Here is a 115,343-nt window from a genome sequence, read left to right on the forward strand (position 1 = left end):
GTAAAACGCCTGGAAGCGGTTTCTGTTATCGGACAGGGCGAAACGCGTCAGATTCAGCGTATTACGGTCGACGACGTCAAGGCGCTGCCGCCGGGAACGAGCCCGCTCAAGGTGCTCGAATCCAAGCCGGGCGTGCATTTCGAATCGGCCGATCCATTCGGCAACTACGAGTGGTCGACGCGCATCAGCCTGCGTGGTTTCAACCAGAACCGACTGGGCTTTACGCTCGACGGTATCCCGCTGGGCGATATGAGCTACGGCAACCAGAACGGCTTGCATATCAGCCGCGCCTTGATTGCCGAGAACCTCGACGGCGCCGAACTTGCCGAAGGTATCGGCGCACTGGGTACCGCATCGACCAGCGATCTGGGTGGCACCATCCAGTTCTATTCCAGCGATCCGACCCCGCAGTATGGCGTGACGGTCGCGCAGGGTTTCGGTACCGATTCGGCGCGCCGCACGTACGCGCGTCTTGATACCGGCGATCACAACGGCTTCGCCATGTATCTGTCGGCCGCCTATTCGGATGTCGACAAATGGAAGGGCGACGGCGAGCAGAACCAGTCGCAGTTCAATGCCAAGGCGGTCTACAACTTCGGCGACAGCAAGATCGGTGCGCTGGTCACCACGTCGAGCCGCGACGAGAACGACTACCAGGATCTGTCGCTGGCGCTGCAGCGTCGCAATGGCTGGAACTGGGACAACTTTCGTCCGGATTGGAGCCGTGCATTACGCGTGGCCAATCAGTATCAGACGACTGGAATCGTGTCCGATGGCAATGTGCAGACGCCGGACGATGCGTATTACGATGCGCGCGGCCTGCGTGACGACACGATCGCCAGCGTGTTCGGCGACTTCGCGCTGAGCGACACCGTGCGATTGAAGGCGACCGGTTACTATCACAACGATCGTGGCCAGGGACATTGGTTCACGCCCTACGTGGTCTCGTTCCCCGGCACGCCGCAGCAGACGCCGATTTCGATCCGTACCACCGAATACGGCATCGATCGTGCCGGCGTCACCGCCGCGTTGAACTGGGATATCGGCATCCATCATCTGGAAGCCGGGTTCTGGTACGAAGATTCCAATCACAACGTACAGCGCAACTACTACTACATCACCGGCCCGCTCGACGATAACTATTTCCTCAGCGATCCGGATCTCCGTCAGTTCTACCAGCACTACGAAACCGAAACGCGCCAGTTCTATGTGCAGGATAGTTTCCGCCTGCTGGACGATCGCCTGAGCGTCGACGTCGGCTTCAAGTCGCCCGATACCAAGGTGACCGCGCGCGATGTCCCCGGCACGTTGACCTATGGCACGCCCGGCGCCTACGCCAACGGCGAGCTGACCGCGAAGAAGAACTTCCTGCCGCAGGTCGGCGCCAGCTATCGCATCGGCGGCGGTTGGGAAGTCTTCGGTTCGTACGCCAAGAACATCGCGGCCTACCAGGCCGGCATTACCGGTCCGTTGGCAACGACGCAGGCGGCGTTCGACACCTTCGGCAAGCAGCTCAAGCCGGAACAGTCGCGCACCATCGAAGGCGGCTTGCGCCAGGTGACGGATTTCTACGAAGCCTCGCTGGCCGTCTACGACGTCAAGTTCAGCAATCGTCTGCTGGTGATCTCGCAGTGCGCGGGCATCATCGGTTGCGCGTCCGCTTATGCGAACGTGGGCTCGGTGACGAGCCGTGGTGCCGAGCTGGCCGTCAACTTCAAGCTGGCGCAGGACTGGCGCTGGACCAACTCGCTGTCCTACAACCGTGCACGTTACGACGACAATTACATAAATGGCGTCGATGGCCAGGGCCAGCCGGTGGTCGTGCCGACCAAGGGCAAGACCGTGGTCGACAGTCCCAAGCAGTTGCTCGCCTCGGAAGTGATCTGGACGCCGGGCCCGTGGGATATGCGTCTCTCGGCGCACTACACGGGCAAGCGCTATTACACCTACATCAACGATGCAGGCGTCCCCTCGTACTGGATTTTCAACGCGGCCGTGGCGTACGACTTCGGCAAGCTCAGCATGGCCGACGACCTCAAGCTGGCACTGAACGTGACCAACCTGGCCGACAAGCACTACTTCGCCACCGTGGGCTCCAACGGCTTCGTGGTCAGCGACCCGACCGGTACGTTCCAGACGCTGCTGCCCGGTGCACCGCGTGCGGCGATGTTGACGGCGACCATCCGCTTTTGATGTCCGACGGGAAAGGGATTTCCCAACGCTAAAAAGGCGGCCCGGCGTCGACGCCGGGCCCGCCCCTCGGGTTCGCCGAGCGTTTGAAATCGAAAACGCGATCAGCGCTACACTCGGCTCGCCTGGACCGGGGAGGGCGCAGTTTGAACATGCAGGAAATCATCATCACCTGGGCGACGCCGGTGTTCTTTGTGCTGATCGCGCTGGAACTGCTGATCGCCCGGTGGCAAGGCAAGCGGGTTTATCACAGCAGCGACGCGATCAACAGTTTGTCGCTGGGCGTGATCTCGCAGATCGCCGCCGTATTCACCAAGCTGCTGACACTGGGGATCTATGCCTGGTGCGCGCAGCATCAGGCGTTGTTGCATCTGCCGGCCGATAGCGTGTGGGTATGGGTGAGCGGGTTGTTGCTGTATGACTTCTGCTATTACTGGCTGCATCGCTTTGGTCATGAGGTGAATATCCTCTGGGCCGCGCACGTGGTGCATCATCAAAGCGAGGACTACAACCTGAGCACTGCCCTGCGCCAGACCGGCAGTGGTGCCTTGCTCGGCTGGCTGTTCTATCTGCCGATGGCGATCATCGGCTATCCGCTGGAAGTGTTCGTCGTCGTTGCGCTGATCGATCTGCTTTATCAGTTCTGGGTGCATACCGAAGTAGTGCGCCGCCTGGGCTGGTTCGACCGCGTGTTCTGTTCGCCATCGAATCATCGGGCGCATCATGCGGTGAACGACAAGTATCTTGACCGCAACTACGGTGGGGTATTGATCATCTGGGATCGCCTGTTCGGCACGTTTATCGAAGAGGACGACAACGACCCGCCGATCTACGGCACGCGTTCGCCGCTGCGTAGCTGGAATCCGCTCTGGGCGAATGTCGAGGTGTATTGGGCGACCTTGAAGGACGCCTGGCACGCGCGCCGCTGGCGCGACAAGCTGCTCATATGGTTCAAGCCGCCCGGTTGGCGTCCGGCCGATTTGGCCGAGCGCTTTCCGAAAAGCGCGTTCGATATCAGTCGCGAGCGTTTCGCACCGCCGTTGCCGACCCCGCTGGTGATCTACAGCCTGATTCAGTTCGCCCTGCTGCTGGCCATGGGCGTGCATTTTCTCGACCTGGCCAAGCACATGCCTGCGTCGAGCCTGCTGGGTTATGCCGCCTTCCTGCTGCTCAGCCTTTATGCCCTGGGCGCGATGACCGAACTGCGTCGTGGCGGCAGTGGGCTGGAGCTGCTGCGTCTGGCGGCGACCGCCGCGATTCCGTTGGTGACCGGTGGATGGTTCGGCGTGACGCAGCTAGACGCACGCGTATGGTCGGCATTGGTCGCGGTGCCGGCAGCCAGTGCTCTTGTATTCCTTTTACTCATATGGGGCGTGCGCCGACATCGTGTAGGGCGCGCCATTTCGGGCTAAAACGCAATTGCAGCATGGCGCGACCGGAGTGAGCGGTTATGATCGCTCGACTTCGTTCTAGGATGTTGCGATGAGTTTCTTGAGCAAATTGGTCCGCCACAAGCCGGTGGAGATGTTGCAGGCCGAGGCGGGCAAGCGCGGCGACTTCCGTCGCGTGCTCGGCTTGTGGCAGCTCACCGCGATTGGTATCGGCGGCATTATCGGCGTCGGCGTGTTCGTGCTGGCCGGTCAGCAGGCCGCACTCAACGCCGGGCCCGCCGTTGTGCTGTCTTTTCTGATTGCCGGTATTGCCAGCGCGGCGGCCGCGCTTTGTTATGCCGAATTCGCGGGCATGATTCCGGTCACCGGCAGCGCCTACACGTACGGGTATGCGGTGCTTGGCGAATTGGCCGCGTGGCTGATCGGTTGGGACCTGCTGCTGGAATATGCGTTGATTGTCGCGGTGGTGGCGATCGGTTGGGCCGGCTATGTGCAGTCTGCGCTCGGCACCCTGGGCATCCACTTGCCCGTGTGGGCGCAAGGCGCCATGGGTACGGGAGACGGTCACGTTTTCAACGTGATTGCCGCACTGGTAACGCTAGGCGTGTCGGCGTTGCTGATCTTTCGCACCGAATGGGGCGCACGCTTCAATACCCTGGTGGTGATCATCAAAGTGTTGGCGGTGGCATTGGTGATTGGCGTCGGCGTGTTCTACGTCAACCCGGCGAACTGGGTACCCTTTATTCCGGCGCGCGCGATCGGACCCGATGGCATCGGACATTTCGGCTTCCAGGGCGTAGGGACTGCGGCGGCCGTGGTGTTCTTCGCTGTGTTCGGCTACGACACCCTGACCACCGCAGCGGAGGAGTCGAAGAACCCGCAACGCGACCTGCCACGTGCCGTGCTGTTGTCGCTGGGTATCTCGATGACCATGTATCTGGCCGTGTCCATGGTACTGACGGGTATTGCCCACTACTCCAGCCTCAACACGGATGCGCCGGTGGCCGATGCCTTCAAGGGACTGGGCCTGCATTGGGTGGCATTGACCGTATCGGTCTCGGCGGTGTTCGGCCTGATCAGCGTCTTGTTTGCCTTCATGCTGGGCGCGACACGCATCTGGTTTGCGCTGTCACGCGATGGCTTGCTGCCGGCCTGGTTCGCCAAGGTGCATCCCCGTTATGGCACACCGCATCGACCCACAGTGGCATTGGGTGTCTTCACCGCGCTGGTGGCGGGCCTGTTTCCGCTGGGCGAAGTGGCCAAGCTGGTCAACATTGGCGTGCTGTCTGCTTTTATCGTGATCTGCACGTCGATCATCGTGTTGCGCGTGCGCCAGCCGGGCATCCATCGTTCGTTCCGCACGCCGTGGGTACCGCTGGTGCCGATCGTCGGTATCGCCTTCTCGATCTGGCTACTCTCCGAGTTGCCATTGGCCACCTGGGAGTTGTTTGTCGTGTGGACGGCGCTGGGTCTGCTGGTCTACTTCGGTTACGGGATCAAGCACAGCAAGCTCGAAGCTCAGTAAGAAAAAGGGCGCCGAGGGCGCCCTTTTTTATCGCGTTGCCGAATCGCTTAGAAGCGATACTCGTAAGACACCGAGTAGGCAGCGATGTTGGCTGCGCCGCGGCCATCACCCTTGCGGCCTACCTTGACGTGGTAGTTGTCGTAGTTCAGGCCGAGGCTGGCGTTCGAGGTCAGGTTGTAGCCCACGCCCGCGCCACCGTACCAGCCGTTGTTCCAGCTGCGCGACTTGGCGGTGAAGTCGCCGTCGGTGCCGGTAACGATCGAGCGCGTGCGTAGCCGGCGTGACCGGTGACATACCAGTTCGGCACGAAGTCGTACTTGGCGGTGACGCCGACCGTGGCGGTCTGGGTCTTTACGCTGGTGGATGCATCGCCGATATCGAGCTTCGGACGACCCAGGTAGGCATAACCGACTTCCGCGCCGACGATGCCATTCCAGCGCCAGCCGAAGCGGACGTTCTGGAACACGCTGTTCTTGTGCGTGAAGCTGTCGCGCAGATTGGACTGGCCGAGGTTGCCGGCAACAAAGAAGTCGTTGGTTTGGCTGGAGGCGTCGGCCTGAGCGGCGAACGGCAACACAGCGGCGACGGCCAAGGCGGCCGTGATCAAGGTCTTTTTCATGAGAACTCCGTCTCTAGTTTTGATGATTCCCGCTGCACCGCCTAAGAGGCTGCCGCGGCACTGCGTCGGGGATACGCAGCCGAAGGATTATACGATTTCCACCTTCCCACGGCCTTTCGGCCGCATTGGACAAAGCGTCGCGGTGCTGTCGTGACCTCTGGCAGGGGGTGCTGAAGGTCATGGCGGTCTAGCATCGCCCGGTCAGATTGTGTACAGCCGGCGACTCCGGCTTCCGTGTCCATGGGAGACCTCTTTTGAAAGCTTCGCGCCTTGTTTCCGCCATGGTTGTTTCGGCCCTCGGGCTGAGCAGCTTTGCCGCCGTCGCCGACGTGCCCGCACCGCAGAACGTGCCTTACCAGGGCACGCTGAAAATCAATGTCGACGCCACCGATATCGGGCGCCGCATTTTTCGCGTGCACGAGACGATTCCCGCGCAAGCCGGTGCGCTGACGCTGCTGTACCCGCAATGGCTGCCGGGCAACCATTCGCCGACCGGCCCGATCGACAAGTTCGCCGGCCTCAAGGTCACGGCCAATGGCAAGGTGCTGCCGTGGGTGCGCGATCCGCTCAATGTCTACGCGTTCCACGTCGACGTGCCGCAGGGCGCGAGCAGCGTGGAAGTGGATTTCCAGTTCCTCTCGCCGCAGGACCAGCGTCAGGGCCGCGTCGTGATGACCCCGGAAATGCTCAACCTGCAGTGGAATACCGTGTCGGTCTATCCGGCCGGCTACTACAGCAGCCAGATCAAGGCCGAGGCCAGTGTGACTTTCCCGGCGGGCTGGCAGTTCGGCAGCGCGCTTGAAGTGGCTTCGCGCAATGGCGACACGGTGAACTTCAAGGAGATCGACTACGACGACCTGGTCGACTCGCCGATCTACGCCGGCAAGTACTTCAAGCGCGTCGATCTCGATCCGGGTGCGAAGACGCCGGTATTCCTCAACATCGTAGCGGACGATCCGAAGTATCTGGAGATCAAGCCCGAGCAGTTGAAGGTGCACCAGAACCTGGTGCAGCAGATGTACAAGATGTACGGCGCGCATCATTACAACCACTACGACTTCCTGCTCTCGCTCAGCGACAAGATGAGCGGCAACGGTCTGGAACATCACCGCTCCAGCGAGAACGGCGTCGGTCCGAGCTACTTCACCGAGTGGGACAAGAACACGGTCGAGCGCGACCTGCTCTCGCACGAATTCAACCATTCGTGGGACGGCAAGTACCGTCGCGGCGCCGACCTGGCCACGCCGAGCTTCAACGTGCCGATGCAGGACAGCCTGCTGTGGGTGTACGAAGGCCAGACCCAGTTCTGGGGCTATGTGATGGCCGCGCGTTCGGGTTTGTGGAAAGACGACCAGGCGCGCGACATGCTCGCCTATGTCGCCGCCACCTACGAGAAGGGCCGCCCGGGCCTGCAGCAGTGGCGCAACATCCAGGACACCACCAACGACCCGATCATCGCGATGCGTCGCCCGTTGCCTTTCCGCAACTACCAGATGAGCGAAGATTATTATTCCGGCGGCCAGATGATCTGGCTGGAAGTCGACGCCAAGCTGCGTGAGCTGTCGGGCAACAAGAAGTCCATCGACGATTTCGGCAAGTCGTTCTTCGGCGTGAAGAACGGCGAGTGGGACGTCAACACCTACACCTTCGAAGACGTGGTCAAGACGCTCAACGACATCCAGCCGTTCGACTGGGCGCCGTACCTGCGCGAGCGTCTGGACGGCCATGGTCCGATCACCAACGGCATTGCCGCGCACGGTTGGAAGCTGGTCTATAACGACAAGCCCTCGGACATGGTCAAGGGCGTGGAAATGCGCCGTGGCTCGACCGACCTGACCTATTCGCTGGGCGTGTCGATCGGCAAGGGTGGCGACATCAACGACGTGCTGTGGGACGGCCCCGCATTCAAGGCCGGCCTGTCGCCGGGCATGAAGCTGATCGGCGTCAACGGCAAGGAGTTCTCCGGCGACGCGCTGAAGGATGCCATCACCGCATCGGCCAAGGACAAGAGCAAGCCGGTCGAACTGCTGGTCAAGAACTTCGACGAGTTCCAGACCCTGCGCATCGACTACCACGACGGCCTGAAGTACCCGCACCTGGAGCGCGACACCGGTACCAAGGACACCTTGTCCGACCTGCTCAAGGCCCGTTGATCCGAGGCTGGCCTCAACGCAATGACTCTTCTCCCCTGGCTTCGCCGGGGGAGAAGATGCCGGCAGGCAGATGAGGGGGTAGCCCTCAGGCTGGGCCTGACCGCCAAGCTCCGCTATACTCGCTCCCCTGCCATCGGGCCGCCTCGCGACCCATCCATGCATGGCAGCGCATCATGCGCCCGTAGCTCAGCCGGATAGAGTAGTGGCTTCCGAAGCCATTGGTCGGGGGTTCGAATCCCTCCGGGCGCGCCATTTCGCCGACATCGCCGTATCGATGTATGTGCGACCTCGATAAATCCCGCTTGTCATGAACCCGTCCCGAGCCGGCTGCACCTGTATGTGCCCGTTCGTCATGCCTGCGTAGCCGCTCATCACAAAACTGCGGCGAGCCGATCGTGCTCTCCCGATCATGGGGCAGGTCACATCGACCGCCATTCGACGGAGAAACAAGCATGAAGTTGCGCGCAATCGTCTGGGCCTCAGCGTTGGCCCTGGGTTTCATCGGTTCGGTGAATGCCGCGGAGCTGCTCGGCCCGGGCGTGATTTCAACCGGCATGCAGGAAACCACCGCGGCTTTTTCCCCCGATGGCGAGACGCTCTACTTCATGCGTTCCGACCTGGCCGAAACCGACGACACTATTCTTGTTTCGCATCGCCATGGAAGCAGCTGGTTTGTGCCGGAGGTTGCATCGTTCTCGGGGCAGTGGCACGACTCCGAGCCGGCTTTCTCGCCGGACGGCAAGCGTCTGTACTTTGTCTCCAATCGGCCCGTGCACGCCGGCGATGCACCGGTGACCGCCAGCATGCTCGGCCAGACGTTCGCCGGCACCAACCTCTGGTACGTCGAGCAACAGTCGAATGGACGCTGGAGCGAACCCACACATGTGGACGGTGCGCTCAACGAGGGTGCCATGCTCTACAACCCTTCGATCGCGGCGAGCGGCGATATCTATTTCTCCGCGCATCGCCCCGATTCCGGCGATCACTATCAGATCTATGTGGTGCATCCGACGGCTGACGGCTATGCCGCGCCGCAGCGGGTCGATCTGGGCGACGTATCGCATAACCGCATGGATCCCTGCATCGATCCGCAGGGCCGCTTCCTGTTGTTTGCCGGCAATGAAGGCGACTCGCTGGGCAGCGCGGATATCTACATCGCTTTTCGCAACGCTGATGGCAGCTGGAGCAAACCCGAGCATCTGGGTGGCGACGTGAACAGCAAGAGCCTGGAAAACGCACCGACACTTGGCCATGCATTCGGCGAGCTCTATGTGTCCAGCAATCGCCAGGAAGACGTGCGGTTTCCCAAGCCGCGTGACACCGCAGCCTCCCTGCAGAAGAAACTGACCGGTCCGTTCAACGGGTCGCGAAATATCTGGCGCGTGGACATCGCCGATGTGCTGCGTGCGCATGGGATCAAGGATTAGCCGGACGAGCTGGCCGTCGCAGCGGCTGGGCTCACCTTGAAGGCCGTGATGTTTCCCCATCAGAATGCCGCTTGATCCCGCCTGGCGGTTCGGGGCGGCCAGGCTGGAAGCTTGAACAGGGGAAGTGAGCGTGGCCAGGAAATACGTGAAGTCGCACGCCCGCGCGTTCGTACTGCGTGGGAGCCTGATGCTTCTTGGATGGTTCGGCGCAACGGTTGCGATGGGGGCGGATGCGCCCCAGGCAACGCGTGTGGTCATCGAATCGGACTGGGGTGGTCTGAGTCCGGATATGCCGCTTCTGACCCATATCGCTATCGAGCGACGTGGAGACACCTACGAGCTCAGCGGTGGGCAAAGCAAGCATCATCTGGGTAAACCGCAGCCGGAGCAGCCATTTCCTCTTCAGGCGATTCCGGCGGCGGCTATCCAGCGCCTGGTCGCAGCCATGCAGGCTCCACCGCAGTCGCAGATCGACCTGACCGTGTTGCGACCGGCGGTCGATAAGGTTCAAGCGCAGATCGATCAGATGTTCACAGAAATAGATCTACCCGATCCGCCGCCCATGTTTCACGAAAAAATGGCCGCCTGGCGAGAGACGCTGCGCAGCCCCGACACGCTATCCAAGGCATTGACCAAGGGTTTCGGTGCGAGATACAGCGATGATTATCCGTTTATCAAGGTCGACGTCACGTTGTCGGACGGCTCGATGTTGTCCGCGCGTTCGGGCTCCCAGCAATATCTGATGCTTCCCTGGAAGCGGGCCGGTTCCGGGCCCACCTATTCCGCCGAGCTGTCTGGTGCGATAGATGCGCTGCTCCCCGCGGAGGCGACCAACAAGGAACGCCTTGAAGGGCCCATAAGTCCAGATAGCCTCGACGTGCTCCTCGATTTCGGGCTGGAATCGGACGCGTCCCGTTTACTCGCCGAAGCCGGTGCGCCCGATGCACTAAGGCTGCTGGAGTCGCGCTTCGAGGTGAAGGATGTCGAGGTCGTCAACTGGCATGGGCGCCATATCGCCGCCACGTTAAAACTGCCCGGTGGGCCGGCGAACCTGACGTTGGCAACGCGGCTGCTGCTGTCGCAAACGGCACTGGCCGACAGTCATGAAGTCGATCGGATTCAACAACAGTTGACGCTGGCGCAGACGTCTCCCGGGATGGCGGCACAGATGCAGGCCAAACCGAACACCGATTTTCTTATTCAGGACAACTTCGGCTGGGCCTGGTTGAACAAGAAGACGGTTGATCAGTTTGTCCAGCAGATGCGCGCCATGAGGAAACTGCCGGAACTGAAAACCGATCCATCCCTGATGCAGGGCGCCGTGATGATCACGGAAGGACAGTCGCCAGTTTATTGGATCGTGCTTTCCGACGGTCGCGCAGTGCGTTGGAAGGAATACGCATCCAGTAAAGATATAAAAAAGAGCGAACGTTGCGAGGGCATTCTCCACGACGATGACGACCCGCCCAGTCTCCCTATAACGGATAGATGTCTTGGCGATGTGTACGAAATCGACACCGGCATAAAATCTCATTAAAGGCCGTGGTGGCTTTTGAAAGGGGGAGACGATGCGTTCCAGTCATAGCCGACGTTGGTGGCCCATGGCTTTGGCGATCCTGTCGGGGTCGCTGTTGCTCGGTTTCGGGCTGTATCGCTACACCAGGCCTACACCCGTCGTACCAACACCTCCGACGCTGGCGCCGGGAAGCCACCAGGTCAGTGAGGCAACGATCAGGGGCGATCTGTTGCGTGTTGTGATGTTGGAGCGGTGCAACGCCAATGACCTCGATTTCCTGGATGGCAGCATGGACGACCGGCTTGGTCTGGGTCAGACCCGGTGGCCCTCCAATGGTGCGCGACAGGACGTCATAGGGGTCATGCCCATGATCTACGACATGAAGTTGCAGAACATTCGCTTGGCCTTGCAAAAGGAACGAAGCCTTGTGGCAGCGTTACCTGGCGATCAGACGCAAAATGCGTTGAAGCTGTATATCGCTGCCCAGCAAACGTTGGCCAACTTGTATCAGCAGGAGTTCGTGGCCAGGCAACCCATGCTGCAAACCGCAGCGAAGCTGCTCGGTTTGATGGCCGATGCGAGATTGCATCATGTCGAGCCCGCGACCCAACCCGGTTGGATAGATGCGGTAGCCACCTTGGGCTCCCAAAAGAAGTTCTATCAAGCACAGGCATCGCCGTTGCTCGAAGACATCAATCATCAGTGGGGCGACCTCAGTCGCCTGGCAGGCGTCGATGCCTTCGTTACCGAGCCGAGTACCGAACATTGCCCGCCAAGGCCCAATGTCGTCGGTTCCAGCGAATTCATGGTGGCCATCTATTATCGTTGGAAGACATTTCCGGACCTGGAGCGGTAATGAACATCTTCAAGCTGCGTCAAGGCGAACATCACAGCGTCACGCTGACGGCGAGCAATTTCCACACCGAAACCGGCAAGAAGGCGCCGTGGTTTCAGCGTCGTGGCGACAAGATGATGCACTACGCGGTGTGCCCGGAGTGCGATAACCCGATGAACATCGTCAATCTCGATGTCGATCGCAAAGTCGATCTGGGCGAACGGCCGTTGCCGCTCTATGCCAAGCATGCGATCAGTTCGGTCGAGGGCATTGGCGAATATGATCGGGAAGCCTACGAGGATTGCAGTCTGCGCGATCCCTCGTCGTTCAACGGCAAGTCGAGCAAGCGCAAGCCGGGCAAGGTGGCCAACGGTATCGTCCAGGCGCTGATCGATCGCGCCGATGCCGTGCATTTCTTCATCGAGCGCTTCCTTGGACTGGATATCACCGACGCGCTGTTCGAATCCCTGCTGCGGGAATTTCATAAGCAGGATGGACAACTCTATCGTGCGGCCAGCACGTCGAATCTGCCCTACGCCTTGCTTTATATGGGAGGCAACCAGAGTACCTATGGCTGTCGGGCGAAGCAGGGTTCCCCGTTCTACGAGGCGTTGGCGCACAGCAGTTACTTCAAGATCAAGGACGATCGCAGCTTCGGCTACAAGCAGGCGAAACAGAAACCCAATCCACGCCTGCGTTTCTTTGTTACCGACCATGTGATTCGTAAGGTGCAAAGCGAGCAGGGCATGGAACAGACCATGACGCTGGTGGTGGAAGAGGAGCTTGGTGATACGCGAACGCAGCTGCTGCTCAAGCCGATCGAACTGGAGATCGATTTTTTCCGGAAGGTCGCCGACAAGCGGTTACGGCTGCGCGAACTGGCCAAGGCTGCGCTCGCTTAGCTCTGCTGAAAATGCAACCTGAAGGTTGCAAATGACGTTGCCCTGCGGTAGCTTAATGAGCAGCCAGGAGGTTGCTTATATGAACGATCGCATCGAAAAGCAGATTGATCTGAAAGCGCCCATCGAACGGGTCTGGCATGCGCTGACCGACCACGAAGCCTTTGGCGAATGGTTCCGGGTCAAGCTGGACGGCCCCTTCGTCAAGGGCGAGGTATCCAGCGGTCATATCACCTGGCCGGGTTACGAGCATCTACGTTGGGAAGCAAAGGTCGAGCGGATGGATGCGCCACGCATGTTCGCTTTCACCTGGCACCCCGCCGCGATCGATCCCTCGGTCGACTATTCGAAAGAAACGCCCACGCTGGTCGAGTTTCGCCTTGAGCCGATCGCGGGCGGTACGCGGCTGACCGTCGTCGAGTCAGGTTTCAATGGGCTACCCAAGCACCGCCTGGGCGATGCGATGCGTATGAACGATGAAGGCTGGACGGTACAAATGGAGAACATCCGTCACTATGTCGAGTCGTAGAGCGCGCCGTTACGACGCCGCCCCGATCTTTGCGGCGCTCGGCGACCGCACGCGGCTGGCTTTGGTCACCAAGCTGAGCGACGGGCAATCGCGCTCGATCGCCCAGCTTTGTGCCGATGCGGAGATCACCAGACAGGCCGTCACCAAGCACCTGCATGTCCTCGAAGATGCAGGGCTGGTGCGCAGCACGCGTGCGGGGCGCGAGAGCCAGTTCGAGCTGCGACCGGAATCGATCGTGCAGATGCGCGAGTATCTCGACGAGGTTTCGCGGCAGTGGGACGACGCGCTGGCGCGCCTGCGTGCGTTTGTGGAGCGGTAACGTTACGGTGCCCGGCGTCGCCAGCGTGCCGGCGTCATTCCCATCCGCTGCTTGAATACGCGTTGGAACGCAGCCTCGGATTGGTAACCCACCGACTCGGCAACGGCGCCTGTCGACGCGGATGTCTTTTCCAGCATGTTGGCCGCAAGGCTCATGCGGATATCGGTCAGCAGGTCGCTCGGCGATCGGCCCAGCGTTTCCTGAAACTGCCGCGCCAGCGTGGCGCGCGACATATGGCATTGGCGCGCGAGTTCGGGCAGCGTCCAGGGATGGGCCGGCTGATGGAACAAGGCCATCAAGGCCGGTTGCAGACGGGGCTGGGCGGCGAGCGCCAGCCATCCGGTCGGAGCCGATGCCGACTCGCTGGCGGTGCGCAAGGTCAATGCAAACAGGGCCGTCGACAGCGCGCCGAGCATGGCGCGTCCTCCCAGTCGATCGGCGGACGATTCGTCGCGCATCAGCGACAACAGGTCGAGCAACGGCGCGCGGGTTGCCGAATCCGCCGCGCTATTGCGCTGGACTCCGGTGCGCACGATCAATCGCGAAGACAGATAATCGCGCAGGAGGCGATCATGCGGAGCGGCCAGAACGAAGCGCCCGCATAGCAGTTCCAGCCGATCGCCGCCGCCATCGTTCTCGCTGACAACGAGATTGAGCTGCTCGCTTTTGCGAGCGGCCTGGGCGGGCAGGCCACTGCCGTCGTGCAAGACATGCGCGCCACCGTCGGGAATCAACAGAATGTCTCCCGCCTCCAGCGCCTGTGGAGGCCCACCGGCCGGGTCATCGAGCAAGGCCGAGCCAGCGAGCACCACGTGATAGGGAATCTCGCCGGCGCCGGCCGGTGCCTCGTCGATACGCCAGGGCGCGCCATAGCTGCAGCGGATATCGAGCTGCCCACGCACGGGAGTCATGTCGAGCAGGCGGCTTAGCCAGTCCATGATTCAGTCATTGAGACGATTGAGCATATAAGTAAGCTAATTCAACATTAACAAGCTCGATGAGCCTCCGTAAAGTGGCATCACGTTGTTACCCCACCTACGAAGGAGTGCTCCCCATGTCACGTATCGCTACCCCTGCCATCGAGTCCGCTACCGGCGCCACCGCCGAAGTCTACGCCCAGATCAAGAAGGCGGTCGGCAAGGTGTCCAACGCCTATGCCGCTGTTGGCGCGCTCGAACCGGATGCCTTGAAAGTCATGTTGCAAGCCGACGCCGTGCTCGCGGCAAGCAGCCTCAGCAAGCAGGATCGTGAGACCGTGAAACTCGTCGTCAGCAGCATCGCCGGCTGCGACTATTGCGTGGCTGCGCATAGCCTGATCGGCAAGCTGGCCGGGCTGCAGCCCGAGGCATTGAAGCAGATCCGCCATGGCGACCTGACCGACGACGCCAAGCGCGATGCCCTGATCGGCTTTGTCAGGACTCTGGTGCAAGGGCACGGCACCGTATCGGACGAAGCGTTTGCCGCCATCAAGGCGGCCGGCTACACCGATACGCAACTGGTCGATATCGGTCTGGCCATAGCGGTCATTACGTTCACCAATGTCTTCAACCGCATCAACGACACCACGGTGGACTTCCCAGCAGTGGACTGAACGAGCTAGCGCCGCGGCTGGCCGGTTGGGCCAGCCGCGCAACCCGAACCGGCTCTATGCGACGATGCGCGTTTGGCAGACACCGCAGCCGGTTCGAGGGTTTTCGTCTACATGGCCGTGCATCGATCGCTTCCTGTGCGCATTCTCGGCACGGGCGAGCAGCTCCCTTCAAACAAGGTCGAATCGTCCGCGCTGGATGCGCGCTGGAACAAGCCAGCAGGTTGGACATTCCGTCATTCCGGTGTCGAAAGCCGCTACTACGCGGGTAAGGACGAGACCACCTCGTCGATGGCCGCCGGTGCCGCGCGCGCTGCCTTGGCCGTAGCGGAGTTGCGTGCGGACCAGCTCGACTGCATCGTGTCGGCCTGCAGCGTGATGGAGCAGGCCATACCCTGTTCGGCGGTATTGATCCAGCGTGAACTAGGTCTGGGCGGCAGTGGCATCCCGGCATTCGACATCAATGCGACCTGCCTGAGCTTTCTTGCTGCGCTCGATACGCTGAGCGCAGCGATGGCGGTCGGTCGTTATCGGCGAGTGTTGATCGTCTCCAGCGAAATCGCCTCCGCCGGCTTGAACGAGAACGATCCGGTCACCGCGATGCTGTTCGGCGATGGCGCGGCGGCGGTGGTGCTGGAGTGCAGCGACACGGAGGGCGACGGACAGATACTCGGTACGCATTTTGAAACCTACGCCGATGGTGCCGATCTATGCCAGGTGCGTTCGGGTGGCACGCGCATTCGTCCCCGCGAAACGCTGGACGCGTTCCTGCAAGGCGCCTTTTTCGAGATGAACGGGCCGGCGACGTACCGCATGGCGGCCAAGCTTCTGCCACGGTTTCTCGATCGTCTGTTCGAACGTGCGCAAGTGCGTCTGGATCAACTGGCCTGCATCGTGCCGCACCAGGCCAGCGTCAAGGGGCTGGCTCATCTGGAAGCCGCCTTGAACCTGCCCGATGAGATGCTTGTGCGTGTACTTGCGACGCGCGGCAACCAAATGGCCGCGTCGATTCCCGTCGCGCTGCATCAGGCGATCAGCAGCCAGCGCATCCGACGTGGCGACATGATCGCGCTGGTGGGTTCCGGCGCCGGGCTGTCGTTCGGCGGCACCGTGCTGAGGTATTGATGGGTATGGCACGCGTCGTCGTTACCGGTGCTTCCGGCTTTATAGGCAGCCACATCGCACGCCGTCTGCATGCCATGGGACATGATGTGCTGGCTACGGGGCGCGACGCCGGTCGACTGCAGCCGCTCGCGGCATCAGGCATCGCGACGCGCAGCTTCGACCTCATCCATGATGACCTCTCGGCCCTGCTTGCCAGTCGCGATATGGTCGTGCACGCCGCTGCCCTGTCCTCGCCTTGGGGCAGTCGCGACGCATTTATCGCGGCAAATGTCGATGCAACGCAGCGCCTGCTCGATGCCGCGCAGCAGAACAGTGTGCAGCGTTTCGTGCACCTGTCTTCACCGAGCATCTATTTTCAGTTGCGCGATCAGTACGACACGCCGGAGGCGTTCCGGCCACCGCGACACTGGATCAACGCCTATGCGGAAACCAAGTGGCTGGCGGAGGAACGCGTTCGCGTCGCCGCCGGCCAAGGCCTGCCGTCGATCGTGCTGCGGCCCAGGGCCGTGTTCGGCGAAGGCGATCGTGCGATCTTTCCGCGCCTGCTGACGCTCGCGCAGCGTGGCTGGTTTCCGCAGATAGGCCATGGCGAGGCGATGATCGACGTCACCTATGTCGCCAACGTTGTCGCGGCGGTAGAGGCAGCGATGCTGCCGGATGCACCTGGCGATGGGCGCGCCTTCAATATCACCAACGGCGAGCCGATGCCGGTGAATGCGCTGTTGGCGCAGCTCTTTCGCGCGGTCGACCTGCGCGTGCGCATGATTCCGTTGCCACGTGGATTGGCCGTGGCCTTGGGCTATCTGTCCGAACGGTGGGCGCTTGCCCGGCCCGGACAGCCCGAGCCGCGCCTGAGTCGTTATGGTGTCGGGGTATTGGGTTATTCCCAGACCCTGGATATCTCCGCGGCCCGCAAACAACTGGGCTATCGGCCGATGGTGAGCGTGGCCGAAGGGGTCGAACGGTTTGCATCCTGGTGGAAAGATCATGCCGGCGATTGAATGGCGCATCTACGAAGCGGGCTATTGCATGCATCCGGAGTGCGCGACGCGCCGGGGCGCGCCATTCAAACCCGCGCGTTATCCGGCCCTGGCGTTTCTGCTACGCCATCCGCAGCAAGGCTGGATACTGTTCGACACCGGCTATGCGCAACATTTCATCGATGCGACGCGGCACCTGCCCGAGCGGCTTTATCGCGCGGTGACACCGGTGCATCTGGAGCCGCAGCAGATGTTGAGCGAACAGCTACGACGCGATGGCATCGAGCCGAAAGACATCGGCATCGTTGTCCTCTCTCACTTTCATGGCGATCATATCGCCGGTGTGTGCGACTTTCCGCAGGCGCGGCTGGTCTGCGCACGTGAGGCCTGGAATGACTTGCAGGCGCGCGGGCGAATCGATGCCTTGAGGCACGGCTTGTTGCCAAAGCTGCTGCCGGATGATTTCAACGAACGCGTCGAATGGATCGAAGACAAACCGGCGCTGGAACTTCCTGCTGCGTTCATGGCATTCGGCAAGGGCCACGACCTGTTGGGCGACGGCAGTCTGGTCGCTATCGCCCTGCCGGGTCACGCGCCGGGGCATTACGGCGTGGTGTTCGAGGCGGCCGAAGGTCGACGCGTCTTCCTGGTGGCCGACGCAGCCTGGTCATCACAGGCCATCCGCAACGACGTACCGCCTCCCGCACTCGTCACCGGTCTGCTCGGCGACACCCATGCCTATCGTCAAACCCTCTCGCGCCTGCACGCATTGGCAAAGGCCGAGCCCGAGCTGCGCATGCTGCCGTCGCACTGCGACGAATGGCAGCTGGCATGAGCCGTTTATCCGATGGCCTGATCCTGGTGGGTCACTATCTAGCCGCGCGCCGTCGGGCGGCACTACGCGACAGCACATCTCTGCAGAAGCATCAGCAACGCAGATGGCAGAAGCTGCGCGCTCATGTGCTCGCAAAGTCACCGTTCTACGCGGCGCTGCATCCTGCGAATCACCAGGACTGTCCCGTTATGGACAAACAGTCGTGGATGGATGCTTTCGATCGCATCAATACTGTCGGCCTGCCGCTGAGCGAGGCCTTTGCGCTGGCCGAACGCGCGGAAGCCACGCGCGACTTCAGCCCCATGTGGCACGGTGTGTCGATCGGACTCTCCACCGGCACCTCCGGTGCACGTGGCGTGTTCCTGGCGTCGCCTGCCGAGCGTCTGCAGTGGGCGGGGACCTTACTGGCAAAAATGCTCCCGCAGGGTTTGTTGACCCAGGCGCGGATCGCCCTGCTGTTGCGCGCCGGCAGCAATCTCTATGACACCTTGTCAGGCGGCTTGCGGTTGAAGTTTCAGTACTTCGATCTGACGCGTCCGTTCAACGACGTGCTCGCCGAGCTGGATCGTTATCGACCCACCATCCTCGTTGGCCCGCCAAGCGTGCTCGCCCTTGCGGCCGATGCGACGCTTGCCGGTCGCATCCAACTCAAGCCATCGCGTGTGATTGCTGTCGCGGAAGTGCTGGACGACATCGATGCGGCGCGCATTCGGCAGGCCTTCGATGTACCGATCGAGCAGATCTATCAGGCAACCGAAGGCTTCCTTGCGCACACCTGCTCACATGGAACCTTGCATCTCAACGAAGATGTGCTGATTGTCGAGAAGGCGTGGATCGATCGGGAAACGCGCCGGTTTGTGCCGGTTGTCACGGATCTGTATCGACAGACTCAGCCGGTCATACGCTACCGGCTCAACGATGTCCTGGTCGAGCGCGCCAGCCCTTGCCCTTGTGGCTCGTGCTTCACCGCGATCGAACGCATCGAAGGGCGCGAAGACGATATGGTCTGGCTGCGCAGTCGGACGGGTGCGGAGCAGGTTCCGGTGTTCGCGGATGTACTGTCGCGTGCCTTGTTGAATGCGGGCGCAGCGGTGGGGGATTACCGTATCGAGCAACGCACACCGGATGTACTGCATGTCGGCGTATCGCCTGCACCCACGGCTGAGGATGCCGAGCGGATCCGCATGGCACTCGGTGCAAGTATCGATCGCCTCGGGGCGAGTGTGCCGACGATCATCGTGGACGGGACGATCGAATGCGGTGACGAACGCAAATGCCGCCGGGTCCGACGATTATGCGAGATCGTCCATGCCTAAGGTTCTGATTCTTGGTGGACGTGCCCCTGTCGCGCTCGATCTTGCGCGACGCTTTGCCCGGCGGGGCTGGTCGGTGATCGCAGGTGACAGCATGTCCTGCCGTCTCACGGCCTGGTCGCATTCGGTCGGCGTATCGGTGCGACTGCCGTCACCGCGCTTCTCGCCTCAGGCTTTCGTCGACGCATTACGGCGCATCATCGATACGCATGGCATCGATATGATCGTGCCGACGTGTGAAGAAGTGTTCTATCTCTCGCGCTATCGCGACTTGCTACCCGCCAGTGTGCGAGTGGCTGTAGCCGATTTCGCCACGCTGGATCGCCTGCATAGCAAATGGACCTTCCTTGAGCTGGCTCGCGAGTGCGGCGCGGACGCACCGGCGAGTGCACGAGTCGAGTCGCTCGAACAGGCCAGGGCATGGGCGGGCAATGATGCGGTCGTCATCAAGCCGGAGTATTCACGCTTCGGTACGCATGTGCGTTTGTATCCACAGGGTATTCCCGCTGATGCGCAGCCGCTGGAATTATCGGCGGCATGGGTGGTGCAACGCTTCTGTCGAGGACGCGAACTGTGTTCCTACAGTGTGATCGACCGCGGCAAGGTGCTGGCGCATGTGGCCTATCGACCGGCCTATCGCCTGGCGGGCAGTGCAAGTTTCTGGTTCGAAGCCTGCGATGTACCTGCGATACGGCACTTCGTCGATACGCTCGCCGCCAGACTCGATTACACCGGGCAGATCGCCTTCGACTGGATTCAGTCGGAAGGTGGTCGTGTATCGGTACTTGAATGCAATCCTCGCGCGGTCAGTGGCGTACACCTTTTCAAGGACGATGACAATTTGCCCGGTGCACTGGCCGGCACGGTGACCTCATGTCTGAGCCCCAGTGCCGGTGCAACCAGCATGCTCGGCTCCGTGATGCTGTCGGCCGGCGGCGCACAGGCATTGAAGCATGGGCAGGTCGCTCGCTGGTGGCGTGATTATCGTCGTGCGCGTGATGTGATCGCGCCCCCCGGCGATGTCGCGCCCTGGTTCGGCGGGTTGATCGATATGGGTGCCTTCGCATGCGTGGCCTTGCGTGAACGCTGCAGCCTGAGACAGGCGTCGACGCGCGATATCGAATGGGATGGCCAGCCGATGATCGCGTTATGAGCCGCCTGCCGGCGATGGCATTGGACGCATTCAATGCCAAGGCATGGGATTACCTGCGATTGCACCAGGGCAAATCCACGCGTTCGATGATCGCTAATGTGCAATGCCAGGTCGATGCAGTACAGGCCGGTGGCGCAGTGTTTCCGGTGACCGTCAATGACGACGAGCCGGACAATGCATGGGTCTGCTCGCCGTTGACGACCTATGGTCACTACGCCGTGGAAGAGGTCGATCGGTTAGGGCGCCCGTTTTTGACTGCGCCGCTGCGCGCTCTGGCCGGACGCGCAGCTAACTGGCTGCGCGGCGCTGATATCGATCGCGCGGTGGCCGTGAACAATTGGCTGGTGTCGACCAATGCCTATCCGCGTCTGCACGATATCGATCTGAATGGCGTCGTTGCGCAGGTTCGCGAGCGTTGGCCGGCGCATGCGATATGGTTTCGCTCGCTCAATACGGCCCATCACGCCGATTGGCTGCGCGCATTGTCGGACATGGGTTTTGTGCTGGTGCCAAGTCGACAGGTCTATCTGTTCGACGATATCGAACGGCTGTCGCGCGAGCGAACCGATCTCAAACGCGACCTGGCGATGCTGTCGCGTCAGGAGGCTGCCGGTCATCTGTCCCATCATTTTGACGATGCGGACCTGGAGCGCGTTGCCGAGCTCTACACGGAGCTCTATATCGGCAAGTACTCGGCCTTGAATCCGAGCTACGGTGCTGCGTTGATCGCCGCCTGGCACAGGGCGAACCTGCTGGAGCTCCACGGCATCCGCGACGCGCAGGGAGTGCTGCAGGGTGCGGTCGGCATGTTGCGCTTCGGCGACCTGTTGACCTCACCGATCGTTGGCTACAACACCGCCTTACCCGCGAGGCAAGGTTTGTACCGCATGCTCGCCGCGCTGGTGCTGCGCCAGGCTGGTCGCGACGGCTGTATGGTCAATCTCAGCGCCGGTGTGGCGCATTTCAAGCGTCAACGCGGCGGCGAGCCTGCCATCGAATACAGCGCGGTGCTGGTCAGCCACATGCCTGTCAAGACACAGCGTGCGATACGCGTACTCGGCGGGATAACCCGCCATATCGGTGTGCCGATCATGCGGCACTACCGGCTATAGCGTCGCGTGGCCAAACAAGCTGCATCGCGATAAAGGCAACCAGGCATCCCAACAAGTTGTTACCCAGCCGCGTCATCGCATAGCCGACCTCACTGGCAGGCAGCGCAAAATCGGTAATCAGCACGAACGACGGCGTGAGAAAGACCACGAACAGCGCATAGTTGATCCGGCGCACCGCGATCGCCAGCCCGACCAGTGGAAAAACGGCCAGCACCAGTCCGGTCGGTGAATGGATGAGCAAGCCGATGGCGCTGGCGATCATTGCGCCCAGGGCTGTACCCAGCGCACGCTCGGCCATGCGCGGCAAGCTGGCGTTGCGGCTCGGTTGCAGGATCAACAAGGTGGCCATGGTCGCCCAATAGCCGAACGGCAGTTGCAGACAGCGCACGGCCACAAACGCCGCCGTCGTCGCCAGTGCAAGCCGCAAGGCGTGTCGTGTCGCTATGTGGCGTTCTGCCATCTTCGGATGCGACACCGATATGCGCGTAGTCGCCGGCCAGATCCAGGCACTGACCGCAATCAGGACACTGAGCGCACAACCGAGCAGATAGGTGAGCAGCAAGTGCATAACATGCTGCGCGTCGTGATAAGGCAGATCGATCATGACGACGCAGGCAGTCGCGCTCAAGATGGCGACTTGATAAGTGGCCGCCGAGCGCATGCTGGCCAGCCCGGCGAGCAGGCATGCGCCGAACAGTGCCAGCGCGGTGGGCACTGGACCATTACCTGCGACATACGCCATCAAACCACCGCAGATGGCCGACACCATGGCAAAGGCCAGCATGGATGCGAGACGTCGACGACGTGTGCCTGCGGGGTCGACCAGACAGGTCCAGAATGCACCGATGGCTGCCCAGGCAAAGAGCGGATCGTGTCGTTCATGGCCCAACCACAACAGCACGCTGACCGCGAACGCGGCGCGCCAGCCGGCACCGTGATCGAAGGTCAGCGAGGGTATCCATCGCCGCCATAGATTTGCGGGCAGCACAAAGATATCGCGTGCGATTGAGCGCGACATGATGACCAGGACTCCGGGGATGTATCCGAGCCCGTAGTCTAGAAAGCGCCAGCCTGGGCGGGAAATATGATTTGGCCGGGCGCCCTATAGGTAAAACCTAGAGCTTGCTGCTAGACGCTGCCGCTGGTGTCTTCGAGCGTCGCTGCATCCGGCGGTGGCCGCAACGTGATGCCCGGCCATCGGCCATCGGCATGCAATTGGCCGATCAGGCCGACCATCGCCTTGCGCACGGCCAGCGCCGCCGCACTTACCGGCAGGGCATGCGACCAGCACACGCTGGCAGGCCGGCTCATATCGGGGGCGACGATGCGTCGCATCGGCGGACGGGCGTTCTCCGCCCGGTGAAGCATCGCCGACGCAGGCAGGATCGTACAGGCGCTACCGCCATGGGCTATCGCCATCAAGGCGGGCAATGAATCGATATCGCCGACGATGTGGAGCTCGACTTCCTCGCGCAAAAAGGTGCGCTCGATCAGCAGGCGCAGATTGTTGACCGTGCCCGGCGTTACCAACGGCACCCCGGCAAGGGCCGACAAGGGGCACGTCGTTGCGGTTTTACGCAGCTTCAGTCCGGCGTGGCCAAACACGTAAAGTTCTTCGTCGAAGGCCGGGATGACCGACATGCCGTGGGTTTCGGAATCGCGAAACAGGATCGCAAGATCGAGCCGGCCATCGGGCAGCATCTCGCTGATATAGCCGCTCATGCTTTCGAAAATCTGCAGACGGATGCCAGGGAAATGTTTACGCACATGTTCGAACAAGGGCACAGCCAGCACGGCAGCGATCGTGGTCGGCAGGCCGACGGCCACCATGCCCGATTCGCTGCCGCCGTCTTCGCGCACGTCGGCGCGGAGCTGCTCCATCTGCCGCAATATCGCGCGTGCACGCTGATACAAGGCATGGCCGGCCGTGGTGGGCTTGACGCCCCTGGCGCTGCGCAACAGCAGTTGCGTCTCCAGTTCGTCTTCCAGCGCCGCCATCTGCTGACTCAGCGATGGCTGGGCGATATACAGCTTCTGTGCCGCCTTGGAGAGGCTGCCGGCATCGACAATCGCGACGAAGTATTTGAGCTGCCTGATATCCATGAGGCGATAGGATACCCCTATGCCTGGGAGAAGAAATTGCTATGCCGTCCCATAGCCGCGCTGCCCTAAAATGCGTAGTGCAATTCCATCGAAGGCCATTCACCGCAGGCGAGGCGCCACGTCGATAAATCATGTCTCGCATCACTGAAGCACTGCCCGACCTTCGCAGCCTCATAACCGGTCTTGCGGCGGACTTTCGTGTCTGGTTCCGGCGAGGTCCGCGCACGCTCGACGAACTCGAAAGTGTCGTGTCGGTACTGTTGGCGATTGTTCTTGCGCATCTGCTCGGCGCGCGCAACATCGGCTGGGCGGCTTTCAGCGGGTACATGGTGATGCGCGCGCAGTTTTCCGAAAGCCTCATGCGCGGTTGCCTGCGGGTTATCGGTACGGCGCTGGGCGCGGTGGCTGCGTGGTCGATAGCGCCTTACGTTGTCCAATCGCCCTTGCGTCTATGCCTTGCCCTGGGTCTGGTGGGGCTGGGCACGCTGTATATGGCCCTGATCGGCAAGCGCAGCTACGCGTGGCTGTTCACCGGTCTGACGTTTGCGATGGTGTTGATCGACGGCATGGCCTTTCCCCATGCATCGCTTGCCGGTTTCGCCCAGTCGCGCTTCGTCGAAATATTTACCGGCACGTTCGCTGCTGTGCTGGTCAGTGGCGTGTCTGCGGTGACGATACGTCGCCGGTTACGGATGCCTCAGACGGATCGCAGCGTGCAAACCGCCGTTCGCCACCCGCCGATCTGGCATCGCGCGGCGTTCTTGCACGCGCTGCAGGGTGCCGTTGCATTGGCACTGATTCCCTGGGTATGGGCAATGTTCCATATCGAAGCGTTGAGTCAGTCCAGTACGACGATCATGGCGGTGATGATGGTGCCGCTGGCCAGTCTGTCCTCCACGTCCCGTGCTCCGTCGAACCGATTGCTGCATCGCTTTATCGGCTGCACCGTGGGTGGGCTGCTGGCGACGGGTATCTTGCTGCTCGCGCATCCGTGGCCATGGCTGATGGTGCTTGCCATGTGCGCAGGTGTCGCGGCGGGCCGGCATATCGAAAACGGCAGGCTTGGCATCGGCTATATCGGAACGCAATTTGTTCTGGCCTTCCTGGTGGTACTGGTGCCCGACAGTTACGCCAGCGCGGACATCCGCCCCGGGGTGGAGCGCCTGTTCGGCATCCTTGTCGGCATGCTGTTGCTTGAGCCGGTACGATGGACTTTCCGCCGCGCAACTGCGGCCTTGAAGGTTGCCTGATGACGAACGCTCATCAGCGGTCGTGCTGGCTCTTTATATAGGCGGCCAGCCCATCGGCCAGCATGTCGAAAACCGCACGGCAGGCGGCGTTGTGGCGCATGTCTTCATGCATGACCAGCCAGGTATTCAGGATCATCGTCAGCTCCGGTAGCACACGGCGCAGGCGCGGCTCGCGCCGGGCCAGGCCAAGCTGGCAGAAGCCCAGACCGAAACCGGCGCGAATGGCGGCCAGTTGCGCCACGTTGCTGTCGGTGCGCAAAGCAAACATGGAACGCCGCAGTGCGGGTGTATCCGAGAGCATGCGGCGGATATAGGCGCTTTCATGGTCGAAGCCGATCAGGTGGTGTCCGGCGAGTTCGTCGATGCTGCGCGGCGCCGGATGACGCTTGAGATAATCGGGATGCGCATAGGCGCCGATCTCGATCCTGCCGATCTTGCGCGCGACCAGCGCTTCTTGCGTCGGATCGAGCATGCGCACGGCGATATCGGCCTCCTGGTTGAGGATGTTCTCGACGCGATCGGAAAGCACCAGCTCCAGCGTGATCGCAGGGTAGGTGTGCCGGATGGCGGTGAGAATGGGCGGCAGGACCTCCACACCCATCAGTTCCGCCACCGTGATGCGCACCGTGCCGCGGGCGACACCTTTGTTCGCCGTTGCTGCACGGCGCAGGGCTTCGGCCGTTGCTTGCATGCGTTCCGCGTAAGGCCTGATTGCCAGCGCCGTTTCCGTCGGTAGCAAGCCACTGGGCGAACGCGTGAACAGGCTCATGCCCAGAGCCGCCTCCAGCGCATCGATATGCCGGCCAACCGTCGGCTGGCTGAGACCCAGCAAGCGGGCCGTCGCCGAGAGCGAGCCCTCCTGCAGAGCGGCCAGCAGGGTCCGGTAAAGCTGCCATTCGGGCTCGGTCTGATCCATACGTTTTTGTATAGATACTCAAGCATCTCGTCAATTCCTTTGAACCCGCGCAGGCGCCAGCATAAGCGACATCCCAGACGGAGAGCCGATCATGAAAGGCAGCAAGACGATGTTGGTGTTGGGCGCGACCGGCGGTATCGGTGGCGAAGTGGCCAAGGCGGCATTGCGCCGTGGTTGGGCTGTCCGTGCCTTGAATCGCCACGCCGAACGCATGGCGTCGGATCGCGATGGCATCGAATGGATTCAGGGCGATGCGATGAACGAGGCCGATGTGGTCGCGGCAGCCCACGGCGCCGATGTGATCGTGCATGCGGTCAATCCGCCTGCGTACAAGAACTGGGCGCTATGGGTGCTGCCGATGCTGCGCAACACGTTGAGTGCCGCGCGTCAGACGGGCGCGCGTGTCGTGTTGCCCGGCACGCTCTACAACTACGGGCCCGAGACGTTTCCGGTGATCACGGAAAATGCGCCGCAGCGGCCACGCACGCGCAAGGGCGCAATACGCGTGCAGATGGAGACGTTATTGCGTGAGGCCAGTGCGCAAGGCGTACGCAGCCTGATCGTACGCGCAGGCGATTACTTCGGACCCAAGGCGGGCAACAACTGGTTCTCGCAGATGGTGACGGCGGCTCGTCCGGTATTGCATGTCACGCGCATCGGCAAGCTAGGTATCGGGCATCAATGGGGTTATCTCCCCGATGTGGCCGAAACCATATTGCGCCTGCTGGAGATCGAGGATCGTTTGAACCATATCGAAAACATACATATGGCCGGCCACTGGGACGATACCGGCATGCGCATGGTGGAGGCTGTGCAGCGTGTGGTTGCCAAGCCGGTGCCGGTACGCGCATTCCCCTGGTGGTTGCTTGCGGTTATCTGGCCGTTCGTGCGTTTGCTGCGCGAACTGCACGAGATGCGCTACCTGTGGATGCGCCCGATCCGGCTCGATAACGCGCGCTTGCTGGAGCTCTTGGGTAGCGAGCCGCATACCCCGATCGAACAAGCGGTCAAAGCCAGCTTGATCGGCATCGGTTGCCTGCCGGATCGCGATGCACATCAGAGCCCATCGATGCTGCCGCTGCCAAGGTCGTAACGGCACGATCGATGTGGTGTGGAGCGAAGTGTGCGTCCGGCCAAGTTGGTATAACGCGCACTTACCCAGAATGGGAGACGCTCCATGCAGAGAATCGCCGCTATCCGGCCTTCACGTACCCTGACACCGTGCCTGCCTATGCTTTTCGCTCTTGGCGGATCGGCGGGAGTCGTTTGATGGCGGACATGGCAACACGGGAGACGGGGCCTTCCCTATCTACCGCCTGGGTCACCACGGCCGCCAGCTTTGGCTTCGCACTCGTCCAGCTGGATGTCACCATCGTCAACGTCGCGTTGCCACGTATGGCAAGCGAGCTGCAGGCGGGCGTATCGGCATTGCAGTGGGTCGTGGATGCCTATGCATTGTCGTTTGCCGTGCTGCTTTTGCTGATGGGTTTTCTTGGCGATCGTCTGGGTGCGCGGCGTGTCTATCTGGCAGGTCTGGGCTTATTTGCGCTGGCCTCGCTGGGCTGTGGTTTTTCCACCGATGCGCCAACCTTGATCATTGCACGCACGCTGCAAGGCCTCGCGGCTGCGGCCATGCTCCCCAACTCGCTGGCGCTGATCAATCGGGCTACAGGTCACGACCGTCGGTTGCGTGCAAAGGCGATCGGATGGTGGACGGCCTCGGGCAGCATCGCGATTGCCGCGGGCCCGATCGTCGGCGGGCTGCTGCTCGGCGTTGCCAGTTGGCGCAGCATTTTCCTGATCAATCTCCCGGTATGCGCCGTAGGCGCGTGGTTGACCTGGCGTGTGCCTGCCGCTGCACCAAAAAATAGTCGACGCAGTTTCGATATCCAGGGCCAGGTTCTTGCGGTGCTGGCATTGGCGGCGCTCACGGCGGCGATCATCCAGGCGCGGCCGATGGGTTGGACGCATCCCTTTGTCTACGGCGGATTCCTTGTCGCCATACTGGCTGGCGCGGGATTCATCTGGACCGAGTCGCGTAGCAAGGCACCGATGCTGCCGCTGGATTTTTTCTCCAGGCCAAGCTTCAGTCCTGCCGTCGGCTACGGTGTGATGGTGAACCTCACGTACTACGGCATCGTTTTCGTGTTGAGCCTCTATTTACAACGCGTGCAAGGCTACAGCGCGTTGCGCACAGGCCTGGCCTACCTGCCTCTGACGGCGACTTTTTTTGGCGTCAACATCTTGAGTGGCTGGCTGATCGGTGTGATCGGCGCGAGGCCTTTGATGGTGATCGGTGCGTTGATCGATGCCAGCGGCTTTGCCTTGTTGCTACTGCTCGATGCACACAGTTCGTATTGGCTGATGTTGCCGGCTTTCGCGTTGCTTCCTGCAGGTATGGGTCTGGGTGTGCCGGCAATGACCAATACCGTGCTATCGGCGGTGCATGCCGAATCGTCAGGCATTGCCTCGGGCGTACTCAATGCTGCGCGCCAGGCTGGCGGTGCGATCGGTGTCGCAGTGTTCGGAGCGCTTGCCGGTGATGGCGAGGCGCATGTGGTAGCCGGTCTGCACACGTCCGCGTATATATCGATCGGATTGTTGTTGCTGGCCGCCGTCTTGGCCGCGGTGGGTGTGCATCCTCACGGCGAAAAGCGCACGTGAGCCATGCCGGCTGCAAAAAGCCGCCGACATCACATCGGCGGCTTCACTTGGCTGAGAAGGCGTGCCTAGATCAATTCAGATGGTTAGTCTTCTCGAACTGCTTGATCTGTTTGTCTGCCTCGTCGCGGGCAATGCCATAGCGTTCTTGCAGCTTGCCGGACAGATATTCTGCGTTGCCCTCGGCAACTTTGAGATCGTCATCGGTGAGTTTGCCCCACTGTGCTTTCATCTTGCCGCCTAGCTGTTTCCACTGACCTTTGATGGTGTCTTGGTTCATCGCTGTTGCCTCCCGTGCGTGGAATGACGCACTTGTTGCTGTGCGGTGATCAGTTGAACAGCGTCGATGTGATTGGCTCGTGCGGCGTCAGTGAAGATCGAATGCATGCATATGAATTGCAATTAAGATATGGGAGGCACGCCACAAGGACGACTCTTGGAAAGCGGTAGAGCTCGTTGTGACATGTGAAGCGCTATATGCCCCTGTCGCCAGCGCCAAAGTTGAACAGCGGGCCGCGCGGAGAGACGGTCTGTTGGCCGCGACTGGCGCTACCGGTGTAGGGGAACAGCCCGCTATGAAAGGTCCAGCCGTTCGATATCGTCCTAGGATTCGTTTGTGCGTCGTATTCAGACGATCTGTTCGATTACGAAGTCATCGCAGCCATGATTTATATGCTTTACAGGCTGTGCCTCGGAGACAAGAAAGAGGCGCCCGTCGGCACCTCTTCCAAAGAAACAGCAGAGCTTTCTGTCCATCCGGCAGGCGTCACATGCCTTCGTTGTCGGGCCCAAGGTTGAGCATTAGGCCGTCGGGCGGGGTGACGGTTGCTTTGCCGTGAGTAGCGTTGCCGGTGTTGGGTAGCAGGCCGCTATGAAAGGTCCAGCCGCCAAGCACGACGTTATTGAGCGAGACATTCTCATTCTTATCGTTCAGTAACGTAAAGTGCAGATGAGGTTCGGAGGGAGTGCCGCCACAAGGCAATTTGTCTCCAACAGAACCCAGAGTGCTGCCAACGGGCAGGCGACTCCCTTCGTTGTATGTCACTAGCTGCTTCATACGGTAATACGATGTCTTGTAACCGTTGTCGTGCACGATGGTTACGAGGGCACTGCCATCTTTCACACAGGTTGTGTAGATGAGGCCCGCGGCGACAGATCGGACGTCGTTGATCTCCGGGCCACTTGAGAAATCGACGGAGCTATAGGGAAAGGGCAGGACTCCATTGGCATGGGGTCCTGCAACCAGATTCCAGATGCGGTTCTTGGCCCAAGGCAGGCTGAAATTCAGAAATTGTCCGGGTGCCAATACCTCTGAATCCTGTCCCAGCAGCGCCAATGTCGGGCGTTCATCCTGGCTAACGACATCCAACGGCATGGATTCCAGCGCAGTGTCGAATGCCTGTGATCCCTCCATGCCGATCTTCCAGGCACCCTGTTCCTGGTGAGCGAAAAACAGACGCATCGTCGGTGCGCCGTGGACATCCGACGGAATCACCTCGGTCACAGCACCCATGACATGAGTGCCGTCTACATTCTGTTTGAGAACCTCTACCACGACTTCATTGGGCGCGAAGCGAGCTTTTCCGTTGACCTCGATAAAGGTGGATGAAGCCAGTAGCTCAAGGGCGATCGGTGCAGGGGTGACGGCCGCTGCGTTGAGCGAGAGCATGCATAGAGGGAAGATCAAAATGGTTCGTTTGGGGAACATGGGGCGGCTCCTGATGTGTTTCCGAGTGCGGCGTGCGCGTCGGTGCATCGTTCCTGATGCGATGCCAGAATAATCAGCCGTCCAGCCGTTCGATATCGTCCTGAGATTCGTTGGTGCGTCGTATTCAGACGATCCATTCGATTACGAAGTCATCGCAGCCATGATCTATATGCTTTACAGGCGGTGCCTCGAAGACAAAAAAAAGGGGCGCCAAACGGCGCCTCTTCTAAAAAGACAGCAGAGCTTTCTGTCCATCCATGAGGCGCTATATGCCCCTGTCGCCGGGGCCAAAGTTGTATAGCGCGCCGCGCGAATAAACGGTCTGGCTGCCACGAGTCGCATTGCCCTGGTAAGGGAACAGACTGCTGTGAAAGGTCCAGCCACCGAGCACAACATTGTTGAGCGAGACGTACTGGTTCCGATTGTTCAATAACGTGAAGTGCACATGCGCTCCGGAACTGCTGCCACCACAGGGCAGACCATTGCCGACCGAACCCAGACGAGTGCCGGTGTCTATACGGCGACCATCGGGCAGTGGTTCCAGTCCCACCATGTGGTAATACGATGTCCTGTAGCCGTTGTCGTGCACGATGGTGACGAGAGCGCTGCCATTTTTTGCACAGGTTGTGTAGACGAGCCCTGCGGCGGCGGCGCGAACGTTGTTGCCGTCCGAGCCGCTCCAGAAATCGACGGAGCTATAGGGAAGGGACCAACCACCATAGCCATGCAGGCCCGCCGTCATGGTCCAGGAGTTCCCTGCGGCCCAAGGCAAACCGATACTCACAAATTGCCCGGCGGCCAATGCCTCCTGGTCATGCCCTAACAGTGCCAACGCCGGGCGCTCATCCTGGCTGATCACATCCGATGGCATGGACTCCAGCTCGGTATCGAATGCCTCGGAACCTTCCATGCCGATTTTCCAGTCGCCGTGATCCTGGTGTGCAAAAAATAGCCGCATCGCAGGCGCGCCATGAACGCCCGGCGGAACTACTTCCGTCACTGCACCCATGACATGAGTACCAGCTTCGTTCTGCTTGAGAACTTCCACTACGAGTTCATTGGATGCGAAGCGGGGGCTTTCGTGGACCTCGGCAAAGGTCGATGAGGCCAATAGCTCAAGTGCGAGCGGTGCGGAAGTGGCGGCTGCCGCGCTCAGCGATAGCATGCACAGCGGAAAAATCAAAACGGTTCGCTTGGGAAACATGGGACGGCTCCTGGTGTGTTTCCGAGTGCGGTGCGCACGTCGGTGCATCGTTCCTGATGCGATGCCAGAATAATCAGCTGTCCTGTTGCCCGATATCGTCCGAAGATTCGTTCGCGCGTCGTATTCAAACGATGCATTCAGCTACGTCGTCGTCGTGGCCATGATTTATACGCTTTATCGACCGGATGTCGGTGATAAAAAAAGGCGCCTCACGGCGCCTTTTTCAAGAAGCGATGGCGCTGGCTATCAGCCCTTTTTCACTTCGAAGTTCTGCGTGGCGACCGACTTGCCGTTCACCGCGATCTCGACCTTGTACTTGCCTTCCGGCCAGTTGTTCGGGTTCTGCACGCGGAAGGTGGTGGTGGCCGGGCCGTCGGTGGCGATCGACTGGCTGGTGCTGTTGACCAGCTGACCCTTGCCTTCCAGGTAGCTCCACTTCGCACTCAACGTGGCGCCATCGGTGTTGCCTTCGGTGGCGACACTGGCATAGATCGACTTGTCGCCGGGGGCGAAGGTGGTCTTGGCCTTGCTCACCTTATGGTCGGGGCTTACGGCACCGCCGAGCGTCAGGCCGGCTACCTTGAGATCGCCAGCGACGGGCGCCGCGGCTGTGTTGCTTACGGGGGCTGCAACCGGGGCGGCCGGAGCGGCAGCGGCGGTCGTGGATGGAGCAGGAGCCTGCATCGGGGCGGCGGCCGTGCTGGCCGGAGCCGGTGCGGTCGAGGCCGGGGTCGGTGCTGCCGGAGCGGCGGCGGTGCTGGCGGCAGGCGGAGTGGACGCCGGCTGTTCGCTCTTGCCGCAGGCGCTGAGCATCAGCAGGCCGGCGAACGTGGCGCTGTACAGGGCGGCGGAGCGTGCGGAAAGTTTCATAACAGGACCCGTTGGCATGACATAAGGAAAGGGGTATCGCGGCGCGAGGCATCTCGACGCCAAGTGATACAGCGTAAAGCCTAGCGCTGGTGATCTGAAGCCTCGATTACCGACGGGCGCTACTGCCTGGCGCCGCGCGGGTTGCCCGGGCTGCCCGGGGCACTGCTGCGGAAGGGATTGATGTCGAGTCCGCCGCGGCGGGTGTAGCGAGCGTAGACGCTCAGCGCCTGCGGTCCGCAGTGGCGCTGGATATCCACATAAATGCGCTCCACGCACTGCTCGTGGAACTCGTTGTGGTTACGGAACGAGACCAGGTAGCGCAGCAGTCCGGCCGCGTCGATGCGTGGCCCGCGGTAGGCGATCTGTACGCTACCCCAGTCCGGCTGGCCCGTGACTGGGCAGTTCGAGCGCAGCAGGTTGGACACCAGTGTCTCTTCCACGACCACGGTTTCGTCCGCATGCAGATAGGCGGACTTGGGCGGGCCATAGTCGTCGATATCCAGTTCCAGTGCGTCGATCAGCGTGCCGTCGAGATCGACAATGGCGTGATCGCGTGCACTGACATCGCTCAGCTGCACCTCGACCGAGGCCCCGGCAGCCTGGGAAAGATCGCGTTCCAGCACCTCGACCAGGGCCGATCTGCTGTCCATGCGCTCGCCCGCGAACCCGTTCAGATACAGCTTGAACGACTTCGATTCGATGATGGCCGGGGAGGTCGCCGGGACATGGCAGGTCATGATCGCCACGACCGGTTTGCCACGTGTATCGAGCCAGGACAGCTCGTAGGCGTTCCAGATATCTAAGCCATGAAACGGCAACGCATTGCCGTCCACGCCGATCTCGTCGCGCTTGGCCTGGCGGGGGATGGGGAACAGCAAGCTGGGGTCGTAGCGGTCGGCGTAGATCGTGGTCTTGCCGAGCGGGGAGTGGTCGGGCGTGGTCATCTGGGCATTTTAACGGTTATGCCGGGATCTGCGGTCGCGACCGGCCCTGCCAGCCACAGAACGACTTCCGACCTATTGACTACAGTCGTAGTCACGGCGTAAGTTGACGACAACTGTAGTCACGGAAGTCCGGCTCATGAGCAACCCCTCGATCGGCGACCAGGAACTGGCGCTGCTGCACTATCTGGCCGAGCACGAGCCGGCCTCGGTCGGCGAAGTGGCCGCCAGCTACGGCGAAGAGCGCGGCCTGGCCCGTTCCACCGTGTTGACCATGATGGAACGCCTGCGCGGCAAGGGTTATCTGAAGCGCCGCCATGTCAAAGGCATCTATCGCTACAGCACGGCGACCGGCCCCGGCGAGGCGATGCGCAGCGCGGTCGGCCAGTTTGTCGAAAAGACCTTGAGCGGCTCGGTATCGCCGTTTGTCGCATGGATGTCCGAACGCGCGACGGTCAGCGACAACGAGCTGGCCGAACTGGAAGCGCTGGTGGCGCAGCTGCAGTCGCAGCGCAAGGAGCCTTGAGCCATGCATGCGTTGATCGATACCTTGCTGGAACGCCTTGCCTGGACATCGCTGCAGGGGGCGTTGCTGTTCGTGATCGTGTGGTCGCTGATCCGTTTCGTGCCGCGACTGACGCCGGCCGTGCGCTGCATGCTGTGGTGGTTGCTCGGTGCGCAACTGGTGTTGGGTCTGGCGATCGGCTCGCCGTTGCGCTTGCCGCTGCTGAAGCCCGAACCGCACAGCGTGGTGGTGAACGTGACGCCGTCCGTCGCTTTGTCGATGTCGAATCCATCCGACGACGCGGTCCTGCCTGCGACGTCGATGCCCAAGGCTTCCTTCGACTGGCGTATGGCGCTGTTTGCGCTATGGGCCGCCGGCCTCGTGCTGCAGCTGTTGTTGACGCTGCGGCAGGGCATCGAAACACGTCGCACGCTGCGCGCCTCCAGACCGTTGGATGACGACGCGCTACAGGCGCTATGCCAGCGGCAGGCGCGCGAACTGGGTTTGCGACGTTGCCCGCAGTTGCGCATATCGGACGAAATCACCTCACCGCAGGTCAGCGGCAACGTATCGCCCATCGTGCTGCTGCCGGCGGACCACGCCCTGACGCCGGATGAATCGGCCATGGCGATTGCGCATGAACTGGCACATATCCGCCGCGGCGATCTATGGCTGGGCTGGGTTCCCGCCTTGGCGCAGCGATTGTTCTTCTTTCATCCGCTGGCGCGCTGGGCGACCCGCGAATACGCCTTGCATCGCGAAGCCGCATGCGACGCGCAGGTGATGCGTCAGCAACGTACCGAAGCGCAGACCTATGGGCGCCTCCTGTTGCGTCTGGGCGTTGCGCAACCGCTCCCCTCCGGCCTGGCCGGAGCTTCCCCCACTTTTCAGACCTTGAAGAGGCGACTGACCATGTTGCAGCAATCGGTAAACGACACAACGCCGCGCGCACGCGGCTGGCTGCTGGTGGCGCTGGTGGCCCTGGGTGGCGTGCTGCCGTATCGCCTCACCGAGGCGGCCGGCATGAGCGTGCATGAGGACGCCCCGGAAACCACGATGTCCGTCAGCTCGGACGTGCCGCCGCCTCCGCCTCCGCCGCCGGTTCCGAGGGTTCCGCCTGTGCCTGCCGTACCGCCTGTGCCTCCTGTTCCGCCGGTACCACCCGCCGATACGGAAGGTTTCAATGCCGACCATGTGCAACTGTCGATTTCCGACAACGCCAAATATGGGTTGGCGCTGATCAGCAAGAACCACATTCTGTTCGACGGCGACACCGCGGATCTGGCGAAGGTGAAGAGCCTGCGTGACGGCGACAAGCCGATGCTGTGGTTCCGCCGCGAAGGCAAGGCCTATGTGGTGCGCGACAGTGGCTATGTCGAGCGTGCCCAGGGTGCCTATGCGCCGGTGACGGAGCTGGCCCAGATGCAAGGTGAGCTCGCGGGCAAGGAAGGGCAGTTGGCCGGGGAGGATGGCGGTCTTGCCGCCCGTGAAGGCAGCCTTGCCGCACGTCTGGGTGGGCTGGAAGCAGAGCGCGGCAGCATTGAGGCCGAACGCGCTTCGCTCTACACGGCCGGGGATTCGCCCGCCGTAACCAGGCAGCGCGCCGCCTTGGAAGAGCGACTGAAGTCTCTGGCCGAACGTAAGGCGGATATGGATCGCGAGATGGCGAGTGAACGCGCCGAGATCGAAACCCAGCGCCAGGCTCTCAGCAAGCAACGCACCGGCTTGGCTCGCCAGCAATCGGAACTGGCCAAGCGGCAGAAAGATGCCCAAAGCAAGGCCGACGCGCAGTTGAACAAGGTGATCGACGAGGCGCTGGCCAGCGGCGCAGCGCAGCTGGTCTCACGCTGAGATCGCAAACAATAAGGCCGCCCCGTTCGCACGGGGCGGCCTTTTGTTTTATCGGAACAGAAGCGATCAGTCTTTCGGCGGATTCATCTGATAGTTCTTCGGCGGCTCTGCACCCATCAGGTTGCGCACGAAGTAATCCCAGCGCCGGCGCATCATGTACGTGCTGGCGGCGGCGTAGCCGTGATGCGCGTTGGGAATCATCACCAGGTCGAAGTCCTTGTTGGCTTTGATCAATGCATCGACCACCAGCAAGGTTTCGTACGGCGGCACGTTATCGTCCATGGTGCCGTGCGCCAGCATCAGATGGCCTTTCAGGTTCGCCGCAAACGACTGGTTGGCCTGCTTGTCGTAATTGGTGGTGCCATCGGGGTTCTTCTTCAGCAGACCCTGCCACTTCTCGGCCCAGTCGTCCTCGTAGTTGCGATTTTCGTGATTGCCGCTTTCGGCGATGCCCACCTTGAAGAAATCGGGATAGTGGAACATCGCGCCCACGGTGGCGTTGCCGCCGCCGGAGTGGCCCCAGATACCAACGCGATCGAGATCGATCCACGCATAGCGCTTGCCCAGCTCCTTCACACCGGCCACCTGGTCGGGCAGGGTGTTGTCCTCGATGCGCTCGAAATAGGCATCGTGGAAGGCTTTTGAACGCCACGGCGTACCCATGCCGTCGATGGCCACGACGATGAAGCCCAGCTCGGCGAGCGCCTGGTGATCGACGCGAGCGGCGCTGAAGCTGCGGCTGCCGACCGAACCGGTCTGCGGGCCGGGATAGACATAGTCGATGATCGGGTACTTCTTGTTCGGGTCGAAGTGCGTCGGCTTGAACATCAAGCCATACAGATCCGTCTTGCCGTCACGTCCCTTCACCGTGAACGGCTCCGGCGGCTTCCAGCCGGTGGCGGTCAGACGGCTGATATCAGCCTTGGCGATGTCGTGCAAGGTGTGGCCGTCGTTCGCATCGCGCAGCACCGTCATCGGTGCGGTGGTCGGCGTGGAGTACGCATCGGCGAAGTAGCGGCCATCGTCGGACAGGCTGATCGTATGGTCGGCTTTCTCCGGTGTCAGCAGTGTTTGGTGCTTGCCGTCGAAGCCGATCTTGTAGAACTGTTGATAGTACGGATCGACGCCGGCCTCTTTACCGACGCCACGGAACCAGATCGTGCGTGTGGCCGGATCGACATGCAGCACCTGGGTGACGTTGCCTTCGCCATGGGTGATCTGCTGCTTGAGCTTGCCGGTCTTCAGGTCGTACAGATACAGCTGGCCCCAGCCGTCGCGCTCGCTGAACCAGATCGCCTCATTGGTGTCGGGCAGGTACTGCCAGTTCACCATGTCGTTGCCGCTTTCGTAATACGTCGCGACCTTTTCGTCGAACACAGTGCGTACCTTGCCGGTCTGCGGATCGGCGATGCGGAACCACTCCTGCCGGTGATCGCGCGAGGTGGACACGAACGCGAGGCTCTTGCTGTCCTTCGACCACTTCACATCGTCCCAGCCACCGTCGCGGCCACAGCTGATGTCGTCGCACAGGCTGGAGCGATGCTGATCGGCCGGCATCTGCAGACGCACGACATGTTTGCCCGGTACATCGATGATCACGCGCTCGATCATCGTCACATCGGTATCGCCGACTAGCGGATACTTCCACTTTTCGAGTTTCGGATGGCCGACATTGGTCGAGACGAGATACATCTCACCGGTCTTGCGCTGGTCCTGCTGGAAGGTGGCGATCTTGCTGGAGTCGGGCGACCACACCAGGATTGCGGCGTCGGTGTGCTTCCAGCCGGCGTTGTCGGTGGCGTAGCCGAAGTCTTCCGCACCATCGGTGGTCAGCTGGGTTTCCTTGCCGGAGGCGACGTCGCGCACCCACAGGTTCCAGTTGCGGATAAACGCTTCGCTGCGTTTGTCCGGAGAGAGTACGCCGGGTTCCTTGTCCGACTTGACGGTGCAGCTATCGGCACTGGTCAGGTCGCACACGTAATGCTTGCCGCCCTTTTTTACGTCCAGACGGCCGTCGTCCAGGCGAGCGAACTCGGTCAGCATCAGCTTGTTCGCATCGACCGGTTTGCCCGAGGCCTTGCCGAGCGCCGCAGCCAGCTTGCCCTGGTCGAAGGCCGGCTCGGCCTTGCCGGTGGTCGCATCGACGCGCAGGTAGTGGTCGCCGCTGGCATCGTGGTCGCGATACCAGAAGTACGTGCCGTCCATCCAGTTGACGGTGGTAACGGCGTGGTCGACCAGCGGTGTCGCGTTGTACATCGCGAAACGTTCGGCCTGCGCGTAATCCTCGGTGCTGAGTTTGCTCGTCTGCGCCATGGCGGCGGTCGACAACGCGGTCAGGATCAGGGCGCCCAACAGACGCGGCGTGGCAATCATCGAACCCATACGGGCGGTTCCCCTTGCGGTTGATGCGGGCCGGGTAGGGCCTGCAATGGCTGGTACGTTCAAATCCCTCGATCCTAATCCCCCATCCACGGGGCGGACCCCTGCCGAAAGTCCTGCGACAGCACCGCGGTTCCGGCAAACTACGCGTTGCCCACCGAGATATCAGGAACCGCCTATGAGCTCCGCCTTCCCCGAAGCCCGCTTGCTGGAAATGGTCTTCCCGGATCACACCAACCATCTGGGCACCCTGTTCGGCGGCCAGGCGCTGGCCTGGATGGATAAAGCGGCCTTTATCGTCGCCTCGCGCCATGCCCGCCGGATTGTCGTCACGGCCCGTTCGGAGGAAGTCAGCTTTCGCGTGCCCGTGCGCAAGGGGCAACTGGTCGAGCTGGTCGCCCGGGTGGTCAAGGTGGGCCGCAGTTCGATGTATGTGGAAGTGGAAATGACCGCCGAAGACCCGTTGACCGGCGATCGCCGCGTCTGCACGACGGGCCGCTTCGTCATGGTGGCGCTCGATTCCAATGGCACGCCGACCGACGTACCGCCGTTGCCCGGTGGCGACATCGTATGAACTCGCTGACGGTCATCGGCAATTACATTTCGCCGTACGTGCGCAAAGTGCTGGTGTGCCTGGAGCTCAAGGGACTGGCCTACGAGATCGACCCGATCACACCCTTCGTCGGTGACGATCGCTTCACCGCACTCAACCCGTTGCGGCGGGTGCCGATATTGATCGACGGCGAGCTGGTGCTCAACGATTCCTCGGTGATCTGCCAGTACCTGGAAGACAAGTACCCGACGATGTCGATTTACCCTGTCGATATCGCCGATCGTGCGCGAGCTCGCTGGCTGGAGGAGTACGCCGATACACATCTGGCGAATCTGTTGATCTGGCGTTTGTTCTACCAGCTCGGCATCAAGCGCTATGTGTTTCGTGAAGCGACCGATGAAGCGATAGTCGCCAAGGCGCGCGAGGTGGATATTCCCGCGGCGCTGGATTATCTGGAAGGTTTCCTGCCCGCCGAAGGTTATCTGTATGGCGAGCTGTCGATCGCCGATATCAGCGTGGCGTCGTATTTCCGTACGGCATCGTTTGTCCGTTATGCGATCGACGCGGCACGTTGGCCGCGTGCTGCAGCGTTTGTTTCGCGTGTGCTGGCGCTGGCGCCGTTTCAGACACTGGCGCGCTATGAAGATGCGATGTTGCGTTTGCCGCTCGGCGAGCAGCGCGGCGTGCTGGCCCAGATGGGTGCGCCGTTGACCGCCGAATCGATGGGGTCGGACGTGGCGCGGCATGGTGTGGGCAGGTCGGACTAAACCGTCGCCATCAACTCCACCAGCCAATCCACAAACACCCGCAACCGCGTCGGCAGCCGCTTCTGCTGCGGATACAACACCGTCACCGGCAGTGTCGGCGGTGGCGACGCAGGCAGAATTTCGCGTAGCTGCCCTTTGACCAGATGCTCGCTGATCCGGTAGCGCGATAACTGCGCAATCCCGAGCCCGGCAAGACAGGCCGCCATATAGGCGTCCGTACTGCTCACGGTAATCCGCCCCGGCAGCATCACGCCACGCTTCTTGCGGTTGACCAGAAATTCCAGCGGTTCGGCGCGGCGCGTCGTCGGCGAGGCCCAGTTCACCGCAAGGTGACCTTCCTGCAGATCGGCAAGAATTTCCGGCACCCCATGTTTGCGCAGATAGGCTGCACTGGCCACGGTTATCTGGGGCAGCACGGCGACCCGTCGCCCGACCAGTTCCGAATCGGCCAGCTCGCCGATACGCAACACGCAATCGACACCCTCCTGCACCAGATTGACGAAGCGATCGCCGGTGCTGATGTCCAGCTCGATTTGCGGATACGCAGCGTAAAAGCTCGGTAAAGCGGGAATCACCATCATGCGGGAAAGCGAAGCGGGCAGGTCGATGCGCAACCGGCCGCGCGGCCCCTGGACGGTATCGCGAAAACTTGCCTCGACCTCGTCCAGGTCGGTCAGCAGGCGCTGGCAGTGGGCGTAATACGTTTCGCCATCGCGCGTGACGTTGACGCGTCGGGTCGTACGCTGCAGCAGCTGCACGCCCAGCTCGGCCTCCAGCCGCTTGATCGTGTGAGTCAGCGTGGCGCGCGGCAGATTCATGTCATCGGCGGCAGCGGTGAAACTGCGCAGTTCGACGATACGGGCAAAGACGCGCATGGCGTGGAGACGGTCCATGGCGATTATTTATCAGGATGAAACAGACTTGTCGATTATTGAGTATTTATCGACAAGCCGATTGAGCGAAAAATGCACAGGTCTTCCCCACCTCAAGAGAGAACCCATGCTCGACACTCAACTGGAACAACGTCCGCTCGGTACGCAAGGTTTGAAGGTGTCCGCCCAAGGCCTGGGTTGCATGGGCATGAGCGAGTTCTACGGCGCATTCGACGATGCCGAGTCGATCGCCACCCTTCACCGTGCGCTGGAACTGGGCGTCAATTTTCTCGACACCTCCGATGCCTACGGTCCGCATACCAATGAAGTGCTGGTCGGCAAGACCATTCGCGACCGCCGCGACAGCGTGGTATTGGCGACCAAGTTCGGCCTCACACGTGACCCGAACAACGCGCAGGCACGTGGCGTCAATGGTCGCCCCGAGTATGTTCGCGAGGCTTGCGATGCGAGCCTGAAACGGCTGGGGCTCGACCATATCGACCTGTACTACCAGCATCGCGTCGATCTGGACGTGCCGATCGAAGAGACCGTGGGTGCCATGGCCGAACTGGTCAAGGCGGGCAAGGTGCGTTACCTCGGCCTTTCCGAAGCGGGCGCCAAGACCATCGAGCGTGCGCATGCCGTGCACCCGATCAGTGCCTTGCAGGTCGAGTACTCGTTGTGGACGCGTGATCCCGAGAACAACGGCATGCTCGACACCTGCCGCCGTCTGGGGATCGGTCTTGTTGCCTACTCGCCACTTGGTCGTGGTTTCCTCACCGGGCAGATCACCACGCCTGACGACTTCGATGCCGACGACTATCGTCGCAACAGCCCGCGCTTCCAGGGCGAGAACTTCACGCGCAATCTCGAACTGGTCGGCAAGGTGAAGGCGTTGGCCGAACGCAAGGGCTGTACGCCGGGCCAGCTCGCGCTTGCATGGGTGTTGGCGCAAGGCAAGGACATCGTTCCGATTCCGGGCACCAAGCGCCGCAAGTATCTCGAAGAAAATGTCGCTGCATGCAACGTGCATTTCAGCGACGAGGAATTGCGCGATATCGAGGCGACGTTTCCTGCAGACGTAGCCGCCGGTACGCGTTATCCGGAAGCGATGATGCGTAGAGTCAACGTGTAGCTCTTTGTAGGAGCGACTTCAGTCGCGACAGGCCGTGACGTAACCATGGGTCGCGGCTAAAGCCGCTCTTACAAACTCGCGCGCTCTTTCGGACTCTCCTTGAAAAGCCCCGGCATCGTCCGGGGCTTTTTCATGTGTTACGTGATTACATTCCACAATCCATGCAAGCAAAAAAAGCCGGAGTAGAATCCGCACCGTTGTCATCGCAGGGCGCGCGTGGGGTGCGCTTATGAAGGCTACATTGAACATCTTCCATCGCCTCGATCCAGTCGGCCGCAACATGCGGCGTGTGATCGCTCCCACGGGCTAGGGGCCCTTCCGACGAACGAGAAGCCACCGCGGCGCAGCGCGCCGTGCATGTGTTCGTTCCTATCTTTCTTTTAACCGACATGGCGAAGCGCCAGGGCTTCGTGCGCCTCTACGTCATGCGAAACACCGTTACGTCGTCTATGGAGAAATCATGAAGGCATCGTTCTGGCGTGTGTTCAACAAACCCTGGTGGTTTGTGGCTTGTCTCGTGTTCTACGTGGGCTTTGTCGGTCCGCGGCTGATTTCGTCGCAGGACACGTTTGCGGTGATCGGCGGTCTTGCGTTGCTGGTTCTGCTCATCGTCTGGGCCTACCAGCTCTTTGTCCACATGCTTCGTCACAAGGATTGGAAATAAGTCATGAAACGTCTGTCCAAAATCACGTTGTTGCTCTCCTCGCTTGCCTTGCTGGCCGCCTGCGACAAGGTGCCGTCGGGCAACGTCGGTGTGAAGTTCCAGATGTACGGCGACGGCAAGGGCGCTTTGCAGGAGCTTCCGCCGGGTCGTTACTGGGTGGGTTGGGGTTACGAGCTTTACACCTTCCCGACCTTCACCCAGACCTATACGTTCACCCGTTCGAGCAACGAGGGTCGCGCCGTCGATGAGTCGATCAGTTTCCAGACCGCGCAGGGCCTGACGGTTAACGCGGACGTGGGTATCACGTATCACATCGATCCGAGCAAGGTCACGTTGATCTTTCAGAAGTACCGCAAGGGCATCGACGAGATCACCGACGTCTACCTGCGCAACATGATTCGCGACGCGCTGGTCAAGGAAGCCTCCAGCCTGGACATCGAATCGGTTTACGGCAAGGGCAAGGCCAGCCTGGTCGAGTCAGTGCAGAAAGATGTGACCGACGAGGTCGGCCCGGTCGGTATCGTGGTCGAGAAGATCTACTGGGTTGGCGAGTTGCGACTGCCTGAAAACGTCGTGCAATCGATCAATGCAAAAATCCAGGCGACCCAGATGGCCGAGCAACGCCAGAACGAGGTGGCGCAAGCTCAAGCCGAAGCGCAGAAGGTCGAGGCCGAAGCACAAGGCAAGGCGCAGGCGCAGGTGACCATTGCCGAAGCGGAGGCCAAGGCGATTTCGCTGAAGGGCGATGCGTTGCGGCAGAACCCGAACGTGTTGCAGATGTCGGCGATCGAGAAATGGAACGGCGAACTGCCGACGTACTACGGTAGCGGCGTCCTGCCGTTTCTGAATCTGGGCGCGCAGGGTAGCGTCGCCAAATAAAATCGCATGTTTTTGCGGAGCGGCGGTGGAACACTTCGGCGTTTTTCAAGCCTCCGCTCCGGCACTGTCTGCAAGGTGAACGCCGCCGCACGATGGGCCGGCGTTCATTGAACCGGCAGTCGGCGCCCCTATCATCTCCGTACTCCACAGGTAGATTTGCCATGACCCCGCAAGAACAACAGCTACTCGAAGACTTCCTGCAACGTCTCTCCGCTGTGAGCGGCGTCAGCAAGGACCCGCAGGCCGATGCACTGATCCAGCAGCAGCTCGCCGGTCACCCCGATGCGCTCTATCTGCTGGTGCAGCGCAGCCTGTTGCAGCAACACGCACTCGATAGCGCCAAGGCGCAGATCGCCCAGCTGCAGGCACAGACAGGTGCGCAGCAAGGCGGCGGCAGCTTCCTCGGCGGCCAGTCGGCCTGGAATCAACCGCAGCAGCAGGTACCTCCGCCCATGCCGCCGCAGCAAGCCCCCGCGCCGGGTTGGCGTGAGCGTCTGTTTGGCGGCGGTGCTGCCCCGCAGCCGCAACAAGGTGGCGCACCGAGCTTCCTGGCCAGTGCGGCGACGACCGCGGCCGGTGTCGCCGGCGGCATGTTCCTGTTCGACGGTATCGAAAGCTTGATGGGTGGCCATCATGGCGGCGGCCTGTTCGGTGGCGGAAGCCAGCCGCAGGTGATCGAGAACGTTACCGAGAACAATTTCTACGACGATGGCAATCGTCCGTCAGGCAACGACAACTTCGCCTCGACGAATAACGATTTCAACAGCGATTTCGCCGATAACGACTTCGACGACAGCAATTTCGACGACAGCAGCTGGTCGTAAGCCACATAAAAAACGGAGAACCCGAAAGGGTTCTCCGTTTGACTGTCTAAGGCAGCCGAATCCAGGCTGCCCGTCTTAGAACGACATATCGAACGCCACTTCGCCCTGCACGCCGACCTGGTAGGCCGATACGCGCCGTTCGAAGAAGTTGGTCACTTCCTGCACATCCTGCAGATCCATGAAGTCGAACGGGTTCTTGGTGCCGTACTTCTTGGGCAGGTCGAGCTGGACCAGGCGCTGGTCAGCGCAGTACTCGAGGTACTGGCGCATGTCGTTGACCGAAAGGCCAGCGACGCCGCCGGACAGCACGTCGGACGCGAACTGCGTTTCGCAGGCGATGGCATCTTCCATCATCTGCTCGATCTGCGTGCGCATCGCGTCATCGAACAATTCGGGTTCTTCTTCGCGCACCTTGCGCACCACCGCGAACGCAAACGCCATATGGCCGCTTTCGTCGCGGAACACCCAGTTGGTGCCCGAGGCCAAGCCATGCAGCAGGCCGCGCGAACGCAGGAAGTAGACATAGGCGAAGGCGGCATAGAAGAACAGGCCTTCGATGCACGCGGCGAAGCAGATCAGGTTGAGCAGGAACTGACGACGCTGTTCCTTGGTTTCCAGGCGCTGCACGTTCTGGATCGAGTCGATCCACTTGAAGCAGAACTCGCCCTTCTGGCGGATCGAAGGAATGTTCTCGATCGCGTCGAAGGCCTTGTTGCGCTCGGCCGGGTCGGGAATATAGGTATCGAGCAAGGTGAGATAGAACTGCACGTGCAGCGCTTCTTCGTACAGCTGGCGCGACAGATACATGCGCGCTTCGGGCGCATTGATGTGCTGGTAGAGATTGAGCACCAGGTTATTGGAAACGATGGTGTCGCCGGTGGCGAAGAACGCGACCAGGCGATGAATCAGATGACGATCCGCGTCGGACATCTTCGACTTGAGGTCGGTGACGTCGAGCGAAAAATCGACTTCGTCCACCGTCCAGGTGTTCTTGATCGCATTGCGATACATCTCGTAGAACTCGGGGTAGCGCATGGGGCGCAAGGTGAGTTCGAAGCCCGGGTCGAGGATGTGTTGTGGTTTGTTTTGGTTCGACATGGGTGGCCTTCAAATTCATGGACGTGTTGCAAGACGCCGGCCCCGGCGTTAGCCGGGGCGGCGTGAGGTTTTACTGGCAGGCTTCGCAGTACTCAGGGTTTTCGAGTGAGCAGAACACTGCTGCATTCGCTTGGTCCTGCTCGATCACCGGCGCCTCGACCTTGGCCGTCGGCGCCGACACCGTCGTCTTGGCAATCTTGGTGGCAGGCCGCGAACGCAGGTAATACGTCGTCTTGATCCCCGACTTCCACGCGTACATATACATCGAGCTCAACTGACCGATGTTCGGATTTTCCATGAACAGGTTCAGCGACTGGCTCTGGTCGATATACGCACCGCGTGCGGCGCCGAGATCGATCAATGCCTTCTGCGGCAGTTCCCACACCGTGCGATAGATCAGGCGCAGGCGCTCAGGGATCGCGGCGATGCCCTGGATCGAGCCATCGGCCAGCTTGATCGCGTCGCGCACTTCGCTCGTCCACAGGCCCAGCGTCTTGAGCTCATCGGCAAGGTAGCGGTTGACCACCAGGAAGTCGCCCGACAGCGTCTCGCGCTTGAACAGGTTGCTCACCTGCGGCTCGATGCACTCGTAGCAACCGGCGATCGAGGCGATGGTCGCGGTCGGTGCGATCGCGATCAGCAGCGAGTTGCGCAGGCCGTGGGTCTTGATGCGCTCGCGCAAGGCATCCCAGCGTGCTACGTCGTTCGGCTTGGCCTGCGGCCAGTAGTCGAACTGCAGTTCGCCGTTGGCGGCGCGGCTTTCATCGAAGCCCGGGTGTGCGCCCTGCTTTTGCGCGATCTCGTTCGACGCGTCGAGCGCATTGAAGTAGATCTCTTCGGCGATGCGCGTGGACAAGGCCAGCGCTTCGCTCGAATCGAACGGCAGACGCAGTTTGAAGAACACGTCCTGCAGGCCCATCACGCCCAGGCCGACCGGACGCCATTTGCGGTTGGCGGTGGCGGCGGTATCGATCGGATAGAAGTTGAGATCGATCACACGATCGAGCTGACGCACGGCGGTGCGCACGGTAGCGGCAAGCTTGGCAAAATCGACCGCGCCGTCGACCACATGACGGGCGAGATTGACCGAGCCGAGATTGCACACCGCCGTTTCGCCGGCCGAGGTCACTTCCAGGATCTCGGTGCACAGGTTGGACAGATGGATGACGTTCTCGGGTTTGGCCGTCTGATTGCTGGTGGCGTTCGAACGGTCCTTGAAGGTCATCCAGCCGTTGCCGGTCTGCGCGAGCGTGCGCAGCATGCGGGCGTACAGCTCGCGCGCCTTGACCTTCTTGACGGCCAGCCCGGCCGCTTCAGCGTCGCGATAGGCCTGCTCGAAGGTTTCGCCCCAGCTATCGACGAAATGCGGCACCACTTTCGGATCGAACAGCGACCAGTCGCTGTCGGTCTCTACGCGGCGCATGAATTCGTCGGGAATCCAGTTGGCCAGATTGAGGTTGTGCGTCCGGCGCGCATCGTCGCCGGTGTTATCGCGCAGTTCGAGGAACTCCTCGATGTCCGCATGCCACGGCTCCAGGTACACGCAGGCCGCGCCCTTGCGCTTGCCGCCCTGGTTCACTGCGGCGACCGAGGCGTCCAGCGTCTTCAGCCACGGCACCAGGCCGTTGGAATGACCGTTGGTGCCCTTGATCAGCGAACCGCGCGAACGCACGCGCGAGTAGGCCAGGCCAATGCCACCGGCAAACTTGGACAGCTTGGCGACGTCGCCGTACTTCTCGTAGATCGATTCGAGCGAATCGGTCGGCGAATCGAGCAGGAAGCACGAAGACAACTGCTCGTGCGAGGTGCCGGCATTGAACAGCGTCGGCGAGCTTGCAATGTATTCGAGCGACGAGAGCAGGCGATACAGCTCCAGCGTCTCGCCCATGTCGTTGCCGCCCAGTGCGCAGGCGATACGCATGAAGAAGTGCTGCGGCGTCTCGATCACCTTGCGCTGTTGCGGATGACGCAGCAGGTAGCGGTCGTACACGGTGCGCAGGCCGAAGTATTCGAAGCGGCGCGTGGCCAGCGGATCGATCGCATCGTTGAGCTTGCGCGCATTGGCGACGACAAAGTCACGCAGGCGCGCATTGAGGATGCCCAGCTCGGCACCGCGCGCGATCGACTGCGAGAAGCTCTGGATTTCCTGGCCGCTGACTTCCTTTTCGATAAAGGCGCCGAGCAGGCGCGCGGCGAGCTGGCCATATTCCGGCTCTTCGGCGGTAAGCGCCGCGGCCGTACGGATGGACAGTTCGTCCAGCTCCTGGGTGGTAGCGCCATCGTAAAGGCCGCCGATGGTCTTCAGGGCGACGCGCAGCGGGTCGACCCCGTGCAGGCCCTCGCCGCTGCGGGTGACCGCGCGCACGATCTTGTTGACGTCGACGATCTCCTGGCCACCGTTGCGCTTGGTCACGCGCATCTGGCCCGGGTTGTGCGGTGGCGTCAGCGCAAACGGAGTTTCCGTTGCGGCAGGGGAGGTCGAGCCGGTGCTGGCAGCATCGGCGGAGAAAGGAGAAGCGTCCACGCGACCGACGAGGCGTTCGCGCGTGGAAGTATCGAGAGGTTGCATGGCGGCAGCGCTCCAGCAAAAAAGTTCGTTTCGCCTGCTCCCGCGCGCAGGGCTGAAAGGTGTGATGTAAGGGTTCCGCGAACGGTCGTATGGCGAGGCTAGGTGCCCCGCGTCCACGACGCGCTTCCCCGCGGAAGCCGCCATCACTCATCGCGGCGGCAGGCCGCGATGTGTCGGCAGGTCTTCGGACTCGTGGACGAGGATCATTCCGGGCGATCCACCTACTTGCCCCCGCTTCCCAGCCTTACCGGCCAGTGCGATGGGGGTGTTCGTTTCCACTTACCGCTGCGGGGCAGTTCCGGATTCTCACCGGGATTCCCTATTAAGCCGATCCGACCGTGGGTCTGAGAAAGGCACCGACGAGGCACAACATATCGGGGTCCAGGGGTCTGGTCAACCCAATAATTTGTGGATAAGCCGGTGGATAAATACAAACGAAGCAGCCTGTTCAGGCGCTTGCAGGAATTTGCAGCTTTGTACGAATCGCCTGTCAGTGGCCCGGTCCGGGCCTAGCCCCGATGCATGCCCCGGCTACGCGGGTCCCGGAATACCAGCCAGGTCGCCAGCAGACCGCATAGCGCGGCGAAGGACAGCCACAGGCCGGGCGCCGCCTTGTCGCCGGTGGTATGGATCAGCCATTGCGATATGGCCAGGCTGGAGCCGCCCAGGGTGGTGGCCAGGCTATAGGCCAGCGAAAAGCCGGTGGTGCGGACCTGGGCGGGCATGATCTCGGTCAGGGTCACCACCAGGGCGCCGTTGTAGCTGGCATAGATAAAGGACAGCCACAGCTCGACCGCGAGCAACCGGCCGAAGCCGGGCTCCGCGACCAGCCAGCTCAGTACCGGGTAGGCGGTCAGCAGCGCTAGCACGGTGCAGGCCAGCAGCAGCGGGCGGCGACCGATGCGGTCGGAGAGCGCGCCCATGATCGGCAGCCAGATGAAATTGGAGACGCCCACGCACAGCGTCACCAGGAACACGTCGAAGGTGGACAGCTTCAACACTTCGCTGCCGAAGGTCGGCGTATACGCAGTGATCAGATAAAAGGACACCGTCGTCATCATGACCAGGGCGACGCCGATCAGCACGATGCGCCCATGCGCGAGCATCGAGCGGTAGATCTCGCCGAAGCTCGGCCGCCGACGCGAAAGAAACTCCTCGGTCTCTTCCAGCGAGCGGCGGATGACGAACAGGAACGGCACGATCAGGCAACCGACCAGGAAGGGAATGCGCCAGCCCCAGCGGTCGATGGTCGCCGGAGGCATCCAGTACTGCAGCAGCAGGCCGATCGACGCGGCAAACACCACCGCGACCTGCTGGCTGGCCGATTGCCACGAACAGTAGAAGCCGCGCTGGCCGGGCCGCGCGATTTCGCTGAGGTAAACCGAGACGCCGCCCAGCTCCACGCCGGCGGAAAACCCCTGCAGCAGACGACCAGCCAGCACCAGCAGCGGCGCCAGCACGCCGATCGTCGCGTAATCGGGCACGGCGGCGACCAGCAGTGTGCCGACAGCCATCAACAACAGGGTAAGGATCAAACCCTTGCGGCGGCCGTGATGGTCGATATAAGCGCCCAGCACGATCGCGCCCACCGGTCGCATCACAAAACCGGCGGCAAAGGCGAGCAGGGTCAAAAGCAGCGAGGCATACGCGCTATGGCTCGGAAAGTACGCACGTGCAATGGCCGGGGCGTAATAGCCGTAGACCATGAAGTCGTACATCTCGAGAAAATTGCCGCTGACCACCCGCACGATGGCCTTGAAGCTTTCCTTGCGCGAGCGCGGCGTACCGGCAGACGTCATGGGCCGGGCTCAGGGCACGACGCTGACGTCGATCTCGATCGGGTAATCCGTCTGACCGGTTTGCACCGGCGGCTTGGGGAATGTCCAGGCCGAGAACTGCCCGGCGACGCATTTGGCCACGGGTGTGGGCACGCGCACGTCCACCCGTAGCGGGTGGCCATCCGGCGAGATGTCGGCCACCAGCGTGAAAGGCGACTTGTCCGCCGGCGCGTTGCTCTTGATGCAACCCTTGAGCGTGTCGGTCATCGGATTGCCGGTCTTGTCCCAGAACAGTTTCTGGTAGGCGGGACCGGTGGCGGCACCTTCGGCCAGTTTCGCGCGGGTGACGCGCGTGGAGAAGTCGTCGACGGCCGGCGTTTGCGGCGCGCCCATCAGCAGGGCGAGGGTGATCAGGCTGAACATGGTGTTGCCTCCGCGAAGGGTCTCTGAAAACTAGCTAGTTTTTGTAGGAGCGACTTCAGTCGCGACCCAGGGTGACGTCACCCTGGGTCGCGACTGAAAGGAACCTCAAATAACCTCGGTTTTCCCTATCGTCATTCCGGCGCAGGCCGGAACCCAGTGGGTTTGCGATCGGTTGTCGCGAGAGCCTGCAAAAGTCGGCCCTATCGCGAAAACTGAAAACCGATGCCACTGGGTTCCGGCCTGCGCCGGAATGACGAGTAGGAAGGGCTATTCGAGACTTCCTAATGCCGCTCCCACATAAAATCAATCCGCACGGTGATCGAGCGCCAGGTACGCCTCGCTCTGCATTTCGATCAGGCGCGATTCGGTACGACCGAACTCCGCGCGCAAGCGTTCGCCATCGTACAGCTCGGTGATCGCTGCGGCAGCGGAAAGAATCAGCTTGACGTGACGGTCGTAGAACTCGTCCACCAGCAGCACGAAGCGCTTGGCCGCATCCTCGCTGTAGACGGTGAACTGCGGCACGTTGGAGACGATGATCGCGGGCCCGGCCTTGGCCAGTTCGATGTAATCGGATACGGCGCGCGGCCCTTCGCAGAGTGCATCGAATTCGAACCAGAGGATATTGTCGGCACGCTTGCGCAAGGGAATCGGCCGATCGTTGATGACGATATCGCCACCCTCGACAACATCGCCGACCGCTTGCGTGGTGAAGATCTTCGACAGCGCGCGCTCGGCTTCCGCACTCGGCGGCGTGTGATACACCGGTGCCTGCGATAGCGCACGCAGGCGCCAGTCGCGGCTGGAGATCATTTCCACCACGTGGCAGCGCCGCTCGAGCAAGGCGATCGCCGGCAGGAAGCGGGCGCGTTGCAGGCCGTCCTTGTAAAGATTCTTTGGCGCAGTGTTCGACGTCGTCACCAGGGTGACGCCACGGGCGAACAAGGCGTCGAGCAGGGTGGCCAGAATCATCGCATCGCCGATGTCGTTGACCAGAAACTCGTCCAGGCACAGGACGCGACACCGCTGCGCGATACCGGCGGCCACTTCGATCAGCGGGTCCTGTCGTTCACCCAGCTCACGCAGGCGCTCATGCACCTCGCCCATGAAGCGGTGATAGTGGCGACGTAATGCCACGCCAGGCGGCAGGCTCGACACGAACAGGTCCATCAGAAACGTCTTGCCGCGACCGACGCTGCCCCAGAGGTACAAGCCGGGTACGGGCTCCGATGATTCGTTGCCGAGCAGCGATTTCAACTTTCCGAAGAAGCCGCTGTTGTCCTGCCTGGTTTCGCAGAGCGATGCATACATGCGATCGAACTCGGGCAGCAGCGCCTGCTGCGCGGGATCGGCTTCCCAGCGATGTGCCGCGATACCTTCCTGGTAACGCGCGCTGGGGGAGAGGGGGATGTCGCTCATGGTCTACCGGATAATTCGTATGGCTGAAAGAAACCACCGTCATCCCGGCGAAGGCCGGGATCTACTCCTCTAAGTGGCCGCTTGCCAAAGGTCGTCTGACAGGCGAGGACTGAGGAATGGATCCCGGCCTTCGCCGGGATGACGACGTAGGAGAGGATGTTTAATTCAAGGCATGTAATCGACCGGCAATTTTGAATCACGCTCGTCATGCCACGCCTGGATCGTCTTCGGCAGACGCTTTTTCCAGGCCGGTACATTGGTGTAGTAGCGCATGCGCGAGTTGTTCTGCTTGTCGAACACCAGCAGGCCAATCCAGAGCTGATCGCCCTTGCGCATGACTACCGCGGCATTGGTATTGGCCAGGCCGCGCACGAAATAATCGCCGACCTTCGCGCCCAGACCGTCCTTGTCGTCGATCTCGCCCTGCATGTTGATGGTGTCGAGGAGGTTCTGATAATCCTCGCCCAGCAAGGTGCGCGCGACGGCGTCCTGGTTCGCATCGAGCACCTTCAGGCTGACCAGCGATGCTTTCGGCTTGGCCGCAATCGCGCTCGCCGGCAGGTAGTTGCCGCCGTAATAAACACCGTTGCCCGCACCGCAATCGTTCTGGTTCTGGCGCACGGTCAGTCGTTGCCCGACCCGCACGAAATCGAGCTGGCAATCGTCCTTGTCGCGATAGGTGGCACGGTCGTTCTTCAGCACGATCTTGCCTTCCAGTGCACCGCTGTTGCCGCCGTTGTTCGCCTCGATGCTGAATTTCAGCGCCGGCGGTTTGCCGGTGATGCTGATCTGGCTGCTGGCCGACGGGTTGTCGTTGTCGAGCTGCCATACCTGCACCCAGCGCGCATCGCCGGTACGCGCCGTGCTGGCGGTGTTCTGCAGACGATCCAGGCGTTCCTGGTAAACACGTTGAAGGCACGCGGTGTCGCCGCCGCAGGCGTTGCGACGCTTGAGCCAGTCGCGCTGTGAGCTGCGCAGGCTGTCGGGGTTGGCAGCGGCCGACATGGCGCTGATGAAGGCGCTATTGAGATCGCTGTCCAGTTTGGACAAATCGGCATCGCCGCAAATGGCTTTTTCCGCGGGCGTGGCGGCCTTGCTGCAGTCGAAGCTCGCTGCGTTTGCGGCCAGCGGTAGCGCCAGCAGCGCTGCGGCAATCAGAAAAAGGCGCATCCTTAACTCCTTTGAGGTGGTAGCCAATCGCGTATCGAGTGCTTGATCGCGCCGCGCAGATCCATCAGGCGGCGATGAAAGAAGTGGCTGGTTTCGGGCATGCGCACCAGTTCCGGCGGATGCTCCATGGCGTCGATCCAGTCGAATACGGCCTGCGGATCGACGATTTCGTCGTCTTCGCCCTGCACGACCAGCCAGGGACATGTGGGCAACTCGACCGTGTCGAATGGCCAGCGCCCGGCAGGCGGTGCGATGCTGATCAGCGCGTCGGCGTGCAAGCGCACCGCGTTGCGGATCGACACATAGCTGCCGAACGAGAAACCGGCCAGCCACAATGCGTCGTCCGGGCGTAGCCTGCGTACCCATTGAGCGACCGCGGCCAGGTCGTCGCCCTCGCCGTTGCCGTCGTCGTAGCTGCCTTCGGACTCGCCAGTGCCGCGAAAATTGAAGCGCAGCGTATCCAGGCCCGATTCGCGCAGGCTGCGCTCGACCATTGTGACCACTTTGTTATGCATGGTGCCGCCTTGCAGCGGATGCGGATGGCAGACGATCGCCGTACCGCGGCGCGCGCCAGGACGCTCGGCCACGTCGCTGATGACTTCGAGCTTGCCGGCCGGGCCGTTGAGCGCGAAGCTGGCGGCCTGATCGGGAAAACTGTCGGGGTCTGCGGGAAGCGCCAGGATGTTCATGACCGGAATGATAACCGCCCAGGCGACCGGACGAGCCGTGCCGCGACGATGAACCATCTTGCGCATGCCTTGCTCGCGGGCGACGACGAGCTGATGCAACTGGGCGGCATGCTTGGCGATTTCGTGCACGGACCGCCCGAGGCGCTGCGCCTGCCCGAAGGGGCTATCGACGGTGTCCGCCTGCATCGCGCCATCGACGTCTATACCGACAGTCATCCCGAAGTGATCGCGGCGCGCGCCCTGTTCGAGGCCCCCTATCGCCGCTACGCGGGGATTTTGCTCGACATGTGGTTCGACCATTGCCTCGCTCGCGATTTCCTGCGCTGGAGTGGGCAGCCCCTGCACCTGTTCTCTCCGGCGCTACGCGATCTGCTCTATCGCCACGAGCCGCTGCTGCCGCCGGATCTGAAACGATTCCTTGTATATATGGAGACGCATGGCCTGCCTGCGGGCTATGCCGACCCGGCGGAGATAGGCCGGGCGCTGGGTGGCATCTCGCGCCGACTGCGGCGCGCCAATCCACTGGCGCAGTCGTTGCCGGTACTGAAGGCGCTACGGCAGCCGTTGCAGCAGCGCTTCGAAGCATTTTTCCCACGGCTTCAGCGTTTTGCGCGCGAGTGGCGTGCCGAGCGCGGGCTGCCTTAGAAACGACAACGCCGCCCGAAGGCGGCGTCGTTCGAACTGGTAAAGCGTTACGGCTTACTTGGCCTGCTGAGTGATCCAGGTCACCGCGGCCTTGACCTGCTCGTCGGTCAGCGACGGATTGCCGCCCTTGGCCGGCATCATGTTGCCATCAGGGCCCTTGTAGCCCTCGATCGCGTGCTTGACCAGGGTGTCCAGGCCTTCGGCGATGCGCGGACCCCAGGCAGCCTTGTCGCCAAGTTTCGGCGCGCCGGCCACGCCGGCCGTATGGCAGCTATGGCAGAGGTTGTCGTAAATCGTCTTGCCATCCTTGGTGCCGCCATAAGCGACCTGGGACGCGGCGGCCTTGGCGGCGGCTTCCTGCGCGGCCAGCATGGCGGCACGGCCGGTATTGCCGGCGTATACGGCGCCGTTGGGCGCGATGCGAGCGTCTACTTGCGCCTGGGCGCTAGGGTCGACTTCTTTAGGCTCGTGGTCATAGATCGTCCAGGCCAGGCCAATCAACAGCAACGTCAGCACGGCCAGGCCCACGATCAGCAGCGAAAAGCTGCGCATGAAGCTCTGGTCGGATTTGCTCATGGAACCGCTCACGCAATTACTCCAGTCAAAAGTAAAGTCGGCGGGCATCGGGCCGTCGCACACCGTTAGCGTGGCGTCAGACCGAGGCTATGCTTACTTGCCGCTCCCCCGGACAAGCTGTCCCCGGGCAACAAGCCTCAGAGTATAGACGAAGCCCGCGCGAAGTTTGCAGCTGGTTCAGCCTACACTGCGCATCCGGGCGTCACATTGTTGAGCAACTATTCGTGGCGAGATGGGTCAGAACAAGGCACGAGAGGGGATTGGCCCTGCCATCGGTCATGCACCACCCATGTCAACCGGCATTGTCAAATCTCGTTCCACTGCCCCTATCCTTTCACCCAACGTAAAAACGGGCGCACGCCGCGCCAGGTGGGGTCGGGTGGCCCGCCGTCTAATATTTGGGAGTTCTACATGTCGCGTTTTTGGAAGATCGCGCTGATCGCCATTGTGGTGATCGTGGTCGGTTTCGTGGGGTTCCGCATGCTGCACAAGCCCTCGGGCGAGGACAGTGCGGGCGGCGGCCGTCATCGCGGTGGAGAACAGGCACAGGATGCCGGCGGCGACAATAGTAAGGATGCACCGCCGGTGCCTGTCACCGTGGTGCCCGTTACCAAGCAGAATGTGCCGATTTTCCTGACGGCGCTGGGTACGGTGCAAGCGCTCAACACGGTGACGATCAACCCGCAGGTCACCGGTCAGCTGCTCAGGATCAATTTCAAGGAAGGCCAGGAGGTCAAGACCGGCGACGTGCTTGCCGAAATCGACCCGCGTACCTTCCAGGCCAACTATCAGCAGGCGGTCGCCAAGAAGCAGCAGGACCAGGCCCTGCTTTTGACGGCCAAGAGCAACCTGGACCGCAGCGTCGATCTGGGCACCAAGGGCTACATCTCCAAGCAGGACATGGACACCTTGCGCAACACGGTCAGCCAGAACCAGGCCACCGTGCAAGCCGATGATGCCGCGATCGACAGCGCCAAGGTGCAGTTGGGCTTCACCAAGATCCTTTCGCCGATCGATGGCGTGGCCGGTATCCGCGCGGTCGATCCGGGCAACGTGGTCACCACCACCAGTGCCATCGTCACGCTGACCCAGCTGCATCCGATCAATGTGATGTTCTCGCTGCCCGAGCAGAATCTCGAAGTGGTGCGCGAAGCGATGACCAAGGGCCTGCCGCTCGAAGTGGCCGCGCTCGATCGCGCCGATGCGCACACCATCGCCAACGACGGCGTGCTGAAGGTGGTCGACAACCAGATCGACGTCACCACCGGCACGTTCCGCCTCAAGTCGGAATTTCCGAACGCGACCTCCGCGTTGTGGCCGGGCCAGTTCGTCAACGTGCAGCTGAAGGTCAACACCGTCAACGGCGGCCTGGTGATTCCGGCGCAAGCGGTGCAGCGCGGTCCCGATGGCGACTATGTCTATCTGGTGCAGGCCGACAACACGGTCAAGATGCAGGCGGTGAAGACCACGGCCGAAGTCGGCGACAGCCACGTGATGATCGGTACCGGCCTGAAAGAAGGCGACCAGGTTGTCACCGAAGGTCAGTTCCGCCTGAAGCCGGGCAGCAAGATCAAGCCGCTCAAGCCCGGTGAAGTCCCCGCCGCGCCGACCGACGAAGAGCTGCAGAAGGCGAAGAAGGACGGCAAGGGCGGTCGTCGCGGTGGCGGCGGACGGTGATGAGAAGCGGGAGATGGGAGATGGGTAGTGGGGGCGCGACAACCGTGCGCTCACGCAACCTGAGGGATGCGAAAGCCCATCTCCTTTCTCCAAACAATCTGGACACGCGGCTGCGCATGAGCGCGCCTCCCCAACCACTGACGGTCAACTAACCCCATGGGCTTCTCCACCCTTTTCATCCGCCGACCGATCGCTACATCGCTGCTGATGGTGGCGGTGTTGCTGCTGGGTATCCTCGGTTACCGCCAGCTGCCGGTGTCGGCGCTGCCGGAAATCGACGCCCCCAGCCTGGTGGTGACCACGCAGTACCCGGGCGCCAGCGCATCGACCATGGCGGCGCTGATCACCACGCCGCTGGAGCGCAACTTCGGCCAGATCTCCGGCCTGAGCATGATGACCTCCGATTCGTCGGCGGGTCTTTCGACCATCGTGCTGCAGTTCTCGATGGATCGCGACATCGACATCGCCGCGCAGGACGTGCAGGCGGCGATCAGTCAGGCCAAGGGCACGCTGCCGAACAACCTGCCATATCCACCGGTCTATAACCGCGTCAATCCGGCCGACGCGCCGATCGTCACGCTCAAGCTGATTTCCGAGAGCCTGCCGCTGCGCGACGTCAACAACTACGCCGATTCGATCCTCGCGCAGAAGCTCTCGCAGGTGCAGGGCGTGGGCCTCGTGTCGATCGCCGGCAACGTGCGTCCGGCTGTGCGCATCCAGGTCAATCCGGCGCAGCTGTCCAATCTGGGCCTGACCCTGGAAGACGTGCGCAGCGCGCTGACCCAGGCCAACGTCAATGCGCCCAAGGGCACGTTGAACGGCAAGACGCAGTCCTACAGCATTGGCACCAACGACCAGCTGAGCGACGCGGCCGAGTACAAGAGCACCATCATCGCCTACAAGAATGGCGCACCAGTGCGCCTATCCGATGTCGCAGCGGTCGTCGACGGCGTCGAGAACGACCAGCTCGCCGCATGGGCCAACGGCAAGCCGGCGGTGCTGCTCGACATCCGCCGCCAGCCCGGCGCCAATATCGTGCAGACGGTCGAGCGCATCCGCGCGCTGATGCCCGAGTTGCGCAGCGTGCTGCCGGCCGACGTGCACCTGGACATCTTTGCCGACCGTACGGTGACCATCCGTGCCTCGGTGGAAGACGTGCAGTTCACGCTGATCCTCACCATCTTCCTGGTGGTGGCGGTGATCTTCGTGTTCCTGCGTCGCCTGTGGGCCACGATCATTCCCTCGGTGGCGGTACCGCTGTCGTTGATGGGCACGTTCGGCGTGATGGCCTTCACCGGTATGTCGCTGGACAACCTCTCGCTGATGGCGCTTACCGTCGCCACCGGCTTCGTGGTGGACGATGCGATCGTGATGATCGAAAACATCGTGCGCTATATCGAACAGGGCAAGGACGGCAAGGAAGCGGCCGAGATCGGCGCGAAGGAAATCGGCTTCACCGTGTTGTCGCTGACCGTGTCGCTGATCGCGGTGTTCCTGCCGCTGCTGCTGATGCCCGGCGTAACCGGTCGCCTGTTCCATGAGTTCGCCTGGGTGCTGACGATTGCGGTGGCGATCTCGATGCTGGTGTCGTTGACGCTGACGCCGATGATGTGCGCCTACCTGCTCAAGGCCGATGCCTTGCCCGAAGGCGACGACGTGCATGAGAAGCACGCAGCCGAAGGCAAGAAGAATCTGTGGACGCGCACGGTCGGCGTGTACGAGCGTACGCTCGACTGGGTGCTCGATCACCAGCGCACCACGATCACCGTGGCGGCGATCACCGTCGTGGTCACGGTCATTCTCTACGTCATCATTCCCAAGGGTCTGCTGCCCGAGCAGGACACTGGCATGATCACCGGCGTGGTGCAGGCCGACCAGAACGTTGCGTTCCCGCAGATGGAGCAACGCACGCAGGCCGTCGCCGAAGCGTTGCGCAAGGACAAGGCGGTGGTGGGCGTGGCCGCGTTCATCGGTGCCGGCTCGATCAATCCGACCTTGAACCAGGGTCAGCTGAGCATCGTGCTGAAAGACCGCAGCGATCGCGACAGCCTGGAAAAAATCCTGCCGCGTCTGCAGAACGAGGTTGCCGGCATTCCTGGTGTCGCGCTGTATCTGAAGCCGGTGCAGGACGTGACGCTCGATAGTCGCGTGGCCGCGACCGAGTACCAGTACTCGTTGTCGGATCTCAACTCCGACGAGCTGGCCAAGTACGCCAACCAGATGACGCAGGCGATGCGTCAGCGGCCGGAACTGTCCGATGTGGACAACAACCTGGCCGATAGCGGCAACTCCTTGTCACTGGTGATCGACCGCGAAAAAGCCAGCCGCTTGGGCGTGCCGGTGCAGACCATCGACGACACGCTTTACGACGCGTTCGGTCAACGCCAGATTTCGACCATCTTCACCCAGTTGAACCAGTACCGCGTGGTGCTGGAGGTCGCGCCGGAATTCCGCACCAGCACGGCGCTGCTCAATCAGCTCACTGTGCGCGGTAACGGCAATGGCGCGCTGACCGGCTCCAACGCCACCAGCTTTGGCCAGCTCACCTCGAGCAATTCGGCCACGCCATCGGGCATCGGCAATACCGGCAACGTCGGCTTCCAGGTTGGCGGCGGCGGCACGATTCCGCTCGCCTCGCTGGCGACGGCCACCGCCACGGCGGCGCCGCTGGTCATCAGTCATCAGCAGCAGCTGCCGGCGGTGACCCTGTCGTTCAACGTAGCGCAGGGCTACTCGCTATCCGATGCGGTCAAGGCGATCCACGAAGTCGAGTCGACGCTCGACTTCCCGCCGCAGGTGCGCGGTCAGTTCGTCGGCAAGGCGGCCGAGTTCTCCTCCTCGCTGGGCGATGAAGTCCTGCTTCTGCTTGCCGCGGTGGTGGTGATCTATATCGTGCTGGGCGTGCTTTACGAGAGCTACATCCATCCGCTGACCATCATTTCAACGCTGCCGCCGGCCGGCGTGGGTGCGTTGCTGGCGCTGATCCTGTGCGGGATGAGTCTGTCCGTTGACGGTATCGTCGGCATCGTATTGCTGATCGGTATCGTCAAGAAGAACGCGATCATGATGATCGACTTCGCGATCGAGGCCCAGCGCACCGGCATGCGTGCCCAGGACGCCATCCGTCGCGCCTGCCTGCTGCGCTTCCGCCCGATCATGATGACCACCGCGGCGGCCATGCTGGGCGCGTTGCCGCTGGCGCTGGGATCGGGCATCGGTTCGGAGCTGCGCAAGCCGCTGGGTGTGTCCATCGTCGGCGGCCTGCTGCTGTCGCAGCTGGTCACCCTGTACACCACGCCGGTGATCTATCTGTACATGGAGCGTTTCTCCGACTGGCTGCGCGTCCGCCGCGAGCGGCGTGAGCTGGCCAAGGCGCAGCAGGCGCTGTAACAGCGGAGATGGGAAATGGGATGTGGGGGCGCAATGCTCTCCGCTGAGGCAATGTGGGGCCGTGCGCCCCCGCCACCCATCTCCCATCTCCCATCTCCCATCTCCCATCTCCCATCTCCCATCTCCCATCTCCCATCTCCCATCTCCCATCTCCAGGGCAGCCCTGCCAGAAGTCATGCCCTCAAGTGGCAATTCCCGCTTAGCCATCCAGCCGTCCTGGCGTAACATGCGATAGGCAATCTGTCGCTATCCACGGCCATTAGCGCCCTTCAACCGATCTAAAGGTCGTGCGTTGAAACAACGATGAATATTTCCGGCCCGTTTATCCGCCGCCCGATCGGTACGTTCCTGCTGGCCGTGGGCATGTTTGTGCTGGGCATCATCTGCTATTCGCTGCTGGGTGTGGCGGCGCTGCCGGATATGCAATTCCCGGTGATCTTCGTGCAGGCCTCGCAGGCCGGCGCCGATGCCAGCACGATGGCGACTACCGTTGCCGCGCCGCTGGAGCGTCACCTTGGCCAGGTGCCGGGCATCGATACGATGCGCTCGCGCAGCTCCGAGGGCGGCACCTCGGTCTTCATGATCTTCGACAATGGCCGCAATATCGATGCGGCTGCGCGCGACGTGCAGGCGGCGATCAACTCCGCCGCGCCGGATCTGCCTGCCGGACTCAACAACCCGCCGAGCTACCAGAAGGCCAATCCCAACGACGATCCGATCATCGCCTTCGCGCTGACCTCGGACACGCAGTCGGCGGCCGATCTCTACAATATTTCCGATTCGCTGCTCGCCCAGCGCCTGCGTCAGCTCGACGGTGTGGCATCAGTAGATATCGCCGGTGCGGCGACGCCCGCCATCCGCGTCGATCTCAATCTGCGCGCGCTCAACGCGATGAACCTGTCGCCGGACCAGATTCGTAACGCGTTGACGGCGGCGAATGTCACCTCGCCGCTGGGCTTTCTTTCCAACGGCATTACCACCACCGCGCTTACCGCGAACGACCAGCTGAAAAAGCCGGAGGAATACGCCGACCTGGTGGTGGCGACGCACAACGGTATTCCGGTGCGACTTTCCGATGTCGCCCATGTTTACGCCGGTCAGCAGGACGCGTATCAGGCCGCCTGGTTCCAGCGCAAACCCGCTGTGCTGATGTATGTGTACAAGAAAGCCGATGCGAACGTGATCGCCACGGTCGACGCGGTGCGCGCCCAGCTGCCGATCCTGCGCTCGTATCTTTCGCCCGGAACGGTGCTCACGCCTTACTTCGATGGCACGCCGACGATCCGCGATTCGTTGAAGGAAGTGCAGATCACCTTGCTGATCAGTCTGGCCATGGTCGTGCTGACGATGGCGTTGTTCCTGCGCCGCCTTGCGCCGACGCTGATTGCCGGTGTCGCGGTGCCGTTGTCGCTGGCCGGCGCGTTCCTGTGCATGTATCTGCTCGGCTACACGCTCAACAATCTCACTTTGCTCGCGCTGGTGATTGCCATCGGCTTCGTCGTCGACGATGCGATCGTGGTGATCGAGAACGTCATTCGGCATATCGACGAAGGCATGACGCGGCTGGAGGCAACTCTGGCTGGCGCGAGGGAAATCGGCTTTACCATCGTGTCGATCACCGCGTCGCTGGTGGCGGTGTTTATCCCGTTGCTGTTCATGAGCGGCTTCAGCGGCTTGTTCATGCGCGAATTCACCGTGACCCTGGTGGCGGCGATCATCATGTCGGCGCTGGTATCGCTGACCCTGACGCCATCGCTGTGCGGTCGTTTTCTCAACGGTCATGTCGAGCCGGACAAGACGTCGAGGCTGAGTCAGCGGCTGGAGAAAATCCAGGACGGCATGCTGCGCATCTATGTGCGCGCATTGAATTTTTCGCTACGTCACGCGTTACTGTTGTCGCTGACGCCGCTGGTATTGATCGGCGTGACGATCTTTCTGTTCGGCGTGGTCAAGACCGGTTTGTTTCCTGCCCAGGACACGGGTCTGGTATCGGGTCGCGCGACGTCCAGCGCGACGGTGTCGTTTGGCGAAACCATCAATCGCCTGGATCGCCTGACCCAGATGATTCTTGCCGATCCCGACGTCAAGGCGGTGAGCTCGCGTCTGGGTACCAGTCGTACCGGCACCAGCGGCAGTTTCAATATCGAACTGCGCACGCGCGCCGAAGGGCGCACGGATACCACCTTCGATGCGCTGGCGCGGTTGAGTGCAAAAGCCAACGCCTATCCCGATCTCAATCTGCGCCTGCGCCCGATCCAGGACCTGCCCAGCGGCGGTTCCGGTGGCAGTTCGCAGGGCGGTCAGTATCAGGTGTCGCTGCAAGGCAACGACCCGGAGGCGCTGGAGGAGTGGCTGCCCAAGCTGGTCAACCAGTTGAAGAAGAACCCCAAGTTGACCGATGTCGGTTCGGATATCGACGACGCTGGCCTGCGTCAGAATATCGTGATCGATCGCGACCGCGCCGCGCAGTTGGGCGTGTCGATCGGTACCATCGACGGCGCGCTCTACAACGCCTTCGGTCAGCGCCAGGTGTCGACGATCTATTCGGACATCAACCAGTACAAAGTGGTGATCAACGCGCTGCCGGCGCAGACCGCAACGCCTGACGCGATCAACCGTATCTATGTCGCTTCCAACACCGGCCAGATGGTGCCGTTGAGGGCGCTGGCCAAGCAGATGGACGGTCTGGCGCCGACGATGATCACGCACGAAGACCAGTACACCACGATGGATCTGAGCTTCAACCTCGCGCCGGGCGTGAGCATGGGCGAGGCGATGTTGATCGTGCAGAGTACGGCCAGCGGCATGCGCATGCCGGGCGATATCCGTCTGAATGTCGGTGGCGATTTCCGTCGTTTCCAGCAGTCGCAGAGCGGCATGCTCTGGTTGCTGCTGGCTGCGGTGGTCACCGTCTATATCGTGTTGGGCGTGCTGTACGAGAGCCTGATCCACCCGGTGACGATCCTGTCCACCTTGCCGGCAGCCGGCGTGGGCGCCTTGATGGCGATGTGGTTGACCGATACCGAGCTTTCGATCATCGCGCAGATCGCCTTGGTGCTGTTGATCGGCATCGTCAAGAAAAACGCGATCATGATGATCGACTTCGCTCTTGTTGCGCAGCGCAAGCACGGCAAGTCGCCGATCGATGCCGTGCGTGAAGCGTGCATCGTGCGTTTCCGCCCGATCATGATGACCACGATGGTGGCGATCCTCGCCGCCGTGCCGATTGTCGTCGGTCTGGGCGAAGGCTCCGAACTGCGTCGTCCGTTGGGTATCGCGCTGATCGGCGGCCTGTTCATTTCGCAAAGCTTGACCTTGCTCAGTACGCCGGCCTTGTACGTGATCTTCTCCTGCCTGGCCGAGCGCTGGGCCGCGATGCGCGAACGCCAGCGTGCGCGCAAGCGGGCGCGATTGAGGCAGCCGGTTTCAAACTGATCGATCGGTCGTTCACCAAGGCACGAAAGCGCGGGTAATACCGCGCTTTTTTTGTGCCCTGGTGAGGGCATAAGCGCCCTCACAGCTCGTTAACACCGCTCGAAGTATCAGTGACGCTCTCTTCGGTGAGGAGGAAGGCTCCATGAGCAATGACAGCGGCAAAGCGGATTTTTCCGATGTTCAATCGGGTGTGAGTTCGACCGCGGAGCAGAGCTACACCGTGGTCTCGGGTGACAGCCTGTCCAAGATTGCCAAGCATTTCTATGGCAATGCGAATGCATGGCAACCCATCTTCGACGCGAATCGCGATCAGCTGAGTAACCCGGACAAGATCAAGCCGGGCCAGGTCCTGAAGATCCCAGCCAAACCATAACGAGGAGCGAGATCATGAAGTTCACCCAGCACGCTTTGATCTTGACCGTATCGCTGGCTGCCACGCTCGCACTCGGCGGCTGCGGCAAGAAGGAAGACAACGCCATACCACCGGCGTCCACGCCGGCGACACCGCCGCCCGCGGCACAGACCACGCCTGCACCCGCGGCGCCGGTAGCGGTCGCTGTAAGCGCGGTCGATCTGGGCAGCGTGGTCGACGGCGACCAGAAAGTCACCACGCCGACGACCAGCTTCGGTGCCAAGGACACGATCTACGCCTCCGTCGCGACCACCGGCGCCGGTACGGCCAAGCTCGATGCCAAGTGGACCTACCAGGACGGCCAGACGGTCAACGAAGAGAGCACCACCATCAATCCGACCGGTCCGGCCAATACCGCCTTTCATATCGCCAAGCCCAGCGGCTGGCCGACCGGCAGCTACAAGGTGGAGATCTCGCAGGATGGCAAGTCGGTATCGACGAAAGATTTTTCGGTGAAGTAGGGCATTCGATCGACGGTGGCGCAGCGCAAGGCTGCGCCACCGTGCGCCGGGTTCGCGCGCATATCTGTTATTCCCCACACTCCAATCAGTGGCCGCCATCGCTCAGCGTATGGCCATACCCTCGCGTACGTTGCAGCAGGGCAGCGCCTTTCCTTACGTGCCCCTAAGTCGCGACAATAGGCAGCTATCGTCGAACCCGATCGGCCCTTGCGGTTGATTTCGGCAGATCCGACGCCACTAGCGTGGGGCGTGCTGTCCGAGTCGCGGGCGGCGCTCCTTTAAAAATCGAACAGTGCCGTAGCCAAAGAGGTTGTGCAGACCATGTCCCAAACACCCAAGATCATCTACACGCTCACGGATGAAGCCCCGTTCCTGGCTACGCAGTCCCTGTTGCCCGTTATCGAAGCTTTTGCCGCCACGGCGGGCATTGCCGTCGAGACCCGCGATATTTCGCTGGCCGGCCGCATTCTTTCGCAGTTCCCCGAATACCTGAAGGACGGCCAGAAGATCGCCGACGATCTGACTGAGCTGGGCGAGCTGGCGACCACGCCGGACGCCAACATCATCAAGCTGCCGAACATCAGCGCCTCGGTGCCGCAGCTGAAGGCCGCGGTGAAAGAGTTGCAGTCGCAGGGCTATGCCTTGCCCGACTACGTCGACGAGCCCAAGGACGACAAAGAAAAAGAGACCAAGTCGCGCTATGCGCGGGTCATGGGCAGTGCGGTCAACCCGGTGCTGCGCGAAGGCAATTCCGATCGCCGCGCACCGCTGTCGGTCAAGAATTATGCACGCAAGCACCCGCATCGCATGGGCGCATGGAGCAGCGATTCCAAAACCCACGTGGCGCAGATGGACGGCGGTGATTTCTACGGTAGCGAAAAGTCGGTGACCATCGCCCAGCCGGGCAGCGTCAAGATCGAGTGGTTCGGCAAGGACGGCAGCAGCAAGGTCCTGAAAGAAAAGACCAGCGTGCAGGCTGGTGAAGTGATCGACGCCGCGGTCATGAGCAAGAAGGCCCTCGCCAGCTTTATCGATGCGCAGATCGAGGACGCCAAAAGCCAAGGCGTGCTGTTCTCGCTGCATCTGAAGGCGACCATGATGAAGGTCTCCGATCCGATCATGTTCGGTCTGGTAGTCAACGAGTTCTACAAGGATGTGCTGGCCAAGCACGCCGATGCGATCAAGCAGGCCGGCTTCGATGCGAACAACGGCATCGGCGACCTGTACGCGCGGCTGAAGAATCTGCCGGCCGATCAACAGGCCGCGATCGAGGCCGACCTCAAGGCCGAATACGCCAAGCGCCCAGGTCTGGCGATGGTCAACTCGGACAAGGGCATTACCAACCTGCACGTGCCCAGCGACATCATCATCGATGCGTCGATGCCGGCGATGATCCGCGACTCGGGCAAGATGTGGGATGCCCAGGGCAAGCTGCAGGACACCAAGGCGGTGATTCCGGATCGCAGCTATGCAGGCGTCTACCAGGTCGTCATCGAAGATTGCAAAGCCAACGGCGCGTTCGACCCGGCGACCATGGGCAGCGTGCCCAATGTCGGCCTGATGGCGCAGAAGGCCGAGGAATACGGTTCGCACGACAAGACTTTCCAGATCGCCGGTGACGGCGTGGTCAAGGTGACCGATACCAGTGGCAACACGTTGCTCGAGCACACCGTCGAAGCCGGCGACATCTGGCGCATGTGCCAGACCAAGGACGCGCCGATCCAGGATTGGGTCAAGCTTGCCGTCAACCGCGCGCGCCTGAGCGACACGCCGGCGGTGTTCTGGCTGGACGCCAAGCGCGGTCACGATGCGCAGATCATCAAGAAGGTCGAGACCTATCTGAAGGACCACGATACCCAGGGTCTGGATATCCGCATCCTCTCGCCGGTCGAGGCCACCAAGTTGTCGCTGGAGCGCATTCGCAAGGGTCAGGACACCATTTCGGTGACTGGCAACGTGCTGCGCGATTACCTCACCGACTTGTTCCCGATCATGGAGCTGGGCACCAGCGCGAAGATGCTCTCCATCGTGCCGCTGATGGCCGGTGGCGGCCTGTTCGAAACCGGCGCCGGCGGTTCGGCACCCAAGCATGTGCAGCAATTCGTCGAAGAGAACTATCTGCGCTGGGATTCGCTGGGCGAGTTCCTGGCGCTGGCCGCTTCCTTCGAGCATCTGAGCAATCGCTATAACAATGCCGACGCCGGTGTGTTGGCCAAGACGCTCGACCAGGCCAACGGCCAGTTCCTCGACAGCAACAAGTCGCCGGCACGCAAGGTCGGTGAACTCGACAACCGCGGCAGCCACTTCTACCTGACCCTGTACTGGGCACAGGCCCTGGCCGCGCAGAACGAGGACGCCAAGCTCAAGGCGAGGTTCGCGCCGCTGGCCAAGACGCTGGCCGAGAACGAGGCGAAGATCGTCGGCGAGCTCAATGGCGTGCAGGGCAAGCCGGTCGAGATCGAGGGCTATTACCATCCGAACCTGAAGCTGGTCAGCGCGGCGATGCGCCCCAGTGAAACGTTCAATAAGGCGCTGGCGTCGCTGTAAGCGGCAGAGCGCTAGATAAAACGGGGCGCTTCGGCGCCCCGTTTTGTTTGCATGGCACATGCTAAACCTGTGCTTTGTGCTATTGAGACGGCATTGAACTTTGCCTGCTCGCCAAGGATCAGTCCTCTACCCACTAGCGTCCATCAACCCAGGAATCTTCTATGCCTATCGCCAAGTCCGTCCTGCTGTTGGCGCTTAGCGCAGCCCTCCCTGCCGCCGCGCAGAGCGTGGCACCTGCCAGCACGGCCCCGGCGCCGGCGCCGTCGGGCTCGGTAGCCAACCTCGAAGCGATTACCGTGAGCGGCGTGCAGCCCGGGCCCGGCTTGTGGAAGGTGAGCAAGGGCGATCATGTGATGTATGTGCTCGGCACGGTTTCGCCATTGCCCGATCACATGCAGTGGAAGACCGATGAAGTTGAGGACGTGATCGCGCATTCGCAGGAAGTGATCGATCCGCCCAAGGTGACGATCAAGGCGGACACCGGATTTTTCGGCAAGCTTTTCCTGCTGCCGTCGCTGGTCGGTGCACGCAAGAATCCCGACGACAAGACCTTGCAGCAAACGTTGCCCACGCCGCTGTATGCGCGGTGGCTGCCGCTGAAGCAGCAATACATCGGCAACGATTCGGGCATCGAACGTTGGCGACCGATCTTTGCGGCGCTGGAGCTATACGACAAGGCAATCAAGCGCAGCGGCATGAACGCATCGGGCGGCGTCAAGAACACCGTGCGTGACCTGGCCAAGAAACACAACATCAAGATCACTGAGACCAAGTATCAAATGGTCATCACCGAGCCGCGCGCAGCGGTCAAGGCATTCAAGAGCTTGTCGATGAACGACGAGCAGTGTTTTTCCAATGTGCTCGATACGGTGCAGAGCCAGCTGGGCGCCATGGTGGCGCGCGCCAATGCGTGGGCCACCGGCGATATCGACGTATTGCGCAAGGCGTCGCTGAAGGATCAGCGCGAGGCATGCGTCACCGCCGTGACCGAGACGGGTCTCGCGCAGAAGATCGGCTTGAGCGACCTGCCGCAAAAGGTCGAAGACACCTGGATGAATGCGGCGAAGAATGCGCTCGCGAACGATACCCAGAGCTTTGCGCTGCTGCCGATGGATCAGGTGCTCGGCGCCAAGGGCTTGCTGGCGAAGTTGAAGGCGCAGGGATATCAGGTGCAGGCGCCGGATGATGACGACACGCAGAATCCGGAATCGCCGTCGCCCTGAAGGCCCCCTCACCCCAGCCCTCTCCCCCGGCGAAGCCACGGGAGAGGGTTGGGGTGGGGCGCTCTCAGCTCGCGCTAGCTACATCCAACTCAGCAATCTCACTCGCACTCAACCCAAGCGTCGCTGCCCCCAGAATATCCTTCAACTGCTCGACACTCGTCGCACTGACGATCGGTGCAGTCACACCCGGTCGCGCAATCAACCAGGCCAGCGCCACCTGCGCCGGCGTCGCACTATGCGTCGCAGCGACCTGATCGAGCGCCGCCAGTACACCCAGGCCCTGCTTGTTCAAATACTTCTTCACCGCGCCACCGCGTGCGGAGCTCTTTGCCAGATCGGCTTCGCTACGGTATTTGCCGGTGAGAAATCCGCTGGCCAGCGAGTAGTAACCGATCACGCCAATCTGCTCGGATCGGCAAATCGGCTCCAGGCCTTTTTCATAGCCGGCGCGACTCACCAGGTTGTACTCAGGCTGCAGACTTTCGTAACGGGGCAGGCCGTATTGCTCGGATACCTGCAAAGCCTCGGCAAAACGATCGGCACTGTAGTTCGATGCGCCGATCGCGCGCACCTTGCCTTCTTCGATCAGTCGCGCAAATTCGCCGAGGCTTTCATGCAACGGAACAGTGGCGTCATCTTCATGTGCCTGATACAGATCGATCTGCTCGACCTGCAGGCGCTTGAGCGAACCTTCCACCGCTTCGCGGATATTGATCGGGGACAGCCCGGGCTGCTGCCCCCATTTGGCGACCTTGGTAGCAATGAGCACCTTGTCGCGCTTGCCGCTGCGCTTGAGCCAGTTGCCGATAATGGTTTCCGACTCGCCACCACGGTTGCCCGGCGCCCAGGCGGAATACACGTCCGCCGTATCGACCAGGTTGAAACCCGCATCGACAAAAGCATCCAGCAATTGGAACGATCGCGCCTCGTCGGCACTCCATCCGAACACATTGCCGCCAAACGCCAGCGGTGCTACGGAAAGTGGCGACCGGCCAAGCTGCCGCAAGCTCAAACTCATGCTGAAGCTCCTCGAAGAAAACCCAGACACCCTATTCTCTTCGAGTGGGGAGCGTGACGGCGTGAATCAACCTATCCAGAGGCTGCGGCGCAATGAGGTGGCCAGGTAGTAGGTCGCACGACGCCGTGCTGGCCGAGGCTTCCCCGCGCCGTTCTTGGGCGGGGTGGCTGGCGGTGTCGGCTGTACCAGCCGGCGGGCCAGCTTGGGGTCGGCAATATGGCCGTGCAGGAACAGCATGTCAGTCCAAAGCGAACTCATAACCGCGCCTCCATAAGTTTCTGCGAGTGGCAGAGAACTCAAGATAAGCTCACCCCAGGACCCGGAAAAGCGATATATTGGCAACTCAGGCTTGAGAGATTTTCAAGATGGCACGTATCTCGCTGGACCTATTGCAGCAGTTTGTCGTTGCCGCCCGCGCAGGAAATTTCTCGCGCGCCGCCGAGCAGTCGCATCTCACCGTCAGCGCGCTCAGTCACCAGATTCGTCAGCTGGAGCAGCGCGTCGAACGCAAGCTGTTCGACCGCGGCCCTCGTGGTGTTCAGTTGACCGCGGAGGGGCAGCGCCTGCTCGATGCGATCGGCGTGCACTTCGAAGGCATTGACCGCGCTTTGGCGGTCTACCGCTGCCGGCGCGAAGAAGCGTTGACCGTCAACACCATCCCCGGCGTCATGACTAGTTGGCTGGTGCCGCGCCTGGCCGGTCTGGTGGCCGCGCATCCCGAGCTGGAGTTGAACCTGCAGTCGAGCACCACCCTGGTCGATTTCGAGCGCGACCCGGTGGATGTGGTTATTCGCTATGGACTTGGTGGTTGGTCAGGCTTGCAAAGCGAATGCCTTTTCGACGAATGGATCGCGCCGGTTGCCGCCCCAGCGCTGGTGGAGCGTATGCAGGGGCGTGACCCGCATGACCTCAGTGCGTGGCCCTTACTGGGTGATCCCGGCGGACGCTGGCGGGACTGGAGCGAATACGCCGGTGTTGAGGTTCCGCGTCGCTTCGTGGCGCAATTTGACACCACCGATGCGCTGCAGCGTGCGGCCGTGGAAGGCATGGGCGTGGCGCTTGGACGCATGGTAATGGCGCGCCCACTGATCGATGCCGGCCTGCTCTGCATGCTGGGAGATCGTTACATGAAGATTCCCGAGGCGTATTTCCTGGTGTATCCGCCACGCTCCGAGAGTCACGCCGGCTTGCGACTGTTTCGCGAATGGATAAAGAAAGAGGCTGCGGCCTACCAACAGGCGATCAAGTGCGCACCGGCAAATCGCCGCGTGACCGCGCGTTCCCCTTAGCAGAACGCGCGCAGTCACGGGGCAAGGCTACTGGAGCCACGCTGCCGGCGTGGCCTCCTGCATGGCTTGCCCTATCTTCTGATGCATGCGGGTAGTGGGATGCAGCGTGTCCCAGAATACGAACCCATCGGCGGTGCAATCGGCGCGCCGGTCGTGGTTCCGTGCATAGTTGAGCGAGCTGTCGTTATCGATGCGCAGACAAGATTGCTCCGTATCGCTGAAGCCGGCTTGTTCCGGCGCATCGAGTATCCGTTTGAAAAAGGTGTTGGCATCGAACAATGCCATGGTGTTCGGATACTCCGCTTCAAGTTTGTCGACGAGCTGGGGAAGACGTGCATTGAACTCGTCGATCCTGGCGGCCATGGCAGCGCCGTCGCGACGTATCCGAAATGCCGGCGTACGCGCTGCGTCCGGTAGATTGGAGATCACGATTTTCCTTGCGCCTGCGCCCAGCAGTTTGCGTAAACCTTCTTCCATAGATGCCAGGGATTGATCTGGCGTACGGTCATAGTTGATCAGGTCGTTGACGCCGATCAGCAGGTAAAAGAGGCTTTGCCCTGGATCATAGTTCTTGGCGCTGCGCATCATGCTGATCCATGAATCGACTTGCTGAGTAAATCCGGGGATGACAAGTTTCTGATCCGCTGCTGCTCCGGCAACAGCCCAGTTGTAGACCGTCAGTCCGACATCTTTTCCCAGATACTCCGGCCACACCGGGCCATTGCTGAAGCGCCCCAGGAACCACGAGCCAGCGTTGGGCGCCAGTCCACGGGTGAGATTATTCAGGTTGTGCGTATCACTCAGGCTGTCGCCGAAAACGATGATTCGCTCCGTACGTTGCGAGCCTCCCGGCTTGGCTTGCGTCCAGAGGGTATGGTTGAACGATGAGGCGGTGTCCGCGCCTGATATGTCGACAAGCTCGGTCCGGATGCCTTTTCGTTTCAACGAATCGGCGCAGGCTTGCCGCAGTTCGGCCTGCTCGGTGGTCGTGTAGAACATGTTTCTCCATTCAAGGAGACTCCCTGAATACCAGTAGCCATTGACCCGGTACCACTGGCCACGGGCATTCGTGGCCCATTCGTACTTGACCTGCGTGCTGTTTGGACGGCTATCGCTGCGATAGTGGCAGCGCAGATAGGTATAGGTATCTTTGCCGACGAATGCGCGGGGTGGTGGTGAGGGATTGTCGGTCGGAGCGGCAAGTTCGAATGCAGACAGATCCGGTTGGCGGTGTTCCTGTGGCGTGCCCACAGCAAGCATCCGTACATCTTGAGCCGATACCTGCGTTGTCAGGACGACAAGACAAACGAAAGACGTAAGTATCTTCATGTGAACTCCTTTTCGGCGAGCCTTCTTTTTATCTAAGCCCTTTGTTTATCGATGTCGGTACAGGTGGCAGTGCCTACTGGAAACGAGCGCGAATTGCTGTAGCTAGATGACGTATAAGGCTCACAATATGCGTTAGCTGATACGCTATTGAGTCATGCCGACTCGATGCGCTCTTTGCGATCGAGCCCATCCCTGTTTTTCATCCTCACAAGGAGCACCCCATGAAATCGCGCGCCGCCGTCGCTTTTGCCGCAGGCCAGCCCTTATCGATCGAGGAAGTGGACGTTGCTTCGCCCAAGGCTGGCGAAGTGTTGGTGCGTATCGTCGCCACCGGCGTTTGCCATACCGATGCATTCACGCTTTCCGGTGCCGATCCGGAAGGTGAATTCCCGGTGATCCTCGGTCACGAGGGTGGCGGCATCGTCGAGGAAGTCGGTGAAGGTGTGACGTCGCTGGCAGTGGGCGATCACGTCATTCCGCTGTACACGCCCGAATGCGGCGAATGCAAGTTCTGTCTCTCCGGCAAGACCAATCTCTGCCAGAAGATTCGTGCGACCCAGGGCAAGGGCCTGATGCCTGACGGCACCTCGCGTTTCTCCTTGAACGGCAAGCCGCTGTTGCACTACATGGGCACCAGCACCTTCAGCGAATACACCGTCCTGCCGGAAATCTCGCTGGCGAAGATCAACAAGGCGGCGCCGCTGGAGAAGGTTTGTCTGCTCGGTTGCGGTATTACCACCGGCATTGGTGCGGTCCTCAACACGGCCAAGGTCGAGCCGGGCGCATCGGTCGCGGTGTTCGGTCTGGGCGGGATTGGCCTGTCGGTCGTGCAGGGCGCGGTCATGGCCAAGGCCGGCCGCATCGTCGTGGTCGATACCAATCCGGAAAAGTTCGCCATGGCCAAGGCATTGGGCGCTACCGATTGCATCAATCCAAAGGACTATCCGGACACACCCATCCAACAGGTGATCGTCGATCTCACCGATGGCGGGGTCGACTATTCGTTTGAATGCATCGGCAACGTCAACGTCATGCGCGCCGCGCTGGAGTGCTGTCACAAGGGCTGGGGCGAATCGATCATCATCGGTGTTGCCGGGGCAGGCCAGGAAATCAGCACGCGCCCGTTCCAGCTGGTCACCGGGCGCGTATGGCGCGGCAGTGCCTTCGGTGGGGTGAAGGGGCGTTCGCAGCTGCCGGGATATGTCGAGCGCTATCTGGGTGGCGAGATCAAGATCGATGAAATGATCACCAAGGTACTGCCGCTGGAGCGCATCAACGAGGCGTTCGATCTGATGCACGAGGGCAAGGTGATTCGGTCGGTGATTCACTATTGAGAGGTCAAGTCGCTAAAATTCTTTTCTCGCCGTCGACTGAAGTCGGCGGCGATCATCCCGTTTCTTAATTAGGACCATCCCATGAACAACACAGCCATCCTTGTCGACGGCGCATTTTTCCTTGCGCGTTACCGCAAGGTTTGGGGCGAGCGCGATGCCAACGACGCGCGCACCGTCGCCAAGACCGTTTTCGGCATGGCGTTGGAGCACCTCAAGGCACTCGACCGTCCGCGCGAAGCGCTCTATCGCATTTTCTTCTACGACTGCCCGCCCCTGGAAAAGAGCTTCGTCAAACCGATCAGCGGGGACAGCATCGATTTCTCGCGTACCGGGTCGGCCTCGTTCCGTCGCGATCTTCACGATCAGCTACGCCGCCAGCGCAAGCTTGCGCTGCGGCTGGGCCGGCTTGCCGAGCGCGGCGAATGGCAGCTCAAGCGCTACGCCTATCAGCAGCTGCGCGAAGGCACCCTGCAGTGGGACGACCTGGGCGATGAACATTTCGAGCCCGATATGCGCCAGACCCAGGTCGACATGAAGATCGGCATCGATATCGCCGCGCTGTCGTACAAGAAACAGGTCGACCAGATCATCCTGGTGGCCGGTGACGCGGATTTCATCCCCGCCGCCAAGCTGGCTCGCTACGAGGGCATCGATTTCATCCTCGATCCGATGTGGCAGGGGATCGCGCCGGATCTGCACGAGCACATCGACGGTCTGCAATCGGTCTGCCCACGACCGTTCTGACCCGATGGCCGCTTCGTGTGGCGTAATGACAGCCAATCGAAAGGCCCGGTCTACACCATTTGTTGACGTGGCTTGCGGCCTGCCACGTGCTAGCCTTTCTGGCGCCGCGATAAGGAGTTGTCGATGAAAACCCGTACCACCTTGGTGCTGACTGCATTGCTGGCAACCGGCTGCGCCATCGCCGCTCCGGCGTTTGCCCAGGAAGCGCAGGATCAACCCGCCGGCGATCTCGTGCCGCCCACCAGCGCGCGCGATTTCACCTCGCAGCAGCTGGACGGCGTGCTTGCCGGCAACTGGCGCTCGGCGGCCAATCGGGCCCGCGACCCGTACCGGCACCCCAAGGCTACGTTGGAGTTCTTCGGCGTTCGCCCCGATTACACGGTGGTCGAAATCACCCCCGGCGGTGGCTGGTACACCGAAATTCTTGCGCCGCTGCTGAAAGACAACGGCCATTACGTCGCCGCTGTGCAGAAGCCCTCCGATAACGAGGCACGTCAGGACGCGAGCGGGCTGCATCAGAAGTTCGCTGCCGATGCGGCGCATTACGGCAAGGCCACCGTGGTCGAGTTCGATCCCAAGGCGCCGGTATTCGGTGCACCGGGCTCGGCTGACATGGTGCTCACGTTCCGCAACGTGCATAACTGGGTCATGGCCAATACCGCGCCGCAGATGTTCAAGGCGTTCTTCACGGTACTGCGCCCGGGCGGCGTGCTCGGCGTCGAAGATCATCGCGCGGCCGACAAGGCTTCGGTCGATGCAGTCAAGAAAAGCGGCTACTTGCCCACGGCCTATGTGATCAAGTTGGCGACCGACGCCGGCTTCAAGCTGGAAGAGACCAGCGAGATCAACGCCAACCCGAAAGACACCAAGGATTATCCGCAAGGTGTCTGGACGCTGCCGCCCACACTCACCCTGGGTGACAAGGACAAGGCCAAGTACCAGGCGATCGGCGAATCCGACCGCATGACCTTGCGCTTCGTCAAGCCGGCAACCCCGGTCGCCACTCACTGACAGGCGGTGCGTCCTGACCGACGCACCGTGCAATGCGCGCCATGTTGATCGCCTTAAACAAGCCCTATGGCGTGCTTTGCCAGTTCACCGATAGCGATGGCCGGCGCACGCTGGCCGAATTCGTCAAGCAGAAAGACGTCTATCCGGCCGGCCGTCTCGATCACGATAGCGAAGGTTTGCTGTTGCTGACCGACGATGGCGCGCTCGCGCACAAGCTCACCGATCCACGTCATAAAGAGCCCAAGACCTACCTGGTGCAGGTGGACGGCCAGATCACCGACGAGGCGATCGTGGCGTTACGTCGTGGTGTCGTATTGAACGATGGACCGACGCGGCCGGCGACGGTCGAACATGCGATCGAACCCGAGTGGTTATGGCCGCGCGATCCGCCGGTGCGTTTTCGCAAGGCGATTCCAACGAGCTGGGTCAGTGTGACATTGAGCGAAGGGCGCAATCGGCAAGTGCGGCGTATGACTGCGGCTGTTGGTTTTCCCACGCTTCGCTTGATTCGTGTACGCATTGGGCCGTATGCCCTGGACGGTCTTGCGCCGGGTGAATCGCGCAGGGTTTGAGTGCGATTTCGGTGGGAGCGGCCTCAGAGGACATCTGACTACCTTTCCTATCCGTCATTCCGGCGAAGGCCGGAATCCATTCCTCGGCGCAGATGCTTGCAATGAGCTATCTGACGAGCATGGACCGAAGAATGGATCCCGGCCTTCGCCGGGATGACGATGAAAACTGAGGTTGTTCGAGAGGGATTTACTCGTCCTCTATCCCGAAAAACGCCTCCGCCGTAGCCGTACTCTGTGCAGCGGTAACTTCGGCAGCCTCACCGCGATCACGCGCAATTTCCTGGCAGATATGCCGCAGATACATCGGCTCGTTGCGCCGGTGCGAAGGCTGCGGACGCACGTTGCGTGGCAGCAGATACGGTGCATCCGTTTCGATCATCAGCCGGTTGGCCGGAATCTCGCGGACCAGCTCACGCAAGTGCAACCCGCGGCGTTCGTCGCAGATCCAGCCGGTGATGCCGATATGGCAATCGAGCGCGAGATAGTCACGTAGCGCCTCGCTGGTATCGGTAAAACAATGCACGACGGCGGCGGGGACGCGATCGCGATAGCGCTTCAGCAGCGCAATAAAATCCGCGTGTGCATCGCGCTGGTGCAGGAACAAGGGCTTGCCCAGATCCGCGGCAATCTTCAACTGCTTCTCGAAGACCTCGAGCTGCACGTCGCGCGGCGAGTAGTTGCGGTGATAGTCCAGGCCCGTCTCACCGACGGCACGCACTTGCGGCTGGGTCGCCAGCTCGCGCAGGCGCGCGTCGGTCGCGTCGTCGTAATCGATCGCATGGTGCGGATGCACACCAGCCGTGGCGTACAGGCGACCCGGATAGCGCTGGGCCAGCTGCAGCGCATGCTCGCTGCCATCGCGCGAGGCACCCGTCACCACCATGCGGGTCACGCCCTGTGCCTGGGCACGTGCCAGCACCTCGTCGAAGTCGTGGTGAAAAGACTCGTGCGTGAGGTTGGCGCCGATATCGATCAGTTGCATGAAAAGGCCGCTTGGAAAACCGCCATTGTCCCAGAGCCGATGCAGGCCGGCCAAATCACGGCCTGTAGGTGCCACGGCACGAAATTGCGAACGGCGTCCCTATTCGCAAAAGCTTACGCTTGTAGCTTGGTCATTCGGTGCGCCGGGACGGTTCACCTGGAAGGGGATATTCCAGCGAAGTTTCAATGGCTTGCAAAGACCGCCCGCTGACAGGGGCTGTGGAGGGTCTTATCGCAGGGACCGCGGCAGGCACTTCGCTCCTTATCGACAATGAGAGGGATAGACGAATGAATCAGCGTTCCCAGATGAAGTTGCTGGTGGCTTCCATGCTTATGGCGATGGGCTTGCCGGCGGTAGCGGCCGATATTTCGGCCAATACCAGCCGATTCGATCTGAGCTCGGTCCAGGAAAATCAGACCTACGATCATTTTGTCGTGCTTTATCGCGACGGCAGCACCGAGCGGGTACAGCCGACGGCGGCTGTGCAGTCTCTCAATGCCGCCGCGGCGCGTGCCAACCTGGTCGATCAGGCCGGGGCCGGCGCACAGACGCTGCGCAGCGGCGGCCGTTTGCTCAATGTGAGCTATGGGCATCGCCTGGCGATCGGCGGCGACGTCGTCACCACCTCGCGCCGGTTGAACGCGGCCGAAACCCGCCAGTTCGTGCAGCAGCTGGCAGCCGATCCGGCGGTGGAGTTCGTGCAGCCCGATTACATGCGCCAGGCGGTAGATCGCCCGACCATTTCGCCGGCAGGGGCGGCGACCTTCACCGTGCCTAACGACCAGTACTACGCGGGCTACCAATGGGACTACCTCTCGCCCGGTGGTACCGGCTTCAGCGACAGCAGCCTGGGCACGTCGGTCGCCAATTGGGGCGGCGCCAACATCCAGCAGGCCTGGACCCTGGCCGATGGCACCGGTGTGGTGATCGCAAGCCTGGACACGGGCGTGACCAATCATCCGGACCTGGATCTCACGCTGGCGAGCGCAGGCTACGACTTCATCACCGACCATACGGTTTCGGGCCGCAGCACGAATGGCCGTGTTGCCGGAGGCTGGGATACGGGCGACTGGACTACCGCGGGTCAGTGCGGTGCCGGCCAGGCCGCCGAGGCCAGCAGCTGGCATGGCACCCACGTATTCGGCACGGCCGGCGGCGAGCTGACCAACAACAGCACCGGCATGGTGGGGACGGCTTTCGGCGCCAAGGTACTGCCGGTACGCGTACTGGGGCATTGCGGCGGATCCGACAGCGATATCGCCGATGCGATTACCTGGGCCTCAGGCGGCCATGTCACCGGCGTACCCGACAACGCCAACCCGGCCAAGGTCATCAGCCTCAGCCTGGGCGGTTCGGGCACCTGTTCGTCCAGTTCGGTGCTCGGTCGCGCCATTACCGGTGCAACCGGTCGCGGCACCGCCGTGGTCGTCGCTGCGGGCAACAGCAACGCCAACGTATCGGGCTTCTCGCCGGCCAATTGCGCCGGTGTGGTTGCTGTGGCGGCCACCGGCATCACCAGCAAGCGCGCGTTTTACTCCAACTATGGCAACGGCATTACGCTCGCCGCGCCCGGTGGCGGCGTATATCAAAACGACGGTTCCAGTGGCACGCAGGCTACGACCGGCTTCATCTGGTCGACCATCAATGCCGGCTCGACCACGCCGACCACCTCGACCTATGGCGGCATGGCCGGTACGTCGCAAGCCACGCCTCATGTCGCCGGTACGGTGGCCTTGATGCAGAGCTATCGCCTCGCGCTGGGCAAGACCCTGCTTACGACAGCGCAAGTGACCAGTCTGTTACGTTCCTCGGCGACGGTGTTCCATGTCACGCCGCCATCGAACCGGCAGATCGGCACGGGCATTCTCAACGCTTATGCTGCAGTGCAAGCAGCCGGAGCACAGCCGTAAAGTAGTCAACGGCAGACTCGGAAGTACAGAAATCGGCCGGCGTCCTCAGGGGCGCCGGTTTTATTTTTATCGCGCCGATTCCTACGCTGCGTTTAGCGATGCAACGCTCGCGTAACCCCGGACGAATATGTTAACTATGCATCTCTCTGCACCTTCCGGGGGCGATGCATGGAGCATCGTGGGTGCGAATCGTTATTGGATGCGGGGTGAGAACATGTCGGCAGCCACACTAAAGCCGGCGACCAACCAGACCGTTGCGGCGACCCAAGACCGCGAAGTGGCGGTCTGTTCGTTGCTGGTCGCCAAAGGTCGACTCAAGGACGGCGACCTTGTCAGGGCGCGGCGTCTGCATGAGGAATCACCCGAGGGCACGCTGACCGGGCTGATGGCTCGGTTGGGTCTGGTGTCCGAGCGCGATCTGGCCGAAGCCTGGTCCGAATACCTGGGCGCACCGTTGCTGGCCGCGCGCGAAGCGCCGGAGTTACCGCCGCCCGAAGTCGATATCTCGTTGCGCTTCCTCAAGCAGCAACACGTGGTTCCAGTGCGCGATGGCGAGGACGGTCTGGCCTTGATGGTTGCCGATCCGGCCGATCCATACCCGGTGCATGCGGTCGAATTGGCGACGGGGCGTCCGGTGGCCTTGCGCATCGGCCTGCGTTCGGAAATCGATGACCTGATCGAACGTTATTACGGCTCCGGTCGTTCGGCGATGGGCACCATCGTCGAGAATCTCGATGGCAGCGCCGCGGTCGAGGACGATGTCGAGCATCTGCGCGATCTCGCCTCCGAAGCGCCGGTGATTCGCCTGGTGAACCTGATCCTGCAGCGCGCCGTCGAACAGCGCGCGTCGGACGTGCACATCGAACCGTTCGAAAATCGCCTGAAAGTGCGCTACCGCATCGACGGTGTGCTGCACGAAGTGGAAGCGCCGCCGGCCAGCTCCACCGCCGCGGTCATTTCGCGCGTCAAGATCATGGCCAAGCTCAATATCGCCGAGCGCCGGCTGCCACAGGACGGCCGTATCCAGCTGCGCGTGCAAGGCAAGGAGCTCGATCTTCGCGTGTCCACCGTGCCGACCAGCTTCGGCGAGTCGGTGGTGATGCGTATTCTCGATCGCGAATCGGTGGTGTTCGATTTCGCTTCGCTCGGTTTCACAGACAACTTCCAGCAACGCTTCGTCGACGTGCTCGATCGCCCGCACGGCATTCTGCTGGTGACCGGTCCCACCGGTTCGGGCAAGACCACCACGCTTTATACGGCGCTGTCGCAGATCAACACGCCGGACGTGAAGATCATCACGGTCGAAGACCCGGTTGAATACCAGATCGAAGGTATCAACCAGATCCAGGTGAAGCCGCAGATCGGACTGGATTTCGCCGGTGCGCTGCGTTCGATCGTGCGACAGGATCCGGACGTGATCATGATCGGCGAAATGCGCGATCTGGAAACCTGCCGCATCGCGATCCAGTCCGCGCTCACCGGCCACTTGGTGTTGTCCACCCTGCATACCAACAGCGCAGCGGGCGGCATTACCCGTCTGCTCGACATGGGTGTGGAGGATTACCTGCTCGGCTCGACCGTCAACGGCATCCTGGCGCAGCGACTGGTGCGCCGTCTCGATCCGGAGACCGCAACTTCCTACGAGGCGCTGCCGGAAGTCATCGAGCAGTTCGAGTTGCACAAATACACCGACGAACGGCCGATCCGCCTGTGGAAGCCGGGCACCAGCACGGCCAATCCCACCGGTTATCGTGGCCGCCGCGCCATCATGGAATTCCTGGTGATGACCGACCCGTTGCGCCGCCTGGTGATGCAGCGCGCCGATGCGGGCGAAATCGAGCGCCAGGCACGTGTCGAAGGCATGCGCACGATGTACGAGGACGGCATTGCCAAGGCAGTGGCCGGCATCACCACCATCGAGGAGGTGCTGCGTGTCACGCAGGAAAGCTGACCGGCATGATGCCGGTCTGGCCTGGAAGGCCCAAGCAGTTCTCAAAACTTTACCCGCAAGTCGCGAACTACAAGCCGCTTCCCGCAGTCACAACTCATGGCGCCTTTGCGCCATGGGCGGCCGCTTGCCGTTCACTTTCGCTTGTTCACCTTCACTCGCGCGTTCCTAGCCCATGGCTCAGTTTCGATATCGAGCGGTCAACGACTCCGGCGAAATACTGCAGGGGCAGATGGAGGCGTCCAGCGTCGACGAGGTGATCAGCCGCCTGCAGGAACAGGGCAGCACCCCGCTCGATGCCCGTATGGCCGATGCGGCAGCCGGTGGCAGCGGTATGGCCGCGCTGTTCAAGCGCGGCCCGTTCACCGGCGATCAGCTGGCCCAATTCACGCACCAGCTGGCGACCCTGCTTGGCGCCGGCCAGCCATTGGACCGCGCACTGGGCATCCTGTTGGAGCTGCCCGAGGGCGAGCGCGCCAAGAAGATGGTCGAGCGCATTCGCGATCGCGTGCGCGGCGGTACGCCGTTGTCGCAGGCGCTGGAAGAAGAACACGGCGTGTTCCCCAAGCTTTACATCAGCCTGGTGCGCGCCGGCGAAGCGGGCGGCTCGCTCGAAGACACGCTGCGCCGCCTGGCCGATTACCTCGAACGGTCGCAGCAATTGCGCGGCAGCATCATCAATGCGTTGATCTATCCGGCCATCCTGATGTTCGGCGTGCTCGGTTCGCTGGTGCTGCTGCTGGCGTACGTGGTGCCGCAGTTCGTGCCGATCTTCGAAGACATGCGCGTGCCGATCCCGTTTATCACCAAGGCCGTGCTCGCGGTCGGCGAAGTCATGCACTCATGGTGGTGGCTGATCATTGCAGCGATCGTGGTCGGCACCTTGATCTGGCGCGCGCGCATGCGCGATCCAGTCACGCGGCTGGCCTGGCACGCGAAGCTGTTGACCATGCGCCTGGTCGGGCCGCTGCTGCTGAAAATCGAGACCGCACGCATCGCGCGCACGCTGGGCACGCTGCTGAAAAACGGCGTACCGCTGCTCTCGTCGTTGGGTATCTCGCGCCAGGTCACGTCCAACCGCGCGCTGGACGAAGCACTCGCCCAGGCTGCCGAACAAGTCAAAGGCGGCTCGGGTCTGAGCCTCGCGCTGTCGCAATCGCAACGTTTTCCGCGCCTCGCCCTGCAGATGGTGCAGGTGGGCGAAGAAGCCGGTCAGCTCGACACCATGTTGCTCAAAGTCGCCGACACCTTCGATCTGGAAGCCAAGCGCTCGATCGATCGTCTGTTGGCAGCATTGGTGCCGGCGTTGACCATCGTCATGACCATTCTGGTGGCGATCATCATGGCAGCGATCATGCTGCCCTTGCTCAGCCTTACCAGCAATATTCAGTAACCGAACGGAGGAATCCACAAATGACGCAGATGATGCAAAGAACCACCAGGACAGCACGGTCGCTCCGTTCGGGCGGTTTTACGTTGCTGGAAATGCTCGCTGTGATCGTGTTGATCGGCATCATCGGTGCCGTGGTCGTCACCGGTGTCGGCAAGAACGTCGACAAGGGCAAATACGGCGCCGGCAAGGCACAGCTGACCACGCTCAGCCAGAAGATCGAAAACTACGCGCTCGACAACGGCTCGCCGCCGCAGCAGTTGGGCGACCTGCTGGCCAAGCCGGCCAACGCGCGCAACTGGCAGGGCCCGTACGTCAAGGAATCGGAAATGCATGACCCGTGGGGCCATGACTTTGGCTACAAATATCCCGGCGACCATGGCAGTTTCGATCTGATCTTCTACGGCCAGGACGGCCAACCCGGCGGCGACGGCTACAACGCGGACGTCGGTAACTGGCAGTGACAAACCAGGGACGAGTGGCAGCGAGCAACAAGCGCAGGTGGGCGATTAGCCCGCCCGCCCGCTCGCGCCCCTCGTTCCGGTCCGTAGTGAACAGGAATGAGAAACGAGCAAACCCCAACAACGCGCGGGCTCCCGCTCTCTCTCACTCCTCACTCCTGATCACTCACTCCTCGCTTTCCAAAGGCTTCACCCTGCTGGAAATGCTGGTGGTGATCCTGCTGATCGCCATCGCCTCGGCCGCCGTATCGGTATCGGTATCGCAAGGCCTGACTAGCGCACGCGTCAACGCAGCCAGCGGCGAAATGGCCTCGGCACTGCGTGCAACGCGTGCGCAGGCGATCGTGCAAGGCAAGGAACAGACGTTTGCCGTCAACACGCGCGACAACACGTACACCCCGGTCGGCGGCAAAGTGGTTCGTCTTCCACAGGGTATGACGCTGGGCATTACCAGCGCCGCCGAAGACCAGATCGGCAGCAACATCGGGCGCATCCGTTTCTTTCCCGACGGCAGCTCCACCGGCGGTCATGTCACGCTGAAGCTGCAGCAGCGCCAATGGTTGGTCAACGTGTCGTGGTTGACCGGCGCGGTGAGTGTGGTGGTGCAATGAAACGCGCACTGGGGAGACAACGTGGTTTCAGTCTGATCGAAATCATCGCCGCGCTGCTGATACTGGCGATCGCCTTTGCCGCATTGATGCAGGTGGCGGGCGGTTCGATCGGCCTGACCAACAATGCGGCCGATCACGCGCAAGCGGCCTTGTGGGCGCGCAGCCTGCTCGACAGCGCCGGCATGGAGCAAAAGTTCCAGCCTGGAACCAGTGAAGGCAAGTTCGACGATCAATACCATTGGCGTCTGGCGGTTGCGCCCTACCAGCCGAGCGACGCCGGCAACAACACGCCGATGCAGATCTTCAAGCTCGACCTGGACGTGATGTGGGGCGGGCGGCGCGAGCGTACCGCGCACTTCAGCACCTTGCGGCTGGTCAGTGCGGTGCCGCAGGCACAGGGTCAGCTGCGATGATGCGTTCATCGCGCCACGAGCATGGCTTCACCCTGATCGAGGTGCTGGGCTCGCTCGTCCTGCTGTCGTTGCTACTGCTGGCCGTCTACGGTGGTATACGCGCCGCGTCGCAAAGCGTGCGCTCCGGGCAGGCGGCGATCGAGCGGCTGGATCAGATTCGTTCCGCACAGATGTACCTGCGTCGCGAACTGGCGCAAACGATGGCGATGGCATTTGCCAAGACCGACAAGGGCGAAAACATTTATTTCCTAGGCGATGCGCATCAGATGCGTTTCGTCGCACCGTTGCCCGGTTACCTGGGCAAACTCGGGCCGCAACTGCAGCAGATCAAGCTGGTGCCCAACGACAAGGGTGGCGGTTCGCGCCTGGAAGTGAGCTTCGCGATCCTTCCGCCCGATGGCAGCGATCCCAAGCCGTTGGGCGATCCTGAAGTGCTGATGGACAACGTGCGTGAAGGCAGTTTCAGTTATCGCAGTCCCGATACCGACGATCAGGCCGGTACCTGGGGGACGGACTGGAGCGACGGTCGTGCCATGCCGATCCTGGTGCAGGTCAACCTGCAGGTCGACGGCAACTACGGCTGGCCGAACCTGGAAGTCCCCTTACGCGTCGATCCCAGCGCTACCGGCAATCAGATCAACTTGCTGCGCGGCTTGAGTCGCGGGCAGGTGCTGCGATGAAGTCGTTGCCTTTGTCATCGCGCAGCGCGCAGCGCGGCGTTGCTTTGCTCCTCGTCATGTGGGCGTTGACCTTGCTGGCGATCATGCTCGGTGGCTACGCCATGCTGGCGCGCACCGAAGGCATGCAGGCGCGTTATCAGTTTGCCCAGGCGCAGGCGCACTACGCCGCCGAGGCGGGCGTCATGCGCGCGATTTACGGTCTGCAGGATACGCAGCCGCAGACGCACTGGGTTGCCGATGGCCGCACCTATCCCTTCAAGTACGAAGACGCGACGGTCAAGGTCAACGTGGTGGACGAGGGCGGCAAGGTCGACCTCAATGCCGCGCGGCCGGAAGTATTGATGGCTTTGCTCATCGCTGCCGGCGTCGATAGCGGACAGGCCCGGGATATCGCCCAGAGCATCGTCGATTGGCGCAGCTTTGGTATCAGCTCCGACGATGTCAGCCGGCGTGCACAAGCCTACAAAGCCGCCGGGCGCGACTACGGTCCGCGCAGTGGTCCCTTTGCCAGCGTTGAGGAATTACAGATGGTGTTAGGCATGACGCCGGCGATCTACTCCAAGATCGGCTCGGTCATCACGATCTGGTCCGGCCGCGACAGTCCCGACCCCAATACCGCGCCTGCGCTGGCGCTGGCGGCCATTCCGAACATGGACCCACAGCAGATCGCCAGCCTGATTGCCGCGCGCCAGGCCGGTGCGCAGCCGGGCAGCAATGTGCAGGGTCTAGCCGGCATCCAGGGAGTAACGCATAGTATCCGGTCGGAAGCGACCCTGGCCGACGGCACTCATGCGGTGCTGAACGCCACGGTTCGGTTACAAGGAGTTCGATTCGGCGCGCAACCTTTCGCGGTATTGCGTTGGCAGGAAGGAGACGGGGAATGAGTTCCGCAACGCAATCGTTGCAACCGCTGCTGGATAACGTGCGTCGTGCCTGGCGCACGTCGCCGATGCCGCGTTTTTTCCAATGGTGGGGTGGCGAGTTGGCGGCCTTGCTGCCGGTTCGCTGGCGTTACGCTTTTGGCGGCGGGGCGGCTTGGTATCTGCTCGAAAAACAGGGCGACGACTGGCAGGTACGCCGTGCCGGCGACAGCCTGCCCTTGGCGACATGGAGCGACAGCCTCGATCCGGCGGCGCAGCTGGTGGCATTGAGCGATGCACTGCGCGGCGTCGATCCCGAAGACCTGCATATCGCGCTATGTCTGCCGTCGACCACCATGCTGCGCCGAAGCCTGCTGTTGCCGATCGCGGCACGCGAAAGCCTGCAGCAGATCGGCGCATTCGAAATGGACCGGCAGACCCCGTTCCGTGCCGAGCAGGTTCGTTACGACGTACGCGATACACAAGGGCCTGCACCTGCCGGGCGGTTCGCCGCCGAACTGGTGGCCGTGCCGCGTCAGACGCTCGATCCGCTGCTGGAACGTCTGCGTGCTGTCGGCATCGGTATCGACGCAGTCGACATGGCCTCCGGCTACGACCGCCTCGGCGTCAACCTGTTGCCGCCCGAGCAGGCGCCGCGTCGCAGTCATCCGCGCCAACGCTTGAATCTGGCCCTGGCGGCGGCATGCGTTCTGTTGGTCGTGATGTCCCTCGGGGAATGGCTGCACAACCGGCAAGCAGCCCTGTCGGCGATGCAGTCGCAGGTCGACAGCATGCGCGCCGAGGCTCAGAAGGTTGCGGCCCTGCGCCAGCAATTGCAGGACAACGCCGGTGCCGCCGGTTTCCTGGCAGATCGCAAGCTGCACACGCCATCGGCGTTGAGCTTGCTGGACGATCTCAGTCAGCGCCTGCCGGACGATGCCTGGCTCGAACGCCTGAGCATCGACAACGCCGGGCAGGTGGGTTTTCAGGGCCAATCCAAGCAGGCGGCCAAGCTGATCGACGCGGTCAAGGGCTCGCCTGTCATCACCGATGCCAATTTCCAGGGCACGATTCAGGCGGATCCCACCACCGGCAAAGAACGCTTCTATATGGTCGCGCAGCTGCGTAAACCCGATACCAAAGCGAAGGCCACGCCTGCGCACACCGGGAGTGCGCGATGAAGCTTGAGAAACTCAAGCCGCGCGAGAGCCGCATCGCCGCCGTGTTGCTGCTGCTGGTGGTGCTGGTGGTTGCCTACTTTGCGCTGCTGCACTGGTGGTTTGTCGCGCCGCTGCAACAGATCGGGTCACAAATGGACGACCTGCGCGATACGCAAAGTCGTTTTGCCGCCGCCCTGTCGGAAAAGCCGCAGTTGCAGAAACGCATCGATGCGCTCGGCGCAGGGCAGGCAAGCAGCAACGCCTTCCTGCCCGAAGACGACGCGAACGCCGCTGCTGCCGGCCTGATGCAGCGCGTGGTCGACGTGGTCGCTTCGCATCAGCCGGGCGGCAACTGCGACGTGATCCAGAAAATGCCCGTCGCCAATCCGCGAGCCGACGCGAACGACCCGTACAAAAAGGTCGCTGTCAGCATCAGCCTGCGCTGTGATATCGAATCGGTCGGTTCGGTCATGCATGCGCTGGAGCAGAGCACGCCCTACCTTTTCATCGACGACATCTCGCTCTACCGCAACCCGGTCGCCGCGCAAAAGAATGCCGGCGCGCCGATCGAGGTGCAGTTCACGCTCTCGGGCTATATCCGCAAGGCACGTCAGAGCGGGAGCAACGACGACGGAGGGGCATCTTCATGAATGCTGCCGCTCAACGTCGTCTGACACCCATACTTGGTGGTATTGCCGCCGTATTGGCGGTGGTATTCGTGGTCTTGCTCGGCGGTGTCGGACGTAGCGTGCACTGGAATCCGCCCTTGCCTACGCCGCCCCTGCCCGACATGCACAATGATAGCGGCATGCCCACATTCCAGCCGCTCGAGCGCTACGGCGTGGTTTGGCAAAAGCCGTTGTTCAATCCGGATCGCAAACCGGTGGCGCGTGTCGCCGGTGAATCGAGCAATCTCGGCGATATGGAACTGACCGGCATCATCATGACGTCGAGCCTGCGCGTGGCCTTGTTGCACAGCAAGGACGGCGACAAGGAACTGCGCATTCGTGAAGGCGGCACCTCGCCCGACGGCGCGATCAAACTCGCCGAGTTGAGCCCGCGTTCGGCGGTATTCGAGGTTTCAGGCAGCCGCACCGAGTTGAAGCTGCCGGCCGGTGCGCCGGTAACACCATTGGCAAAAGCCGGAGCCGCCGGTACGCCGACGCCTCTGGGCGCCGTGCCCAATCCGCCATCCGATAACGGCAATCCACCGCAGATGCAGGTCCGGCACGTGCCGCCCGGCGTCCAGCCCGTTCCCGCGCCCGGCAATCAGCCGTCAGGACAAAACGCGGAGCAGGCCGAGCGCATTCGCCAGCTGCGAGAGAACATCCTAAAGCGTCGCGCACAGCAAGCGGCCACCCCTGAAGGAGTACGTTGATTCATGTCCCGCCCCATCCTTCAACTCTTTCGTATCGGCACCGTCGCCATGGCGGTGTGGATAACTGGCTGCTCGACGTTGCCGAATCCTAAAGACGACGGCGTGCTGCAGCGCGAAGCTATGGCAGGTACCGAGAAGCCGGCGCCTGAGCCCGTAGCGCTCAACAAGGAAATCACGGCGCCCGATGCTGCGGCTGCCGTAAGGCCGCAGGTCTCCGAGGGCACCGGGCAGTTCATTCGTCCGCAGGGCCTGGCTACACCGATCAAGGCTGCCAGCGGCGATAACGCCGTCACCTTCAATTTCGAGAACCAGCCGGTGCCAGCGGTGGTGAAAGTCATTCTTGGCGATTTGCTCAAGCAGAACTACACCATCGTGCCGGGCGTGCAGGGCAACATCTCCTTCTCTACGTCCCAGCCCGTCGACAGCACCCAGGCGATTCCGATTCTGGAAACACTGCTCTCCTGGACTGGTAACGCGCTGGTCAAGCAAGGCAGTGGCTATGTCGTGATGCCTTCCAAGGATGCCGTAGGCGGCAATGTAGCGCCGAGCCTAGGTGCCGCATCGCCACAAGCCGGTTTGCAGGCACGCCTGTATCCGCTGCACTACATCTCGGCCAACGAGATGCAGAAGCTGATCAAACCATTCGCACGCCCCGAGTCGATCTTGTTAGCTGATCCGGCGCGTAATGTCATCGTGCTATCGGGCACGCCCGAAGACCTCGCCAATTACGAGCGCACCGTCAAGACCTTTGATGTCGACTGGCTGCGTGGCATGTCGATAGGCGTCTATAGCTTGCAACGCGCGAATGTCACTGAGCTGATGCCCAAGCTCGACAGCCTGTTCGGGCCCAAGGGTGACACGCCGCTGGCTGGCATGCTGCGCTTTATACCGATCGAGCGCACCAACTCACTGGTAGTTATCACCACGCAACCTAGCTATCTTTCCGAAGTCGGCGGCTGGATCGAAAAGATCGATCGCGGCGGCGGCAACGAGCCGCAGCTGTTTGTGTACGACGTGCGTAACCTCAAAGCATCCGACCTCGCACAGTACCTAGCGCAGATCTATGCATCGAGCAACGGCAACAACGGTGGCAATGGCGGAGCCAAGGTGGGTCCAGGTCTGACTTCGGGCACCCTGGGCGGTAGCGATAACGCGAATGGTTCGGCCAATGGCCTAGGTAGTCTTGCAGGCAGCTTCGGCAGCAGCACTAACGGCGGGATCGGCGGTGGCCTTGGAAATAACAGCGGACTGAACTCCGGTGGCATCGGCTCAGGTACATCTGGCGGTATTGGCAGTACGGGTGGCTTTGGCAGTAGCGGCGGCATTGGCTCCAACCAGTCTTCCAACGGATTTGGCGGATTCACGCCAGGAGGTATCAACAGCAACGGTACGTCCAACAGCGTATTTGGCAACAACAACGGGCAGCAATCGCAGCAGTACAGCAACGACGACGGAAGCATCCGCATCAGTTCGGTCGATGCGAATAATCAGCTGCTTGTACGAGCGCCACCGTCGAAGTGGGATGAGATCAATTCGGCAATCAAGCGCCTGGACACCACACCACTTCAGGTGCAGATCGAGACGCGCATTCTGGAAGTGACATTGACGGGCGATTTCCAGTTCGGTGTGCAGTGGTATCTCGAAGGTCTGATCAAGAACACCACCGATGCAAATGGGAACATCGTTCCGGGCCAGCCCGGAAATCAGCAGCAAGGTGCCCTAGGTGTTGGCGGAGCCAATTATTCGCCAGTTAGCACAGCTAGTGGAACTACCACCGGCGATGCGTTTTATTACTCGTTCGTTAACCATAACTTGCAAGTAGCTTTACGTGCTCTGGAGACGAGTGGAAAAACAAAGACACTCTCTGCGCCCTCCATGGTTGTATTGAACAATCAAGTTGCTCAGATTCAAGTCGGCGATCAGGTGCCCATTAGTTCCACCACTGTTAATACTGGCCTTGCGACCGGCACAGTAAGCACGGCTCAATACATACCTACTGGCGTTATCCTGGGCGTTCAACCTCGGGTCAATCCAGGCGGTCTGGTTTATATGAATGTCATGCAGCAGGTGAGCCAGGCGGGAGCGGCCGCAGCCGGAGTCAATCCGACTATTAGTCAGCGTGCTCTGAGTACCCAAGTAGCTGTACAAAGCGGGCAAACAGTACTCTTGGGGGGATTGATTCAACAGTTGGATCAGACTACCGACACGGGAATTCCTGGACTAAATCAAATTCCTATCCTTGGACGACTATTCGGTAGCACAAATCGTAGCAAGACACGCACCGAACTGATCGTCCTAATTACGCCGCGTGTTATAACGAACGGCGAAGAAGCTAAGCAGATTACTGACGAGTATCAGCAAAAGTTCGAGTCTTTGGCGCCGCTTCGCGAAAGTGATAGCGCAATGAAGCCGGCGGTCATTACCCCTCTCAAGCCTTAAGTTTCCGAGGCCCGACATCATCGATTTGGATCGATGATGTCGGGCCTTTTTCGAAACTGCTAAGGCCCGTCAATTGCTCAGGGCTGCAATCGAGAAAATTGCCAGCTATGGCGGTAGTAAAATATGTGTGGAGCATGGCGCTGCCGATCTACACTTCATTTGCGTTGTGACAGAGAAGTGCTACAAAAATACAGCTGCATGCCGTCGGAGAAATGATGTTTTCTCCTATCTTTCGAAACATTTCCTAATGTCAATCTGTGCTCCCGGCAAATTATTGCCACTTGCGGAGTAGGAATGATGATTTCGAGACTTGCACTCGCTTTTGCGATTGCGACATCAGTTGCGCCATTTGAGTTGGCGCTGGCTGACAATTTACAAGATGAAAAGGTGTGGTTGCTTCATTTTATGGAGGGTTGCTCTGCGGTTCCGCCGAATGGCTATTTTTGGGTTGATACCAAGTACAATGTCTTTGAGCCTCAATGTATAACGAATTTTAGATTTGTCTTTGAAAGTCACTTCGATAAGCCCGTTGGGGCGCAAATGACTATATGCGAGCAGGGCGTTAGCGTGTTGCCTCCAAATTGGTATTTGGTTTCCAAGATTGCGTCGCCAAAGTGCGTTCTTCGGCTTAATAGCCCGCCGGGCCCTGCTTGGGTTGTCCAAAAAGGCTAGTACGGGGTCAAGAAGATGCTTCGGCGCTTGATGGAGCCCTTGCAGGTATCCTAGAGGGAATGGACGGACTTCCTAGTTTCCCTATCGCTCCGTTACTTCCGGATATCGTCGCTTCATTAGCGTCGAAGCCTTGTCTTGTCCTGGAAGCGCCCCCGGGCGCAGGCAAAACAACACAGGTTCCGCTGGCTCTGCTGGAGGCCGCATGGCTTCAGGGCCAGCGCATCCTGATGCTCGAACCCCGTCGCATCGCCGCCAGAGCCGCTGCTCAATTCATGGCGAGCCAGCTAGGCGAAGATGTCGGACAGACGGTGGGTTACCGAATCCGCTTCGAATCCCGCGTCAGCGCTGCAACGCGGATCGAAGTGGTGACTGAGGGCATTCTTACGCGCCTAATCCAGGACGACCCCGAATTGACCGGGATCGGCGCGATCCTGTTCGACGAATTCCATGAGCGGCATCTAGCAGGCGATCTCGGCATTGCCCTGGCGCTGGATGTACAGGCCACGTTACGGCCGGATCTGCGAATCGTGGTGATGTCCGCGACCCTCGACGGCGAGCGTATCGCGCAGTGGTTGGATGCGCCGCGCATCAGTAGTCCGGGGCGTAGTTTTCCCGTGCAGGTCGAGTATCCCCCAGCGCGCGCGCAGGAAACGCTTGAGCAGCATCTCGCACGGGTCTCGCGCCAAGCCTTGGTTGAAACCGATGGCGATGTGCTCGCGTTTCTTCCGGGGCGTCGAGAGATTGGACGAGCGCAATCCATCTTGCTGCAGAGTCTGGAACGCGATGATGCGACAGACGTCGAAGTCGTGCAGCTGCACGGCGAACTGTCAATGGCCGAGCAGCAGGCTGCGCTTTCCCCTGCGGAGCCAGGAACACGGCGCATTGTGCTGGCAACGAACGTCGCCGAATCGAGCGTGACCTTGCCCGGCATTCGTGCGGTCGTCGATGCAGGACAGGCGCGTGAGCCACGCTTCGATCCGAACTCCGGTTTTGCGCGGTTGGAGACGGTGGCGATTTCGCAGGCCTCCGCCGATCAGCGCGCTGGCCGTGCCGGTCGTGTTGCGCCGGGTATCGCTTATCGACTATGGCCGCAGAGCAAGCGCCTCGATGCTTCGCGCACGGCCGAAATCATGCAGACGGAGTTGTCCGGGCTTGCGCTGGAATTGGCTGCATGGGGTAGCGAGAGCCTGTCGTGGCTCGATCCGCCGCCGGCAGGCGCTCTGGCGCAGGCGCGTGCCTTGCTGACTCAATTAGGCGCACTGGATGCCGCTGCACGCATCACATCGTTGGGTCGACGCATGCTCGAACTCGGTGCCACGCCGCGCCTCGGCGCGGCCGCCATGCGTGCCCCGCCCGAGCTACATGCCTTGATTGCGGACCTGCTTGCGCTGATGGAAGCGCGCTCACCGCTACGAGGCGAACAGGCGCGCAGCGACGACTTCCGCGCGCGTGTGCATGCCTTGCACGCGTGGCGCGATCGCAGCACGGCCGGCGCGCGTGGCGGTGCCGATAGCGGCGCGTTGGCCGCGATCGAGCAATCGTCCAAGGGATGGCGTCGTCGCCTGAATATCCGTACCGCAGCCAGCGGCGTGCCGGACAGTCATGCGGTTGGCGATCTGTTGCTGCACGCGTTTCCCGATCGCGTCGCGCGCCGCGACGACAGCAATCCGCTGCGCTATACCCTGGCCAATGGCCGTGGTGCGCGGCTGCACGAAAACACCGCGCTGCATGGCGAACCCTGGCTGGTGGTGCTGGATATTCAATACGACGCGCGCGATAGCCTGATTCGTGCCGCCGCGCCGCTCGATCCGCGGGCGCTGGAGCGCGACTACCCCGCGCAGTTCGTGCGCGAACGCGTGCTGCGCTGGAACGATGAGCGGCAGGCGGTCGAGGCGTTCGAGGAATATCGCTATGCCGCGATTACGCTGGAGCGCCGCAGTGTGCCGGTCAAGCCGGAAGACGCACTGCCTGCGTTGCTGGCTGCGATACGCAGCCGGGGTATCGGCGTATTGCCGTGGAGCGAGAACGCGCTTCGTTTACGCGCACGCATGCAATCGCTACGCGGCTGGATGCCCGAGCTGGGGTTGCCGGATGTGTCCGACGGAGCCTTGCTTGCATCGCTGGAGGATTGGCTCTCGCCCTATCTCAATGGCAAGCGCCGTCTCGATGCCTTGAGCGCGGAAGAACTCTCACAGGCGCTGGCTTCGCTATTTGACTACGAACAGCGTCGACAGCTTGATAGCCACGCGCCCGATAGCCTCACTGTGCCCAGTGGCATCACGCATCGTCTCGAGTACACGCCGGACGAGCCACCCGTGCTGGCGGTCAAGCTGCAGGAGCTGTTTGGGCTGGCCGATACGCCGCGTATCGCCGGTGGCCGGATTCCGGTCACGCTGCACCTGCTCTCGCCGGCGCGGCGCCCTATTCAAGTGACGCAAGATTTGAAGGGTTTCTGGGAACGCACCTACCCGGAAGTCAAAAAAGAACTCAAAGGTCGCTATCCTCGCCACCCTTGGCCGGACGATCCGTGGACCGCCGCGCCGACCCATCGTGCCAAGCCGCGCGGGACCTGATCGAAGGAGTCATGCATTGAAGATTCAAGCCGTACTGTTCGACCTTGACGGCGTGCTTGCCGACTATGACCGCGATGGGCGTATCGCGCGGATGGCCGCGTCGGCCGGTGTATCGGCCGAAACCATGCAGTACGCGGTGTATGGCTCAGGCGTCGAGCTGGCGGCGGACTCGGGCATCGGTTACGACCCCGATACCTATCTGGCGGCGATCAGCCGGCTGGCCGGTGCCGAGGTGACGCGCGAGGCGTGGATTGCCGCGCGGCGCGAGGTCACAAAGCTGCGGCCGTGGATGTTGGAGCTGGCGGCGCGCCTGGTGCGCGACGGTGTGGCCGTGGCGATGTTGACCAACAACACCTTGATGTTTGGCGAGTCGGTGCGTCGCGTCGTTCCCGATATGTTTCCGCTGTTCGAACACACGGCCTGGACCAGTGCGCAGTTCGATACGCGCAAGCCGTTTACCGATGTCTACGAACGCTGCCTGGCGTATTGGGGCAAGGAGCCGGCGACGACCTTGTTTGTCGATGACCTCGAAGAGAATGTGATCGGCGCGGAGAAGGCGGGATTGATCGCCCATTGGTATCGCGACCGTGCAGGGTTTACTGCGGCGATGGCGTCCTTGGGGATCGACGTGCCGTAAACGGCAGGATGACCCTGGGAGCGAGGGAAACGACGCGATCGGGCCGATGACGGGTTTTGCCTTCCTGTTGCGATCTATCTAGTGATCGCGATCATCTGAAGCGCACGCTTTTGTCTGGACGCCGCCGAACGATCGAGCCGATCAGTGTCATCGACCTCTCAATCTACAAGGACATGTGATGAACCATCGATCCCTGCTGCTTTCCCTCGGTCTTTCCCTGGTTACTTTGCCGGCCTTCAGTCAGAGCCTCGTTTCGAGCGAAAAATACAGCGACAACCCGATGGACGGCGTTGGCGTTGCCCATAACGCCTATGCGGGCTGCATGGCGGCCAATTACGACCAGACCGGCAAGACCACGCCTATCGAAGTGGTGGTCTATCGTTGCGGTATCCCGACTCAGGGGGATCCGGAAGCATTCATCCGGAAGTACACCGACATGGCCAACAACACCCGCCCGGATCCCAAGCTGTCGTTCGTGGAGAACATGAACCGCTATCGTGAGAATTACAACGCGCAACAATTTTCCTATTTCGAGCGCATCGACAAGGTGCTGGTCGGCTCGACAAGTCCCGAAGAAGCCGATCGCGGCCTGAAGGCGCTCGAAGACCAGGCGATCAAGGAACTGGGGCGCACGGATGGCGATCTGGCGGTGCTCGGCGTGATCAGCACGGGTCGGCATTCGATCGAACTGTGGACCAAGGATCATCCGGTCGGCGAAGCGGCAACCCAGCGTGGCATTCCCTGGGCGCTGATTGGCCAGATCGCCGGCGCGGATATGAGCGGCTACGCCAGCGGCGCCAACATCTGCGGAAAGGTGTGTGGATACGTCAATGCGGCTGTTCAATCGGTGGTCGCCGTTTTCAACTGAAACCCCGGCCCGTATGAACGGAAAGGAGTCCCGCGATGGGACTCCTTTCCGGCGATGCATGCGCGGCCGCTACTGGGATGTTTTCTTCGCCAGCCATCGCGCTTTGGCAAGCTGCGGCGACTGCGATGACATCTCCTGTTCCAGCACGGGCATCGCCTCTCGCAACAGGCTTCTCGCACGATCGGCATCGTGCTGGCGAAACGCCAGATCGGCGGCGAGCAACTTGACCTTGGCTATCTTGATCGGGTCGCTGTTGCGTTCCTTTTCCGCCAATGCCAACGCTTCGTCCATACGCTGTCTGGCCAAGGAAATCTGGCCTTTGGCTTGCGCCAGTTGGGCATCGAGTTCGGCCAGCCTGATCCAGATGGCGGTATAGGGACCGGCGCTGCGTGCCTGGCTCAGTCGTTTGGCCGTCGCCAGCGCCACCTCGGCCTGGCTCAATCGTCCGGCATCGAGCAGCAGCTGCGCATAGCGCGCCTGGATCTGCGAATACTCGATAGAGTCGCCGCCTCTGTCCTCGCGTACCCATCGAAGCGCCTCGTCGACATCCGCCCACGCCTGTTCGAACTGGCGCAAATCTCCGTGCGCCGAAGCGCGCTGCTTGTACGCAACCCAGCGCCAGGTGATGTAGGTGGGGTCGCCCTGGGGCAACCTTGCCAGGGTCGAGTCGAGCAGCGCGATCGCGCGCCGGCTGTCGCCACGGCCTTCATAAAGCCATGCCAGCAGGATGTCCTGTTGCGCCAGGACAAGGTCATCCAAACCCAGAGCCTGATGAAGCGACCTTGCGCGTTCCATGTGCGTGACCGCGTCGCGATAACGGCCTAGCTGGCCCAGTACCATCGCCAGCTCGCTCTCCTGGTCCATGGTGTACTGGCTGCTGTTTCCATAGACGCGTTGTGCGATGGCCAACGCTGACTCGGCATGCGGCAGTGCCTGGGGATACTGTCCCAAGCCTCGATAGACTGTGCTGGCTGTCTGATGCACCGTGCGCCATTTGGGATCGTCCGCCTCCAGTGTCGCGGTCGCCAGCTTCAGCACCTGTGTGAGGTAGGGCGCTGCTTGGGAATCGCCGGGCCGGCTGGCGTGCAGATTCATCCGATCGAGCAGCAGATCCAGGCGGAGCCGGTCCGTCGGCCCGCTGCCGGCTTTGAGCAAGGTCAATGCGTGATCCAGCGACCGCTCCGCTTGTTCGCGGTCGCCCCCCAGCGCGGCGACGGTTGCGTACGCTTGGTGGGCGCGTGCAAGTGCGAGCATGTCGGTATTCGGGCCTGACCGCAGCGCAATCAGATCCTGCAATGTGCGCTTGGCATCGGCGATACGCTCCAGTTGTCCTAGCAGCACGCCGCGTGTTTCGAGTACTCGCGCCTGCAGATCCGGATCGGTCTGGTTCGTTCGTTTGAACAGATCGGCGGCGGTGTCGATCGCTTGCAAACCCGGCACGGGGTCGTTGATGTTCTTGTAGATCTCGGCGACAGCCAGCCAGACGAGGGCGCGCGTGCCTTCGTCCTGCATACGCTCGTTGCGTAGCTGGGATGTCGCCGAGGTGAGCAATGCCGATACCGTCATAGGCCGGCCGCGGCCAGCCTCCGGATCGGAGGCGGCCAACACCGAAACCAGGAATTCGCGCGAAGCGTTGGCATTGCCGGCTTCTCGCACAGCGGCCGCTTCGGCCTGCAAGGCCCGCTGGCGTTCAATGTCCAGGCGAACGACGAAAGCGACGATCACGCATACGATGGCCACGCTCGCAGCGGCAGCCCAGCGATGCCTGTTGACGAGCTTGCGCAAGCGATAAAACAGGGAATCGGGCGCCGCTAGCACCGGCTCGCCACGAAGATAGCGATGCAGATCGTCCGACAACGCTGCCGCTGTGCGATAGCGATCCTCTGGCGCGAGCGCGGTGGCTTTCATGACAATGCGGTCCAGGTCGCCGCGCAGCTCGCGCCTGCGCGATGGCGCGATCGGTTGACTGCTTGGCAGAGGCACCGGCATGTCGCCCTTGCGCAGATCCGGCAAACGCAGGCCGGTCAGGACATCGAACAACAAGGCGCCCAGGCCGAAAATATCGGTCGCGGTAGTCGCCGCGTAGCCACGTATCTGTTCCGGTGCCGCGTAACCGGGCGTAAAGGCCAGCGTTGCCGTATGAACGCCGGACGGGCTCGCCTCCAGCAGCGTTCCAATGCCGAAATCCAACAGAACCGGCGTGCCATCGTTGCTCACAACGATATTGGACGGTTTGACGTCCCGATGAAGCACCAGGTGCTGATGCGCATGCTGGATCGCATCGCAGCACTGCGCGCAAAGCCGGACGCGATCGCGCAGCGTCAGTTGCCTGGACGCCAGAAAGTCCGCGAGCGCGTGGCCCTCGACATAGTCCATCACCAGGAAGGGTTGGCCACTCGCCGCCTCGCCACTATCGATCAGGCCGGCGATGTGCGGATGGTTCATGCCGGCAAGCAGTTCGCGCTCGCGTGCCATGCGTCGTTTGCCTGCTGCCGTGGGCAAGCCATGCAGCAGTTTCAGTGCAACCTGCTGGAAGGCTCCGTCGACGTCACGCTCGGCCAGGAAAACGCTGCCCATGCCACCCTCGCCGATCTGCCGCAGCAGACGGTACGGGCCGATGCGATCGGGCATCGCCGCCAGCGACGACCCGATGCGCTGCAATTGCGCCTGGACAGGATGGGGATCGTCGTTGTGCGCGTGTTCGAGCATGCGCAGGACAGCTGCCCGAACCGTAGCGTCGGTTTCATTCGTTTCCAGGAAATGCGACCACCGGTCCGGCGGTTGCGTGATCGCCGCATTGAACAGTTGCTCCATGCTACGAAACCGTTCCGGTGTCATCGCGACAGCCACTCCCGGAGCCACGCCTTGGCGAAGCGCAACTCGCGCTCGACGGTAGACAGGGATATCGCAAGGGTGCTGGCGATCTCCTGCTGGTTCAGGCCGACCAGCAAGGCCAGTTCCGCGATCCTGCATTTGCGTGGGTCTTGTTGCTCGAGCTCGACGAATGCCATCTCCACGTCCAGCCATGGTGTGCTGGAGGTCGAAACATGGTCGGCGAGCGAAAGCGTCACGGCGATAGCGCCCGATCCTCGCTTTTCGGCGTACTGGCGCCGACTGAGATCGATCAGGGTGCAGCGAATGGCCGTGGCGGCGATCTTGAAGAAGTGCTCGCGGCTGGTCGCGTCGGGCACATGTTCAAGCAGACGCAGAAGACTTTCGTTGACGAGCTCGGTGGAATCGAGAGCCAGTGCGCCGGGTTTCGACAGCCGCCGCAGGGCGATGCCCTTGAGCTCGTGGTAGATCAGATTGAACAGCTGTTCCTGCGCTCGCGCATCTCCCTGGCGCCAACACTGCAGGAGACAAGTAAAGTCGCCTGCATCGACAGAACGCTCCGGTTCCATACCTTCTCCATGAATTGCGTGAAGCTCTCCCTGGCCCATCCCTGGCCCGATTATGCATCACATGGGCGGTCCGAACACGGCGAGCCAGCGACCGCGCCAGCCTCGGGCGCGGCGCAGCGTGCGCCACATGCCGGCCCAGCCGTGGAATGCAATGCGAAACGGATTGTTGCTGCTGATCGGATGGACCAGGCCGTAGCGGCAGGGATCGTCGGCGCTCTCGGCGGCGAACGTGCCGAACAGCCGGTCGTAGATGATCAGGATGCCGCCGTAGTTCTTGTCCAGATACGCCGCGTTGCTGGCGTGGTGCACGCGATGGTGCGCCGGGGTGTTGAACACCCACTCGATCGGCCCTAAACGCGGCAGCAATTCCGTGTGCAGCCAGAACTGGTAGAGCAGGTTGATCGCGGTCGCGGCCAGAATGGCGGGGACGGGGAAGCCCAACAGCGCCAGCGGCGTAAAGAAAATCACATTGCCGCTTATCCGCGCAGTCCATCCCAGGCGATACGCGGCCGCCAGGTTGTAGCTGTTGCTGGAGTGATGCACGCAGTGCGTCGCCCAGAACCAGTGAATGCGGTGATCGGCACGGTGCATCCAGTAGTAGAAGAAATCCTGCAATACAAACAGCAGCGGCCATGCCCACCAGGCGTGCATCGGGATGGTGGTGATCCGGTAGCGATAGGCAATGCTGAAAAAGATGCCCGCCACGCCCAGTCCAAGCAGGCGCGTGAAAACCAGTCGTCCTATCGCATCGCCAAGTGACGCGAAGTAGGCGCGCCAGTCATAGCCGCCTGGGCGACGGCGGTGCAGATACCAGCCTTCGATCGCGGCGAGCAGAATGAATGCGGGCAGGAGAAGCAATAGATGACGGGGCAGCTCCATGGCGATGTCGCTTACTTGTTTTCGCGCTTGGCGGCGAGATAACGGCCGATCTCCTGCAGCGTCACTTTGCCGTCGTGATCGGTGTCGATATCGTCGAAGTGTTGGGCAACGCGTGGCATGGCCTTGGCTTCTTCGCGATCGAGCGCGCCGTCGCCGTTGGTGTCGGCTTTGTCGAAGCGCTGCTTGATTTCGTTGACCATGCGGCTTTTGTTGTCTTGCGATACTTGTGCGGTGGCGGTGAGTGGGGTCAGAGCGAGCAGGCTGAGGAATAAAACGGTGCGGCGCATGACGGTGTCTCCAGAGTGGGTGTGGCACACGATAGACGGCCGCGTTGCGTAAGGTTTGTCGGGTTCGTTGGGGGTTGTAAGTAAATGTTTCGGCTGCGGACTGAAGGGAACCTCAAAAAACTTCAGTTCCTCCAATCGTCATCCCGGCGCAGGCCGGGACCCAGTGACTTTGCAGTCGGTTATCGCAAGAGCCGACAAGCATCTGCTCTATCGCGAAAACTGGAAACCTAAGTCACTGGATCCCGGCCTGCGCCGGGATGACGAGTAGGAGGGGGTTTGGGATTTTTAGCGAGGCAGTTGCAGGGTGGCTTCAAAGCCGCGTGCGGGCAGGTTGCGTACGCTTAGGCTCCCGCCATGTTGCGTAGCGATGCGCTTGACGCTGGCCAGCCCCAGGCCGCTGCCCATGGCATCGCTACGTGCCTGATTTCCACGCACGAACGGTTCGCCCAATCGATCAACTATGTCCGGGGGAGCGCCCAGCCCACCATCGGCGATGCTCACGCGAATCTCCGCCGGCCCAACCGCAAGCACGGCACGAAACGGCGCGTCGCCATGGCGCAGTGCATTGCGGATCAGGTTGTCCAGCGCACGCCGTAGCGCGAGTGGATGCCCTTGCACGACGGCGTGATCCGGCGACTCGATTTCCCAGGGTGGGCCGCCATTGCCGCGATTGAGCGACAACAACTCGCGTAATAACAACGCCACGTCTACCGGCGATGCGGGTTCGTCGCTGCCATCGCGGATAAAGCCGATGAACTGCGCGCTCATAGCGTCGATGGCATCGATGTCCGCTTCCATCCCTTCGCGCAGCGACGTATCGACAGCATCGCCCGACAAGGCCAGGCCAAGTCGAAGGCGCGCCAGCGGCGTGCGCAGGTCGTGCGAGAGTGCGGCAAGCATGACATCGCGTTCGCGCGCATTGCTGCGCACTTCGGCAGCGGCTCGCGATAGCGCGGCATTCAACTCGACCAGTTCGCGCACCGAGCGCTTGGGCAGCGGCGGCAGCGGTGTGCCCGCGACGACCGCGGGTGCCGCCTGGGCCAGCCTGCGCAGTGGTTCGGTAAGGCTGCGTGCATAGGCCGCGGCCATCAGCAGCACGATCAAGGCAGCGAATGCGGTGGTGACCACAGCCGTGCGCACCAGCGGCACACGCAGTCCCATCAGCGGTATGCCAATCCAATCATTGGAAGGCGAGAGTGCTTTCAACCAGAGCGTCGGTTGCCGCAGCCCGGCGATATAAGCCTGACGCTGCGGCCAATGCAGCCGCGTTTCGACCAGCAGGTTGCGATTGGCGCGCAGGGCGGGCGGATGCCCTTGCGGCGGGGTGGTGGAAAGCTCGATACCGAGGCCGGCCAGTTCGTTATCGTGCCCCTGCGCGATCAACACATCGGCCGCGGAAACCTGCAAGGCCACCGTGCGTGTGGTGTACGCGTTGCTCAGGCGGCTACCGGTGACATTGAGCGTGATCAGGCCGATCGCCACGACCAGGCCTACCGTGCCTGCCAGCAGCCACGCCAGGCGGGTAAATAGTCCGCTTGGCTTGGCCGTCATGGCGCGCTCCCTTCGGGGACGAACACGTAGCCATGTCCCCACACGGTTTGCAGCCAGCGCGGTTGCTTGGGGTCGTCCTCGATCAGGCGACGCAGACGGCTGAGCATCACGTCCATGCTGCGGTCGAAGGCATCGTGTTCGCGGCCGCGCGCGATGCTCATCAACTGATCGCGCGTCAGCGGTTGCCCGGCACGCTGCACCAGCGCGGCAAGCACGGCAAATTCGCCGGTGGTCAGGCGCAGCGACTCGCCATCGCGCAGCAGTCTGCGCGTATCCAGTTCCAGCACGAAGCGGCCGAAGCGCACGCTGCCCGCATCGGCGAGCGGCGCGCCCGGTGCCGGCCGGCCACGCCGTAGCACGGCATTGATGCGCGCCACCAGCTCGCGCGGGTTGCCGGGCTTGGGCAGGTAGTCGTCCGCACCGATTTCCAGGCCGACAATGCGATCGACATCGTCGCCGCGTGCGGTAAGCATGATGATCGGCGTGTCGATGCCCTGGCCGCGCAGGCGCCGGCAGATGGAAAGGCCATCCTCACCCGGCAGCATCAGATCGAGCACGATCAGGTCGACATGGCGGCGGCTCAGCTCGCGGTCCAGCTCGCGCCCGTCGCCTACCGAGCCGACCTGGAAGCCCTGTTGCTCCAGATAACGCTGCAGCAGCTCGCGAAGCCGTCGGTCGTCGTCGACGATAAGGATCTGAACAGGTGAAGGCGTGGCGGTCATGGGTCGATTCTGCCGTGCTGTCAGGCGCCCTGCGAGCGCATTTGTAAGCAGATGTTTCCAGAACGGCCGACGGCAATATCCGTTTGCATTCGCTTGCCCTTGGGATACGCCTGGAAGCGGGGGCAAGGCGATGATCAACCTCGGGGCGTCCGCCCGACATCGAGGAGGTTGTTCATGAACAAGATGACGATAGGTATCACCCTGGGTCTGATGCTGGGCTGCGCCGCGCAGGCCGACGCCGCCGGACGCGTGGTCGCCGGCGGTATCCGCGCTCGCGCCGGTGGCGGCATCGTGGCTGGACACGTGGCGGGTTTTCGTGGCCCCAACGGCGCGGCCGGCATTCACGGCCGGCGTACCGTCAGCGACGGGCAGGGCGATGCCCGCACGGCCAGTGCCGGAGCCTGGCGTGGCCCTGATGGCGGCACTGCGGCGCGGGCGGGCGAAACGACCCGCAACGCGGACGGTTCGGCGCAGCACCAATCGGGTTTTCGCGCCACCGGCGCGAACGGTGGCAGTATCAGCAGCAATGGTTCGGCCACACGCAACGCGGATGGCAGCGGCAGCTTCTCGCGTTCGACCCAGGCGGCCGGCGCCAATGGCGGCAGCTATAACGGCTCCACCGCCGGCGCGACCGGGCAGGGTGTCACCCACACGACGCAGGCGACTGGGGCCAATGGCAACAGCTATACCGGCCAGACCACGGTCACCAAGGATGGCGTGACGCATACCGGTAGCTGCACCAACGCCGCCGGTGCGACCATTCCCTGCCACTGATTGCCAGACGGAGATCGACCGATGCTTCGCTTCTACGGTTTAACGTTGTCGCTGCTGCTGGGTCTGGCTGCCACCGCCCGTGCCGACGACGCGGTGGTGCTGCGTGATGTGGCCTATGGCGATGCGCCGGCTCAGCGTCTGGACGTCTATAAGCCGGCGCATGCTCATGCGGCGCCGGTGATCGTGATGGTACACGGCGGCGGCTGGATGATCGGCAACAAGAGCAATCCCGGCGTCGCCGGGCGCAAGCAGGCGCACTGAGCCGGGCAGGGCTATGTCTTCGTCTCGGTCGATTACCGCATGGTGCCGACGGCCGATCCCTTTATGCAGGCCCAGGATGTGGCCGGTGCGCTGGCCTATGTGCAGCAGCATGCGGTCGAGTGGGGTGGCGACGGTGCACGCGTGACCCTGGTAGGTCATTCGGCTGGCGCGCATCTGGTCGCCTTGCTGGCCGCCGATCCATCGCTTGCCTATGCGCAAGGTGCCAAGGCGTGGCTGGGTACGGTCGCGTTGGACAGTGCGGCCTACAGCGTGCCGCGCATCATGACGCTGCCGCACGCGGACTTTTACGACCGCGTATTTGGTAAAGACGAGGCGTTCTGGCGCAAGGTATCGCCGCTCGATCGCGTGCAGGGAAAGTCCCAGCCGATGCTCCTGGTGTGCTCATCGCAGCGGCTGTTGTCCTGCGCCCAAGCGGAAACCTTCGCCAAGGCGGTGAACGACAAGGGCGGTCGCGCGCAGGTGCTGCCTGAGGCGCTGACACATGCGCAGATCAATGCGGAGCTCGGCGGCGACTCCGACTACACGCGCGCTGTCGACACGTTCCTGCACTCGCTAGGCCTGCCTTGATCGGCGCAGCCTAACGAATGAAGTAACTGCGCAGCGCCCATGCTGCCTGCGGTGTGGGCGTGTCGATCAAGCGGCCGAGCAGGGCGATCTGCCGTTGACAGAGTTGTCCTGCCACCGGGCTTCCCGTGACATGTTGGCCGGCCAGGATCGCCTGCCGCTGCGCCATCATCAGCTGCGTGCCCTCCGACCGCTCGTGGTCGCTGATCTTCGTCCCGAGTGGTGCGGAAAACAGTGCGTCGTACGCGGTGCCGGTACCGATGTAGAAATCGGTATTGACGTGCTTGAGTTCGACGCCGGTGCCATCCAGGTAATGGTCGCAGGTCAGCAGCGATTCCTTGTCGCGTATCATCTCCAACTGGTCGCGATAGCGCACGGCAAACGAGCGTACAGCCGCATCCGGTGCGCGTGCCATCGCCACGGCGCGTCCGCCGCGCAAGGTTTGCCAGAGATTGGCGCGGTAGCTTTCGATGCGCTGCGCCCGCGTCGCCTGACGCAGGATCGCCATGTTGCGTTCGGCCCAGGCGTTGTAGATATCGGGTTGCTGGCTGCGCAGGTGCTCGAACGCGACGCCGATATTGCGCATCGTCGGTTCCTTTCGATACGCATACAGAAACTGCTCGCCATGCCAGTCGTGTTCGCCGATGACACGGTCGTCGATCGCCACGCCGGTAATGATGTGATTGGCAAACAGCGTATTGCCGTCCGGGACCCAAACATCACCGCCTTGTTTGGCAAATGCCATGTCGATAAAGCTTTGCGACGCACCGAGCTTACTCATGAATCCCTTGAAGCTATCCTGCTGCGTGTTCACCATCGTTTTCGAATAATTGCTGTCGATGATCGAACGCATCTGGTGGAAACCCATTTCCGCGTTCGGTCCGACCAGCCGTTGACTGGCGCCGACGAACGCCAAGGTGCAGGCGCTGGCACATAGATGATCGACCTCGACCACGATATCGCTGTGCGCAGCGAGATAGTCATGTAGCTGCATGCCGTTGTCGACGTCGCCGCCACGGCTGTCCAGCAGTAGGTGACGCTGTTCGGGATACTTGGCAAAAGCCGCCTGTACCGCGTCGGCGAACCCGATCCCCATCGTGCCCTTGGCCAGGATTCCCTTGCCATTGGGCGCAAGGCCGACGGTAAAGTCGCTCATGCTGCGCTGCTCGACGGCAGCGCGAGCAATCATCTGAAAGCTCTTGACCGTAGTGATGCCGCTACCGATCGTGCCCAGCACGACGAAAATCATCACGATGTTGACCACGACCGCCCAGCCGCTGCCGCTCAGGGCCGCCGAGCGGAACGTGCCGACGACCTGCCACACGGTCACAACGAGGCGCAAAGGCGTATAGATCGCCAGCAGAACCAGGAGCGAGGTCAATGAAAGGTGCTGGGCGCGCAACAGCGGGATCATCATGGTTTCCACGATCAGCAGGAGAAAGCCGATCAGGAAGACGTTGATCCAATACGATTGTGCCAGTGGCAGTTCGCCGCGCCAGTGTGCGCCGATATAGCTTGATTTCCCGCGCGCCGCCGCGGTGCGCGGATGCGCGTAGTCCTTTGGTACTGGCGGCGGCAGTGCCGGCGGTTCGTCGAATACCGCGGACGTGAAATCGATGGTCGGTTCGGGGCGGTCCTGCGGAATCACGCGCGCGTTCCTCCAGGCTGAAACACCGCCGCGTGGTGCGCGGCGGTGTCGTCATGGCTTAGTTGGCTTTCTTGCCCTTGAACAACTTGGCGAAGACACCGCCGATAGCGGCGATGCCGATCACGATGAACTTCTTCAACGCCAGCAGGAGCACGCCCAGCTTGGCGAACAGACCGGCCTTCGCCGCAATGCCGCCAGCGACCAGCGCGCCGATGCCATAGGCAGCGAGCTTGTCGGTGCTGGAGTTGTAGTCGGTGTAACGATTGCCCGCATCGAACTCGGCCATCGACACCACGTCGGGCATATCCGCGCGCACCTGCGCCAGCTCAGCCATCGGTGCCACTGCGTTGAGCGAGAGATAGCCGTGGCGACCCAGTACGCGGATGGCGTAGTTGAGCGTGCTGCTTTCGTCCTTGCCGTCGGCGCCGCTGAACTTCAGGTTGCGCGCCCAGTACAGTTTGTGCGACGAGCTGTCGTAACGCGGCGGTTCGGCCCAGCCCACCAGTTCGATTGCCGGATAGCCCTGCTTGAGGCGCTCTGGATTTTCATCCTTGGTGGCCTGCTGCATGTCCTTGAGCATGTCGCTGTAATCGATCTTGGCGGCATCCTCGTCCGACACGTAGCCGTCGGCGGAATAGGTCACCACCACCGCCCACGCTTTCTCGTCGAGTAAGATCTTCGGATCGGTGCTGGGCAGGATCATGCCCAGTACTTCCTTATCGGGCGGGTTGTCCCACAGCTGGGTCAGCACGCGCTGTGCGTCGTCGGCACCGAGGTAGCTGTAGTTGCTGCCGAGCTTCAGGGTCGCCTGTGCCTCGGGCACATTGACGTCGCCGGTCTTCGGGTGCAGCGTTTTCAGAAAGGCCTCGACCTTGGCATCGCCCTGGTCGTCAGCGGTATCGGCATGGGTGGCGGGCGAAAAGGCGAACGCGGCCAGCAGGCCTAGCGCGGCCAGAAAGGACTTGCTTGTCATGATTTTCCCTGATTAACGTGAGAGGGCCGTTCCCCCACGGCGCGGCCCTGCGCGTCTTTTTATCAGGCCGGCCGTGTCCGCGCCAGTTCCCGCCCTTGGGGCTTACTTTGCCGGAGTGGCCGGCGGCGAGCGCTCGAAGCTGCCGGCATCGCCCGGAAACACCACCGGGCTCTGGTAGCCGTCGGCGGAGACTGCCGAGACCCCAAAGAACCAGTCGTCGATCACCACATCCTTGAGGACGGTCTTGTCGGTCGCGCCCACCAGGCGGCTGTGCTGCCACTGCGGCGCCGTCGTATCGCGCCAATGCACGATGTAGCCGGCGGCGTCGGGCTGCTTCTTCCATTGCACGGTGGTATCGCTGCTTACCGCGCCGTCGATGGCGACACCGGTCGGCGGCGCCGGGGCGCGGCTCAGCGAGGCCATAGCGATGGTATTGAGCGCCGTCACGCGGGCCAGATAGCGAAAATCCACGCCGTCGATGGTGTCGCCGTAATGCACGCCATTTTCGGTACGCAGGTCCTGGTGCTGGCGGGTGTAATCCTCGTGAGCCTCGGTGACACGCACGGCCGGATAGCCGGCTTCGAGAAAGGACACCTGATCGCCGCCGCGCCCGAAGCGATCGGTGCGATAGACCATCATCACGTGCAGGTCGGGCATATAGTCGTTGGCGAGCCGTTCCATATAACGCGCGATATTGCGTGAGGGCGAGTCCACTTCGCCGCCGTGATAGCGGCGGAAATTGGCCTGCTTGTCGGTTTCGTTGCTCTTGGTGCCTTCGGAGAACACGCGCACCGTGGTGTTATCGCTCACGCCGTTCTGGCCGTGGCTATTGCCGACGATATCGTTGTTGAGATCGGCCTCGACCTGCCAGCCTTGCGCTGTCGCGTAGTCGGCCAGGACCTTGCCGCCATACAGGCCTTGTTCTTCGCCCGATAGCGCGGCAAATACCAACGTGGCCTGGTTATCGCCCTTCGATAGCAGACGTGCCGCTTCGATCAGCGCCGCCACGCCGGAGGCATCGTCGTTGGCACCGGGCGCGTCGCTGGTGGCGTTCATCACGTCGGTGACGCGCGAGTCCAGATGGCCGGTCATCACGATGACGCGTTTCGGATCGCCCTTGCCGCGCTTGATCGCGACCACGTCCATCACTTCGGTGGGTTGCGGCACACGTTTGCCGCTGAAGCTTTGCGATGGCGTGACCACTTCGATGCAGCCGCCGCATTCGCGCGAAATCGCTTCGAAGCGCGTCTTGACCCAGCGGCGTGCGGCGCCGATGCCACGCGTATCGGAGGTGGTATCGGACATCGTATGGCGGGTGCCGAAGCCAATCAGCTTTTCGATCGTGGCGCGCAGCTCCGCTTCGCTCGGTGCCGTGGCCAGTGCGTGCAGTGCGGCCTGTTCGCGTGGCGCGGGCAACGCGGGATCGGCGGCGAATGCCGGCATCGCGCAAAGGGCGAGCAGGAGAAGAGCGGTACGGCGCATGGAGAATCCCCGATGGGTGAAAACCTGTCGGAGTTTATAGGTGAAGTGCGCTGATCGGTTCGAATGTTGTGAAGATCTGGAGCCCCCTCACCCCAGCCCTCTCCCCCGGCGAAGCCAGGGGGAGAGGGAGCGAAGAGCGCGCACGATTCAAACTTGCCTCAGTGTGCCCCCTCTCCCCTGGCTTCGCCGGGGGAGAGGGTTGGGGTGAGGGGGCACCCGCAAGCACGGAGCAACAATCAGAACGCGATACTGGTCTTGAGACCAAGGATAAAAGCGTTGCTGTTCTGGCGCGTGCCACCCGGATGCAGGATGTACTGCAAGTTCGGGCGCAGGTTGATCGACGCGATCGGCGACCAGTTGTAGAACAGCTCCGAGACGTACTCGTAACCGTCCAGCACCTTGACCGGGGAAGTCGGATTGAGCGCGTTGTACTGACGCTGGTAGTCGCCCAGGCGACCGTTGGCGTGCGTGGCGCCGACGGCAAAGCCGACCATGTCGCGCGGACGGTTGAAGATGCCTTTGTATTCGGCGCCCATCGCGATCTGACGATCGGTGGCCGAGGTGAACTTGTCGGCCTGGGAGAAGTTGAAGAACACCGTCGTGCCGGCGCCGCCGGCATCGCCGCTGACCTGCTGCATCATTTCCAGGAAACCGCCGTAGCGGCCACTGCGTTGCAGCGCCGTACCGCCGGCGAGCGCCAACGGTTCGCGATCGGTATTGAGATAGAGATCCTTGCCGCCGGAATTGTTGTACCAGCCACCGATCTTGTAGGTGCCGGGCAGGCCGTTGGCATTGGGCGTCCAGCCGAATTCGGCCGGCATCAGCGCACCGGTGGTGCCGCCGGGGAAGTTGAGCTTCCAGCCATTGCGGCGCGCCCAGGCGTCATCCACGTAATTGGGGTTGACCTGATACGCGCCGACCTTCACGTAGGTCGTATCGGTGGTCTTGAACTTCAGCCAGGTGGCCCATTGGCTGGTCGGCCAGTTGACCCAGTAGTCGCCGACAATATTGCCCGGAGGCGCACCGCAGAAGGTCAGGTTCTCGAAGTCGCAGCTGAAGCTGGCCATGTCTTCGCCAACCGGCAGGCGGCCGATGCGCCATTCGAGCCGGTCGTCGAAGAATTTCTGGTCCAGCGCGAACACCGTGATATGCCAGGTCTGGCCGCGGCCATAGACTTCCTGGATCAGCTGGTTGTTGCCGATATTGGCGTCGGCACCGAGATTGCGACCGTTACGGTCGGTCACGTAGATGTCGAATTTGCCGCCGGACCAACCCCAAAGCTTGTTCAGGTCGAGACTGGCGCCGAACTTCCATTGGTCGGTATAGCGGGTGAGGCTGCGCGTGCCGCCAGTGAAGTTATGCGCCGCTTCGAACCCGTAGCCGAAGTCGAACTTGATGCCCTCCTGTTCCAGGCGGGTACGCGTGCCGTTCCAGTCGCCAAACAGATACGGACTGTCATCCGCACGGCTGTCGGGTGCCGCGGCAAGTCCCAGCAGTGCGAGCAGGGTGCACGCGGCAAGCGGCTTTTTATTATGTTTGAGATCCATCGCATGACTCCATGGGGGCGTGGGGTGTCGTGGGGACGGCTCAGTGGGTGGGCATGGCGAATTGCGCGCCGCCTCCTCCTGCGCCACCGGACAGCCAGCGTTGGGTGACCGCTTTCTGCCGGGTATAGAAACGGACCGATTCCGGGCCGTGTGCGTGGTGGTCGCCCATCAGGCTCTTTTTCCAACCACCGAAACTGTGGAATGCCATCGGTACGGGAATCGGCACGTTGATGCCGATCATGCCGACCTGGACGCGATGCGCGAACTCGCGCGCGACATGTCCGTCGCGCGTGAAGATGGCGGTGCCGTTGCCGAACTCGTGCTCATCGATGAGCTTCAGCGCCGTGGCGAAGTCCGGCACGCGGACGACACAGAGCACGGGGCCGAAAATTTCTTCCTTGTAGATACGCATGGCCGGTGTAACCCGGTCGAATAGTGTACCGCCCAGGAAGAAACCTTGCTCGAATCCGGCGACGCGATGGTCTCGTCCATCAACCACCAGTTCAGCGCCGCTCATAACGCCGTCGTCGATATAGCCGACAATCTTTTCGCGATGTTGCGAGGTGATCACCGGGCCCATCTCCGACGTATCGTTCATGCCTTCGCCTACACGAAGCGCACGCACTTTCGGAACGAGTTGGGCAACCAGCGTGTCGGCCGTCTCTTCGCCAACCGCAACGACCACCGAAATCGCCATGCAGCGCTCGCCGGCGGCACCGAAGCCCGCGCCCATCAGGGCGTCGACGGTCTTGTCCATGTCGGCATCGGGCATCACGATCATGTGATTCTTCGCGCCGCCCAGCGCCTGCACGCGTTTGCCGCTGGCGGTGCCACGCGCGTAGATATACTCGGCGATCGGGGTCGAGCCGACGAAGCTCACCGCCTTGACCTTCGGGTGATCGAGCAAGGCGTCGACTGCGGTCTTGTCGCCCTGGATCACGTTGAACACACCGTCGGGCAACCCGGCCTCGGTCAGCAGCTCGGCCAGCATCAACGAGGTGGTGGGATCGCGTTCGGACGGCTTCAGTACGAAGGTGTTGCCGCAGGCGATCGCCATCGGGAACATCCACATCGGAACCATCGCCGGGAAATTAAACGGCGTGATGCCCGCGCATACACCCAGCGCCTGGCGCATCGTCCACGCGTCGATACCGTTGGCGATCTGCTCGGTGTAGTCGCCTTTGAGCAGTTCGGGGATGCCGCAAGCGTACTCGACCACTTCCAGGCCACGTACTAATTCGCCCTGAGCGTCGGAGAAGACCTTGCCATGCTCGCGCGTGATCGTCGCGGCGAGCTTGTCCATATCACGCTCGATGAGCTGTTTAAAACGGAACATCACGCGAGCGCGCTTCAAGGGCGGCGTTTGCGACCACGCCGGGAAGGCGGCTTCGGCGGCCTTTACGGCCTGATCGACGTCTTGTGCCGAAGCGAGAGCAACCGCGCCGATCACGGCGCCGGTTGCCGGGTTGTACGAGGGCACGCTGTTGCCGGCGCCCGCTTGCATGCGTCCATCGATGTAGTGGCCGATCGCGGTGGGTTGGGTATGCGTATTAGGTTGTGCAGACATGTGAATTTCCTGTCGACGTGATCAGCGCGGCATCAGCCAGTCGTGCGCGGGATCGTTCTTGAAATGCCATTCGCGGCGCGGGCCGGCCATCACGTTGAGGTAGTAGCCACGATAACCATGCGGCATCACTACCGGGTGATAACCACGTGGCACCATCACCACGTCGTGATCGCCCACGGCCATGGATTCATCCAGGTCGCGCGCATCGGTATACACGCGCTGGAACGCAAAGCCTTGCGGCGGATCGATACGGTGGTAGTAGGTCTCTTCCAGCGAGCTTTCCACCGGTACGTTGTCGCTGTCGTGCTTGTGCGGCGGATAGCTGGACGAATGCGCGGCCGGCGTGACGACCTCGACGACGAGCAGCGATTCGGCCGGTTCGGTCTGTGGAAGAATGTCGCAGACGTAGCGCGTGTTCGTGCCTTGTCCGCGCACCGATCGTTTCATCTGTGCCGCGGCGATCAGTCGCGCGGCATGCTTGCCGGTGGCGGGTGCGGTGGCGAGCGCGAGTTCGACGTTGTCATGCGCATCGATGCGATAGCGCGAACCCGGCGGTGCGTAGACCGCATCGGGCGAGCGTTCGTCGAACACGCTGGCGCGACCACCGAGATTCGTCCATGCATTCGCGCCGACCGTGACATCGGCGTTGCCGGTCAGTACGACCAGGCAACCTTCGCGATCGGCGGGGAGCTCGATCTCCAACGCTTCACCTGCCTTGAGACGATAGCCTTCGAAGCCGACGTACTTCCAGCCCGCCGATGCCGGCGTCACCTTGACGATGTCGCGTCCTTCGCGTGCCTTGACCAACAAGCTCATGTGAGCGTCTCCCAAGAAAGTGTCCGAAACGACGCGCGCATCACGCCACCTCTTTGAGCGGCTTGCCATCGACCAGTGCACGCAAGGTGCGATAGCCGAGATCGGCATAGGCGTAGCTCGGCGCAACGGCGGGATCCTGTTCCGCTTCGACAACCAGCCACCCTTGGTAGGCGTGCTTGCGCAATACACCGACAATCGCTTCGAAATCGATCGCACCATCGCCCGGTACAGTGAATACGCCATTCAATACCGAGTCGAGAAAGCTCCACTGACGATTGCGCGCATGGCGAATGATCGCGGGGCGGACATCCTTGCAATGCACGTGACAAACGCGGTCGATGTGTTTGGTGAGAATCGCCAGCGGATCGCCGCCACCAAAATAGGCATGGCCGCTATCGAACAACAGGCCGACCTCGTCGCCGGTGTATGCCATGGCGCGATCGATATCGTCCGGCGCTTCGACGTATGCACCCATGTGATGGTGATAACCCAGACGCACACCAGACTTCAGCAGGTGTTTGCCGAAGGCGGTAAGGCGCTCGCCGTAGCGCTTGAACTCGTCGTCGTTCATCCAGCGCGGCCGCTTGTACAACGGGATGCCGCGCTCGCCCTGGATCGAATCGGCGACTTCGCCGTACACCATCACCTTGCAGCCATTCTCGGCGAGCAGGCGCAGATGGCCCTCGACCGCGACGATCTCCTCTTCTACCGAGCGTGTGGCAAGGCGGCCGGAATACCAGCCGGAGACGACATCGAGGCCGTAGCCTGCCATCAGTTCGCGCAGTGCGGCCGGATCGCGCGGGAACTTGTTACCCAGCTCGAAACCTTGATAGCCGATCTGACGGCCTTCGGTGAGCGCGGTCGACAGCGGCGTCTCGCCGCCGAGCGAGGGCAGGTCGTCGTTGCTCCAACTGATCGGATTGATACCGATCCTGACCTGGAATTCTTTAGTTGCCATCGGTCTTACCTGTGGCGGCCGCAGGCCGCTGTTGTTGTTTGGCGATGTCGTACTGGCGACGTGCCTTGAGCACGGCATCGCGCTCGGACACTTCCGGCACGGCCACCTCCCACCAGCAGCCACCTTCTTCGGTGGTACGGCGATGGTCGGTGTCGATCGAAATCAGATAGGTATGCTTTGAAGCACGTGCACGTAAGAGCGCCAGTTCAAGCTCGGCGATGCTGTTCACATGCTCGGCCGATGCACCCATCGCGCGCGCATGGGCGGCAAAGTCGATTTTCGGCATGCCCTCGCCGCCTTGCAGGCAGTCGTCGAACATGTTGTTGAACGGCGCGCCGCCGCATGCCTGCTGCAGGCGATTGATACAGCCGTAACCGCCGTTGTCGAGCACGATGACGATGAGCTTGTGGCCAAGCATCACCGACGTGGCGATTTCGGCGTTGAGCATCAGATAGCTGCCATCGCCCAGCATCACGATCACTTCGCGATCCGGCTTGGCCATCTTCACGCCCAGGCCACCGGCGATCTCGTAACCCATGCAGGAGTAGCCGTACTCCATGTGGTAGCCGCCGGGTGTCGAGGTGCGCCACAGCTTTTCCAGTTCGGCTGGCAGCGTGCCGGCGGCGCAGACCACGATATCGTCGCGTGCCGATGCGGCAGCCGAGCGCTGTACGGCACCGATGATCTCGCCGTCATAGGGCAGTGTGCCGTTGGGCAGTTCGCGCTGTCCGGTAATGCGAGTGACGATGTTCGACCATTGCCGCGCCTGCTCGGCGGCGTGCTGTTGCCAGCTGCGATCGCTTTGCCATTGGCCTAGCGCATCCGATAGCGACTGCAGCCCCAGCTTGGCATCGCCCTGTATTTCGACGCCGCCGCCTTTAAGGGTGTCGTAGCCGTTGACGTTCAACGTGATGATGCGAGCGTTCGCGTACAACGCGTTGGAGCCGGTGGTGAAGTCCTGCAAACGCGTGCCGACAGCCACAACCACATCGGCGTCGGCCAGCAAGGCATTAGCGGCGGTCGAACCACAGACGCCGGCGGGGCCCAGCTGCAGAGGATGATCCCAGGCCAACGCGCCCTTGCCGGCCTGTGTTTCCGCGACCGGAACGCCGTGCTTGTCCACAAACGCACGCAGGGTTTCGCTCGCATTTGCATACAGGGCGCCGCCGCCGGCAATGAGCACCGGACGCTTGGCGGCGCGAAGCGCCATGGTCGCTTCGGCGATGTCCTCGGTCGACGGCGGCTGCTCGCGAATGTGGTGAATGCGTTCGGCGAAGAAGTTCTCCGGCCAGTCGAATGCCTCGGCCTGCACATCCTGCGGCAAGGCCAGCGTGACCGGGCCGCAGAGTGCCGGATCGGTGAGCACGCGCATCGCGCGCGGCAGTGCGGTGAGGAGTTGTTCCGGCTTGACGATACGATCGAAATAACGCGACACCGGGCGCAGGCAGTCGTTGACGCTGGCCGTGCCATCACCGAAATCTTCCAGCTGCTGCAACACGGGATCGGGCGCGCGCGAGACAAAGATATCGCCCGGCAGCAACAGCACTGGCAGACGGTTGACATGCGCGAGCGCTGCCGACGTCACCAGATTGGTGGCACCCGGGCCGATCGAGGTGGTGACCGCCATCATGCGTCGACGCATATGCGCCTTGGCGTACGCAATGGCGGCATTGGCCATCGCCTGTTCGTTATGTGCGCGGTAGGTCGGCAGGGCATCGCGCTGCTGATAGAGCGCTTCGCCGAGGCCGGCGACATTGCCATGGCCAAAGATCGCGAACACGCCTCCGAACAGCGGCACGGTATGGCCTTCCTCATCGCGAATGCGCTGCGCGGCGAGATAATGCACCAAGGCTTGCGCCATGGTCAGGCGAACCGTCGCGCTCATGCAGCGGCTCCCAGCGTCTTGGTACCCGTCGCGCGTTGTTTGCGCGCCTTGCTCCAAAGCGCGGCCAGTTGGCTGAACTGCGCGGAGGCGCGCTCGATCAGTTCGGCGTCGTCGATCTCGTTGAGCAGCCAGGCGCGCGCGGGGTCGACAAAGATGCTTCGACCCACCGCGAAGCCACGACAGCTCGCGCTATGCGCGGCAGCGGCAAACCCTTCGGCGAGCTCTTCGAACGGCGCATTGAGACCAAGCAGCAACACGCCGCGGCAATGGACGTCGCGTTCGGCGATCAAGGCGTCGATCGCTTTCCAATCGCCGGCCGTCACGGGTGCGAGCTTCCACCATTCGGGGCGGATACCGAGGTTGTAGATGCGCTTCATCGCACGCAGCACGCGCTCGCCCGGTGTGCCGACCGCGTTCGGATTGGCTGGCGGTATCACTTCGAGCAGCAGCTCGTGACCGCTCTGTTTGACCGCGTCGTACAGTGAAAGCAGCTGCGTTTCCTGTTCCAAACGGCTCTCCGGTGCACCGTCCGGGTCGAACGGCACCAAGCATTTCACGACATGCTCGGCCGGCCAACTTACTAACTGTGTACCAACCGAGCGGCCGTATTCGAATTCCAGTGGATTGGATCCGGGCATTTCGACCGGTCGGCCGATCCACCAGCCACGACCGGTGGCGGCATTGAGCGCGTCCTGGCCGTAGCGTTGGTCAGTCAGCACACCAACACGGTGCTTGAGATCCAGGGCGGCTTCGGTTTTTGCCACGGCTTCGATCAGTAGCTGCTTGAGGCGCGGCAAGCGATCTTCGATAGCGTGGCATTCGCGGGCCAGTTCGAAAAACTGGCTGCGATGGTCGAAGGCGAAGATGTGCAGGTCGTCCCAGTGCCGGCGCGCCACGGAGACGCGATGCAGGTGCGCCAGTTCGTCGTCCCGGTCTGGACGCTGCAGGCGTTCGGCGTTGGCTAGGAAATACTCCAGCTCTTCGCGGCTGGGCATTGCTGGCGCGCAGCCGTGGCGCGAGACGACGATGGCACCGCAGGCGTTGGCATAGGCACAGCAGCGTTCGATGCTTTCATCGCGCAGCCAGCCAAGTAGAAAGCCGGAGATAAACGCGTCGCCTGCACCGAGTACGTTGAGTACTTCCACGCGGGTGCCGTTGAAGGTGGGCGCGTCGTCGATCCGTTGCGGGATATCGCCTTCGATCACGCTGCACCCCTGTGCGCCGCGTTTCACGACCAGGGTGGCCTGGGTCCGCTTGCGCACATTACGCAGCGCCGCCATCAGGTCTTCGCTGCCACCGGCGATATGGAACTCTTCCTCGGTGCCGACGATCAGGTCGAACTGCGGCAGGATGTTCTGCAAGTGTGTGGTCACGCCGTCGTTGGCGATGAAGCGTGTTTCGCCATCGCCGCGGCCAGTCAGGCCCCACAGCACCGGGCGATAGTCGATATCCAGCACGGTGCGCACGCCATGCTTGCGTGCATAGTCGAGAGCACGGCTGCTTGCCGCGTGCACGCCGGGCGTCGAGAAGTGCGTGCCGGTGATCGCGAGCGCGTGCGAGGAGGCAATGAAGTCCTCATCGATATCCGCCGCCTCGATTGCCATATCCGCGCAGTTCTCGCGATAGAAAACCAGCGGGAAGGTCTGGCGATCCTTGATGCCGAGCAGCACCAGGCCGGTCAGGCGTTGTGGATCGGCGCGTACGTGGCTGACATTGCAGCCGACGCTACGCAGCGTATCGAGCAGGAAACGGCCCATATGATCGTCGCCCACGCGCGTGAGCATCGCCGAGCGCAAGCCGAGGCGCGCCGTGCCGAACGCGCAATTGCCCGACGAGCCGCCCAGGTACTTGGCGAAGCTGGATGCATCTTCAAGGCGGGCGCCGGGCTGTTGCGCATACAAATCCACGGCCAGGCGGCCGAGGCAGATCAGATCGTATTGACGTTCATTCATTGCGAAGGGCTTCTTCAATAGGGATGCCGGCGTTGTGCCGGCAGGGCGGCTGGGCAGACGAGTAGCGGTTCGCGGCCGGGTCGTGCGACATGCCATCGACAGGGAATGACGTTGTTGCCGCCGGCCCAGGAGGGGTGCCGCGCCCTCGCTACTCGTCTCCCGCCGCAACCGTCAGGCCGCGTCGCGGCCTTCCAATGCGTTGAACAGGCTCTGGATCTCGGTACCGCCGGCCATCATGTCGAGCACCTCCTCCTTGCTGATGTTTTCCTTGGCGAACGTGCCCATCGACTGGCCGCGGTTGAGCAGGGTGAAGCTGTCGCCGATCGGATAGGCGTGGTGCACGTTATGCGTGATGAAGATCACCGAGATGCCACGCTCGCGCGCCTTGTGGATCAGCTTGAGCACATTGCAGCTCTGCTTGACGCCGAGCGCTGCGGTGGGTTCGTCGAGGATCAGCACCTTGGCGCCGAAGTGGATGGCGCGCGCGATCGCCAGGCATTGGCGTTCGCCGCCGGACATGGTGCCGACCGGCTGGTGCGGTGAGCGCACGTGGATACCCATTTCGCTGAGCTTCTCCTCGGCGACGCTGGCGGCATGGTTGATATCCATTACCGGGATCACGCCGAACAGTTTCTTCATCGGTTCGCGGCCGGCAAAGAAGTTGCGCGCCACG

The 115,343-nt window shown here is 61.9% G+C and carries 98 protein-coding genes, 1 tRNA gene, 1 pseudogene and 1 riboswitch (2 of these 101 running past the window's edge); of the genes and pseudogenes, 59 read left to right on the plus strand and 41 right to left on the minus strand.

Going from position 1 to position 115,343, the window contains the following annotated elements:
- The 3 genes from QMG46_RS05335 to QMG46_RS05345 all read left to right on the plus strand — a co-directional run.
- On the plus strand, positions 1-2,193 hold the 3' portion of the coding sequence (locus QMG46_RS05335; RefSeq protein ID WP_281851450.1) for a TonB-dependent receptor. 132 nt of this gene lie to the left of the window's left edge; 2,193 of the gene's 2,325 nt are visible here — the last part of the coding sequence; its start codon lies off the left edge, out of view; the stop codon is at positions 2,191-2,193.
- Positions 2,194-2,336: 143 nt separating this feature from the next.
- Positions 2,337-3,602 carry a sterol desaturase family protein gene (locus QMG46_RS05340; RefSeq protein ID WP_281851451.1) on the plus strand — a complete coding sequence of 422 codons (1,266 nt, stop codon included), beginning with the start codon at positions 2,337-2,339 and terminating at the stop codon, positions 3,600-3,602.
- A gap of 70 nt (positions 3,603-3,672) precedes the next feature.
- Entirely contained in the window at positions 3,673-5,106 is a 1,434-nt protein-coding gene (locus QMG46_RS05345; protein ID WP_281851452.1) for an amino acid permease, read from the plus strand.
- A 47-nt stretch (positions 5,107-5,153) separates the two neighbouring features.
- Here the strand turns inward: QMG46_RS05345 and QMG46_RS05350 are convergent, their stop codons facing one another.
- Together QMG46_RS05350 and QMG46_RS05355 are read right to left on the minus strand one after the other, a co-directional pair.
- On the minus strand, positions 5,154-5,291 hold the full coding sequence (locus QMG46_RS05350) for a hypothetical protein (protein ID WP_281851453.1): 138 nt from the start codon (positions 5,289-5,291) through the stop codon (positions 5,154-5,156).
- A complete protein-coding gene (locus QMG46_RS05355; RefSeq protein WP_281851454.1) occupies positions 5,276-5,725 on the minus strand; it encodes an outer membrane beta-barrel protein in 450 nt (149 codons plus the stop codon). Before QMG46_RS05355 ends, QMG46_RS05350 begins: the two co-directional genes overlap by 16 nt.
- Positions 5,726-6,006: 281 nt before the next feature.
- Here QMG46_RS05355 and QMG46_RS05360 point away from each other — a divergent pair, with 281 nt between their 5' ends.
- The 8 genes from QMG46_RS05360 to QMG46_RS05395 all read left to right on the plus strand — a co-directional run bounded on the left by QMG46_RS05360 (position 6,007) and on the right by QMG46_RS05395 (position 13,403).
- Positions 6,007-7,878 (plus strand): M61 family metallopeptidase, encoded by a 1,872-nt coding sequence (locus QMG46_RS05360; protein ID WP_281852812.1) that lies wholly within the window; start codon positions 6,007-6,009, stop codon positions 7,876-7,878.
- Between the two features lie 175 nt (positions 7,879-8,053).
- Positions 8,054-8,130 (plus strand) — tRNA-Arg (locus QMG46_RS05365).
- 200 nt (positions 8,131-8,330) lie between these two features.
- Complete coding sequence (locus QMG46_RS05370; RefSeq protein WP_281851455.1) at positions 8,331-9,305, plus strand: TolB family protein; 975 nt, start codon at positions 8,331-8,333, stop codon at positions 9,303-9,305.
- 145 nt (positions 9,306-9,450) lie between these two features.
- Entirely contained in the window at positions 9,451-10,842 is a 1,392-nt protein-coding gene (locus QMG46_RS05375) for a hypothetical protein (RefSeq protein WP_281851456.1), read from the plus strand.
- 31 nt (positions 10,843-10,873) lie between these two features.
- Positions 10,874-11,677, plus strand: coding sequence for a hypothetical protein (locus QMG46_RS05380; RefSeq protein ID WP_281851457.1), 804 nt, complete (start codon positions 10,874-10,876; stop codon positions 11,675-11,677).
- Positions 11,677-12,558, plus strand: a complete 882-nt coding sequence (locus QMG46_RS05385) for a hypothetical protein (RefSeq protein WP_281851458.1) — start codon at positions 11,677-11,679, stop codon at positions 12,556-12,558. Before QMG46_RS05380 ends, QMG46_RS05385 begins: the two co-directional genes overlap by 1 nt.
- Positions 12,559-12,637: 79 nt before the next feature.
- Complete coding sequence (locus QMG46_RS05390) at positions 12,638-13,084, plus strand: SRPBCC family protein (protein ID WP_281851459.1); 447 nt, start codon at positions 12,638-12,640, stop codon at positions 13,082-13,084.
- Positions 13,071-13,403 (plus strand): ArsR/SmtB family transcription factor, encoded by a 333-nt coding sequence (locus QMG46_RS05395; RefSeq protein WP_281851460.1) that lies wholly within the window; start codon positions 13,071-13,073, stop codon positions 13,401-13,403. Before QMG46_RS05390 ends, QMG46_RS05395 begins: the two co-directional genes overlap by 14 nt.
- A 2-nt stretch (positions 13,404-13,405) precedes the next feature.
- Here QMG46_RS05395 and QMG46_RS05400 read toward each other — a convergent pair whose 3' ends face one another.
- Positions 13,406-14,341: an AraC family transcriptional regulator gene (locus tag QMG46_RS05400; RefSeq protein WP_281851461.1), complete on the minus strand. Its 936-nt coding sequence runs from the start codon at positions 14,339-14,341 to the stop codon at positions 13,406-13,408.
- A gap of 116 nt (positions 14,342-14,457) precedes the next feature.
- Between QMG46_RS05400 and QMG46_RS05405 the strand changes: the two genes are divergently transcribed.
- The 7 genes from QMG46_RS05405 to QMG46_RS05435 all read left to right on the plus strand — a co-directional run bounded on the left by QMG46_RS05405 (position 14,458) and on the right by QMG46_RS05435 (position 21,509).
- Positions 14,458-14,994 (plus strand): carboxymuconolactone decarboxylase family protein, encoded by a 537-nt coding sequence (locus QMG46_RS05405; RefSeq protein ID WP_281851462.1) that lies wholly within the window; start codon positions 14,458-14,460, stop codon positions 14,992-14,994.
- Between the two features lie 111 nt (positions 14,995-15,105).
- Positions 15,106-16,116 carry a 3-oxoacyl-[acyl-carrier-protein] synthase III C-terminal domain-containing protein gene (locus QMG46_RS05410; RefSeq protein WP_281852813.1) on the plus strand — a complete coding sequence of 337 codons (1,011 nt, stop codon included), beginning with the start codon at positions 15,106-15,108 and terminating at the stop codon, positions 16,114-16,116.
- 5 nt (positions 16,117-16,121) lie between these two features.
- Entirely contained in the window at positions 16,122-17,117 is a 996-nt protein-coding gene (locus tag QMG46_RS05415; protein ID WP_281851464.1) for an NAD-dependent epimerase/dehydratase family protein, read from the plus strand.
- The gene (locus QMG46_RS05420) at positions 17,104-17,931 is read left to right on the plus strand and encodes an MBL fold metallo-hydrolase (protein WP_281851465.1); all 828 of its coding nucleotides are present in this window, start codon (positions 17,104-17,106) and stop codon (positions 17,929-17,931) included. The genes QMG46_RS05415 and QMG46_RS05420 overlap by 14 nt, the downstream gene beginning before the upstream one ends.
- On the plus strand, positions 17,928-19,247 hold the full coding sequence (locus tag QMG46_RS05425) for a F390 synthetase-related protein (RefSeq protein WP_281851466.1): 1,320 nt from the start codon (positions 17,928-17,930) through the stop codon (positions 19,245-19,247). Before QMG46_RS05420 ends, QMG46_RS05425 begins: the two co-directional genes overlap by 4 nt.
- The gene (locus QMG46_RS05430) at positions 19,240-20,397 is read left to right on the plus strand and encodes an ATP-grasp domain-containing protein (RefSeq protein ID WP_281851468.1); all 1,158 of its coding nucleotides are present in this window, start codon (positions 19,240-19,242) and stop codon (positions 20,395-20,397) included. Before QMG46_RS05425 ends, QMG46_RS05430 begins: the two co-directional genes overlap by 8 nt.
- Entirely contained in the window at positions 20,394-21,509 is a 1,116-nt protein-coding gene (locus tag QMG46_RS05435) for a hypothetical protein (protein ID WP_281851469.1), read from the plus strand. The genes QMG46_RS05430 and QMG46_RS05435 overlap by 4 nt, the downstream gene beginning before the upstream one ends.
- On the opposite strand, the gene QMG46_RS05440 is transcribed toward QMG46_RS05435, so the two are convergent.
- On the minus strand, positions 21,487-22,527 hold the full coding sequence (locus tag QMG46_RS05440) for an FUSC family protein (protein WP_281851470.1): 1,041 nt from the start codon (positions 22,525-22,527) through the stop codon (positions 21,487-21,489). The two genes, QMG46_RS05435 and QMG46_RS05440, sit on opposite strands and share 23 nt — an antisense overlap.
- Before the next feature lie 110 nt (positions 22,528-22,637).
- On the minus strand, positions 22,638-23,612 hold the full coding sequence (locus tag QMG46_RS05445) for a LysR substrate-binding domain-containing protein (RefSeq protein ID WP_281851471.1): 975 nt from the start codon (positions 23,610-23,612) through the stop codon (positions 22,638-22,640).
- Between the two features lie 131 nt (positions 23,613-23,743).
- Between QMG46_RS05445 and QMG46_RS05450 the strand changes: the two genes are divergently transcribed.
- Positions 23,744-24,862, plus strand: coding sequence for an FUSC family protein (locus QMG46_RS05450; RefSeq protein WP_281851472.1), 1,119 nt, complete (start codon positions 23,744-23,746; stop codon positions 24,860-24,862).
- Between the two features lie 13 nt (positions 24,863-24,875).
- On the opposite strand, the gene QMG46_RS05455 is transcribed toward QMG46_RS05450, so the two are convergent.
- Positions 24,876-25,778 (minus strand): LysR family transcriptional regulator, encoded by a 903-nt coding sequence (locus QMG46_RS05455; protein ID WP_281851473.1) that lies wholly within the window; start codon positions 25,776-25,778, stop codon positions 24,876-24,878.
- Positions 25,779-25,869: 91 nt separating this feature from the next.
- Here QMG46_RS05455 and QMG46_RS05460 point away from each other — a divergent pair, with 91 nt between their 5' ends.
- Complete coding sequence (locus QMG46_RS05460) at positions 25,870-26,871, plus strand: NAD-dependent epimerase/dehydratase family protein (protein WP_281851474.1); 1,002 nt, start codon at positions 25,870-25,872, stop codon at positions 26,869-26,871.
- Between the two features lie 176 nt (positions 26,872-27,047).
- Positions 27,048-28,442 carry an MFS transporter gene (locus QMG46_RS05465; protein ID WP_281851475.1) on the plus strand — a complete coding sequence of 465 codons (1,395 nt, stop codon included), beginning with the start codon at positions 27,048-27,050 and terminating at the stop codon, positions 28,440-28,442.
- Positions 28,443-28,512: 70 nt separating this feature from the next.
- Here the strand turns inward: QMG46_RS05465 and QMG46_RS05470 are convergent, their stop codons facing one another.
- From QMG46_RS05470 to queF, 5 genes are all read right to left on the minus strand, one after another.
- Positions 28,513-28,719 carry a CsbD family protein gene (locus QMG46_RS05470; RefSeq protein WP_281851476.1) on the minus strand — a complete coding sequence of 69 codons (207 nt, stop codon included), beginning with the start codon at positions 28,717-28,719 and terminating at the stop codon, positions 28,513-28,515.
- Positions 28,720-29,205: 486 nt separating this feature from the next.
- Positions 29,206-30,147, minus strand: coding sequence for a M23 family metallopeptidase (locus QMG46_RS05475; RefSeq protein ID WP_281851477.1), 942 nt, complete (start codon positions 30,145-30,147; stop codon positions 29,206-29,208).
- Positions 30,148-30,412: 265 nt separating this feature from the next.
- Complete coding sequence (locus tag QMG46_RS05480; RefSeq protein ID WP_281851478.1) at positions 30,413-31,351, minus strand: M23 family metallopeptidase; 939 nt, start codon at positions 31,349-31,351, stop codon at positions 30,413-30,415.
- A gap of 246 nt (positions 31,352-31,597) precedes the next feature.
- Positions 31,598-32,221 carry a hypothetical protein gene (locus QMG46_RS05485; RefSeq protein ID WP_281851479.1) on the minus strand — a complete coding sequence of 208 codons (624 nt, stop codon included), beginning with the start codon at positions 32,219-32,221 and terminating at the stop codon, positions 31,598-31,600.
- Positions 32,222-32,340: 119 nt separating this feature from the next.
- Positions 32,341-33,165 (minus strand): NADPH-dependent 7-cyano-7-deazaguanine reductase QueF, encoded by an 825-nt coding sequence (queF, locus tag QMG46_RS05490; RefSeq protein WP_281851480.1) that lies wholly within the window; start codon positions 33,163-33,165, stop codon positions 32,341-32,343.
- Between the two features lie 136 nt (positions 33,166-33,301).
- On the opposite strand from queF, the gene QMG46_RS05495 reads away from it, so the two are divergent.
- Both QMG46_RS05495 and QMG46_RS05500 read left to right on the plus strand, forming a co-directional pair.
- Complete coding sequence (locus QMG46_RS05495) at positions 33,302-33,688, plus strand: BlaI/MecI/CopY family transcriptional regulator (RefSeq protein ID WP_281851481.1); 387 nt, start codon at positions 33,302-33,304, stop codon at positions 33,686-33,688.
- Positions 33,689-33,691: 3 nt separating this feature from the next.
- Positions 33,692-35,518 (plus strand): M56 family metallopeptidase, encoded by a 1,827-nt coding sequence (locus QMG46_RS05500; RefSeq protein WP_281851482.1) that lies wholly within the window; start codon positions 33,692-33,694, stop codon positions 35,516-35,518.
- 66 nt (positions 35,519-35,584) lie between these two features.
- Here the strand turns inward: QMG46_RS05500 and QMG46_RS05505 are convergent, their stop codons facing one another.
- Entirely contained in the window at positions 35,585-37,900 is a 2,316-nt protein-coding gene (locus QMG46_RS05505) for a S9 family peptidase (protein ID WP_281851483.1), read from the minus strand.
- A gap of 175 nt (positions 37,901-38,075) precedes the next feature.
- On the opposite strand from QMG46_RS05505, the gene QMG46_RS05510 reads away from it, so the two are divergent.
- Together QMG46_RS05510 and QMG46_RS05515 are read left to right on the plus strand one after the other, a co-directional pair.
- Complete coding sequence (locus tag QMG46_RS05510) at positions 38,076-38,471, plus strand: acyl-CoA thioesterase (RefSeq protein ID WP_281851484.1); 396 nt, start codon at positions 38,076-38,078, stop codon at positions 38,469-38,471.
- Complete coding sequence (locus QMG46_RS05515) at positions 38,468-39,217, plus strand: glutathione S-transferase family protein (RefSeq protein WP_281851485.1); 750 nt, start codon at positions 38,468-38,470, stop codon at positions 39,215-39,217. The genes QMG46_RS05510 and QMG46_RS05515 overlap by 4 nt, the downstream gene beginning before the upstream one ends.
- On the opposite strand, the gene QMG46_RS05520 is transcribed toward QMG46_RS05515, so the two are convergent.
- A complete protein-coding gene (locus tag QMG46_RS05520; RefSeq protein WP_281851486.1) occupies positions 39,214-40,110 on the minus strand; it encodes a LysR family transcriptional regulator in 897 nt (298 codons plus the stop codon). The two genes, QMG46_RS05515 and QMG46_RS05520, sit on opposite strands and share 4 nt — an antisense overlap.
- A gap of 121 nt (positions 40,111-40,231) precedes the next feature.
- Here QMG46_RS05520 and QMG46_RS05525 point away from each other — a divergent pair, with 121 nt between their 5' ends.
- From QMG46_RS05525 to QMG46_RS05540, 4 genes are all read left to right on the plus strand, one after another.
- Complete coding sequence (locus tag QMG46_RS05525) at positions 40,232-41,224, plus strand: aldo/keto reductase (RefSeq protein WP_281852815.1); 993 nt, start codon at positions 40,232-40,234, stop codon at positions 41,222-41,224.
- A gap of 460 nt (positions 41,225-41,684) precedes the next feature.
- Complete coding sequence (locus tag QMG46_RS05530) at positions 41,685-41,888, plus strand: hypothetical protein (protein WP_281851487.1); 204 nt, start codon at positions 41,685-41,687, stop codon at positions 41,886-41,888.
- Positions 41,889-41,891: 3 nt separating this feature from the next.
- On the plus strand, positions 41,892-42,767 hold the full coding sequence (locus QMG46_RS05535) for a prohibitin family protein (protein WP_281851488.1): 876 nt from the start codon (positions 41,892-41,894) through the stop codon (positions 42,765-42,767).
- 161 nt (positions 42,768-42,928) lie between these two features.
- Positions 42,929-43,591 carry a DUF2076 domain-containing protein gene (locus QMG46_RS05540; RefSeq protein WP_281851489.1) on the plus strand — a complete coding sequence of 221 codons (663 nt, stop codon included), beginning with the start codon at positions 42,929-42,931 and terminating at the stop codon, positions 43,589-43,591.
- Between the two features lie 75 nt (positions 43,592-43,666).
- Here the strand turns inward: QMG46_RS05540 and QMG46_RS05545 are convergent, their stop codons facing one another.
- The 7 genes from QMG46_RS05545 to QMG46_RS05575 form a co-directional block, all read right to left on the minus strand.
- Positions 43,667-44,689, minus strand: coding sequence for a ribonucleotide-diphosphate reductase subunit beta (locus QMG46_RS05545; protein ID WP_281851490.1), 1,023 nt, complete (start codon positions 44,687-44,689; stop codon positions 43,667-43,669).
- A 70-nt stretch (positions 44,690-44,759) separates the two neighbouring features.
- Positions 44,760-47,258 (minus strand): ribonucleoside-diphosphate reductase subunit alpha, encoded by a 2,499-nt coding sequence (locus QMG46_RS05550; RefSeq protein ID WP_281851491.1) that lies wholly within the window; start codon positions 47,256-47,258, stop codon positions 44,760-44,762.
- A 157-nt stretch (positions 47,259-47,415) separates the two neighbouring features.
- Positions 47,416-47,634: riboswitch (cobalamin riboswitch) on the minus strand.
- Between the two features lie 133 nt (positions 47,635-47,767).
- Positions 47,768-49,057: an MFS transporter gene (locus QMG46_RS05555; RefSeq protein ID WP_281851492.1), complete on the minus strand. Its 1,290-nt coding sequence runs from the start codon at positions 49,055-49,057 to the stop codon at positions 47,768-47,770.
- A 9-nt stretch (positions 49,058-49,066) separates the two neighbouring features.
- Positions 49,067-49,459, minus strand: a complete 393-nt coding sequence (locus QMG46_RS05560) for a peptidase C13 (protein WP_281851493.1) — start codon at positions 49,457-49,459, stop codon at positions 49,067-49,069.
- Positions 49,460-49,762: 303 nt separating this feature from the next.
- Complete coding sequence (gene zapE / locus QMG46_RS05565; protein ID WP_281851494.1) at positions 49,763-50,878, minus strand: cell division protein ZapE; 1,116 nt, start codon at positions 50,876-50,878, stop codon at positions 49,763-49,765.
- 165 nt (positions 50,879-51,043) lie between these two features.
- A complete protein-coding gene (locus tag QMG46_RS05570; protein WP_281851495.1) occupies positions 51,044-52,048 on the minus strand; it encodes a lysozyme inhibitor LprI family protein in 1,005 nt (334 codons plus the stop codon).
- A 2-nt stretch (positions 52,049-52,050) separates the two neighbouring features.
- The gene (locus QMG46_RS05575) at positions 52,051-52,737 is read right to left on the minus strand and encodes an alpha/beta hydrolase (RefSeq protein WP_281852816.1); all 687 of its coding nucleotides are present in this window, start codon (positions 52,735-52,737) and stop codon (positions 52,051-52,053) included.
- 48 nt (positions 52,738-52,785) lie between these two features.
- Here QMG46_RS05575 and QMG46_RS05580 point away from each other — a divergent pair, with 48 nt between their 5' ends.
- On the plus strand, positions 52,786-53,382 hold the full coding sequence (locus tag QMG46_RS05580; protein WP_281851496.1) for an acyl carrier protein phosphodiesterase: 597 nt from the start codon (positions 52,786-52,788) through the stop codon (positions 53,380-53,382).
- A gap of 54 nt (positions 53,383-53,436) precedes the next feature.
- Here QMG46_RS05580 and QMG46_RS05585 read toward each other — a convergent pair whose 3' ends face one another.
- Entirely contained in the window at positions 53,437-53,958 is a 522-nt protein-coding gene (locus tag QMG46_RS05585) for a c-type cytochrome (protein ID WP_281851497.1), read from the minus strand.
- A gap of 411 nt (positions 53,959-54,369) precedes the next feature.
- On the opposite strand from QMG46_RS05585, the gene QMG46_RS05590 reads away from it, so the two are divergent.
- From QMG46_RS05590 to QMG46_RS05620, 7 genes are all read left to right on the plus strand, one after another.
- On the plus strand, positions 54,370-55,635 hold the full coding sequence (locus QMG46_RS05590; protein WP_281851498.1) for an efflux RND transporter periplasmic adaptor subunit: 1,266 nt from the start codon (positions 54,370-54,372) through the stop codon (positions 55,633-55,635).
- A gap of 156 nt (positions 55,636-55,791) precedes the next feature.
- On the plus strand, positions 55,792-59,025 hold the full coding sequence (locus QMG46_RS05595) for an efflux RND transporter permease subunit (RefSeq protein WP_281851499.1): 3,234 nt from the start codon (positions 55,792-55,794) through the stop codon (positions 59,023-59,025).
- 303 nt (positions 59,026-59,328) lie between these two features.
- Entirely contained in the window at positions 59,329-62,460 is a 3,132-nt protein-coding gene (locus QMG46_RS05600) for an efflux RND transporter permease subunit (RefSeq protein WP_281851500.1), read from the plus strand.
- 142 nt (positions 62,461-62,602) lie between these two features.
- A complete protein-coding gene (locus tag QMG46_RS05605) occupies positions 62,603-62,833 on the plus strand; it encodes a LysM peptidoglycan-binding domain-containing protein (protein ID WP_281851501.1) in 231 nt (76 codons plus the stop codon).
- Between the two features lie 14 nt (positions 62,834-62,847).
- Positions 62,848-63,333, plus strand: coding sequence for a hypothetical protein (locus QMG46_RS05610; RefSeq protein WP_281851502.1), 486 nt, complete (start codon positions 62,848-62,850; stop codon positions 63,331-63,333).
- Positions 63,334-63,654: 321 nt separating this feature from the next.
- Positions 63,655-65,880: an NADP-dependent isocitrate dehydrogenase gene (locus tag QMG46_RS05615; protein WP_281851503.1), complete on the plus strand. Its 2,226-nt coding sequence runs from the start codon at positions 63,655-63,657 to the stop codon at positions 65,878-65,880.
- Positions 65,881-66,041: 161 nt separating this feature from the next.
- A complete protein-coding gene (locus QMG46_RS05620; RefSeq protein ID WP_281851504.1) occupies positions 66,042-67,103 on the plus strand; it encodes a TraB/GumN family protein in 1,062 nt (353 codons plus the stop codon).
- Between the two features lie 64 nt (positions 67,104-67,167).
- Here the strand turns inward: QMG46_RS05620 and QMG46_RS05625 are convergent, their stop codons facing one another.
- Positions 67,168-68,121, minus strand: a complete 954-nt coding sequence (locus tag QMG46_RS05625) for an aldo/keto reductase (RefSeq protein WP_281851505.1) — start codon at positions 68,119-68,121, stop codon at positions 67,168-67,170.
- A 66-nt stretch (positions 68,122-68,187) separates the two neighbouring features.
- Entirely contained in the window at positions 68,188-68,379 is a 192-nt protein-coding gene (locus tag QMG46_RS05630) for a hypothetical protein (protein ID WP_281851506.1), read from the minus strand.
- Positions 68,380-68,486: 107 nt separating this feature from the next.
- Between QMG46_RS05630 and QMG46_RS05635 the strand changes: the two genes are divergently transcribed.
- On the plus strand, positions 68,487-69,410 hold the full coding sequence (locus QMG46_RS05635) for a LysR substrate-binding domain-containing protein (RefSeq protein WP_281851507.1): 924 nt from the start codon (positions 68,487-68,489) through the stop codon (positions 69,408-69,410).
- Between the two features lie 27 nt (positions 69,411-69,437).
- Here the strand turns inward: QMG46_RS05635 and QMG46_RS05640 are convergent, their stop codons facing one another.
- Positions 69,438-70,739 (minus strand): SGNH/GDSL hydrolase family protein, encoded by a 1,302-nt coding sequence (locus tag QMG46_RS05640; protein WP_281851508.1) that lies wholly within the window; start codon positions 70,737-70,739, stop codon positions 69,438-69,440.
- 221 nt (positions 70,740-70,960) lie between these two features.
- Between QMG46_RS05640 and QMG46_RS05645 the strand changes: the two genes are divergently transcribed.
- The 4 genes from QMG46_RS05645 to QMG46_RS05660 all read left to right on the plus strand — a co-directional run bounded on the left by QMG46_RS05645 (position 70,961) and on the right by QMG46_RS05660 (position 74,400).
- A complete protein-coding gene (locus QMG46_RS05645; protein ID WP_281851509.1) occupies positions 70,961-72,073 on the plus strand; it encodes an S-(hydroxymethyl)glutathione dehydrogenase/class III alcohol dehydrogenase in 1,113 nt (370 codons plus the stop codon).
- Between the two features lie 81 nt (positions 72,074-72,154).
- Positions 72,155-72,817 (plus strand): NYN domain-containing protein, encoded by a 663-nt coding sequence (locus tag QMG46_RS05650; RefSeq protein WP_281851510.1) that lies wholly within the window; start codon positions 72,155-72,157, stop codon positions 72,815-72,817.
- A gap of 123 nt (positions 72,818-72,940) precedes the next feature.
- Entirely contained in the window at positions 72,941-73,828 is an 888-nt protein-coding gene (locus tag QMG46_RS05655) for a class I SAM-dependent methyltransferase (protein ID WP_281851511.1), read from the plus strand.
- A 41-nt stretch (positions 73,829-73,869) separates the two neighbouring features.
- Positions 73,870-74,400, plus strand: a complete 531-nt coding sequence (locus tag QMG46_RS05660; protein ID WP_281851512.1) for a pseudouridine synthase — start codon at positions 73,870-73,872, stop codon at positions 74,398-74,400.
- Between the two features lie 187 nt (positions 74,401-74,587).
- Here the strand turns inward: QMG46_RS05660 and QMG46_RS05665 are convergent, their stop codons facing one another.
- Positions 74,588-75,382: a TatD family hydrolase gene (locus tag QMG46_RS05665; protein ID WP_281851513.1), complete on the minus strand. Its 795-nt coding sequence runs from the start codon at positions 75,380-75,382 to the stop codon at positions 74,588-74,590.
- A gap of 287 nt (positions 75,383-75,669) precedes the next feature.
- Between QMG46_RS05665 and QMG46_RS05670 the strand changes: the two genes are divergently transcribed.
- From QMG46_RS05670 to QMG46_RS05740, 15 genes are all read left to right on the plus strand, one after another.
- Positions 75,670-77,292, plus strand: a complete 1,623-nt coding sequence (locus QMG46_RS05670) for a S8 family serine peptidase (protein WP_281851514.1) — start codon at positions 75,670-75,672, stop codon at positions 77,290-77,292.
- Between the two features lie 214 nt (positions 77,293-77,506).
- Positions 77,507-79,243 carry a type II secretion system ATPase GspE gene (gene gspE, locus QMG46_RS05675; protein ID WP_281851515.1) on the plus strand — a complete coding sequence of 579 codons (1,737 nt, stop codon included), beginning with the start codon at positions 77,507-77,509 and terminating at the stop codon, positions 79,241-79,243.
- A gap of 172 nt (positions 79,244-79,415) precedes the next feature.
- Positions 79,416-80,633, plus strand: coding sequence for a type II secretion system inner membrane protein GspF (gene gspF / locus QMG46_RS05680; protein WP_281851516.1), 1,218 nt, complete (start codon positions 79,416-79,418; stop codon positions 80,631-80,633).
- 92 nt (positions 80,634-80,725) lie between these two features.
- Entirely contained in the window at positions 80,726-81,094 is a 369-nt protein-coding gene (gene gspG / locus QMG46_RS05685) for a type II secretion system major pseudopilin GspG (RefSeq protein WP_281852817.1), read from the plus strand.
- Positions 81,095-81,294: 200 nt separating this feature from the next.
- A complete protein-coding gene (locus QMG46_RS05690; protein ID WP_281851517.1) occupies positions 81,295-81,702 on the plus strand; it encodes a GspH/FimT family protein in 408 nt (135 codons plus the stop codon).
- Positions 81,699-82,115 (plus strand): prepilin-type N-terminal cleavage/methylation domain-containing protein, encoded by a 417-nt coding sequence (locus tag QMG46_RS05695; RefSeq protein WP_281851518.1) that lies wholly within the window; start codon positions 81,699-81,701, stop codon positions 82,113-82,115. The genes QMG46_RS05690 and QMG46_RS05695 overlap by 4 nt, the downstream gene beginning before the upstream one ends.
- Positions 82,112-82,795: a type II secretion system protein GspJ gene (locus tag QMG46_RS05700; protein WP_345781786.1), complete on the plus strand. Its 684-nt coding sequence runs from the start codon at positions 82,112-82,114 to the stop codon at positions 82,793-82,795. The genes QMG46_RS05695 and QMG46_RS05700 overlap by 4 nt, the downstream gene beginning before the upstream one ends.
- On the plus strand, positions 82,792-83,679 hold the full coding sequence (locus tag QMG46_RS05705) for a type II secretion system minor pseudopilin (protein ID WP_281851519.1): 888 nt from the start codon (positions 82,792-82,794) through the stop codon (positions 83,677-83,679). The genes QMG46_RS05700 and QMG46_RS05705 overlap by 4 nt, the downstream gene beginning before the upstream one ends.
- On the plus strand, positions 83,676-84,836 hold the full coding sequence (locus QMG46_RS05710; RefSeq protein WP_281851520.1) for a PilN domain-containing protein: 1,161 nt from the start codon (positions 83,676-83,678) through the stop codon (positions 84,834-84,836). Before QMG46_RS05705 ends, QMG46_RS05710 begins: the two co-directional genes overlap by 4 nt.
- Positions 84,833-85,465 (plus strand): type II secretion system protein GspM, encoded by a 633-nt coding sequence (gene gspM / locus QMG46_RS05715; protein ID WP_281851521.1) that lies wholly within the window; start codon positions 84,833-84,835, stop codon positions 85,463-85,465. The genes QMG46_RS05710 and gspM overlap by 4 nt, the downstream gene beginning before the upstream one ends.
- Complete coding sequence (locus tag QMG46_RS05720; RefSeq protein WP_281851522.1) at positions 85,462-86,193, plus strand: type II secretion system protein, XpsN-like; 732 nt, start codon at positions 85,462-85,464, stop codon at positions 86,191-86,193. Before gspM ends, QMG46_RS05720 begins: the two co-directional genes overlap by 4 nt.
- A gap of 3 nt (positions 86,194-86,196) precedes the next feature.
- Positions 86,197-88,632, plus strand: a complete 2,436-nt coding sequence (gspD, locus tag QMG46_RS05725; RefSeq protein ID WP_281851523.1) for a type II secretion system secretin GspD — start codon at positions 86,197-86,199, stop codon at positions 88,630-88,632.
- A 731-nt stretch (positions 88,633-89,363) separates the two neighbouring features.
- Complete coding sequence (hrpB, locus tag QMG46_RS05730; protein WP_281851524.1) at positions 89,364-91,877, plus strand: ATP-dependent helicase HrpB; 2,514 nt, start codon at positions 89,364-89,366, stop codon at positions 91,875-91,877.
- Positions 91,878-91,893: 16 nt separating this feature from the next.
- Entirely contained in the window at positions 91,894-92,514 is a 621-nt protein-coding gene (locus tag QMG46_RS05735) for an HAD-IA family hydrolase (RefSeq protein WP_281851525.1), read from the plus strand.
- 178 nt (positions 92,515-92,692) lie between these two features.
- Positions 92,693-93,382, plus strand: a complete 690-nt coding sequence (locus QMG46_RS05740; RefSeq protein ID WP_281851526.1) for a hypothetical protein — start codon at positions 92,693-92,695, stop codon at positions 93,380-93,382.
- A gap of 69 nt (positions 93,383-93,451) precedes the next feature.
- Here the strand turns inward: QMG46_RS05740 and QMG46_RS05745 are convergent, their stop codons facing one another.
- The 6 genes from QMG46_RS05745 to ompR form a co-directional block, all read right to left on the minus strand.
- On the minus strand, positions 93,452-96,196 hold the full coding sequence (locus QMG46_RS05745; protein WP_281851527.1) for a protein kinase domain-containing protein: 2,745 nt from the start codon (positions 96,194-96,196) through the stop codon (positions 93,452-93,454).
- A gap of 20 nt (positions 96,197-96,216) precedes the next feature.
- On the minus strand, positions 96,217-96,783 hold the full coding sequence (locus tag QMG46_RS05750; RefSeq protein WP_281851528.1) for an ECF-type sigma factor: 567 nt from the start codon (positions 96,781-96,783) through the stop codon (positions 96,217-96,219).
- Between the two features lie 57 nt (positions 96,784-96,840).
- Positions 96,841-97,662 carry a sterol desaturase family protein gene (locus tag QMG46_RS05755; RefSeq protein ID WP_281851529.1) on the minus strand — a complete coding sequence of 274 codons (822 nt, stop codon included), beginning with the start codon at positions 97,660-97,662 and terminating at the stop codon, positions 96,841-96,843.
- Between the two features lie 11 nt (positions 97,663-97,673).
- Positions 97,674-97,949 carry an EF-hand domain-containing protein gene (locus QMG46_RS05760; RefSeq protein WP_281851530.1) on the minus strand — a complete coding sequence of 92 codons (276 nt, stop codon included), beginning with the start codon at positions 97,947-97,949 and terminating at the stop codon, positions 97,674-97,676.
- A gap of 285 nt (positions 97,950-98,234) precedes the next feature.
- Entirely contained in the window at positions 98,235-99,500 is a 1,266-nt protein-coding gene (locus QMG46_RS05765; RefSeq protein ID WP_281851531.1) for an ATP-binding protein, read from the minus strand.
- A complete protein-coding gene (gene ompR / locus QMG46_RS05770) occupies positions 99,497-100,222 on the minus strand; it encodes an osmolarity response regulator transcription factor OmpR (RefSeq protein WP_281851532.1) in 726 nt (241 codons plus the stop codon). The genes QMG46_RS05765 and ompR overlap by 4 nt, the downstream gene beginning before the upstream one ends.
- Positions 100,223-100,396: 174 nt before the next feature.
- On the opposite strand from ompR, the gene QMG46_RS05775 reads away from it, so the two are divergent.
- Both QMG46_RS05775 and QMG46_RS05785 read left to right on the plus strand, forming a co-directional pair.
- Positions 100,397-100,996: a hypothetical protein gene (locus QMG46_RS05775; protein ID WP_281851533.1), complete on the plus strand. Its 600-nt coding sequence runs from the start codon at positions 100,397-100,399 to the stop codon at positions 100,994-100,996.
- 186 nt (positions 100,997-101,182) lie between these two features.
- Positions 101,183-101,845 (plus strand): annotated as a pseudogene (locus QMG46_RS05785) (alpha/beta hydrolase).
- Between the two features lie 10 nt (positions 101,846-101,855).
- On the opposite strand, the gene QMG46_RS05790 reads toward QMG46_RS05785, so the two are convergent.
- From QMG46_RS05790 to QMG46_RS05835, 10 genes are all read right to left on the minus strand, one after another.
- Positions 101,856-103,490 carry a Clp protease/crotonase-like domain-containing protein gene (locus QMG46_RS05790; protein WP_281851536.1) on the minus strand — a complete coding sequence of 545 codons (1,635 nt, stop codon included), beginning with the start codon at positions 103,488-103,490 and terminating at the stop codon, positions 101,856-101,858.
- A gap of 58 nt (positions 103,491-103,548) precedes the next feature.
- Complete coding sequence (locus QMG46_RS05795) at positions 103,549-104,463, minus strand: DUF2167 domain-containing protein (RefSeq protein WP_281851537.1); 915 nt, start codon at positions 104,461-104,463, stop codon at positions 103,549-103,551.
- 102 nt (positions 104,464-104,565) lie between these two features.
- Complete coding sequence (locus tag QMG46_RS05800; RefSeq protein WP_281851538.1) at positions 104,566-105,945, minus strand: M28 family metallopeptidase; 1,380 nt, start codon at positions 105,943-105,945, stop codon at positions 104,566-104,568.
- Positions 105,946-106,181: 236 nt separating this feature from the next.
- Positions 106,182-107,492, minus strand: coding sequence for a carbohydrate porin (locus QMG46_RS05805; RefSeq protein WP_281851539.1), 1,311 nt, complete (start codon positions 107,490-107,492; stop codon positions 106,182-106,184).
- A gap of 40 nt (positions 107,493-107,532) precedes the next feature.
- Positions 107,533-109,059 carry a CoA-acylating methylmalonate-semialdehyde dehydrogenase gene (locus QMG46_RS05810; protein ID WP_281851540.1) on the minus strand — a complete coding sequence of 509 codons (1,527 nt, stop codon included), beginning with the start codon at positions 109,057-109,059 and terminating at the stop codon, positions 107,533-107,535.
- Between the two features lie 21 nt (positions 109,060-109,080).
- Positions 109,081-109,875, minus strand: coding sequence for a 5-deoxy-glucuronate isomerase (gene iolB, locus QMG46_RS05815; RefSeq protein ID WP_281851541.1), 795 nt, complete (start codon positions 109,873-109,875; stop codon positions 109,081-109,083).
- A 40-nt stretch (positions 109,876-109,915) separates the two neighbouring features.
- Complete coding sequence (iolE, locus tag QMG46_RS05820; RefSeq protein WP_281851542.1) at positions 109,916-110,833, minus strand: myo-inosose-2 dehydratase; 918 nt, start codon at positions 110,831-110,833, stop codon at positions 109,916-109,918.
- Complete coding sequence (iolD, locus tag QMG46_RS05825; protein ID WP_281851543.1) at positions 110,823-112,718, minus strand: 3D-(3,5/4)-trihydroxycyclohexane-1,2-dione acylhydrolase (decyclizing); 1,896 nt, start codon at positions 112,716-112,718, stop codon at positions 110,823-110,825. Before iolD ends, iolE begins: the two co-directional genes overlap by 11 nt.
- Positions 112,715-114,670: a bifunctional 5-dehydro-2-deoxygluconokinase/5-dehydro-2-deoxyphosphogluconate aldolase gene (iolC, locus tag QMG46_RS05830; RefSeq protein WP_281851544.1), complete on the minus strand. Its 1,956-nt coding sequence runs from the start codon at positions 114,668-114,670 to the stop codon at positions 112,715-112,717. The genes iolD and iolC overlap by 4 nt, the downstream gene beginning before the upstream one ends.
- Positions 114,671-114,841: 171 nt before the next feature.
- Positions 114,842-115,343, minus strand: partial view of an ATP-binding cassette domain-containing protein gene (locus QMG46_RS05835; protein WP_281851545.1) — the 3' portion only. 302 nt of this gene lie beyond the right edge of the window; only the last 502 of its 804 coding nucleotides appear in the window; its start codon lies beyond the right edge, outside the window; the stop codon is at positions 114,842-114,844.

Source organism: Dyella sp. GSA-30, assembly GCF_027924605.1.
Classification (GTDB): Bacteria; Pseudomonadota; Gammaproteobacteria; order Xanthomonadales; family Rhodanobacteraceae; genus GSA-30.

What these genes read in the sequence shown, in the direction of transcription:
- QMG46_RS05645 (WP_281851509.1), top strand. Translation starts at nt 70,961, where the DNA reads ATGAAATCGCGCGCCGCCGTCGCTTTTGCCGCAGGCCAGCCCTTATCG.
- QMG46_RS05665 (WP_281851513.1), bottom strand. Translation starts at nt 75,382, where the DNA reads ATGCAACTGATCGATATCGGCGCCAACCTCACGCACGAGTCTTTTCAC.
- QMG46_RS05430 (WP_281851468.1), top strand. Translation starts at nt 19,240, where the DNA reads ATGCCTAAGGTTCTGATTCTTGGTGGACGTGCCCCTGTCGCGCTCGAT.
- QMG46_RS05515 (WP_281851485.1), top strand. Translation starts at nt 38,468, where the DNA reads ATGAACTCGCTGACGGTCATCGGCAATTACATTTCGCCGTACGTGCGC.
- QMG46_RS05760 (WP_281851530.1), bottom strand. Translation starts at nt 97,949, where the DNA reads ATGCGCCGCACCGTTTTATTCCTCAGCCTGCTCGCTCTGACCCCACTC.
- QMG46_RS05560 (WP_281851493.1), bottom strand. Translation starts at nt 49,459, where the DNA reads ATGTTCAGCCTGATCACCCTCGCCCTGCTGATGGGCGCGCCGCAAACG.
- QMG46_RS05615 (WP_281851503.1), top strand. Translation starts at nt 63,655, where the DNA reads ATGTCCCAAACACCCAAGATCATCTACACGCTCACGGATGAAGCCCCG.
- QMG46_RS05670 (WP_281851514.1), top strand. Translation starts at nt 75,670, where the DNA reads ATGAATCAGCGTTCCCAGATGAAGTTGCTGGTGGCTTCCATGCTTATG.
- QMG46_RS05705 (WP_281851519.1), top strand. Translation starts at nt 82,792, where the DNA reads ATGAAGTCGTTGCCTTTGTCATCGCGCAGCGCGCAGCGCGGCGTTGCT.
- QMG46_RS05470 (WP_281851476.1), bottom strand. Translation starts at nt 28,719, where the DNA reads ATGAACCAAGACACCATCAAAGGTCAGTGGAAACAGCTAGGCGGCAAG.
- QMG46_RS05600 (WP_281851500.1), top strand. Translation starts at nt 59,329, where the DNA reads ATGAATATTTCCGGCCCGTTTATCCGCCGCCCGATCGGTACGTTCCTG.
- iolD (WP_281851543.1), bottom strand. Translation starts at nt 112,718, where the DNA reads ATGAGCGCGACGGTTCGCCTGACCATGGCGCAAGCCTTGGTGCATTAT.
- QMG46_RS05720 (WP_281851522.1), top strand. Translation starts at nt 85,462, where the DNA reads ATGAATGCTGCCGCTCAACGTCGTCTGACACCCATACTTGGTGGTATT.
- QMG46_RS05495 (WP_281851481.1), top strand. Translation starts at nt 33,302, where the DNA reads ATGAGCAACCCCTCGATCGGCGACCAGGAACTGGCGCTGCTGCACTAT.
- QMG46_RS05345 (WP_281851452.1), top strand. Translation starts at nt 3,673, where the DNA reads ATGAGTTTCTTGAGCAAATTGGTCCGCCACAAGCCGGTGGAGATGTTG.
- iolC (WP_281851544.1), bottom strand. Translation starts at nt 114,670, where the DNA reads ATGAATGAACGTCAATACGATCTGATCTGCCTCGGCCGCCTGGCCGTG.
- QMG46_RS05640 (WP_281851508.1), bottom strand. Translation starts at nt 70,739, where the DNA reads ATGAAGATACTTACGTCTTTCGTTTGTCTTGTCGTCCTGACAACGCAG.
- QMG46_RS05440 (WP_281851470.1), bottom strand. Translation starts at nt 22,527, where the DNA reads ATGTCGCGCTCAATCGCACGCGATATCTTTGTGCTGCCCGCAAATCTA.
- QMG46_RS05550 (WP_281851491.1), bottom strand. Translation starts at nt 47,258, where the DNA reads ATGCAACCTCTCGATACTTCCACGCGCGAACGCCTCGTCGGTCGCGTG.
- QMG46_RS05595 (WP_281851499.1), top strand. Translation starts at nt 55,792, where the DNA reads ATGGGCTTCTCCACCCTTTTCATCCGCCGACCGATCGCTACATCGCTG.
- QMG46_RS05405 (WP_281851462.1), top strand. Translation starts at nt 14,458, where the DNA reads ATGTCACGTATCGCTACCCCTGCCATCGAGTCCGCTACCGGCGCCACC.
- QMG46_RS05510 (WP_281851484.1), top strand. Translation starts at nt 38,076, where the DNA reads ATGAGCTCCGCCTTCCCCGAAGCCCGCTTGCTGGAAATGGTCTTCCCG.
- QMG46_RS05775 (WP_281851533.1), top strand. Translation starts at nt 100,397, where the DNA reads ATGAACAAGATGACGATAGGTATCACCCTGGGTCTGATGCTGGGCTGC.
- hrpB (WP_281851524.1), top strand. Translation starts at nt 89,364, where the DNA reads ATGGACGGACTTCCTAGTTTCCCTATCGCTCCGTTACTTCCGGATATC.
- QMG46_RS05465 (WP_281851475.1), top strand. Translation starts at nt 27,048, where the DNA reads ATGGCGGACATGGCAACACGGGAGACGGGGCCTTCCCTATCTACCGCC.
- gspF (WP_281851516.1), top strand. Translation starts at nt 79,416, where the DNA reads ATGGCTCAGTTTCGATATCGAGCGGTCAACGACTCCGGCGAAATACTG.
- QMG46_RS05395 (WP_281851460.1), top strand. Translation starts at nt 13,071, where the DNA reads ATGTCGAGTCGTAGAGCGCGCCGTTACGACGCCGCCCCGATCTTTGCG.
- gspG (WP_281852817.1), top strand. Translation starts at nt 80,726, where the DNA reads ATGCTCGCTGTGATCGTGTTGATCGGCATCATCGGTGCCGTGGTCGTC.
- QMG46_RS05455 (WP_281851473.1), bottom strand. Translation starts at nt 25,778, where the DNA reads ATGGATCAGACCGAGCCCGAATGGCAGCTTTACCGGACCCTGCTGGCC.
- QMG46_RS05385 (WP_281851458.1), top strand. Translation starts at nt 11,677, where the DNA reads ATGAACATCTTCAAGCTGCGTCAAGGCGAACATCACAGCGTCACGCTG.
- QMG46_RS05690 (WP_281851517.1), top strand. Translation starts at nt 81,295, where the DNA reads ATGCTGGTGGTGATCCTGCTGATCGCCATCGCCTCGGCCGCCGTATCG.
- QMG46_RS05660 (WP_281851512.1), top strand. Translation starts at nt 73,870, where the DNA reads ATGTTGATCGCCTTAAACAAGCCCTATGGCGTGCTTTGCCAGTTCACC.
- QMG46_RS05380 (WP_281851457.1), top strand. Translation starts at nt 10,874, where the DNA reads ATGCGTTCCAGTCATAGCCGACGTTGGTGGCCCATGGCTTTGGCGATC.
- QMG46_RS05520 (WP_281851486.1), bottom strand. Translation starts at nt 40,110, where the DNA reads ATGGACCGTCTCCACGCCATGCGCGTCTTTGCCCGTATCGTCGAACTG.
- QMG46_RS05800 (WP_281851538.1), bottom strand. Translation starts at nt 105,945, where the DNA reads ATGCGCCGTACCGCTCTTCTCCTGCTCGCCCTTTGCGCGATGCCGGCA.
- QMG46_RS05625 (WP_281851505.1), bottom strand. Translation starts at nt 68,121, where the DNA reads ATGAGTTTGAGCTTGCGGCAGCTTGGCCGGTCGCCACTTTCCGTAGCA.
- gspD (WP_281851523.1), top strand. Translation starts at nt 86,197, where the DNA reads ATGTCCCGCCCCATCCTTCAACTCTTTCGTATCGGCACCGTCGCCATG.
- QMG46_RS05540 (WP_281851489.1), top strand. Translation starts at nt 42,929, where the DNA reads ATGACCCCGCAAGAACAACAGCTACTCGAAGACTTCCTGCAACGTCTC.
- QMG46_RS05710 (WP_281851520.1), top strand. Translation starts at nt 83,676, where the DNA reads ATGAGTTCCGCAACGCAATCGTTGCAACCGCTGCTGGATAACGTGCGT.
- QMG46_RS05635 (WP_281851507.1), top strand. Translation starts at nt 68,487, where the DNA reads ATGGCACGTATCTCGCTGGACCTATTGCAGCAGTTTGTCGTTGCCGCC.
- QMG46_RS05425 (WP_281851466.1), top strand. Translation starts at nt 17,928, where the DNA reads ATGAGCCGTTTATCCGATGGCCTGATCCTGGTGGGTCACTATCTAGCC.
- QMG46_RS05745 (WP_281851527.1), bottom strand. Translation starts at nt 96,196, where the DNA reads ATGGAGCAACTGTTCAATGCGGCGATCACGCAACCGCCGGACCGGTGG.
- QMG46_RS05795 (WP_281851537.1), bottom strand. Translation starts at nt 104,463, where the DNA reads ATGACAAGCAAGTCCTTTCTGGCCGCGCTAGGCCTGCTGGCCGCGTTC.
- QMG46_RS05695 (WP_281851518.1), top strand. Translation starts at nt 81,699, where the DNA reads ATGAAACGCGCACTGGGGAGACAACGTGGTTTCAGTCTGATCGAAATC.
- QMG46_RS05390 (WP_281851459.1), top strand. Translation starts at nt 12,638, where the DNA reads ATGAACGATCGCATCGAAAAGCAGATTGATCTGAAAGCGCCCATCGAA.
- QMG46_RS05355 (WP_281851454.1), bottom strand. Translation starts at nt 5,725, where the DNA reads ATGAAAAAGACCTTGATCACGGCCGCCTTGGCCGTCGCCGCTGTGTTG.
- QMG46_RS05610 (WP_281851502.1), top strand. Translation starts at nt 62,848, where the DNA reads ATGAAGTTCACCCAGCACGCTTTGATCTTGACCGTATCGCTGGCTGCC.
- QMG46_RS05805 (WP_281851539.1), bottom strand. Translation starts at nt 107,492, where the DNA reads ATGGATCTCAAACATAATAAAAAGCCGCTTGCCGCGTGCACCCTGCTC.
- QMG46_RS05765 (WP_281851531.1), bottom strand. Translation starts at nt 99,500, where the DNA reads ATGACGGCCAAGCCAAGCGGACTATTTACCCGCCTGGCGTGGCTGCTG.
- QMG46_RS05555 (WP_281851492.1), bottom strand. Translation starts at nt 49,057, where the DNA reads ATGACGTCTGCCGGTACGCCGCGCTCGCGCAAGGAAAGCTTCAAGGCC.
- iolE (WP_281851542.1), bottom strand. Translation starts at nt 110,833, where the DNA reads ATGGCAACTAAAGAATTCCAGGTCAGGATCGGTATCAATCCGATCAGT.
- QMG46_RS05590 (WP_281851498.1), top strand. Translation starts at nt 54,370, where the DNA reads ATGTCGCGTTTTTGGAAGATCGCGCTGATCGCCATTGTGGTGATCGTG.
- queF (WP_281851480.1), bottom strand. Translation starts at nt 33,165, where the DNA reads ATGACCACGCCCGACCACTCCCCGCTCGGCAAGACCACGATCTACGCC.
- QMG46_RS05420 (WP_281851465.1), top strand. Translation starts at nt 17,104, where the DNA reads ATGCCGGCGATTGAATGGCGCATCTACGAAGCGGGCTATTGCATGCAT.
- iolB (WP_281851541.1), bottom strand. Translation starts at nt 109,875, where the DNA reads ATGAGCTTGTTGGTCAAGGCACGCGAAGGACGCGACATCGTCAAGGTG.
- QMG46_RS05485 (WP_281851479.1), bottom strand. Translation starts at nt 32,221, where the DNA reads ATGAAACTTTCCGCACGCTCCGCCGCCCTGTACAGCGCCACGTTCGCC.
- QMG46_RS05435 (WP_281851469.1), top strand. Translation starts at nt 20,394, where the DNA reads ATGAGCCGCCTGCCGGCGATGGCATTGGACGCATTCAATGCCAAGGCA.
- QMG46_RS05480 (WP_281851478.1), bottom strand. Translation starts at nt 31,351, where the DNA reads ATGTTTCCCAAGCGAACCGTTTTGATTTTTCCGCTGTGCATGCTATCG.
- QMG46_RS05655 (WP_281851511.1), top strand. Translation starts at nt 72,941, where the DNA reads ATGAAAACCCGTACCACCTTGGTGCTGACTGCATTGCTGGCAACCGGC.
- QMG46_RS05535 (WP_281851488.1), top strand. Translation starts at nt 41,892, where the DNA reads ATGAAACGTCTGTCCAAAATCACGTTGTTGCTCTCCTCGCTTGCCTTG.
- gspE (WP_281851515.1), top strand. Translation starts at nt 77,507, where the DNA reads ATGTCGGCAGCCACACTAAAGCCGGCGACCAACCAGACCGTTGCGGCG.
- QMG46_RS05360 (WP_281852812.1), top strand. Translation starts at nt 6,007, where the DNA reads ATGGTTGTTTCGGCCCTCGGGCTGAGCAGCTTTGCCGCCGTCGCCGAC.
- QMG46_RS05740 (WP_281851526.1), top strand. Translation starts at nt 92,693, where the DNA reads ATGAACCATCGATCCCTGCTGCTTTCCCTCGGTCTTTCCCTGGTTACT.
- QMG46_RS05700 (WP_345781786.1), top strand. Translation starts at nt 82,112, where the DNA reads ATGATGCGTTCATCGCGCCACGAGCATGGCTTCACCCTGATCGAGGTG.
- QMG46_RS05445 (WP_281851471.1), bottom strand. Translation starts at nt 23,612, where the DNA reads ATGGATATCAGGCAGCTCAAATACTTCGTCGCGATTGTCGATGCCGGC.
- zapE (WP_281851494.1), bottom strand. Translation starts at nt 50,878, where the DNA reads ATGAGCGACATCCCCCTCTCCCCCAGCGCGCGTTACCAGGAAGGTATC.
- QMG46_RS05500 (WP_281851482.1), top strand. Translation starts at nt 33,692, where the DNA reads ATGCATGCGTTGATCGATACCTTGCTGGAACGCCTTGCCTGGACATCG.
- QMG46_RS05575 (WP_281852816.1), bottom strand. Translation starts at nt 52,737, where the DNA reads ATGAACATCCTGGCGCTTCCCGCAGACCCCGACAGTTTTCCCGATCAG.
- QMG46_RS05755 (WP_281851529.1), bottom strand. Translation starts at nt 97,662, where the DNA reads ATGGAGCTGCCCCGTCATCTATTGCTTCTCCTGCCCGCATTCATTCTG.
- QMG46_RS05450 (WP_281851472.1), top strand. Translation starts at nt 23,744, where the DNA reads ATGTCTCGCATCACTGAAGCACTGCCCGACCTTCGCAGCCTCATAACC.
- QMG46_RS05580 (WP_281851496.1), top strand. Translation starts at nt 52,786, where the DNA reads ATGAACCATCTTGCGCATGCCTTGCTCGCGGGCGACGACGAGCTGATG.
- QMG46_RS05570 (WP_281851495.1), bottom strand. Translation starts at nt 52,048, where the DNA reads ATGCGCCTTTTTCTGATTGCCGCAGCGCTGCTGGCGCTACCGCTGGCC.
- gspM (WP_281851521.1), top strand. Translation starts at nt 84,833, where the DNA reads ATGAAGCTTGAGAAACTCAAGCCGCGCGAGAGCCGCATCGCCGCCGTG.
- QMG46_RS05750 (WP_281851528.1), bottom strand. Translation starts at nt 96,783, where the DNA reads ATGGAACCGGAGCGTTCTGTCGATGCAGGCGACTTTACTTGTCTCCTG.
- QMG46_RS05810 (WP_281851540.1), bottom strand. Translation starts at nt 109,059, where the DNA reads ATGTCTGCACAACCTAATACGCATACCCAACCCACCGCGATCGGCCAC.
- QMG46_RS05530 (WP_281851487.1), top strand. Translation starts at nt 41,685, where the DNA reads ATGAAGGCATCGTTCTGGCGTGTGTTCAACAAACCCTGGTGGTTTGTG.
- QMG46_RS05460 (WP_281851474.1), top strand. Translation starts at nt 25,870, where the DNA reads ATGAAAGGCAGCAAGACGATGTTGGTGTTGGGCGCGACCGGCGGTATC.
- ompR (WP_281851532.1), bottom strand. Translation starts at nt 100,222, where the DNA reads ATGACCGCCACGCCTTCACCTGTTCAGATCCTTATCGTCGACGACGAC.
- QMG46_RS05400 (WP_281851461.1), bottom strand. Translation starts at nt 14,341, where the DNA reads ATGGACTGGCTAAGCCGCCTGCTCGACATGACTCCCGTGCGTGGGCAG.
- QMG46_RS05585 (WP_281851497.1), bottom strand. Translation starts at nt 53,958, where the DNA reads ATGAGCAAATCCGACCAGAGCTTCATGCGCAGCTTTTCGCTGCTGATC.
- QMG46_RS05415 (WP_281851464.1), top strand. Translation starts at nt 16,122, where the DNA reads ATGGCACGCGTCGTCGTTACCGGTGCTTCCGGCTTTATAGGCAGCCAC.
- QMG46_RS05620 (WP_281851504.1), top strand. Translation starts at nt 66,042, where the DNA reads ATGCCTATCGCCAAGTCCGTCCTGCTGTTGGCGCTTAGCGCAGCCCTC.
- QMG46_RS05505 (WP_281851483.1), bottom strand. Translation starts at nt 37,900, where the DNA reads ATGGGTTCGATGATTGCCACGCCGCGTCTGTTGGGCGCCCTGATCCTG.
- QMG46_RS05545 (WP_281851490.1), bottom strand. Translation starts at nt 44,689, where the DNA reads ATGTCGAACCAAAACAAACCACAACACATCCTCGACCCGGGCTTCGAA.
- QMG46_RS05630 (WP_281851506.1), bottom strand. Translation starts at nt 68,379, where the DNA reads ATGAGTTCGCTTTGGACTGACATGCTGTTCCTGCACGGCCATATTGCC.
- QMG46_RS05475 (WP_281851477.1), bottom strand. Translation starts at nt 30,147, where the DNA reads ATGTTCCCCAAACGAACCATTTTGATCTTCCCTCTATGCATGCTCTCG.
- QMG46_RS05370 (WP_281851455.1), top strand. Translation starts at nt 8,331, where the DNA reads ATGAAGTTGCGCGCAATCGTCTGGGCCTCAGCGTTGGCCCTGGGTTTC.
- QMG46_RS05605 (WP_281851501.1), top strand. Translation starts at nt 62,603, where the DNA reads ATGAGCAATGACAGCGGCAAAGCGGATTTTTCCGATGTTCAATCGGGT.
- QMG46_RS05650 (WP_281851510.1), top strand. Translation starts at nt 72,155, where the DNA reads ATGAACAACACAGCCATCCTTGTCGACGGCGCATTTTTCCTTGCGCGT.
- QMG46_RS05410 (WP_281852813.1), top strand. Translation starts at nt 15,106, where the DNA reads ATGGCCGTGCATCGATCGCTTCCTGTGCGCATTCTCGGCACGGGCGAG.